We start from the raw sequence: 113,203 nt of genomic DNA, 5'->3' as shown, positions 1-113,203 counted from the left end.
TCGACGTCGATCCGCTCAAGGAGCAGATGCCGCTGTGGTACATCCCGTCGCGGCAGGTATTCCGGGCGGATGCGGCCACTGCGCTGGCCCAGATCAATGCCGGTGTCGCCGATGTGGCGCTCGATGCGGATCTGGTGGCGGCGCGGCGCGAGCGGATCACGGCACTGCATCGCCAGCGCGACGAAATGCTGAGGGCGCGCGAGGTGGCGGGGGAAACCATCACCCCAGCCTATCTTGCCGCCTGCGTGCGTGACTTCATCGACGACGACACCATCGTCTGCAACGAAGGCATCTCCAATTACGACGTCATCATCGATCACCTCGGCATGCGCCGCCCCGGCAGCATGATCGCCAGCGGCGGCGGCTCGCTGGGCTGGAACGGCGGCGCGGCCATCGGCGTGAAGCTGGCCCACCCGGACAAGACGGTGGTCGCGATGTGTGGTGATGGCAGCTACATGTTCACCGTCCCGTCCAGCGTGCACTGGATGGCACGCCGCTATGCCACGCCCTTTGTCCAGATCGTGTTCAACAACGGCGGCTGGAAGTCCCCCAAGTTATCGACCCTGGCGGTGCATCCGGACGGCTATGCCAGCCGTTCGTCCGACCTGGGCGTGAGTTTCGACCCGCCGGCCGATTACGCCGGTATCGCCGCCGCGGCCGGCGGCGCCCTGGCGCTCAGGGTGTCGCGCCCCGAGGAGTTGCGGGACGCCCTGGCCCAGGCCTTCGCCGCCGTCCGTGGCGGCCGCTCCGCCGTGCTGGATGTTCAGCTCGACCCCCTGTAGTCCCCGTCGGGTGCAGGCGCCCGACCCAACAAATCAGACAGGAGACATCAAGATGCATACGCTCATGGATCAGGCAGTCTGGCAGGACAAGCTCATGTGCGACGGATGGCGCACGAGCGACGCCCGGGCGGCGGTTACCGACAAGGCCACCGGCGAGCAGATCGGCAGCATCGGTGTGGCCGATGCGCAGTCGGTGGTGCGCGCCGCGGCCCTTGCGCGCGCCGCCCAGCCGGCGTGGCACGCCATGCCGTACGAGGATAGGGCGGCGATCTTCCGCAAGGCGGCGCGGTTGGTCGAAGAGCACTGGGAGGAACTGGCCACCTGGATCGTGCGCGAAAGCGGGGCCATCCGTCCCAAGGCCGATGTCGAACTCAAGGCGGCGGTCGGCATCCTGTACGAGGCGGCCGGCATGCTCACCGAGCCGCAGGGGCTGCTGCTGCCGAGCAATCCGGGGCGCATGAGCTTCGCGCGGCGCCTGCCTCATGGCGTGGTGGGCGTGATCGCCCCCTTCAATTTCCCCCTCATCCTGGCGATACGCGCGGTGGCGCCGGCGCTGGCCACCAGCAACGCGGTGCTGCTCAAGCCGGACCTCCGCACCGCGGTGTCGGGCGGCGTGCTGATCGCCCGCATCTTCGAGGAGGCGGGCTTGCCGGCAGGCGTGTTGCACATGCTGCCGGGCGGTGCGGATGCGGGCGGTGCGCTATGCACCGATCCGAACATCGCCATGGTGGCCTTCACCGGGTCCACCGGCGTCGGCCGCACGGTCGGCGAGTTGTGCGGGCGCCACCTCAAGAAGGTTTCGCTCGAACTCGGCGGCAAGAATTCGCTGATCGTGCTCGACGACGCGGACCTCGATCTGGCCGCCGGCTGCGCGGCGTTCGGCGCCTGGCTGCACCAGGGCCAGATCTGCATGGCCACCGGCCGCATCCTGGCGCACGAGTCGATCGCCGAACAGCTGATTGCGAAGCTGGCCGAAAAGGCCGACCACCTGCCGGTCGGCGACCCCGCCAGCGGCCGCGTGGCGCTCGGGCCGATCATCAGCGATGGGCAGTTGCGCCAGATCGATGCCGTCGTGAAGGACAGCGTGGCCGCGGGCGCCAGGCTGTGTGCCGGCGGCACCTACGACCAGCTGTTCTACCGGCCGACGGTGCTGGCCGGGGTGAAGCCGGGCATGCGTGCGTTCGAGGAGGAGATCTTCGGGCCGGTGGCCTGCGTCACCACCTTCCGCGACGAGGATGAAGCCGTGGCACTGGCCAACGCCACCGAATACGGCCTCTCGGCGGCGGTGATCTCGCGTTCGACCGGGAGGGCGCTGGCGCTGGGCAATCGCCTCAATACCGGCCTGCTCCACATCAACGATCAGACCGTGGCGGACGAGCCCCATGTCCCATTCGGCGGCCGGGCTGCCTCGGGCAACGGCGGCCGCGTGGGCGGGCCGGCCAATTGGGAAGAGTTCACCCAGTGGCAGTGGGTCACCGTCAAGGATACGCCGCCGGCCTATCCATTCTGATTCCGCATCGGCCGCCCGCGCCCGCCCGACGGCAGGCCGCGGGCCGTACAGGAACACCGGCCCCGATCGAGCGTGGCCGGCATAACGCGAGGAGACAAAAATGAACTTCAAACGCAATGCAGTCGTGCTGGCCACGCTCTGGGGCAGCCTGGCAGGTGCCGCAGTCGCTGCAGACGAAGTGGTGCTGAAGGTGCACCACTTCCTGCCGCCCAGCGCCACGGCGCACAAGAACTTCATCGAGCCGTGGTGCGCGAAGATCGCGGCCGAGTCGGCCGGCCGGCTCAAATGCCAGATCTATCCGGCGATGTCGCTGGGCGGAACGCCGCCTCAGCTGTTCGACCAGGCCAAGGACGGCATCGCCGACATCGTGTGGACGGTGCCCGGCTACCAGGGTGGCCGTTTCCCGGTGACCGAACTGTTCGAGCTGCCGTTCATCACCCGCAGCGCCGAGCGCAGCAGCCCGGTGGTCTGGAACATCCTCACCAAGTACGCGGGGGACGAATACAAACCGGTGAAGCCGCTCATCTTCCACGTCCATGACGGCGCGCAATTGCACACCACCAGCAAGCCGATCAAGGTACTCGCGGATTTTCAGGGGATGAAGCTGCGCGCGCCGACCCGCCAGTCGACCCGGCTGCTGAAGGAACTGGGCGCCACGCCGATCGGCATGCCGGCGCCGCAGGTGACCGAGGCCCTGTCCAAGGGCGTGGTCGACGGCGCCATGCTGCCGTGGGAGGTGGTGCCGCCGCTGAAGGTGCATGAGGTGGTCAAGTTCCATACCGAAACCGACGAGTCGATGCCGATGCTGTCGAACACCGTCTTCGTGTTCGCGATGAACCCGGCCCGGTATGACAAATTGCCGCCGGAGCTGAAGAAGGTGATCGATGCAAACAGCGGTGTCGAGGCCTCCGCATGGGTCGGCAAGGTGTTCGACGAAGCACGGGTGGTCGGCAGGAAGCTGGCGCAGGAGCGCGGCAATGCGATGTACGTGGTGCCGCCGGCCGAGCGGACGGGCTGGCTGGTGGCCGGCGAGCGGGTCGCCGCGCAATGGGTGGAGGAAACTGCGGCCAAGGGCTTGCCGGCGAAGGACATCCTTGCCGAGGCCAAGGCCGCGATCAACGCCCGTCAGGCTCACTGAGCGGTCCGGCGCACCGCCGGCCGCGGGCAGCCCACGGTTCCGGTGTGCGCCGGATGTCCTTGCGGAACGCTGTTGGAGAAGACATGAAGAATCACGACACTGCAGCGGCGGACGGGGCGCCGCGCGTCCTCATGCTTGGTGCGGGGGCAATGGGGTCCCTGTTCGGCGGGCTGCTGGCCGAGGTCGGCGTGCCGGTCACGCTGGTGGACATCAACGCGCTGCACCTCGACGCCATTCGCCGGGATGGCCTGCGACTGGTGACCGATGGCGGCGAGCGGCGCGTGCGGCTCAATGCTTGCCGCCCGGATGAGGTGCAGGAGACGCCCGACCTGATCGTGGTGTTCACCAAGGCCATGCACACCGATGCCGCGCTGGGCGGCATACGGCGCTGGATCGGACCGGAAACGCGCATCCTCAGCCTGCAGAACGGCCTGGGCAACGGCGAGCGGATCTGCGCGCATGCGGCGGCAGATCGTGTGGCGATCGGGATGACCACCTGCCCGGCCGACCTGTGCGGCCCCGGCCATGTCGAATCGCACGGCCAGGGAAAGATCCGCTTCACCCGCCTGGACGGCGGTCAGGACGACGCCCTCGAGCGCCTTGCAGCCCTGTTGCGTCGCGCGGGCCTCGACTGCGCGATCGATCCGATGGTAAACACCGCGATCTGGGAAAAGGTCGCCTTCAACGCGGCCTTGAACAGCATCTGCGCGGTCACCGCCTGCGCGGTCGATGCCATCGGCCGCACGCCGGCGGCGCAAGCCCTGGCCCTGGACATCGTGGATGAAGTCCTCGCGGTGGCGCGTGCCGAGGGGCTCGCGGTCGATGCAGACAGGGTCCGTGCAAGCGTGCTGCATGCCGTCGGCCATCATGTCGGCCACAAGCCGTCGATGTTGCAGGACGTGCTCGCCGGGCGACCGACCGAGATCGAGGCTATCAACGGGGCGGTCGTCGCCCGCGCCGAGTTGCGCGGCATCCCTACGCCGGCTACCCGCGCCCTGCTGGCCCTGGTCAGGCTCATGGAGGCCGGTCGAAATACGCCGTTGGCCTGACCGGCCGGAGATTCCGAATTTTGTTGAATGAAGGATGAATGGATATCGATGATCTGCGTCGGCAGGCGCGGCGCTTCCTGCCCCGATTCGTATTCGATTTTCTGGAGGGCGGGGCAGGGGATGAAACCTGTCTGCAGGAGAACCTCGCCGCCCTGCGCAACATCAGCTTGTGGCCGAGAGTGCTGCGCGACACCTCCGGGATCGATACCTCGATCGAAGTATTCGGTGAGCGCTGGCGCTTGCCGTTTGCCGTCGCGCCGACCGGGTTCAACGGACTGTTCCGGCCCGACGGCGACATCCTGATCGCGCGGGCAGCCGCGCGCGCGGGCGTTCCCTTCAGCCTGTCCACCGCATCCAACGCGCGCCTCGAGGAGGTGGCAAGGCAGGCGGACGGACTCCGCTGGCTGCAGCTGTACGTCATGAGCGACCGTTCGATCGCGGAGCAGATCATGCGGCGGGCCTGGACAGCCGGCTATCGGGTGTTGGTGCTTACGGTGGATGTGGCTGTAAACGGGTATCGGAAACGCGATATCCGGAATGGTTTTCGCCTGCCGTTCCGGCCGGGACTGATGACCGCCCTCGATCTCGCCCGTCATCCGCGCTGGATGCTGCAGTTTGCCGGGCGGCCGTTCCCGAATTTCGCCAACCTCAGCGAACACCCCGATACGGCAGTTTCGGCCCAGGTGCAGGCCGCACTGCTCAATCGCACCATGGACAGGACGCTGGCGTGGGACAGCCTGAGCTGGGTGCGGGCCCACTGGAAGGGGCAGGTCGTAGTCAAGGGCGTGCTGCACCCGGACGATGCCGCGCGTGCGGTTGCCGAAGGCGCGGACGGCATCGTGGTGTCCAACCACGGTGGCCGCCAGCTGCAGTCGGCCCCCGCCGCCATCGAGGCCTTGCCGCAGGTGGTCGAGCGGGTCGATGGCGCGGTTCCCATCTTCGTGGATGGCGGTTTCCGTTCCGGCGAGGACGTGGCGAAGGCGCTCGACAGGGGGGCGAAGGCGGTGTTCCTCGGTCGTCCCATCCTCTACGGTCTGGCCGCCGCCGGCGAGGCCGGCGTGGACCGTGTCTTCGACTGGCTGCGGGATGACCTTGAGCGGACCATGATACTGATGGGGCGACGGAGCATCGACGAGCTGGCCGCCGGGGGGCGATCGTGACGCGCGTTGCTGGGCGTCTCTGCACCTGAGCCCCGCTTGGCCGTTGGCCGGGACGGGGCTGGATTCGAACCGGTCAGCCGCCACGGCGATGGATGCTCCATGAATAGGGAAAACCCGGGATTTCAGAACTACGATGGAATGAAATGATTGCGAAGAAAACGCGTTTGCGGGCAAGGTGACGCGTAAGGCTCTCACTTGATCGGCATGCTCCGGTCTTGGGCGAGCGGCTCCTGTCATCGTGCGGGAGCACAGTGCGCATAGCGTGCGTGGCCAACTTCTACGGTGGATGGTGGATTGATGCTGCTGCGTAGCTTCCTGATCCGTCTGGTCTGGCTGTGCCTGCTGCCGCTGCTGATGCTGGCTGTCTATATGGCGGTCGAGACGATCAAGGCGGAGCGGCAGGAGCGCGACACCGAGGCGCTCAACCTGGCCCGCAACCTGGCCACCGCCATAGACCAGAACCTGCGCGCACGCATCGGTGCCCTGAATATCCTGGCGGTATCGCCGCTGATCGACGACCCCGCGCGCTGGCCGGAGCTCTATCAGGAAGCCAAGGGCTTTCTCCAGAGTTTCGGCAGCCATGTGATCCTTGCCGATGCCCAGATGCAGATGCGCTTCAACACGCGCGAGCCTTACGGCACGGCGCTGCCCCGGTTGCCGCGCCCCAGCGGGCAGGCGGCGGTGCCGACCGCCTTCGCCACCGGCGAGCCGGCGGTCGGCGACATGTTCGTCGGGCCGGTCAGCAAAGGGGAACTGGTCGCGATCGCGGTACCCAGCCTGCGCGAAGGCCGTCAGCCGCTGGTGGTGCTGACCGTGGTGGAGGCCAGCCAGTACCGGAAGCGGCTCGAGCAGGTGGCGCTGCCGGCCGGCTGGGCGGTTTCGCTGATCGACGGCAAGGGCGATGCGATTGCCCGCCGCGCGCCCGACCCGGACGAGGCGCCGGCCGGCGACGATGCCGAGCGCTTCGTGGTCAAGTCGGAACTGTCGCCGTGGTCGGTCGTGCTCGAGATTCCCGGCGAGGTCTATCGCGCGCCGCTGGTTTCGGCGGGCGTGGGCCTGGCCATCGGCGTGCTGGTGGCGACGCTGACGGGTGCTGTCGGCGGCTTGTTCGCCAGCCGCCGGCTGGGCGCGGCGGTTGCGGCGCTGGCCGACAGCGGCGCGGACGGGCGCGCGCCGGCGGGCATCACGGAGATCGCCGCGGTGCGCCGCATGCTCGATCGTTCGGCCGAGCGGCGGAAGGAGGCCGAGACCGCCAGGCTGGCGAGCGAACGGCGGTTTCGCGCCACCTTCGAGCAGGCTGCCGTGGGCATTGCGCTGGTGGGGCCGGACGGGCGCTGGCTGAAGGTGAATCCGAAGCTGTGCGAGATCGTCGGTTACGGCCACGACGAATTGCTCACCAAGTCCTTCCAGGACATCACCCACCCCGACGATCTGGCATCCGACCTGGCCCAGGCGCGGCAGGTGCTCGACGGCGGTGCCGAAAGCTATTCGATGGAGAAGCGCTATCGGCGCAAGGACGGCAGCAGCGTATGGGTGAACCTGACCGTCGCCCTGGTACGGGACGAGGAAGGCGAACCGGATTACTTCATCTCGGTGGTCGAGGACATCCAGCGCCGCAAGGAGGCCGAGGCGGCGCTCAAGGAACGCGAGGCGGCGCTGAAGGAAGCCCAGCGCCTGGCTGCACTGGGCAGCTGGTCGTGGAATCGCGACACCGGTGAGCAGGTCTGGTCGGCGGAGCTGTACCGGATCTACGGGCGCGATCCGGCGCTGCCGCCCGTTCCCCAGTCCGAAGCGCACGGCTATTTCTCGCCGGAGGGGTGGGCGCAGATCACCGCCGAGGCCGACGCGGCCCTGGCAACCGGTCTGCCCTTCGAATGCGACGCCGAGATCCGCCGCGCCGACGGCGGCCTGCGCTGGGTCACGATACGCGGCGAAGCGTCGCGTGCGGCCGACGGCCGGGTGACCGGGCTGCACGGTACCGTCCAGGACATCACCGAGCGCAAGCAGGCGGCCGAAGCGCTGCGCGAACTCAATGCCAGCCTGGAGCTGCGGGTCGAGCAGCGCACCGCCGCACTGACCGCCGCCAACCAGGAACTCGATACCTTCGCCTACGCCGTGTCGCACGACCTGCGCGCGCCCTTGCGCGCGATGAACGGGTTCTCGCAGGCTCTGGTCGAGGATTACGGTGACTGCCTCGATGGCGAGGCCCGGCGCTATCTCGACCAGATCTGCATCGCCAGCCGCAAGATGGCGGACCTGATCGACGGCGTACTCGCCCTGTCGCGCAGCGCCCGTGGCGAACTCCGGCATGACACCATCGATGTGTCCGGCATGGCTGCCGGCATACTCGCCGAGCTGGCACGCGTCGAACCGGAGCGCACGGTCGCGACCGAGATCGAGCCCGGACTCACGCTGTGGGGCGACCCCCGCATGCTCGACGCTGCCTTGCGCAACCTGCTCGGCAATGCCTGGAAATACACCGCGCGGACGGCGGCACCGCTGATCCGCGTCCATGCCGGCGAACTCGACGGGCGGCCGGCCGTGTGCGTGAGCGACAACGGCGCCGGCTTCGACATGGCCTACGCCGACCGCCTGTTCCAGCCCTTCCGCCGGCTGCACCGGCAGGACGAATTCCCCGGCATCGGCATCGGGCTGGCGACCGTGCAGCGCATCGTCAGGCGCCACGGCGGTGAGATACGCGCCACTGCGGCGCCGGGCCAGGGCGCCACCTTCTGCTTCACCTTCGCCGAGCAGGATGCGGCCGCATGAGCGCGGACGCAGCACGCACGAGCCTCATCTGCCCGGCCGCTGCTGGCGGCCGGGGCATGTTTACGGTCGCGTTGGCCGCGGCCGGCTACTGCCGTGAAACGCTTGCGGTCTTGCAGTTGACTGCCGTGCCCCGGGGCGGCGATGGAGGATCAAGATGACTAGAAAAGCCATCCTGCTGGTGGAGGACAACCAGCAGGACGAATTCCTGATCCTGCGGGCCTTGCGCAAGATCAACCTGGTCAATGAGGTCGACGTGGTCAGGGACGGCCAGCAGGCGGTGGATTACCTGCTCGGCGAGGGCGAATTTGCCGACCGCGCCGGTGAGTCCCTGCCGACCGTGGTGCTGCTCGACATCGGCCTGCCCCGCCTGTCCGGCCTGGAGGTGCTGGCCCGCCTGCGTGCCACTCCGCGCACCGCGCTGCTGCCGGTGGTGATCCTGACCTCGTCCGACGAGGACAGGGACCGCCTCAGGAGCTACGAGAACGGCGCCAACAGCTTCGTGCGCAAGCCGCTCGATTTCGGCGAGTTCGTCGAGACGGTGGCGAGGCTGGGCGTCTACTGGCTCGCCACCAACGACGCGCCGCAGCGCTAGCTGGCGAGCGGGGCGACATCCGGCTGGGTCAGCATCGCCCCCAGCCGCTGCATCGCCCGCTCGATCCCGTCCGACCAAGGATGGCCGAAGTTGAGGCGAATGCAGTTGCGGTACTCGCGCTTGGCCGAGAAGATCGGCCCAGGCGCCAGGCTGATGCCTTCGTCCAGCGCGCGCCGGTGCAGCGCCAGGGCGTCGCAGCCCGGCGGCAGTTCCACCCAGGCGAAGTAGCCGCCGCGCGGCCGGGAGAGGCGGGTGCCGGCCGGGAAGTGGCGTTCTATCGCGGCGGCCATCGCAACTTCCTGCAGTTCGAGCGCGCGCCGCAGGCGCCGCAGGTGTGGGTCGAAAGCGCCTTCGCGCAGGAAATCCGCCAGCGCGATCTGCACCGGGATGGTGGTGGCCAGGCTGGCGGACAGTTTCAGCCGCTGGACTTTCTGCGCATAGCGGCCGGCGGCGACCCAGCCGACACGGTAGCCGGGCGCCAGGCTCTTGGAAAAGCTCGACACGTGCAGCACCAGCCCGGTGCTGTCGAGCGCCTTGGTGGGCAGCGGGGCGTGACGGTCGAAATGGAGCTCGGCGTAGGTGTCGTCCTCGATCAGCGGGACGTCGTGGCGGCGCAGCAGCTCGAGCAGCGCGCGGCGGTTGTCGTCCGGCACCAGCGCGCCCATCGGATGCTGGAAGTTCAGCATCAGCAGGCAGGCCTTCACCGGATGGTGGCGCAGCGCGTCGGCGAGCGCGGCCAAGCTGACGCCGTCGCGCGGGTGGGTCGGGATCTCGATCACCCGGAGGCCGCGCCGTTCGATCATCTGCAGGCCGGCGTGGAAGGTGGGCGATTCCACCGCGACCAGGTCGCCCGGCCGGGTGGTGGCTTCCAGGCAGAGGTTGAGCGCTTCCATCGCACCGGATGTGACGACGATCTCGCCCGGCGGCAGGGCGACGCCGTTGGCGAGGTAGCGCAGCGCGATCTGGCGGCGCAGTTCGTCGTTGCCCGGCGGCAGGTCGGTGACGGTGGCGCGCGGGTCCATGTGGCGCGCAGCGGCGGCGAGGCAGCGGCCGAGTTTCTCCAGCGGATAAAGGTACGGGCTGGCGAAGCTGGAACCGAGCGGCACCACCGCCGGATCCTTCACCGCTTCCAGGATCTCGAAGATGAAGTCGCTCACTTCGAGCTCGGTCGAGGCGCCGACCGGCCGCGTCATCTCCGGCTCGGCGAGCGATCCGAGCTGGCGCGGGCGCACATAGTAGCCGGACTGCGGCCGCGCTTCGATCAGCCCGCGGCTTTCCAGCAGGTAGTAGGCCTTGAGTACGGTGGCCGGGCTGAGGCGCTGCGATTCGCAGGCCTTGCGCACCGAGGGCAGGCGTTCGCCGGCGCGCAGCACGCCGTCGCGGATGCGTTGTTCGATGTCGAGGACGAGGCGGTCGTAGAGATGCATGGGCGGGCGGGGCGTAGCGGACGGAGTTCGTGCTGCCGTCTTTTAGCGCGAATTCGCCCGCCCGTGTGGACGGCGAGGGCTATCGGCGCCGGGGCGCCGGCCGGTTTCAGCTCAAGCCGTACATGTTCGCCAATACGTGCGAATGCATGCCGCCGTCGCAGGCGATGTTGCTGCCGCGTATCCAGGCGCTGCCGTCCGAGCACAGGAAAGCCACCAGCGGGGCGATGTCGGCGGGGCGGCCGGGGCGGTCCATCACCCGCATGTCTTCCTCGGCGCGCGCGCCTAGTGTTTCGAGGAAGTCGCCGAGGATGGGCGTATCCACCGGGCCGGGGCTGACGCAGTTCATGCGGATGCCGCGCTCGCGCCAGGTCCAGCGGTTCTGCAGGGTCCAGGCGATCAGCACTTCCTTGGAGAAGAAGTAGCTGCGGGCGTCGTCCACGCCGTGGGCGTCGCACAGCGCGGCGACGCCGCCGAAGTCGCGCAGCGCGATCATGGCCTTGATCGCCGGCACTGCGTCGGCCCAGCCCAGGCCGGCGAGCGAGGCGAGGTTGACGATGCTGGCGCCGTCGGCCAGACGCGGGATCAGCGCCTCGGTGAAGGCGCGCAGGCCGAGGAAGTTCACCGTCAGCACCGGCACCCGGCCGCGGGTCGGCGGCAGGCCGGCAATGTTGCACAGCGCATCGATGCCGTCGCCGCATTCGGCCGCAGCCGCTGCAATCGAGGCCGGGTCGCCGAGGTCGGCGCGGATGTAGCGGTCGACGTGTGCGGCGTCCGGCGCGTTGCGGTCAACGCCGATGACGCGGGCGCCGAGTTCCCACAGCACCCTGGCGGTCTCGGCGCCGATGCCGGAGGCCGCGCCGGTGACGACGATGGTCTTGCCGTTGAGGTCGTTCATGTTCGTGTTCCTTGCAAGGGGCGGAGTCAGATCGGGTAGTGCTGGGGTTCGGTCTGCAGCGTGATCCAGCGCAGCTCGGTGAATTCCGCTACCGCGGCCTTGCCGCCGAAGCGGCCGTAGCCGCTGGCCTTGACGCCGCCGAAGGGCATCTGGGCTTCGTCGTGCACCGTGGGACCGTTGATGTGGCAGATGCCGGATTCGATCTGACGTGCCACAGCCAGCGCGCGGTTCACATCGCGCCCGAACACCGCGGCCGACAGGCCGTACTCGGTGTCGTTGGCGAGCGAGACGGCCTCTTCCACGCCGCTGCAGCGGATGATCGCCGCCACCGGGCCGAAGGATTCCTCGCTGTAGAGCCGCATCGCCGGGGTGACGTGGTCGACCACCGTGGCCTGCATGATGGTGCCTTCGGCGCTGCCGCCGACCGCCACCGTGGCGCCCTTGCCGGCGGCGTCCGATACCAGCGCTTGCACGCGGTCCACCGCCTCCTGGCCGATCATCGAACCGAGCACGCAGCCGGGCGTGCCGGGCAGGCCGGCCTTGAGCGTGGCGGCCTTGGCGGCCAGCCGGGCGACGAAGTCGTCGGCGATCTTGCGGTCCACGATGATGCGCTCGGTCGACATGCAGATCTGGCCCTGATTCATGAAGGCGCCGAAGGCCGCAGCCTTGACCGCCTCATCCAGGTCGGCGTCGTCCAGCACCACCAGCGGCGCCTTGCCGCCGAGTTCGAGCAGGCAGGGTTTGAGCTTGCGCGCGCATTCCTCGGCGATCAGGCGGCCGACGCGGGTGGAGCCGGTGAAGTTCACCCGGCGCACTGCCGGGAAGCCGATCAGCGCATTGACCACCGCGCCGGCATCGGCGGGAGCGTTGAGTACCACCGAGATCGCACCTGCCGGCAGGCCAGCTTCGACCAGCACCTCGCCGATCAGGCGGTGGGTCTTGGGGCAGAGTTCCGAGCCCTTCAGCACCACGGTGTTGCCGCAGGCGAGCGGCATGGCGATGGCGCGCACGCCGAGGATGACGGGCGCGTTCCACGGGGCGATGCCGAGCACCACGCCAGCCGGCTGGCGCACGCCCATGGCGAAGGAGCCGGGCTTGTCGGAGGGGATGACTTCGCCGGCGATCTGCGTCGTCATCGCCCCGGCCTCGCGCAGCATGTTGGCGCCGAGATGGCAGTTGAAACCGGCCCAGACGTCGGAGGCGCCGGTCTCGGCGCGCATCGCGGCGATGAAGTCGGGCGTGCGCGCTTCCAGGATGTCGGCCGCCTTGGTGAGCACCGCGCGGCGCGCACCCGGGCTCATCGCCGACCACACAGGGAAGGCGGCGGCGGCCGCGGCGGCCGCCGCGAGCGCGTCATCCACACTCGCCGCCGCCGAACGGGTGGCGACCTCGCCGGTGATCGGGTTGAGCCGGTCGAAGCTGGCGTTGCCGCTGGCGGGCACATCCTTGTTGTCGATCAGCAAAGGGGTGGTGAACATGTTTTCTCTCCTTTTGTCGTCATGCATGCGTGGCCACGCCCAGGTAGGCGCGACGCACGTTGTCGTCGTTCCGCAGTTCGGCGGCCGTGCCCTGGCCGACGATGCGACCGTTTTCCAGCAGGTAGCCGCGGTCGGCCATCTCCAGGCTGCGGCGGGCGTTCTGCTCCACCAGCAGGATGCCGACGCCGCTCGCCCGCACCTTTTCCAGTGCGGCGAAAAGCTCGCCGCAGACCAGCGGCGACAGGCCGAGCGAAGGTTCGTCCAGCATCAGGACGTCGGGCGCCGACATCAAGGCGCGGCCGATGGCGACCATCTGCTGCTCGCCGCCGCTCATGGTCCGCACCGCCTGGTCGCGGCGCTCGGCGAGCTTGGGGAAGAGCGCCAGCACCTCGGCCAGCCGGATGGATTCGCCGGCGCGGGCGCGTTGCGCATAGGCGCCCAAGGCGAGGTTTTCGGCCACCGTCAACTCGCCGAACACGCCGCGGCCTTCCGGCACCAGCGCCAGGCCGGTTTCCACCACCCGGTGCGGCGGCTGGCCGTGCAGCGGTCTGCCGTCGAGCGCGATGTCCGCGCCCGCGGCCGGGCGCTGCAGGCCCGCCACCGTCTTCAGCAGGGTGCTCTTGCCAGCGCCGTTGGCACCGAGGATGACCACGATTTCGCCCTTGGCGATGGCCAGCGACACCTGGGCGAGCGCTTGGTGGCGGCCGTAGAACACCGACAGGTCACGGATCTCAAGCATGCTCGTCTCCCAGGTAGGCGCGGATCACGTCCGGGTTGGCCAACACCTCGGCCGGCGTGCCCTCGGCGAGCTTGCTGCCGGCGCTCATCACCACGCAGCGGTTGCACAGCGAGCGGATCGCATCCATCACGTGCTCCACCATCAGCACCGTGCGGCCTTCGGCCTGCAGCGAGCGGATCAGCTCGATGCCGGTCTGCAACTCGGTGGGGTTGAGGCCGGCCAGCCATTCGTCGAGCAGCAGAACCTTGGGATCGGCGGCGAGGGCGCGGGCGAGCTCGATGCGCTTCTGGTCGATGTAGGTCATCTCCGCCGGATGCAGCTGTTCGCGCCCGCCCAGGCCCACGCGTTCCAGCAGTGCGCGGGCGACCGTTGCGGCGGCGTCCGGCGCGAGGCGGTCGGGGCCGAACACCGCGCCCACCATCACGTTCTCGAGCGCGGACAGCGAGGGCAGCACCCGTACCAGCTGGAAGCTGCGGGCCACGCCGGCACGGGCGATGCGGTGCGGCGCCAGGCCGGAGATGCGGCGGCCTTCCAGCGCGACGCTGCCCTGCGTCGGCCGCAGCGCGCCGGAGACGAGGTTCATCAGCGTGGTCTTGCCGGAGCCGTTGGGGCCGAGCAGGCCGACCACCTCGCCGGCGTGCACGTCGAAGGAGATCTGGTTCACCGCGACCAGGCCGCCGAAGACCTTGGTGAGGCCGGCGATGCTGAGTAGCAGGTGGCCGTTCATTGCACCACCTCCCTGGTCGCGACCGCGGCGGTCTTGACCGTCGCCGCCTGGCCCTTGCCGCGCAACTGCGCGATCCGTCCGGCCACGCCTTGCGGCAGGAAGTAGACGATGAGCAGGAAGGCGACGCCGAGCAGCAGGTGCGTATGGTTGGGGAAGCGGCCGGAGATCAGCTCGTAGAGCAGGGTGAAGGGCAGCACGCCGACCAGCGGCCCCCATAGCGTGCGCGAACCGCCGAGCAGCGCCATGATGACCACCTGGAAGGAGATCATCGAGTTGAAGGCGATCGAGGGCTCGATGTAGGTCCAGCGCGGTGCGAGCACCGCGCCGACCACCGCGATGAAGGCGCCGCTGATGCAGAACAGCAGCACCTTGACGCGCGCGGTGTCGATGCCGGCATGCGCCGCCACGGTTTCGTCGTCGCCGATCACGCGCAGCGCCAGCCCCAGTCGCGAGCGCTTGATCGCCCAGCCGACGATGAACACCAGCCCGCACAGCGCCAGCAACTGCCAGTAGATCTGCGCCGAACCGATGTACACGAAGACGTACTGGCCGACCGAGCCGCCGACGTTGGTCTGGTACCAGGTCACCAGCTGGCGGATGAGTTCCGCAAGGCCGAAGGTGAAGATGACGAAATGCACGCCCGACAGCCGCAGCGTGGCTACCCCCGCGAGGAAAGCGAGCAGCGCGCCGGCCACGGCCGCGACCGCCAGCACCACCGGCCAGGGCGCGGTTTCGCCGAGGTTCACCACTACGTAGGCGCCGGTGCCGAAAAAGGCGGCGGTGGCCAGTGACACATAGCTGGTGGGGCCGGAGAACAGTGCCCACGCGGTGGCCATGGCCACGTAGCCGGCCAGCGAGATGCCCAGCGTCAGCCAGAAGCCTTCGTCGGCCAGCGGCAGGCAGGCCAGCAGCGCCAGCGCCGCAGCCGAGATGGCGAAGATGAGGCGTTCGCGCTTGTTCATGCCGCACGCCTCCCCATGATGCCCTGCGGGCGGAACAGCAGGACGAGCACGAAGAGGCCGTAGGTTGCCGCCAGCGTCAGGCCGGGGTCGACCAGGGTCGCGACCGCGGTTTCGGCCAGTGCCAGCAGCATCGCCGCGATGACCGCGCCGCGCGGATCGCCGACGCCGCCCATGATGACGATGATCAGCGCCTTCATCGTGAACACCACGCCCATCGAGGCGTTGAAGGTCAGGAACATCGATAGCAGCGCGCCACCGCAGGCGGTGAGCGCGCCGCCGATGGCGAAGGCCAGTGCCGACGTGCGGGCGACGTCGATCGCCACCAGCCCGGCGGCCACCGGATCGACCGCCACTGCGCGCACCGCGGTGCCGGTGCGGGTACGGTTGAGGCCGAGGTAGAGCGCCAGCGCCACCACTGCTGCCACGGCGAAGGCAACGATGCGGTTGAGCGCGAAGGGCTGACCGAATATCTCGACCGGCTCGGAGAAGTATGAGTACGAGTAGTAGTTACCGCCGAACATCGCCAGCATCAGGCCCTGGAATATGAAGAGCAGGCCGAAGGTGGCGAGGATGCTGTCGACCTCCAGCATGCCGCGGTTCTTCGCGCGGCGGACCAGCGGTGTCAGCAGGTAGCGGTAGACCAGCCAGTTGAAGGCGAAGGCGGCCGGGGTGACGACGAGGAGGCCGGGCAGCGGTCCGACCTGCGCCTGGGTCTGCAGCCAGAAGGCGGCGAAGGCGGCGCCGACCAGGGTTTCGCCCAGCGACAGGTTCATGATGCGGGCGACGCCGTACTGCAGGGTGAGACCCATCGCCATCAAGGCGTAGGCACCCCCCAGCAGCAGGCTGGTGAAGAGGATGAGGAATAGCATTGCGGTCCCTTGGCGCCACCGGTAGCGGGCGGCGCCGTGCGAGTTCAGGGTGGTTGGCGAGCGGGGCGGAGTCCGGCTGCGCTCAGCGGGCGATCACTTCCAGGCCTGCTTGGCGACGGGATCGACCGCGCCGGTCTTGTCGTGCGGTGCAACGCCGCGGAACACGCCGTTCTGCCACTGTCCCACCGCCCACGGCTGCTGGCGCACGTTGTCCTTGAACTGGAAGGGGCCGAGCACCGTGTCGAAGCTGCCCGTCTGAAGTTCCTTCACCACCGCCTTGCGGTCGAGCGAACCGACGCGCTCGATGGCCTGGGTCAGCATTTCCAGGCTGGCGTAGGTCACCGAGCTGGCCCAGCCGTCCGGTTCCTTGCCGTTCAAGGCCTTGTGCGCCTCGATGTAGGCCTGCATCCGCGGCGTGGAAGGATCCCAGCCGCCGGTGCCCATCACGCCTTCGACGGTGGCGGAGCCGAAGCGGTCGCGATAGTCGGGGAAGGGCGTGCCGACGCCGGTATGGAAGACCTTGGGATTGAAGCCGGCGATGCGCGCCTGCTCGGTCAGCCCGAAGGTGTCGGGCGGGTAGCTGAAGGCCAGGAAGACGTCCGGGTTGAGTGCCTTGACCTCGTTGATGACGGGCGAGAGATCCTGGGTGCCGAGCGGATAGGACTTGTCGTAGACCACCTTGAAACCGGCGTCCTTCAAGGCCTTGCGGGTGCCGTTGGCCATGTCCAGGCCGAAACCGTCGGCGACGAAGGACACCGCCACGACGTTGCCGACCTTGCCTTCGCCCTGCATCTTCTTGAGCATGACCACGAGGTCCTTGCCCATGCCGCTGCCGCCACCGAGCAGCCAGAAGCTGTTGGGCCAGCGCTTGCCGAGTTCGGGGCCGCGGTCAGTCACCGAATTCACCGCCAGCTGCGGGTAACCGTACTTGGCGAACACCGGCGCGGCGGCAAGGTTGGCGGCGGTGGCGTAGGGCGCGATGATGAAGTCGGCCTTGTCCTGGGTGGCGAGGCGTTCGATCGCCTTCACCGTGTCTTCGTTGTTGGTGCGGTCGTCGTACTCGATGAGTTCGACCGGCACTCGCTTGCCGACGGACTTCAGCATGATGCCGCCGGCCTTGTTGGTCTGATCCACCCACAGGCGGATATTGGGCCATTGCGTCATCGCGGCGCCACCCGCGAGCGGGCCGGTCTTGGGTGCGACGGCACCTATCCTGATGCTCTTGATTTCTTCGGCGTGGGCGTTGCCTTGCCAGGCGAGCGGCAGCAGGGTCGCGGATGCGATCGCCACCGCTTTCAGGAAGCGGGTGTGCATGTCTATCTCCTCCGTTATTGGTATGCCCGGTCTGTGCCGGGGGTGGTACGACGGCAGCCGGATTCGATCGGCATGCCCTGTCCACTGCCATCACTGTAGGTGGCGGGGTCAGGTGGCTCAATGTCGATTCTTGGGTATTACTGATACGAAACTGGAAAATTGCTGGATTGGTGTCTGGCCGCGTTAGATGCGGATTTCTCCTGCAGAATCAATTGAAAGACGGCACTTCCCGGCGAAGGAAAGCGCTTTCCCCGCGACAGCAGCCGGGTTAATCGATACAGAAATCTGGTGTATAGATGTCGCTTTCTGGAAGAGAGGCAGGCCGGTCGAGCGTGCCCGGGAGGCGACATCGATGCCGCAGGTCCAGCAGTCAGCGCATGCGGAGCCGTTCTTGCCGGCGGGCTATCGCGCCGGCGTGGATGCGCATGTGCGCATTCAGCGCGTCGAGGCCGGCCTGCAGCGGCGGCGCTATCCCCTGCTTGCCGATACGCGCGAGTCCGAGCGGGTAGCGATCCTGCTGGCCGGCGGCGAGGCCGAGATCGGTGGCGAGGACGAGCCTATCGCCTTGTCGGGGCCGGCGCTGGCCTGGCTGCCGGTGCGCGAGCACCATTTCCTGCGGCTGGAGGCCGGGGCAGGCGGCTGGATGCTGGGCCTGTCGGAGGCGATCTCGCGCGATGCGGTGGGGCAGGGCGCCGAATCCATCCACCTGCGCTACCTGCTCGACCGCGTCACCGCCATCGGCGACATCGACAAGCCGGTTGCGATCGGCGAGGTGCAGCACGCCTTCAGCGCGATCGCGCGCGAACTGCAGCGCGACGAGCGCGGATCCTGGCAGTTCCTCACTGCGCACGTGGCACTGATCCTGGTGCACCTGCTGCGCCTGTCGGGGCTGGAGGATGTCGCCCAACGCGGTCACAGCGTGCAGGCGACGCTGCTGCTGCGCTTCCGTCATCTGGTGGAGCAGCATTTCCGCGAGCATTGGCGGGTGGCGGATTACGCGAAGGCGATGGGGGTGTCGCACGATCGTCTGCACGACATGTGCGTGCGCACGCTCAGGCGCACGCCGCTGGATCTGGTGCACGATCGTCTCACTCATGAGGCGGGGTTGCGGTTGGTGCGTTCGGGCCTGAGCATCGAACAGGTGGCGGCGGATCTCGGCTTTCGCAGCACCACGCACTTCAGCCGCTTCTTCCGGCTGCGGACGGGGCAGAGCCCGGCGCGCTATCGCAGTGCCGCGCTGGCGACACCGGCGGCGTTGCGCGCCACGGCGAGCCGAAGCTACGCCGACTGGCCCTGAGACGGTCGGCGTGGCGGCGCCCGGGTGGCGTCCGCGGGTGATGTCGGTCCCGGAGTGCTGCTGTCGTCTTCCTCAGCGCCGAAGTACGCGGGAAACTCGTGCGCATAGCAGGGCGGCGACGCGTAACCGGCAGAACCGCCGGCACGCGCGCAGCAGCGGTCGGCGGGGTCGGTCCCGGCGGCGGGTTTGTCGTCAGCGGTGCTCATCGCCTGACCATGGTGTCGTGCAAGGGACAGAAGTTGCGTTGCGTCATCCCAGCATAGGCAGCACGCCCGGTCGCGTCAAAACGCGGGAAAGCCGCCGGCCGGGCCCAGAGGGCAATGCCTGCGGGTATTCAGGGCTGGTTCAATTCGCGATGGAGACGTTCGATCCGGTTGAGCTCCCGTTCGCGGGTACGTTCGTAGTCGCTGCGCCTGTCGTCGCGTTGGCGTCGGTCGTCCCCCTGCTGCTGCCTGTTGTCGCGCTGACGCTCGACCTCGTGCTCGCGCTGGCGCTGGAAATTGCGCTCCTGCTCGCGTTGGCGCTGGACATCGCGTTCGCGCTGTTCGCGTGCGGCGCGCTCGATGCGCTGGCGGTCCATCTCGCGGGCGCCGATGTTGTCACGCTCGCGTTCGCGCTCCCAATTGCGTCGGCGATCGTCGTCCCGATGGCGGTCGCGGTCGTGATCCCTGTCGTGGTCCCGGTCCCAGCGCTGTTGAGGCGGCCGGTAGTAACGGGTGCCCGGCGGCGCCCAGCGACCCGGCACCCAGTCGTGACGGTGGCCGGTCCAGTTCCAGTAGCCGTCGATCCAGATGTAGTTCACCGCCGGCGGGTAGCCGCGGTACTCGACGCGCGGCGGCGGGGTGACGATGACCGTTTCCTCGCCGTAGTAGTAGCCGTCGTCCACCGGGGCGACGACGCAGCCACTCACCGACAGCGCAACGAGCAGGGCAAGGCCCCAACTGCCCGGTTTGTCGATCCACTGTGTGTTCATGGTCTGCCTCGTGAGTGATGCTGCGAAAGTCGTAGCCGGGTAGTGCCTGCGGCGGTCCGGTGAGGATGACGTTAGGGCATGCATCAGGTGTCGGATGTTACGCAAGGTAAACACTTGTAAAGGCGGATTTCCCGCGGCATCGCGTCGATTCCGCGGCGGCGGGCGGGGGCCGTTGCCGCCCGCATGGAAGGTCGATGCCGCGGACACGCACGCTGCCATGCAGCATTCCCGCCGGGAATGGCGGGCTGTCGGTTATATTGCCCTTCGAACCAGAGACTTGCACGCGCTGCCATGTATCTTCCCGCCCATTTCGAAGAATGCCGCCCCGAGGCATTGCACGCCCTGATGCGTGCCCATCCGCTCGCCACGGTGGTGACGATGTCATCTTCCGGGCTCGTCGCCAATCATCTTCCCTTGCATCTGGGCATCGGGGACGACGGCGGTGTGGTGCTGCAGGGGCATGTCGCCCGCGCCAACCCGGTGTGGAAAGACCTTGTCGCTGATACTGAGACACTCGCGGTGTTTCGCGGTGCCGACAGTTACATCACCCCGGACTGGTATCCGGCCAAGCGCGAGCACGGCAAGGTGGTTCCGACCTGGAACTACGCGGCGGTGCATGCCTACGGCCAGCTTCGCATCGTCGACGACCCGGTCCGTGTGCGCGAGATCGTGACACGGCTGACTGCTGTCCACGAGGCGCCGCGCGCCCGGCCGTGGCGCCTGGACGACGCGCCGGCCGACTACCTCGAGGGGATGATGCGGGCGATCGTGGGCATCGAACTGGTCGTCACCCGTCTGACCGGCAAGTGGAAGGTGAGCCAGAATCAGCCGGCGGCCAACCGCGAAGGGGTGATCGCCGGCCTGGAAGAGGATGGCAGCGAGCGCGCCCGGACGATGGCGACGATGGTCGACGCAGGCTCATCCGGCCGTGGCTGAGCAGTGCAGTCCGCTCAGGCACTCAGGGCTTCGCGCACCCAGGCGTTGGCCTGCTTGGCGTCGAAGCCGGTGCCGAACTTCGCCTTCAGCGCCGCCATGACCGCACCCATGGATTTGGGGCTGCGGTCGGCGAGGCCGGCGACGGTCTCGGCGATGAAGGCCTTCACCTCGGCTTCACCGGCCATCGGCGGCAGGTATCCGGTGAGGATGGCGGACTCTTCGGCCAGCGCCGCGCGGCGGGCGTCGTCCTTGATGACGGACAGTGCTTCCTGGTTGTTCTTCAGGAACTTGCGGATGGTCTGCTGCACTTCGTCGTCGGTGCTTTCGCGGTTGCCGGCGTTCTTGCCGACCATCTCGGCTTCGGCGATCAGGGTGGAGAGCAACGTGCTGCGGACGCCTGCGCCGGACTTGCGGGCAAGCAGGGAATCCTTTTTCAGTTGGGCCAGGAGGCTCATGGAAAACTCCGTCAGGGATGGGGCGTGGCCGGCCTGCACATGCGCCGGCGTGTGGTTCGCAGCCCGATAGTATCGGCGAAATCCCTGCCCCGGCGCACCTGCTGCCGGTGTGCCCTACCACGCGATGGGTGCGCGGTCGCGGAAGAAGCCGCCGCTGGGGCCGTCCTCGGGCAGGGTGGCAAGCCACACCACGGTGTCGACGCCCTCCTCGGCCGAGCGGGGGGCATTGCGGCCGCCGAGGTCGGTACGGCACCAGCCGGGGCAGGCCGCATTGACCTTTATATGACTGCCGTCGAGTTCTGCGGCAAGGATGCGGGTGAGCGCGTTCAGGGCTGTCTTGGAAATGCGGTAAGCCGGCGAACCGGCGGCCATGGTTTCGAGCTGACCCATCTCCGAGGAGAGGTTGACCACCCGGCCGGCGGTGCTCGCCCGCATCAGCGGGACCAGCGCCTGGGTGACGCGCAGAACGCCGAACAGGTTGGTGTTCAGCGTGCGTTGCAGGATCCCCAGCGGCAGATCGAGCAGGCGGCACTGGAAGCGTTCGATCGAGACGCCGGCATTGTTGATCAGCACGTCCACCCGTCCGAAGCGGCGTGCCAGCCAGTCGTGCAGGGCTTCGACCGAGGAATCGTCGGTGACGTCGAGCTGGCGGCACGCGATGTCGCGGCCGGCCTGCCGGAGTTCGTCGCGCAGCGGCTCCAGCGTGGCCGGATCGCGGGCGCAGGCGACTACCAGATGGTTCTTCATGTCTGCGAGCCGTTTCGCCGCCGCCCGTCCCAGTCCGCGGTTGGCGCCAGTGACGACGACGATGGTCGGGCTGATCATGTTCGCACCTTTGAGTGCAGGCCACTGCTACCGATCCAGTATAGGCCGGCATCGGGCCTGCAACCGGACCGCCAGGGGGCTGGCGCTGCTGCCGGCAGGCGCGCGCCGGCAGCACTTCGACCCATGGCGTCCGCGCCGAAGCTTCAGAGGATGACCGTGATTTCCTCGCGGCGTACCAGTTCGAGTTCGAACTGCACGGCTTCCAGGCCGAGAGCGTCCTTGGCGCTGAGAATGCCCACCGGACGGTTGTCGTCGACGACGGGGATGTGGTGATAGCCCCCTTCGTACATGAGGTGCAAGGCGTGGCCGAAGGGGCTGTCCGGCGAGACGGTTTGCGGTTCGGCGGTCATGATTTCCTTCACTGTCACGGCCTCCGGATCCCGCGCGGCTGCGACCACCCCGAAGACGATGTCGCGCTCGGTGCAGATACCGGCGAAGGTCTTGGTGCGGGTGTGGGCTACGAGCACGGCGCTGGTATGGTGGCTCTTCATGAGTTCGGCGACACGGCGCACCTTGGTGTCGGCGGGGACGGTGACGCAGTCCTGATTGCGGATGACCTCTCTGACTTGGCGATTGGGCATGGTGGAACTCCTCCTGGGGGGCGGAACAGCGGATGACCGGACATGGCCCGGTCGGCCCCGGCAATGGACGGGGGGCGCCTCGGCAGCGCAGACGGCAGGCTTGGTGTAAACCGACGGTGTATCGAGTGGCCGCTGACGATCAGCGGGAGGGCGTCAGGCGTTAGCGGACAGCGGACGTGCTGCCGGCGTGCGGGCGATACGATCCCCCGGCCGGGGAAAGACGCACTCCGCCTTGGCCGTGCCAGCGCACTGAACGGGCTGTCACCCGCTTGTCAGCTCAGCGCGGAATGATGGGCGTTACCGCTGGGGCGTGCTTCTTCGCCTGTTTGGCGGCCTTCTTTTCCTTGGGGCTCAGAAGCGGCTGTTTCTTCGCTTCCTTGTTGCTTTGCCTGGTCTTGCTCATGATCCTGCTCCTGGCGAGCACTGGCGGATACCGGTGCAAATCCAGTATAGGCCGATGAATCCTGATAAACGGGGCAGGGGAAAATATAGATCGCCAGGGTGTGCCGGGTCAGGCCGGCTTGCTGCGGCGCCGCTCGTACCAGGTCATCGCCGGATGTGCCGAGATGCCGTGCAGGAGAATGGAGGCAGCGACCGTGATCAGCGTAAGCGTGACCAACTGTTGCGCCAGCGCGCCCGACACCCCGTGATGAAGGGCGTACATCAGGTAGAAGACCGAGCCGACGCCGCGAATGCCGAACCAGCCGATCATTGCCTTCTGATGAGGATGGACCGGATTGCCGGCCAGGCCCGCCGCCACCGCCACCGGGCGCAACAGCAGCAACAGCACCGGGACGAACCACCACAGGCCCGCCAACCCCGTCGCGTAGGGGAGCATCGCACCGATGATCAGGACGATTGCGAGTTCGGCGAGCTTTTCCAGTTGCTCGCTGAACTCCAGTACCGCGTGGGTCATCGTGGCGCTTGCATGGTGCGAGTGCGTGGCTCGCTCGGCAGAGGCGTGGTCGGGGGCATGGGCGAGAGGCGGGGCGAGGTCCAGTGATACCGATCCGGCGAGCGGTTGTTCCTCCACCCGGCGCAAGGCGAGCCCGGCAGCGAAAACGGCCAGGAAGCCGGACGCCATCAGCAGCTGGGCCGTGCCGTAGGCGCTGGCAATGAGGCCGAGCGAGAGGAATTCGTTGAGCCCGACGGCGGTATGGTGGCGCGTACGCAGGCGGACGATCAGCTTTCCGATCAGCGCCCCCAGCGCCGTACCGATTGCGATCCCGCCGGCGGGCGCCCACAGCAGATCGGCCACCGACCAGCGCCAGCCGCCACCCAGTTCGTGCAGCCCGATCAGGCCCATGCCCAGCAGCACGAAGGGGAAGGCGGAGCCATCGTTCAGCCCGCCTTCCGCGGCGAGGCTGAAGCGGACCCGATCGGGCCGGCTACCGTGACCCGACTGGAGGCTGGATGCCAGCACCGGATCAGTCGGGGCGAGGATGCCGCCAAGCAGCACCGCGGCGCCCGCGGACAAGCCCAGGCCCCACACCCCGATCGCAGCGATCAGCGCCACGGTCAGGGCCATGGTCGGAAAGGCGAGGCGCAAGGGAAGCGCCCAGCTGCGGTCGCGGAGCGGAACGCCCAGTTTCAGGCCGGTGGCGAAGAGGGAGATCAGCAGCGCGACCTCGGTAATGGCTTCCAGCGTGCCTGCGTGGCGCATCGGATCGGGCGCGATCACGGCGATGCCGCCGGGGCCGAGCGCATAGCCGAGGGCGAGATAGATCATGGCGCTGCTCAGCGGCAGGCGTGCGAGCAGTGTACTCACCAGGACCATCGTGATGAGCAGGACGCCGACGAACAAGGACCAGTGAGCGAGGAGCATCGGGACGACCGCGGTGTCGCGCGCGTGTCTCGTGCCGAGTGTCGCGCAAGCGGTGTCCTCATAGTGCCTCAAAGGGCCTGCCGCCGTGCGGCCGCCGGCGCGGCTTTCCCCTGGAAGGAAAAACGGGCGCAGCCTTGTGAGCTGCGCCCGTCTTGCGCTTCCGGGATGGGGAAGCGATTACTCGAAGGTCGGATCGAACGGCAGGCCGACGTAGTTCTCGGCAATGGTGGTCTTGCCGGCGGTCGAGCTCATCAGGTAGTCGAGCTCGGCGAGCTGGATCTTGTGCTCGATCGGGTCTTCGTTGAATTTGTGCATGATCGAGGTGAACCACCACGAGAAGCGCACGGCAGCCCAGACGCGGCGCAGCGCGGTTTCGGAGTAGCGGTCGAGCAGGTCGGTACGGCCTTCCTTGTAGTAGGCGATCAGTGCGGTCGACAGGTAGTACATGTCGGAGGCGGCGAGGTTGAGGCCCTTGGCGCCGGTGGGCGGCACGATGTGGGCGGCGTCGCCGACCAGGAACAGGTTGCCGAAGCGCATCGGTTCGGTGACGAAGCTGCGCAGCGGCGCGATGCTCTTCTCGATCGACGGGCCGGTGACCATCTTCTCGGCGATGTGCTCGGGCAGGCGGCGGCGGATTTCGTCCCAGAAGCGCTCGTCCGACCAGTCCTCGACCTTCTCGTCGAGGCCGACCTGGATGTAGTACCGGCTGCGGGTGTGCGAACGCATCGAGCACAGTGCGAAGCCGCGCTTGCTGTTGGCGTAGATCAGCTCTTCATGCACCGGCGGGGTTTCCGACAGCAGGCCCAGCCAGCCGAACGGGTAGATGCGCTCGAATTCCTTCAGCTTGTCGCGCGGCACCGAGGCGCGCGAGGCGCCGTGGTAACCGTCGCAGCCGGCGATGTAGTCGCAGTCGATGATGGTCTGCTTACCGTCCTTGTGGAATTCCAGCTTGGGCTTTCCGTCCATGTAGCCGACCGGATGCACGTCGCGTGCCTCGAAGACCACGGTGATGTTCTCGTCCTTGAGCACCGCGTCGTAAAGATCCTTGGTGAGTTCGGTCTGGCCGTACACCATCACCTGCTTGCCGCCGGTCAGCGCGGCCATGTTGATGCGTTCCTCGCGGCCGTCGAAGGTCAGCACGATGCCGTCGTGCAGCAGGCCTTCCTTGTCCATGCGCGCGCCGACGCCGGCCTTGCGCATCAGGTCGGCCATGCCCTGTTCGAGGATGCCGGCGCGGATGCGGGCTTCGACGTAGTCGCGGGTCTGGCGTTCGAGGATGATGCTCTTGATACCGGCCTGGCTGAGCAGGCGGGCCAGGCACAGGCCCGAGGGGCCGCCGCCGATGATGCCGACTTGAGTTTGCATGTCTCTCTCCATTTGGGCTGAACGCGTCGCGCAATCGGGTGCGCGGACAGCTGAACTATAGGAGTCGGGACCACGCGCCGCTTGAACTCAGTCGGGTCAATACTTGTACTTTTCGAAAATTTCGATAGGCTCCGACGACATAGCGGAAATGCGGACCCGAGGCGCGATGGAAGAGAGAATCATCCCGACATACAAGCTGTTCGGCGAGCAGCAACTGTGGCCGACGCCGGAGCCCATCCACTACGAGACGATCGCCGACCGCAGCGCCCTGTACGATTGGGAAATCACCCCGCACAGCCACGACAACCTGCTGCAGATCCTCTTCCTGCAGGAGGGCAGCGCCGGCATGACGCTGGAGACGCAGGCGGCGCCGCTGGCCACCCCCTGCGTGGTGATGATGCCGCCACGCCAGGCCCACGGCTTCCGCTTCTCGTCGGATGTGCTTGGACACATCGTCACCATTCCGCATTTCCTGCTGGGCGAACTGCTGGCGCTCTCGCCCGAACTCAAGGGCCAGCTCGACACCGCGCTCTACATCCCGCTGGCGGGTGACGACGAGGGCCTGGCGCTGATGCGCATGTGCTTCGGTCAGATCGGCCGCGAATACGCCGGCGGCGAAGCAGGGCGGCTGTCGGTGCTGATGGCCACGCTCGGACTGGTGGTGGTGTGGCTGGCGCGGGCGGCCGGTGCGTCGACCGGGCGTGCCAGCCAGGACCGCTTCCGCCAGCGTATCGAACGCTTCATGGACCTGATCGAGCGCCATTTCCGCGAATGGCAGCCGTTGGGCTTCTACGCCAGCCGGCTGGGCGTGTCGACCACCCAGCTCAACAACAGCTGCCGGCGTGAGACCGGGGTCAGCGCGCAGCAATTGCTGCACGACCGCCTGCTGCTGGAAGCGCGCCGGCTGCTGGCTTACTCCGACCTCGACGTCACCGCCATCAGCTATTCGCTCGGCTTCCGCGATCCGGCTTACTTCTCGCGTTTCTTCACCCGCCGCCAGGGCATGTCGCCGTCGGCCTTCCGCGCGGCCAACCTGCGGCGCGCCTGAGCGGCGGGCGCGAGGGAACGCTTGCCGCAGCCTTGTGGCCCAAGTCTTGTTGGCGGGGCAAGCGTCGCCTGATGCCGCGCTGTCGGCGGAAGGGTTCGATGCGCCCCCGGGCGTCCAGCGATGGAGGCAGAACGATGATTGGCAGGTTTGTCGGGCAGACCGGGATGCCAGGGCTGGGCTGCGGACCGAGGCGGGTTCGCGAGGTGCTCGTGCCGGCGAGGGGCTGTCCGTCCGTTGCCGGTGCGGATGACGCGCCGGACAGCGGACGGAAACCGGTGTGATGCACGGCGCGGCCCACCGACCCGAAGATGGCGCGGAGACCCGGCTGCTGGCGTTGATCGATGCGCTGGTCGCCGAACTGCATGCCGGCGGCCCGGCCGAAGCCGGTGTGCCGGCGGGCCTCGACAGCGCACTCGAACGCGATCTCGGCCTCGACAGCCTGGCCCGCGTCGAACTGCTGGCGCGCATCGAGCAGGCGTTCGATGTCCGCCTGCCGGAAGATGTGCTGGCCAAAGCGGAGACGCCCCGCGCCTTGCTGCAGGCGCTTGAGGTTGCGGGGCCGCCGACGCTGCCGGAGAGCGCCATGCAGGCGCGCGACGCGGCGCCCGTGCGCATGTCGGGCACGCCCGATCGCGCTGCCAATCTGGTCGAGGCGCTGAACTGGCATGTGGCGCACCATCCCGAGCGCTGCCACGTCAGCTTCTACCGGCAGTCGGATGCGCTCGACAACCTGAGCTACGGCGACCTCGCCGGTGCGGCCACCCGTGTGGCGGGCGGGCTGCGGACCCTGGGGGTGCAGGCCGGGCAGTGCGTGGCGCTGATGCTGCCCTCGGGGCTGGACTTCTTCCGCTGCTTCTTCGGCATCCTGTATGCCGGCGCGGTGCCGGTGCCGCTCTATCCGCCGGCACGCGCCACCCAGGTCGAGGAACACCTGCGCCGCCAGGCAGGCATCCTGCGCAACTGCGAGGCGCCGGTACTGATCGCCTTCGACACCGTCCGGCCGCTGGCGCGGATGCTGACGGGCCTGGCTCCCGCCCTGCGCCATCTCACCACCGCCGCGGCGCTGGCGGAAGGGCCGGTGGCGGCCCTCCGGCCGTTGCAGTCCGGCGACACTGCGCTGGTGCAATACACCTCGGGTTCCACCGGCGATCCGAAGGGGGTGGTGCTCAGCCATGCCAACCTGCTCGCCAACATCCGGGCGTGGGGCGGCGTGATCGCGCTGGATTCCACCGACGTGGCGGTGAGCTGGCTGCCGCTGTATCACGACATGGGCTTGATCGGTGCCTGGCTGGGCAGCCTGTATTACGGTTGTCCGCTGATCCTGATGTCGCCGCTCGACTTCCTCGGCCGGCCCGAACGGTGGCTGTGGGCCATCCACCGCCACCGCGGAACGGTCACCGCAGCGCCCAATTTCGCCTTCGAGCTCTGCCTGCGCCGTCTCGCCGACCAGGACCTCGATGGCCTCGATCTTTCCAGCTGGCGCATGGCGGCAAACGGCGCGGAGCCGGTGAGCCCGGACACCATGACACGCTTCGCCGCGGCCTTCGCCCGCTACGGCCTGCGTGCAGAGATCCTGACGCCGATGTACGGCCTGGCGGAATGCGCGGTCGGGCTGGCGGTGTCGCCGCCGGGCCGCAGCCTGCGCATCGATCGGGTGGATCGTGCAGCGTTCGAGGCCGACGGCCACGCACGGCCGGCGGCGGCGGAGGAAGCGCACGCGCTGCGCTTCGTCAGCTGCGGACCGCCCCTGCCGGGGCACAGGGTACGCATCGTCGGACCGACGGGCGCGGATCTGCCCGAAAGGCGGGTGGGGCGTCTCGCTTTCCGCGGTCCGTCGGCCTGCGCGGGTTACCACCGCAATCCGGAAGCCAGTCGCAGCCTGGTCGACGGCGACTGGCTGGACAGCGGCGACTACGCCTATGTCGCCGACGGCGAGCTCTACGTCACCGGCCGCGCCAAGGATCTGATCATCCGCGGCGGGCGCAACCTCTATCCGTACGAACTCGAACAGGCCGTGGGCGAACTCGCAGGCATACGCAAGGGCTGCGTCGCCGCCTTCGGCGTTGCCGACCCGCACAGCGGCACCGAGAAGCTGGTGGTGGTGGCGGAGACGCGGACGCGCGATCCGGCGGCGCGCAGGGCGCTGGTGCAGGCCATCGTCGCGCTCGGCGCGGACTTGCTGGAACAACCGCCGGACGAGGTGGTGCTGGCCCCGCCGCACGCGGTGCTGAAGACGTCGAGCGGCAAGATCCGCCGCGCCGCCGTGCGCGCATGCTACCTCGACGGCAGCCTGGGCGCCGCCACGCGCGCGCCCTGGCTACAGGTACTGCGGCTCGGCCTGGCGAGCATCGCCGGGCAGGGGCGTACGGCGCTGGCGCGCCTGCCGGCCTGGGCCTACGGCGCGTGGGCGTGGGGCTGGTTCGGCTTTCTCGCGGGCCTGGCAGTGCCGGCGGTGGCGCTGCTGCCGCGGCTGCAGGCGCGCTGGGCGGTGTCGCGCCGGCTTGCGCGCGTGCTGGCCCGCCTGAGCGGTTGCCGGCTCGACGTCGCCGGGCTGCACAACCTGCCTGCCGGCCCCTGCGTGTTCGTCGCCAACCACGCGAGCTACATCGACGGCATCGCGGTGGCGGCGGCGCTGCCGGTGCCGGTCGGCTTCGTCGCCAAGGCCGAACTCAGGCAGAACCGCAGCCTCTCGCTGTTCTTCAACCGCCTCGGGGCGCATTTCGTCGATCGCCTCGATGCGCGCCGCAGCGTCGCCGAGGCGCGCTCCCTTGCCGCGATCGCCGCGCGCTGGCCGCCGCTGCTGTTCTTTGCCGAGGGCACCTTCAGCGGCGAACCCGGCCTCCGACCCTTCCATCTCGGTGCCTTCCAGGTCGCCGCCGCGGCCCGCCTGCCGGTCGTGCCGCTTGCCCTTGCCGGTACGCGCGAGGTGCTGCGCGACGGCTCCTGGCTGCCCCGGCGCGGACGGATCGCCATCACCGTCTGCCCGCCGCTGCTGCCGGAAGGCGACGGCTGGCACGGCGTGCTCGCGCTGCGCGACCGTGCGCGCACGGCCATCCTCGAATACTGTGGGGAAAGGCCGGCCCGCGCCTGAATTCGCCCGTGCCCGGACGTGGGCGCGGTTCAGCCCAGCGCGGCGGAGCCGCCGCCTTGCAGCGCCTGCTTCTTCAGCCGGTAATTGAGCTGCGGTCGCGTCATGCCGAGCATGCGGGCCGCTGCCGACAGGTTGCCGCCGGCGCGCTGTACCGCGCGCTGCAGGATGTCCTGCTCCAGCGCTTCGAGCGAAACGCCGGCGTCGAGTACCGCGCCCGGCAGGTCGAGGCCGCCTCTGGGCTGCTCGCCAAGCTTGCCGCTCTTGTCTATGCAGGCGTGGGCGGTGGCGGGCGGTACCGCGCCGAGGAAGAGGTGTTCCACCTCCACCCAGCCGTTCTGCGGCGCCAGGATCACACCGCGCTCGATGACGTTTTCCAGCTCGCGCACATTGCCCGGCCAGCGGTGGTTCTTTAGCGCCAGCATCGCCTTGTCGGTGATGCCGGCGACGCGCTTGGCGTGCAGCGAGCAGAAGCGCGCGGTCATCGCCTCGACCAGCGGCGGGATGTCGGAGGCACGCTCGCGCAGCGGCGGTATCGTCACCGGATAGACGTTGAGCCGGTAGTAGAGGTCGCGGCGGAAGCGGCCTGCGGCCACCGCGTCCTGCAGGTCCACATTGGTGGCGGCGACCAGGCGCACGTTGATCTTGCGGGTGCGCTCGTCGCCGAGCCGTTCGATCTCGCCTTCCTGCAGCACTCGCAGCAGCTTGGCCTGGGCGGACAGCGGCAGTTCGCCGACCTCGTCGAGGAAGAGCGTGCCGCCGTCGGCGCGCTCGAACTTGCCGGCGCGCGAGGCATGGGCGCCGGTGAAGGCGCCGCGCTCGACGCCGAAGAGTTCGGATTCGATCAGCTCGTCGGGCAGCGCAGCGCAGTTCACCGCGACGAAGGGCGCTTCCTTGCGCGGGCTCAGCTCGTGCAGCGCGCGCGCGAAGCGTTCCTTGCCGACGCCGGTTTCGCCGAGCAGCAGCACGGTGACATTGGTCGATGCCGCCTTGGTGACCAGTTCGTAGGCGTTGCGGAAACCGGTGGACGCACCGATCAGGTTGGGGATGCGGCGCGGGCAGGCGATGCTCTGGCGCATCGCCTCCACTTCTTCGCGCAGTTCCAGCAGGCGGCCGACGATGGAGTCGGCCTCGAAGTAGGGGGTCAGCTCATGGGCGTCCGGCCATTCTTCGGCCGGCTTGCCGACGATGCGGCAGTGGTCGGTGCCCATCGCCGCGCACTCGACCTCGCGGAACAGGATGAAGCGGCCCATGAAGGCCGAGGTATAACCGGAGGCGTAGCCGATCATCATCCAGCACACCGGGTGATCCATCTCGCCGTACTGCTGGACATGGACTTCAGCTTCCCACGACTGGCGCCAGATGAACTCGCCGTAGAACTTGCCGGCTTCGCCGTCGATGTCCAGCCGTACCGGCTCCACCTCCACACAGCCTTCCAGCATGTGCAATTGCGGGCCCACGACGAAGGCGTCGACCAGGTTGCCGGCGCCGCGGATCTTGCGCGCGAGTTCGGCATCGCGCAGACCGGAGGCGAAGCCCATGCGGGTGAGGATGCGGCGCGCCTGCTCGGCGCCGACCGAATCGATCAGCTCCTTGCGCAGCTCGGAAAGCGCCGCGGTGTGCAGCAGCACCATGCGGTGCTCGCCCAGCCAGATCAGGCCGTCCTTGTCGGAGAAACGGAGCAGCTGCCGCAGGTCGGCATTCTCCGGGTAACGGATTTCCTTCACATCTCCTCCTCGTGCCGACCGGCCGCTTGCTGGCGGGTCGGGTCTGCCTCTGCGGGCGGGACGCGGCGGCGGGCTGCATCGGCCCTTCCGTCCGGTTTGGTCAGTCGTAACGATAACCCAGCTTGCACCAAAGTAATGCGCCGTCGACGGCAGTTTCGCCAGTCGAAAGGTCCGGGTGAGATTTTGACACATGGTAACAATCTCGAGATTATAGATACACGTGGCACGGATCTTGGTTAAGCACCGTGTTCCGGCGGAAAAGGCGACCGGATGATCACCACGACACGCTCACCACAACACGCCGGCACGTATCGGCGGGAGGAGACAAGGAAGATGGACAAGCGCTATTCCGTCCTGATCCAGGACAGCGGCGAGACCTTCGCTTGCGACGGCAGCAAGAACCTGTTGCGGGCGATGGAAGTGCTCGGCCGCCGCGGCATTCCGGTCGGTTGCCGTGGCGGCGGCTGCGGCGTGTGCAAGGTTCGCGTGACCGCTGGCGGCTTCCAGACCCAGAAGATGAGCCGCAGTTGCGTCAGCGAGGAAGAAGAGAAAGCCGGTGTGGTGCTCGCCTGCAAGCTGTTTCCGACCAGCGACCTGGCGCTGGAGGTGGTTGGGAAAATGAGCAAGACGGTGTGCGCGCCAAGGCGCTGAACTCGGTCGCGCCGAGCGTCTGAGTCGTTTCGTATCCGCAAGGCCGACGGCCGCCATCCGCAAGGAGGCGGCCGTCGGCTTTTTTTCGCTCGATGCGCGCAAGTCGTTGTTGCAACGCGGAAATCAGACTTGATCATTTGATCACTCGCGTTGTGGATTTGATCAATTGATCAAGCGATAAACGCTGATTATTTAATGAATGAATATCGAGAAAATTGAAAATAGCAGTGTTATCAGCAGATTGCGGAGGCTGGCACACGACTTGACTCTGTGAGACGCAAAGCCGCCGCAACTGGACCAAATCCGCAGGAGCCCGCAGATGCCTACCAACCAGCCCGCTATCGACGTCAGCCGCAAGTTCGTGCGCCTCATCGAACGCCGTGCGGACGGTTTCGTCGAGTTCGAGTTCGCCATCGGCGAGCCCGAGCTGTGTGCCGAGATGCTGCTGCCGGCACCGGCTTACGAGGCCTTCTGCCGCAACAACGCGGTGATCGAGCTTGCGGCACGCGAACCCTTGGCCGACGGCGACGACGAGACCGCCGCCTGGAACTGGAACCTGCATCAGGCGACGCACCAGCGTTTCCGCTGACGGGCAACTGCAACACCACACGATCACAAGGCCACGTTAAGGGCCATCACGAGGAGGAGACCCACATGCACATCGACCTGCGCACCGTGAGCATCAAGCCACTGCGCCAGACCTTCGACCATGTCGCCCGTCGCATCGGTGGCGACAAGCCGGCTTCGCGCTACCAGGAAGGTACTTTCGACCTGCAGGCCACCGCCAACTTCCACTACCGGCCGACCTGGGATCCGCAGCATGAGATCTTCGACGCCAGCCGTAGCGCCATCCGCATGGCCGACTGGTACACCTTCAAGGATCCGCGCCAGTTCTACTACGGCGCCTACACCCTGGCCCGCGCCAAGCAGCAGGACACCGCCGAGGCCAACTTCGACTTCGTCGAAAGCCGCGGCCTGGCCGCTGACCTGCCGGTCGAGCTGCGCGACACCGTGCTCAAGCTGCTGGTGCCGCTGCGCCACGTGGCCTGGGGCGCCAACATGAACAACGCCGCGATCTGCGCCTACGGTTACGGCACCGCCTTCACCCAGCCCTGCATCTATCAATCGATGGATCAGCTCGGCATCGCCCAGTACCTCACCCGCGTCGGCCTGCTGCTGGGCGATGTCGAGGTGCTCGACGACGCCAAGGCGGCGTGGATGAGCGACGACGCCTGGCAGGGCCTGCGCCGCTACGTCGAGGACAGCTTCGTGGTGAAGGATCCGTTCGAACTCTACGTGGCGCAGAACGTCGCCCTCGACGGCCTGCTGTATCCGCTGGTGTTCGAAGCCATCGTCGATGACGTGCTCGCGGCCAAGGGCGGCACCGCGGTGGCGATGCTCACCCAGTTCATGACCGACTGGTACGGCGAAACGAAGAAGTGGGTGGACGCCACGGTGAAGACCGCCGCCGCCGAATCCGCCGACAACAAGGCCCAGCTGGAAAAGTGGATCGTCCATTGGCGCGACCGTGCTGCCGCCGCGCTGCTGCCGGTGGCCCGCCTCGCGCTCGCCGAGGGCGCCGACGCGGTGCTCGAAGATGTCGTCCAGCAGTTCAACACCCGCCTGGCCAAGGCCGGCGTCACCGTCTGAGGCCGTTCATGTCCACCGTATTCATCGCGCTGCAAACCAACGAGGACACCCGCCCGATCATCGAGGCGATCACCGCCGATAACCCGCACGCCCGCATCAATGAGGCGCCGGCGATGGTGAAGATCGACGCCGAGGGCAAGCTCACCGTGCGCCGTTCGAGTATCGAGGAGCGCATCGGCCGCGACTTCGACCTGCAGGAACTGCACATCAACCTGATCTCGCTCTCCGGAAACATCGACGAGACCGACGACGAACTGACGCTGAGCTGGAACGCCTGAGCGCGGCGCACGAGAAAGGAGACACCACATGGACATGCAAGTCGCCAAGAAGAAGCTGGGCCTCAAGGAGAAGTACCAGGTCATGACCCGCGGCCTGGACTGGGAGCCGTCCTACCAGAAGAAGGAGGACATCTACCCCTACGCCAGCTACGAAGGCATCAAGATCCACGACTGGGACAAGTGGGAAGACCCCTTCCGCCTGACCATGGACGCCTACTGGAAGTACCAGGCGGAGAAGGAACGCAAGCTCTACGCGATCATCGACGCCTACGCCCAGAACAACGGCCACCTCAGCGTCACCGACGCGCGCTACATCAACACGGTGAAGCTCTTCCTCACCGGCGTCAGCCCGCTGGAATACATGGCTCACCGCGGCTTCGCCCACGCCGGCCGCGCCTTCCCCGGCGCCGGCCCGCGGGTGGCCTGCCTGATGCAGTCGCTGGACGAGATCCGCCACGCCCAGACCCAGATCCACGCGCTCTCCAACTACAACAAGCACTACAACGGCCTGCACGACTTCCGTCACATGCACGACCGGGTGTGGTACCTCAGCGTGCCGAAGAGCTTCTTCGACGACGCGGTGACCGCCGGCCCCTTCGAGTTCCTGGTGTCGATCGGCTTCTCGTTCGAGTACGTGCTGACCAACCTGCTGTTCGTGCCCTTCGTCTCCGGCGCCGCCTACAACGGCGACATGGGCACGATGACCTTCGGCTTCTCCGCGCAGTCGGACGAGGCGCGCCACATGACGCTGGGCCTGGAGGTGATCAAGTTCATCCTCGAACAGGATCCGGACAACCTGCCCATCGTGCAGCGCTGGATCGACAAATGGACCTGGCGCGGCTACCGCGTGCTGACGCTGGTGGCGATGATGATGGACTACATGCTGCCCAAGCGGACGATGAGCTGGAAGGAAGCCTGGGAGGTGTATTTCGAGGAGAACGGCGGCGCGCTGTTCAAGGACCTTGCCCGCTACGGCATCAAGATGCCCAAGTGCGCCGAGACCATCGCACTGGAGAAGGACCACCTCTCGCACCAGGCTTGGGCCACCTTCTACAACTACGGCGCCGCCGCCGCCTTCCACACCTGGGTGCCGGAAAAGGAAGAGATGGACTGGCTGTCGGCCAAGTACCCGGAGAGCTTCGACAAGTACTACCGGCCGCGCCTGGAGTACTGGCGCGAGCAGGCCGCCAAGGGCAACCGCTTCTACAACAAGACGCTGCCCATGCTGTGCCAGACCTGCCAGATCCCGATGCTGTTCACCGAGCCCGGCGACCCCACCAAGATCTGCTACCGCGAGGTGGACTACAAGGGCTCGAAGTACCACTTCTGCTCCGACCACTGCAAGGAGATCTTCGAGCACGAGCCGGAGAAGTACGTGCAGTCCTGGCTCCCGGTACACCAGATCTACCAGGGCAACTGCTTCCCCGAGGGCACCGACCCGACCGTCGAAGGCTTCGACCCGCTGGCCGCGGTGCTGCAGTACTACCACCTGGAGTTCGGCCGCGACAACCTCGACTTCGAGGGTTCGGAGGACCAGAAGAACTTCGATGCGTGGCGGGGGCAGGCGACGAAGAACGTTTGAGGCGGGCGGGGTGGGGTGGCCTTGTTCCGCCCCCCTTTGAAGGGGAGGGGGTAAAACGCCGCCCGCTGCCCGCATCACTGAATTGTTGAACACCCAAATAACGAGGAGACCCGACATGGCCATCGCTGCCATCGGCAAATACGAATTCGCGCCCGCCGACGCGCTCGACAAGTTCCACGGCGCCCAACTGCTCTACATCGGCTGGGAAGACCACCTGCTGTTCTGCGCCCCCTTCGCCTTTCCCTTCCCGCCGACCATGCCCTTCCGCGCCATCGTCGAGCAGGTGCTGCCGGGGTCGTTCGGCTACCACCCGGACTTCGCCCGCATCGACTGGGCCAAGGCGGAGTGGTTCAAGTCCGGCAAGCCCTGGCAGCCGGATTTCGACAAGTCGCTCGCGGACAACGGGCTGAAGCACAAGGACGTGATCCGGTTCCGCACCCCGGGGCTGACGGGGATCGCAGGCTCCTGCAGCTGAGCCCTGCCTGCCGGCGCGCATTGCGCGCCGGCGCCGTCCAACAGAGATACGGACACGCATCATGAGCTACGAACTGACCATAGAACCCCTCGGCCAGACCATAGAAGTCGAGGAAGACCAGACCATCCTCGACGCCGCGCTGCGCGCCGGCATCTGGCTGCCGCACGCCTGCTGCCATGGCCTGTGCGCCACCTGCAAGATCCAGGTCGTCGACGGCGAGGTGGAGCACGGCGAGGCCTCCAGCTTTGCGCTGATGGATTTCGAGCGCGACGAGGGCAAGGCGCTCGCCTGCTGCGCCCGGCTGCAGAGCGACGTCGTCATCGAGGCCGAGATCGAGGAGGAGCCCGACGCCGAGAGCATCCCGGTGCGCGACTTCCACGGCACCGTCAGCCGCATCGACAGCCTCACGCCGACGATCAAGGGCGTGTTCGTCACGCTCGACGAGCCCATCCACTTCCAGGCCGGCCAGTACATCAACTTCGACATCAGGGGCGGCGAATGCAGCCGTGCCTTCTCGCTGGCCAATCCGCCGGCGACCGGGCGCGAGGTGGAGCTCAACATCCGCATCGTGCCGGGCGGGCAGGGCACCACCTGGGTGCACCAGGAACTGAAGGCCGGCGACCGGGTGAAGCTGTCCGGCCCCTACGGGCGATTCTTCGTACGCAAGTCGGCGCCGGAAGGGCTGATTTTCATGGCCGGCGGTTCCGGGCTGTCGAGCCCGCGCTCGATGATCCTCGATCTGCTGGAGGCCGGTGACACCCGGCCGATCACGCTGGTCTACGGCCAGCGCACGCGTGCCGAGCTGTACTACCACGACGACTTCCTCGCGCTCGCCGAGCGCCATGCCAACTTCAGCTATGTGCCGGCGCTGTCGGACGAGGGGCCGGAATCGGGCTGGAGTGGGCACCGCGGTTTCGTCCATGAGGCAGCAAAAGCGCACTTCGACGGCGATTTCCGTGGCCACAAAGCCTATCTGTGCGGGCCGCCGCCGATGATCGACGCCTGCATCACCACGCTGATGCAGGGCCGGCTGTTCGAGAACGACATCTACACCGAGAAGTTCTTCTCCGCAGCCGACGTGCAGCAGGTACGCAGCCCCTTGTTCAAGCGAATTTGAGATCCATCAAGAAATATCGAGATTATATTGATTTATCGGTTTATAAACGTATCATCCAACTAGTTGCTCGTTTCGCCTTTCCATAGCGGCCGCTTCGCGCCGCACAAAAGACCACTGGAGGAGACCATCATGGCAATGACCGACGTACTGCGCCCCGGCCACATCTCGCTGCGCGTGCTCAACCTCGAAGAAGGTGTCAATCACTACAAGAACGTGCTCGGCCTGATCGAGACCGGCCGCGACAGCCAGGGCCGCGTCTATTTCAAGACCTGGGACGAACGTGACCACAACAGCCTGGTGATCCGCGAGGCGGATGAGGCCGGTATCGACTTCTTCGGCTTCAAGGTGGCAAGCAAGGCTTCGCTGGAAAAACTCGACGGCCGCCTGAAGGAGTACGGCCTCACCACCGAGCGCATCCCGGCCGGTGAAATGCTGGAAACCGGCGAGCGGGTGCGCTTCCTGATCCCGTCCGGCCACTACATCGAGCTCTACGCGGAGAAGACCGACGTCGGCAACGGCATGTCGTATGTGAACCCGGACCCCTGGACCAAGGACGCGGAGCGCGGCATCGCCCCGATCCGCATGGACCACTGCCTGCTCTACGGGCCGGACATCGAGAAGGTGCAGGACATCTTCGTCAACGTGCTCGGCTTCTACCTGGTGGAGCACGTGGTGATGGAAGACGGCAAGACCGACCTCGCGATCTGGCTGTCGTGCTCGATCAAGGCCCACGACATCGCTTTCGTGCGCCACCCGGAGCCGGGCAAGCTGCACCACATCTCCTTCCTGCTCGACAGCTGGGAGAAGGTGCTGCGCGCGGCCGACATCATGTCGATGAACAAGGTGTCGATCGACATCGGCCCCACCCGCCACGGCATCACCCGCGGTACCACCATCTATGCCTTCGATCCCTCGGGCAACCGCTTCGAGACCTTCTGCGGCGGCTACCAGAGCTATCCGGACTGGAAGCCCATCAAGTGGACCTGGGAAGAGGTGGGCACCGGCATCTTCTATCACGACCGCGCGCTCAACGAGCGCTTCCTGACAGTCGTGTCCTGATGCCTTGCCCGCGGTCGTCATATGGGCGGCCGCGGGCAGGGAGGGGAATCAGCGTGGCTGTGCCGGGCGGGTGAAGAAATCGGCCGGCATGCGCTTCACCGCGTCGAGGGTACGCAGGATGTGCTCGGTGAGGATGGAGGTGGCGCGGGTCGCATCGCGTGCCAGGGTGGCGTCGAAGATGGCCTGGTGCTCGGCGTGGATGTCGCGCGCGATCGGCTGGCGGAACAGGCTGATGCGGCGGTAGCGCTCCGACTGCTGGTAGAGGATGTGCTGAAAATGACGGATCCAGCGCGACGGGCAGGCGGCGATCAGGGCTTCGTGAAAGGCCCGGTTGCGCAGCTCCCATTCCTCGGTGGTGCCGGTGTCGTGGTCGGCGAGCTTTTGCTCCGCGCGCGACAGGCGATGGAAGGCGGCTACCAGATCCGCCTCCCAGGCATCGCTGCCGAGCGCGATCGACTGGCGCAGCGCCTCGGTTTCGAGCAGTACGCGGGTGCGGGTGATGTCTTCGAAGTCGGCAACCGAGATCGGCGCCACGCGAAAGCCACGCTGGCCCTGGGCCACCACCAGCGCGTCGGTGACCAGCAGCAGCAGGGCTTCGCGCAGGGTGCCGGCACCGACCTCGTACTGGTCCTTCAGATGCTCGACGCGCAGCTTTTCGCCCGGCGGATGCACGCCTTCGATGATGTCGCGGCGCAAGCGGTTGTAGGCGGCTTCGACCAGGGTCTTGGGTTCCTGGGTGTCGGGCGCTTCGGCGACGGCGGTGTTGATCATGGTGGTTCGCACTGCGAATACGGGATGGCGGGATTCTAACGGACAGCAAATTTTTTCTGTTAGCTAAAAATCTCGAGATTTAATATTGACGTCGAGAATATGATGTTTTACCTTGACGTCCATCGCGGACCGCAGGCGTCCGCGCTCTGGAGAGGCCCAATGAAAGTCGTCGTGAATCAGCCCTGCATCGCCTGGGAAGCCGCCCACCGTGCCGCCGAGGCGGCGGTGCGGCATGCGGAATCGCTCGGCGTGCGGATCAACGTCGGCGTCACCGACGCGACGGGCAATCTGATGGCCTTCCTGCGCATGCCGGGTGCCTTTCCGCAGTCCATCCAGATCGCCATCGACAAGGCCTACACCGCCGGCGGCTTCGGCTTTCCGACGGCGCAGTGGATGTCGGTGTTCGGCGAGGACGAGGGCATGAAGCTGGGCTTTTCGGCGCAGCCGCGCCTCATCGTGTTCGGCGGCGGTCTGCCGCTGCGGGTGGAGGGGCAACTGGTTGGCGGCATCGGGGTGTCGGGCGCTTCGGCCGCACAGGATGCCGAATGCGCGCGCGCCGGGCTGCGCGCCATCGGTGCCGACGAAATCGAAGATTGAGCAATGAATAACGGGTGGCGCGCACGCGCTGGCCGGCCACGGAGAGCATCCATGAAACAGATCCACAACTTCATCAACGGCGAATTCGTCGCCACCGCGAAGACTTTCGACAAGTACTCGCCGCTAGATAACCAGCGCATCGCGCTGGTGCACGAGGCGGGCAAGATCGAGGTCGATGCCGCGGTCGCTGCCGCCCAGGCCGCGCTCAAAGGGCCGTGGGGCAAGATGACGGTGGCCGAGCGGGTCGATCTGCTCAATGCGGTGGCCGACGGCATCAACCGCCGCTTCGACGACTTCCTCGCCGCCGAATGCGCCGATACCGGCAAGCCGAAGAGCCTCGCCAGCCATATCGACATCCCGCGCGGCGCGGCCAACTTCAAGATCTTCGCCGACGTCATCAAGAGCGTGCCCACCGAGTTCTTCGAGATGGCCACGCCGGATGGCCGCGGTGCGCTCAACTACGCGCTGCGCCGCCCGGTCGGCGTGGTCGGCGTGATCTGCCCGTGGAATTTGCCGCTGCTGCTGATGACCTGGAAGGTGGGCCCGGCGCTGGCCTGCGGCAACACCGTGGTGGTCAAGCCCTCGGAAGAAACCCCGCAGACCGCGACCCTGCTCGGCGAGGTGATGAACGAGGTCGGCATGCCCAAGGGTGTGTACAACGTGGTGCACGGCTTCGGGCCGGGTTCGGCGGGCGAGTTCGTCACCACCCACCCCAAGGTCAACGCGATCACCTTCACCGGCGAAACCCGCACCGGCGCCGCGATCATGAAGGCCGCCGCCGACGGCGCCCGTCCGGTGTCGCTGGAGATGGGCGGCAAGAACCCGGCCATCGTGTTCGCCGACTGCGATTTCGACGCCGCCATCGAAGGCACCATGCGTTCGGTGTTCGCCAACTGCGGCCAGGTCTGCCTCGGCACCGAGCGGGTGTACGTCGAGCGGCCGATCTTCGACCGCTTCGTCGCGGCGCTGAAGCAGGGCGCCGAAGGCCTGAAACTCGGCCGCCCGGAAGACGCCAGCACCGGCATGGGCCCGCTGATCTCGCAGGAGCACAAGAACAAGGTGCTCTCCTACTACAACAAGGCCAAAGAACTCGGCGCCACCGTGGTTACCGGCGGCGGCGTGCCGCAGATGCCGGGCGAACTCGCCAACGGCGCCTGGGTGCAACCGACGATCTGGACCGGTCTCGACGACAACTCGCCGATCGCGCGCGAAGAAATCTTCGGCCCCTGCACGCTGATCCAGCCCTTCGATGCTGAGGACGAGGTGATCCGCCGCGCCAACGACACCGACTACGGCCTGGCCTGCTCGGTGTGGACCAAGGACCTGGCCCGCGCCCACCGCGTCGCCGGCCAGATCGAAGCCGGCTTGGTGTGGGTGAATTCCTGGTTCCTGCGCGACCTGCGCACCCCCTTCGGCGGCGCCAAGCAGTCCGGCATCGGCCGCGAGGGCGGGGTGCATTCGCTCGAGTTCTATACCGAGCAGAAGAACATCTGCATCAAGCTCTGAGGGCGAGACAGGGGTTTCGCGGCGCACGCGCCGCGCCTGTCGAGCGGGCCGGCTGTGCAAAGCCGGCGCTCCACGGGTTACCCCTCTTCGCGCAGCGACAAATTGGAGGTAGCAAATGGACAAGACCTTGATCGAACGGCTCGGCGACGAGCTTTACCAGGCGCTGGTCAAGCGCGAAGTGCTGGCGCCGCTGACCGAACGCCATCCGGACATCACCATCGCCGACGCCTACCGCATCCAGCAGCGCATGAACGCGCGCCGGCTGGAAGCGGGCGAGCGGGTGGTGGGCAAGAAGATCGGCGTCACCTCCAAGGCGGTGATGAACATGCTGGGCGTCTATCAGCCCGACTTCGGCATCCTCACCGACGGCATGCTCTACAACGAGGGCGAGGCCATCGCCGCCGACACCCTGATCCAGCCCAAGGCCGAAGGCGAGATCGCCTTCGTGCTGAAGAAGGATCTGAAGGGCCCCGGCGTGACCGCTGCCGACGTGCTGGCCGCCACCGAAGGCGTGATGACCTGCTTCGAGATCGTCGATTCGCGCATCCGCGACTGGAAGATCAAGATCCAGGACACCGTCGCCGACAACGCCTCCTGCGGCGTCTTCGTGCTCGGCGACAGCCTGGTCGATCCGCGCAAGGTCGATCTCAACACCTGCGGCATGATCCTCGAGAAGAACGGCGAAATCGTCGCCACCGGTGCCGGCGCCGCGGCGCTGGGCGCGCCGGCCAACGCGGTCGCCTGGCTGGCCAACACGCTGGGCAGCCTCGACATTCCGCTGAAGGCGGGCGAAGTCATCCTGTCCGGTTCGCTTGCGATCATGGTGCCGGTGAAGGCCGGCGACAACCTGCGCGTCACCATCGGCGGCATCGGCGGCTGTTCGGTGCGCTTCGTCTGATTTTCCGGTTGCAGGCGCGCGGCGGGGCGAGCTCTCTCTCCCTCTCTCCTGCCCCGTCGCGTGGCCTGTTCCTCTCCCCACAGGAGACAACACATGGACTTTGAGCTTTCCGGCAAGCGCGCCCTGGTGACCGGCTCGACCGCCGGCATCGGCTACGCGATCGCCCGCCGGCTGGCGGCCGAAGGCGCCGAGGTGGTGGTCAACGGCCGCGATGCCGGCCGGGTGGAAGCCGCCTGCGCGCGCCTGCGCGCCGAGCTGCCGGCGGCGAAGCTGCGCGGCATCGCCGCCGATGTGGCCACCGCCGACGGTGTGGCAGCGCTGCTCGCAGCCTGCGACGACGTCGATATCGTAGTGAACAACCTCGGCATCTACGCTCCCTGCGCCTTCGAAGACATCGGCGACGCCGAATGGCAGCACTTCTTCGAGGCCAACGTGATGAGCGGCGTGCGCCTCGCCCGTCATTACCTGCCGCGCATGAAGGCACGCAACTGGGGCCGGGTGGTGTTCATCTCCAGCGAATCCGGCCTCAATCCGCCGGGCGACATGGTCCATTACGGCATGACCAAATCCGCCCAGCTGTCGATCTCGCGCGGGCTGGCCGAGACTTGCGCCGGCACCGGCGTCACGGTGAACGCGGTGCTGCCCGGTCCGACCCGCACCGAAGGCGTCGCCGACTTCTTCGCCAAGCTCGCCGCCGAGCAAGGCGTCGCGGTGGAGACGGTGGAGCGCGAGTTCTTCAACCGCGACCGTCCGAGTTCGCTGCTGCGCCGCTTCATCGAACCGGCCGAGGTCGCCAACCTCGTCGCCTACGTCTGCAGCCCGCTGTCTTCCGCCACCAACGGTGCCGCGCTGCGCGTCGATGGCGGCGTGGTGCGCAGCATCGGCTGAGCGAACCCCATACCCCTGCAAGGAAGAGACCCATGAACAAGATCAAATGCGCGCTGATCGGCCCGGGCAACATCGGCACCGATCTGCTCTACAAACTGAAGCGCAGCCCGGTGCTGGAGCCGGTGTGGATGGTCGGCATCGACGCCGCCTCCGAAGGCCTGGCGCGCGCCCGCGAGCTCGGGCTCAAGACCACCGCCGACGGCGTCGACGGCCTCTTGCCCCATGTGAAGGCCGACGGCGTGCAGATCGCCTTCGACGCGACTTCCGCCTACGTCCATGCCGAGAACAGCCGCAAGCTCAATGAACTGGGCGTGCTGATGATCGACTTGACGCCCGCGGCCATCGGCCCCTTCTGCGTGCCGTCGGTCAATCTGGTCGAGCATGTGGGCAAGGGTGAGATGAACGTGAACATGGTCACCTGCGGCGGCCAGGCCACCATCCCGATGGTCGCGGCGGTGAGCCGCGTGCAGCCGGTGAAATACGGCGAGATCGTCGCCACCGTGTCCTCGAAATCCGCCGGCCCCGGCACCCGCAAGAACATCGACGAATTCACCCGCACCACCGCCGGCGCGGTCGAGAAGGTGGGCGGCGCCAAGGTCGGCAAGGCCATCATCATCCTCAACCCGGCCGAGCCGCCGCTGATCATGCGCGACACGGTGCATTGCCTCACCGAAACCGAACCGGACCAGCAGAAGATCACCGAGTCCATCCACGCGATGATCCGCGAGGTCCAGAAGTACGTGCCGGGCTACAAGCTCGTCAATGGCCCGGTCTTCGACGGCAACCGGGTGTCGATCTATCTGGAGGTCGAAGGCCTGGGCGACTACCTGCCGAAGTACGCCGGCAACCTCGACATCATGACCGCAGCCGGTGCCCGCACCGCCGAGATGTTCGCCGAGGAAATCCTCGCCGGCCGTCTCACCCTCGAATCCAACCGCGCCGTGCTGGCTTGAATCAGGAGAAAACCATGGACCTTCGCGGCAAACGCATCACCGTTCACGACATGACGCTCAGGGACGGCATGCATCCCAAGCGCCACCTGATGACGCTGGAGCAGATGAAGACCATCGCCCAAGGGCTCGATCAAGCGGGCATCCCGCTGATCGAAGTCACCCACGGCGACGGCCTGGGCGGCAGCTCGGTGAACTACGGCTTTCCGGCGCACACCGACGAGGAATACCTCGGCGCGGTGATCCCGCTGATGAAGCAGGCCAAGGTCTCGGCGCTGCTGCTGCCGGGCATCGGCACCGTCGATCACCTGAAGATGGCGCATGAACTCGGGGTGAACACCATCCGCGTCGCCACCCACTGCACCGAAGCCGATGTCTCCGAGCAGCACATCAGCTATGCGAGAAAGCTCGGCATGGACACCGTGGGCTTTCTGATGATGGCGCACATGAACACGCCGGAAGGGCTGGTGCAGCAGGCGAAGCTGATGGAGAGCTATGGCGCCAACTGCATCTACGTCACCGACTCGGCCGGTCACCTGCTGCCCGACACGGTGAAGGCGCGCATCGGCGCGGTCCGTGCTGCCTTGAAACCCGAAACCGAACTCGGCTTCCACGGCCACCACAACCTCGCGATGGGCGTCGCCAACAGCATCGCCGCGATCGAAGCCGGGGCGACCCGCATCGACGCCGCCGCCGCCGGGCTGGGCGCGGGCGCGGGCAACACCCCGATGGAGGTGCTGATCGCGGTGTGCGACCTGATGGGGATCGAGACCGGCGTCGATGTGTTCAAGATCCAGGACGTGGCCGAGGATCTGGTCGTGCCGATCATGGACTTCCCGATCCGCATCGACCGCGATGCGCTCACGCTGGGCTACGCGGGCGTGTACGGCTCCTTCCTGCTCTTTGCCAAGCGCGCCGAGAAGAAGTACGGCGTGCCGGCGCGCGAGATCCTGGTCGAGATGGGCCGGCGCGGCATGGTCGGCGGCCAGGAGGACATGATCGAGGACACCGCCATCACCCTGGCGAAGGCGAAACAGGCACAAGGAGTCGCAGCATGAAGCTGTCGCGCGAAATCATCGAGCAACTCGCCATCCGGCTGGAAACCTGCGAGCTGGAGGCGAAGGACACGCCCAAGATCACGGACGATCATCCGGACATGGACTGGGACGACGCCTACGCCATCCAGGATGAGATCAAGCGCCGCAAGATCGCCCGCGGCGCGCGGATCGTCGGCCTCAAGGCCGGGCTGACCTCGCACGCTAAGATGAAGCAGATGGGCGTGGAAACGCCGGTGTTCGGCTTCCTCGCCGACTACTTCAGCGTGCCCGAGGGTGGCGAGATCGACACGGGCAAGCTGATCCACCCCAAGGTGGAGCCGGAAATCGCCTTCGTCACCAAGGCGCCCCTGAAGGGGCCGGGCTGCCACATCGGCGCGGTGCTCGCCGCCACCGACTTCGTGATCCCGGCCATCGAGATCATCGACAGCCGCTACCGCGACTTCAAGTTCGACCTCAAGAGCGTGGTCGCCGACAACTGCTCGTCGAGCCGCTTCGTGGTCGGCGGGCGGATGGGCAATGTCGCCGAACTCGACCTGCGCACCACCGGCATCGTGCTGGAGAAGAACGGCGAACCGGTGGCCTTCGGCGCCGGTGCCGCGGTGCTCGGCCACCCGGCCGCAGCGATCGCGATGCTGGCCAACATGCTGGGCGAGAAGGGCGAGGAAATCCCCGCCGGCACGCTGATCCTGTCCGGCGGCATCACCGAAGCCGTGGCGGTGCAGCCGGGCGACGCGGTGACGCTGCGGGTGCAGGATCTCGGCTCGGTGTCCTGCCGGTTCAGGTAGACGATAGCGAGACTGGACGCTAAGTGTCGTCCGCGCTTGTTCTCGAAACGGTTTTGTCCCTCCCCCTTCAAGGGGGAGGTTAGGAGGGGGATGGGGTTGAGCTCGGCGCTGTAATACCCCATCCCCACCCCAACCCTCCCCTTGAAGGGGAGGGCGCACGACCCCTCAATCCTCCGCTCCCGCCCGCGCCCATTCAAGGAGAACCCTCATGCCATTCGCCCAGATCTACATGATCGAAGGCCGCACCGAAGAACAGAAGCGTGCGGTCATCGAGAAAGTCACCGCCGCCCTGGTCGAGGCGGTCGGCGCGCCCAAGGAAACCGTGCGCGTCTGGATCCAGGACGTGCCCAATACCAACTGGGGCATCGCCGGCGTCACCGCCAAAGACCTCGGCCGCTGATCCTGCGGCGGACGGAGAGCGCGGCTTGGTCCGGGGCGGCCGTTCTCCTCGCTCCGTCCCGCCGCCGACCCACCTCGAACCCATCCGCCCGTAACCGGTACGCTGCCTGAACCGGTAGCGAAGAGAGGGAGGTAGTTGCCATGGAAGAGCGCACAGTCATGCCGTCGGCGGCCGTGCCGGCCCCGGTGACCCGCATCGCCCGCCGTCGGGCAAAGCCCGGCCTGGAGGCGGAGTACGAAGCCCGCGTCCGCCGGATGTTCGGCGCGATGCGCGAGCAGCCGGGTTTCCTCGGTGCCGACCTGTTGCCGCCGGAGCAGCCTGGCGGCGATTACCAGATCGTGGTGCGCTTCGCGTCGGAGGCCGACCTGCAGGCTTGGGACGCGTCTCCGGCGCGGGCGCAAAGTCATGGTCGCCTGCGCGAGGTGGCGGAGGGCGAACCCGAGTTCCGCCGCCTGTCCGGGCTGGAGGCCTGGTTCGCGCCGGCGGTGGTGCCGGCGACGATGCATCCGCCGCGCGCCCGCATGGCCGTCGTGACCTGGCTGGGCATCTTTCCGACGGTGTCGCTGGTGCTGTGGCTGGTGGCCCCGCTGCTTGCCGCCTGGCCCTTCCTGCTGCGCACCGCGGTGCTGACCGCGCTGATCGTGGCGACCATGACCTGGGTGGTGATGCCGCGCCTGACGCGCTGGCTGCGCGGCTGGATCAATCCTTCCGCAGCGCGCTGAGTCCGGTCCGCCCGCAAATAAGGGCGGCTCCCGCAGGAGCCGCCCCGTTGGCTGCCGCGTGTGGCCGGCGTCAGCTGAAGATGCGCAGTGCGACCAGCGAGATGCTGGGGAAGAGCACGAGCAGGAAGATGCGCAGGATGTCGGAGGCGAGGAAGGGGAGGACGCCGCGGAAGATGGTGGCCATCGGGATATCCTTGGCCATCGAGCTGATGATGTAGACGTTCATCCCGACCGGCGGGGTGATCAGGCCAACCTCCATGACCACCAGCGCGATCATGCCGAACCAGATCGCCTTCTCCTCGATACCGAGGCCGAAGTAGTCCATGCCCAGGATGATGGGCAGGAAGATGGGCACGGTGAGCAGGATCATCGACAGGCTGTCCATCACGCAGCCGAGCAGCAGGTAGATGACGATGATGGCGAACAGCACGGTGAAGGGGCCGAAGCCCATGCTCTCGACCCACGCCGCCGCCTCGGCCGGCATCTGGCTGACCGCCATGAAGGAGTTGAGCATGTCGGCGCCGAGCAGGATCAGGAACATCATGCCGGTGCCGGTGGCGGTGCCGTAGATGCACTGCATCAGGCCCTCGCCCTTGAGGCCGCCCGACTTCCAGGCGGCGATGCCGGTGGCGATCACGCCCACCGCGGCCGCTTCGGTCGGGGTGAAGAGCCCGCTGTAGATGCCGCCGATCACCACCAGGAAGATCAGCAGCACCGGCCAGGTGTCGATCACCGTGGAGACGCGCTCGGCCCAGCTGTGCCTGGGGCTGCCGGGGCCGCCCGCCTGCGGATCGATACGGGTGACGATGGCGATCACCACCATGTAGCCGATCGCCGCCAGGATGCCCGGCACGAAGGCGGCCAGGAAGAGCTTGGCGATGTTCTGCTCGGCCAGGATCGCGTAGATCACCAGCGGCACCGAGGGCGGAATCAGGATGCCCAGCGTGCCGCCGGCGGCCAGCGAGCCGGTGGCAAGGCTGGGCTTGTACTGGTGACGCTTCAGTTCGGGCAGCACCACGTGCGACATGGTCGCTGCGGTGGCGAGCGAGGAGCCGCAGATCGCACCGAAGCCGGCGCACGAGGCCACGCCCGCCATCGCCATGCCGCCTTTCCAGTGGCCGATGAAGGCATTGCCCGCCTTGAACAGCGCGCGCGACAGCCCGCCATGGGTGGCGAACTGGCCCATCAGCAGGAAGAGCGGTACGACCGACAGGTCGTAGAGCGAGAAGCGGCCATAGGGCGCGTTCTTGAGGTAGGCGAGCAGCGGGTCCCAGCCCGACACCCATACGTAGCCGATGGCGCCGGTGAGGAACATGGCGATGCCGATCTGCACCCGCAGCGCCAGCATGCCCATCATCACCACGCCCATGGTCAGGCCTATCGTGGTCCCGGTCATGATTTGGACTCTCCACTGATCTCAAGCATGAAGGTCTGCAGCGCGGCGATGCCCAGCAGCGCGAAGGACGGCGCCACCGGGATGTAGCCCCACCACACCGGCAGCGCGATCACCATCGACGTTTCGCCGTATTCGCGCATCTCGAGCATGCCGTCCCACACCCGCCAGGCGAGGAAGAAGGACGAGGCCGACAGCAGCAGCGCAGCGATCGCATCGAGCCCGCGCTTGAGCGCGGCCGGCGCCCACAGGGTGAAGAAATCGACGAACACGTGGCCCTTGCGCAGCTGGCAGTAGGGCAGGCACATCGCGATGCCCATCGCGGACATCATCTGCACCAGTTCGTAGTCGCCCGGTACGGGCAGGTTGAAGAGCGCACGGCCGATCACGCTCACCACCGACATGATCGACTCGATGATGAAGATCGCGCCGCCGAGCACCGCGAGCGTGGCGCAGGCCGCCTCGACGGACCGCCCCAACATGCCGGCAGCCGGCACGCAGGGGCGGTCCTCTATCATTTCCGCCATTGGAATTCTCTCTGTTGAACCATGAAGCACAACGCGCCGCCCGGGGGAGGGCGGCGCGCTGTCGGGGTGGATTGCGTTCAGTGCGCGGTGGAGTACTTCTTCACCAGGGCGACTGCATCGTCGTAGAGCTTCTTGCCGTCCACGCCCTTGGCCGAGGTCTCCTTGATCCACTCGTCGGTCACCGGCTTGGCGGCCGCTTCCCAGCGCGCCATTTCCTCTTGGGGAATGGCGTAGATGGTGTTGCCGTTCTTGGCAGTGACGTCGCGCCCGACCGCGTCCGCCGCGACGTGCTGGGCGGCGACCCAGGCCGAGAATTCACGGCCGCTGTTGTTGTCGATGACCTTCTTCAGTTCGGGCGGCAGGCTGTCGTACTTCTTCTGGTTCATCACGTAGATCATGGTCGCCGTCGTCATGGCGCGGGCGCTACCGGATTCGGCGTGGTACTTGGTCAGCTCCTGCGTCTTGGTCGCGGGAACCACTTCCCAGGGCACCAGCGCGCCGTCGATCACGCCCTTGGACAGGCTTTCGGCCATCTGCGGCACCGGCATGCCGACTGCGGTTGCACCGAGCGAGGTGAGCAGCTTGTTGCCCAGGCGCGAAGGCGCACGCACCTTCAGGCCCTTGATGTCTTCCAGCGTCTTGACCTGCTTGTCGCGGAAGTGCAGCACGTTGGGACCGTTCACCCAGGTGGCGAGCGGTTTGATGCCGGGGAATTCGCCCATGGCGTTGGCCTGCACGTAATCCCACATGGCGCGGGCCGAGGCCTCATGCGTGGTAGTGATGAAGGGCAGTTCGAACACTTCCGAGACCGGGAAGCGGCCCGGCGTGTAGCCCGGCAGGGTCCACACCACGTCGGCGACGCCGTCGCGCACCTGGTTGAGCAGTTGCGGCGGCGTGCCGCCCAGCTGCATGGCCGGATAGATCTGGCACTTGAGCTTGCCCTGCGATTCGGCGGCGAGCTTGTCGCACCAGGGCACGATGACCTTGGCGTGCATCGGGGCGACCGGCGGCAGGAAGTGCGCGACCTTGATCACGACTTCCTGGGCGAAGGCGGCGGTGGGAAGCAGCAGGGCGGCCAGCAGGCCGAGTGCGGTCTTGCGTGTTTGCATCGGATGTCTCCTCTTGTGGGCGAATATGGTTTCTTGTGGTGTTCAGCGGGCGATGCCCGGCGCGTCCGGCTGCACGGCCGGCGCCGCGCGGCGGAAGGCGTCGAGTTCGGCGCAGGCAGCGTCTACCGCGACGATGTTCGGATAGGGCGTCAGGTCTACATTGAAGCGGCGGGCGCTTTCGACCTGCGGGATCAGGTACACCTCGGTCAGGCCGGGCGCTTCGCCGAAGCAGAAGGCGCCGCGCCGGCTGTCGGCGGCGAGGATGACTTCCAGCGCCTCGAAGCCGGCGGTGATCCAGTTGGCGCACCAGGCCAGCACCGCCGCCTCGTCGCAGCCCAGGGTCTTGCGCAGGTATTCGAGGATGCGGCGGTTGTTGATCGGGTGGATGTCGCAGCCGACGATCGCCGCCATCGCCCGTACCCGGGCGCGGTCGTCCGGGTCGGACGGCAGCAGCGGCGGCTTGGGATGGCGTTCGTCCAGCCACTCGATGATGGCCGGCGACTGGATCAGCGTCAGGTCGCCATCGACCAGCGCCGGCACCAGCTGCTGCGGGTTGATCGCCTTGAAGGCGGCACCGAGGTGTTCCTCGGTGCGCAGATCCACCGGCACGTACTCGTAGGCGATGCCCTTGAGGTTGAGCGCGATGCGCAGGCGGTGCGAGGTGCCGCTGCGGAAGAAGTTGTAGAGCTTCATGCGCGTCTTCAATCCTTGGCCAGGCAGTTGTCGACGTTCCAGCCGTACAGCCACTCCATCGCATCGTAGAAACGCTCGGCGCTGCGGCCCTTCCACAGCTCGTTGCGCACCAGGCGCTCGACGCCTTTGGCGTGGTAGATACGGCCCATCTCGCGCGAGGACAGCACGATGCGCGCGGTGCGGGCGACGCGCGAGCGCTGGTAGAGATCGAAGGCCTTGACGAAGTCGTTGCCGCAGACGCGCAGCGCCTCGCCCAGGGTCACCGCGTCTTCCAGCGCCATGCAGGCGCCCTGCGCCATGTACTGGGTGGTCGGGTGGGCGGCGTCGCCGAGCAGGGTGGCGCGGCCGTAGGTCCATTGGCCGATCGGCTCGCGGTCGGCGGTCGCCCAGCGCTTCCAGCTCTTGGGCAGGTCGATCAGCTGGCGGGCCTTGGGGCAGATGCCCTGGAAGTAGCTCTGCACCTCTTCCGGACTGCCTTCGGTGACGCCCCATTCTTCCTGCTTGCGGCTGTGGAAGGTGACGACGACGTTGTACTGCTCGCCGCCGCGCAGCGGGTAGTGCACCAGGTGGCAGTTGGGGCCGACCCAGATGCTGGCGGCGTTCCACTGCAGGTTCTCGGGGAAGTCCTTCTTGTCGATCACCGCACGGTAGACCACATGGCCGGTGACGCGCGGCGGATCGTTCACATACTGCTTGCGCACCACCGACTTGACGCCGTCGGCACCGATCACCGCGATGCCGCGGTAGGCATTGCCGGCCTGATCGTAGACGGTGACGCTGTTCTCGTCCTGTTCGATGCGTTCGACATGGGTGGAGGTGATGAACTCGACCTTGCCGGTTTCCTGCGCACCTTCGAGCAGCGACAGGTGGACATCGACGCGGTGGATGACCGCGTAGGGGTTGCCGAAACGCTTGCGGAAGGCTTCGCCGGTGGGGATCTTGCCGACCTGGTATTCGTCGATGGCATCGTGCATCACCATGTAGTCGGTGTAGACCGCGCGGCCGCGCGCCTTTTCGCCGACGCCGAGCGCGTCGAAGGCGTGGAAGGCGTTGGGGCCGAGCTGGATGCCGGCGCCGATTTCGCCGATCTCCGCAGCCTGTTCCAGCACCTTGACCGAGAAGCCCTGGCGCACCAGGGCCAGCGCGGCGGCCAGGCCGCCGATGCCACCGCCGACGACGATGACGGGAAGTTGTTCGTTCATGCTTGTCTCCTCCTTCCGAGGGATGTCTGATATTTCGGGCAAGGCTCCGCCTGCGCACCCGCCGGAACGGGTGCGTTGCAGGAAGGGAGGGGGATTGCCCGCGCGGGGGCGGTGGCTTACTCGGGCTGGCCGATGGTCAGCGCGATGTCGCCGACCCGGTCGATGTGGCCGGTGATCCGGTCGCCGGCCTTGACCGCGCCGACGCCTTCCGGCGTGCCGGTGTAGATCAGGTCGCCCGGCTCGAGGTGATAGAACTTGGACAGGTCGGCGATGATCTCGCGGATGTTCCAGATCAGCAGCGACAGGTCGGCGGTCTGCTTGGTCTCGCCATTGACCTGCAGGTTGATCGCGCCCTGGTCGAGCACGCCCAGGCCGGCGGCCGGGATGATCTCGGTGCACACCGCGGACTTTTCGAAGTTCTTGCCCAGATCCCACGGCCGGCCCTGCTCGCGGGCGACCAGCTGCAGGTCGCGACGGGTCATGTCGAGGCCGGCGGCGTAGCCGTAGATCATCGCGTCGGCATCGGCTTCGGCCACGCGGAAGCCCGCCTTGCCGATCGCCACCACCAGTTCCATCTCGTAATGGTAGTTGGCGGTGCCGGCGGGATAGGGCACGGTGGCGCCGGATTCGACCAGGGTGGAGGCGTCCTTCAGGAAGTAGAAGGGGCTCATCGTGGACTTGTCGACCGGGCGGCCCATCTCGACCGCGTGGGCGTGGTAGTTGCGGCCGACGCAGAAAATGCGCTTGACCGGGAAGCGCGCCTCGTTGCCGCGCACCGGCAGCGAATGGACCGGCGCGGGGTTCCACAGGTAGTTGGCTTGGGACATCGATATTCTCTCCGTAGTGTGCTTTATCAGGCCCGGGCCGCGCTCAGGCGCGAACCTCGTAGACGCCGAGTTTCTTGTGCAGCGGGCTTTCGTCGGCGATAAAGGCGAAGGCGGGCTTGTCGGTCGAGCGGTTCTTCAGCGTCACCGGCGTATAGCCGGGGATGCAGCAGGTGTCGGCCTCGGCCAGCGCAAAGCTGTGGCCCTCGATCGCCACCTCGGCGCCACCTTCGATCTGGTGGAACACCATCGCCGGGGAGCGTGCGGGCAACTGCAGGGTTTCGCCCGGGCGCAGCATCAGCGCCGAGAAGCCGAGGATATTCTGGCAGTCCGCGCCGGTTTCGGGGTTCACATAGGCGACCTGCACCGCCTCGATCTGCGGCTGGCTGGCAGCCAGCGCTTCGAGCGCGGCGCGCACGTCGGCCCAGGGGTAGCGCAGCATCGGGTAGCGCTGGCCGGCACGGGTGAACACGGGCGAGGGCACCACGCCGCCGCGCTGGTAGGCGCGCTCCGCGGCTTCGCCGGTGACCGTCTGCAGCGTGCCCTCGGTGACGTAGGACGCTTCCATGTAATAGACCAGCGGCAGGTCGAGCACGTCCAGCCACACCACCGGGGCATCGCCGTCGTGGCCGTGTTCGTGCCACAGGCCGGTGGGGGTGAGGATGAGGTCGCCGCGGACCATCGGGCACTTTTCGCCATCGACCGTGGTATAGGCACCTTCGCCCTCGACGATCATGCGCACCGCGTTGGGGGTGTGGCGGTGGGCCGGGGCGATTTCACCCGGCAGCAGCAGCTGCATACCGAGGTAGATGGACGAGCTGGCCTGCATCTTTTCCAGGCCGTGGCCGGGGTTGGCGAGCACCAGCACGCGACGCTCGGCCTTTTCGATCGGGGTGAGTTCGCCAGCCTGCATCAGCAGCGGGCGCAGCGCTTCGTAGCTCCAGCGTGTGGGCCGGGTGCGCGGGCCGGGCTTGCCCGGCGGCAGCACCGCGCGCAGGCTGGGCCACAGCGGCACCAGGTTCTGCGCGGTCAGGGCCTCGCGGTAGTCGATGGGCAGGTCTTCGAGGCGACCGAGTTCCAGCATGTCGAAAGCTCCTCCTGGTATCGCCGCTCCTCGGGATCGGACTGCTTTGATCCAGATCAGTGTGAGTCGGCGTTCGTTATGGTGAGCGGACTCTAAAGCGCTATCGACATTTGATCCATGCAATGCTATCAATGCCTCGAATTCGAAAATCGAATAGTCTGATGGGGGCGATATGCAATCGCTGGAAATCCGCTTGCTCAGCGTCTTCGACGAGATCTACAAGACGCGCAGCGTGACGCGCGCGGCGGACAACCTCGGGTTGGGACAGCCCGCGGTGAGCATCGCGCTGGGCAAGCTGCGCGAGCATTTCAACGATCCGCTCTTCGTCCGCACCTCGACCGGCATGGAGCCGACGCCACTGGGCGAAGAGCTGGTGCAGCCCATCCGCGGCGCCATCGACGCGCTGGCCAATGCGCTGCGCTACCGCACTGCCTTCGACCCGGCCACCGCGCAGCGCAGCTTCCGTATCTGCATGACCGACATCAGCCAGCTGGTGCTGCTGCCGCGCCTGTGGGCTGAACTGCGGGCGACCGCGCCCGGCGTGCGTATCGAAATCGCCCACCTGACGGCGGAGACGGCCAAGATGCTCGAGGCGGGCGAGGCGGACCTGGCGCTGGGCTTCATGCCGCAGCTCGAGGCCGGCTTCTACCAGCAGTCGCTGTTTCGCCAGCACTACGTCTGCATGGTGAGCGCGGACCACCCGCGCATTCGCGACAGCCTCAGCCTGGCGCAATTCGAGGCGGAGGAGCATGCGGTGGTGAGCAGTTCCGGCACCGGCCACCTGATCGTCGACCGCGAGATCGCCCGCCAGAACATCGCCCGCCGCGTCGCGCTGCGGGTGCCCAACTTCCTCGGCGTGGCCTTCGTGGTGGAGCACACCGACCTGTTGGTGACCATCCCGACGCGGCTGGGCGAGGTGCTGGCCGGGCGCGGCCACTTCCGCACCTTCCCGGTGCCCTTCGAACTCCCGGACTACGCGGTGAAGCAGCACTGGCACCAGCGCTATCACCACGACCCGGGCAACCGTTGGCTGCGCCGGCTGATCTCAGGCCTGCTGTCGACCGCGCCGGCCGAAGATGTCGCGGTGACGCCGGATCAGCTGCGCAGCCAGTGACGGGCGACGTCGAGCATGCGGTTGGCGAAGCCCCATTCGTTGTCGAACCACACCATCAGATTCACCAGCCGGCTGCCGTTCACATGGGTCTGGCCGCCGTCGACGATGGCCGAGTGCGGGTCGTGGTTGAAGTCGATCGAGGCGTGCGGTTCGTCGCTGTAGGCGACGAGGCCGGCGTAGGGGCCGGCGGCGGCTTCCTGCAGCAGCTGGTTGATGCGTGCGGCGGTGACGTCACGGCCCACGGTAAGCACCAGGTCGATGGCCGACACGTTGTGCGTCGGCACCCGGATCGCCTTGGCCTGCACCCGGCCGGCCAGCGCCGGCAGCAGACGCTCCACGCCGCGCGCCAGCCCGGTCGACACCGGGATGATGGACTGCATCGCCGAACGGGTGCGGCGCAGGTCGGTGTGGTGATAGCCGTCGATCAGCGGCTGGTCGTTCATCACCGAATGCAGGGTGGTGAGCAGCACCTGCTCAAGGCCGAGCTCGCGATGCAGCAGCGCCAGCACCGGTACCACCGCGTTGGTGGTGCAGGAGGCGTTGGAAACGAGGCGCTCGCGACCGGTGAGGATCTGCTGGTTGATGCCGTAGACCACGGTGGCGTCGACGTCGGCGGCGCTGTTGCCCGGATGGGACAGCAGCAGGCGCGGACAGCCGGCGTCGAGAAAGCGGGTCAGCGCCGCGCGGTCGCTGTACTGGCCCGAGCATTCGACCACCAGGTCGATCTCCATGCCTGTCCAGTCCACCGCCTCGGGCGTGGTCGCGTGGGTGACGGCGACCATCTCGCCGCCGATCAGAAGGTGATCCTCGCCGGCGGCGACGCTGTCGGGAAAGCGGCCGTGGGTAGAGTCGAAGCGGGTGAGGTAGGCGATGCTGGCGAGATCTGCGGGCTCGTTGATCGCGACCAGGCGGAAGTCGTTGCGGGCGGTCGATTCGTGCAGCGCGCGCAGGAAGCAGCGGCCGATGCGGCCGTAGCCATTGATGGCGAGGCGAACGGGCCCAGAGACGGGGGACGGCGGTGTGGCAGGCGGCACGGACGGCGGGCCGGTCTGGCCGGCTGGGTTGATCGAACAAGCAGCGGATTCTAACGCCTGCGGGGCATCGCTGCGTCCAGAGCGCGCGGCGCGACTTATCCTGGGTCAAGGATGCCGCATTCGCCGCGCCGGATACTTCGGCGCAACGGGGAGGAACACGCCCCGATGCACGCTCGCGCACTGCCGGCCGTGCGACAACCCCTGACGAGGACACCTGCGATGGCCCTGATTCCACTCGAAGAACCGACCACCCGGCGCGTGCCGCCCGACAGGCTGGCCCTGTTCGCACTCGGTTTCCGCCCCTTCTATCTGCTCGCGGCCGGTTTCGCCGTGCTGGCGGTGCCGGCCTGGGTGCTGGTGCTCGCGGGCTGGCTGACGCCACCGATAGCGGGCCTCTGGTGGCATGCGCACGAGATGCTGTTCGGCTTCGCGGTGGCGGTGATCGTCGGTTTTCTGCTCACCGCCGGACGCAACTGGACCGGCCTGCCGACACCTAGCGGGCGGCCGCTGGCGGCGCTGGCGGCACTGTGGCTGGCGGGCCGGCTGGCGATGATCGCGGGCGATGGCGTCGTCGTCGCGGCGGTGGATCTCGCCTTCCTGCCGGTGGCGGCGATCGCGCTCGGCCGCGTGCTGGTGAAGGCCCGCAGCAAGCGCAACTACTTCCTGCTGGTGATGCTGGCGGCGCTGACGCTGGCCAATCTCGTCTTCCATCTGGCGCGCTTCGGTTTCGCCGGGGGCGACCCGCTGCTGCCGCTGCATTTCGCGCTCGGGCTGGTGGTGGTGATCGAGACTACGATTGCGGGCCGGGTGGTGCCGATGTTCACCTCGAACGCGTTGCGCGGCATCCGCCAGTGGCAGCATCCGCGCCTCAATATCGCCGCCATCGTGGGCACGGCACTGGCGCTCGGCCTGTGGGCCGCCGGTGTCGAAGGCGCCTGGGTGGGCGGGGTCGCGCTGCTCGCGGCGCTGCTGCAGGCAGTGCGCTGCGCCGGCTGGAATCCGCGCGCTGCGCTGGCCAAACCGCTGCTGTGGATCCTGCACCTGTCGCACCTGTGGATACCGGTGGGGCTTGCGCTGCTCGCGGCCGCGCAGTGGGGATGGGTGCCGCGCTCGGCCGGCATCCACGCGCTCGGGATCGGGGCGACGGCGGGCCTGATCATGGGCATGATCACCCGTACCGCACTCGGCCACACCGGCCGCATGCTGGAAAGCGGTCCGGTGGAGGCGGCTGCCTACGTGCTGGTGCAGGTGGCGGCGGTGGCACGGGTGCTGACGCTGGCGGTCATCCCGGCTGCGGCGCTGGCCGGCATCCATCTGGCGGCGACGGCGTGGGTGCTGGCCTTTGTGCTCTACCTGTGGCGCTACCTGCCCATGCTCGTCAGGGCAAGGGTGGATGGGCGCGAGGGTTGAGGCGCGCTGCAGGTGCCCGGCCGATACTTGACTCGGCTCTGGGGTTTAAGCAGGCTTCGTCCATTTCAATCCGTCAGCGGTTTTCAGAACATGGCAGGCGCGCACTTCGTGGGGCATGAGGAGCCGGCCTCCGGCGAGTATCACGGCGACATCTACGCGCTTGAGCACGACGCGGACGAGCTGCAGAAACTGGGGGTCGAGATCGGCCCCTTCCGCGCGCCGCTGGGCTGCTTCGAGAACTGCCGGCTTTCCGCGCCGGCCTTGCACCGCCTGCAGGTGCTGGGTGGAAAATACCTTTGGGATCTGCGGCCGGTACGTGTATCGGGTAGTGCATGGGAGTCATCCGCTTGCGCCGGTTTGCCGCGTTACCACTGAGCCGCCCTGCGGGCCGGGCATAGCCCCGGCGGCGGGCGCACCACCCCTATAAAGAAAAAGCCCGACCGGTTTCCCGGTCGGGCTCCTCGTCGCCGCGATTACGCGCGGACCCTTATCAGGCGGCGGCGACCGGAATCTTGCCGATCTTGATCTGCCATTCCTTCGGGCCGGTGTCATGCACGCTGGTGCCGGACGAATCGACCGCCACGGTGACCGGCATGTCCTGCACGTCGAACTCGTAGATCGCTTCCATGCCGAGATCCTCGAAGCCGACCACCTTGGCCGACTTGATCGCCTTGGCGACGAGATAGGCCGCACCGCCGACCGCCATCAGGTAGGCGGACTTGTTGTCCTTGATCGCGTCGATCGCGACCGGGCCGCGCTCGGACTTGCCGATCATCGAGATCAGGCCGGTCTTCTCGAGCATCATGCGGGTGAACTTGTCCATGCGGGTCGCGGTGGTGGGGCCGGCCGGGCCGACGACTTCGTCGCGCACCGGATCGACCGGGCCGACGTAGTAGATCACGCGGTTGGTGAAATCCACCGGCAGCTTCTCGCCCTTGGCCAGCATGTCCTGGATGCGCTTGTGGGCGGCATCGCGGCCGGTGAGCATCTTGCCGTTGAGCAGCAGCTTCTGGCCCGGTTTCCAGGACGCGACTTCTTCCTTCGTGAGAGTGTCGAGATTGACGCGGATGGCCGACTTGAGGTCGGGTGTCCAGGTCACCGCGGGCCAGTCTTCCAGGCGCGGCGGCTCGATCTTGGCCGGGCCGGAGCCGTCGAGGTGGAAGTGGCAGTGGCGGGTGGCGGCACAGTTGGGCACCAGCGCCACCGGCAGGTTGGCGGCATGACAGGGGTAATCCAGCACCTTGACGTCGAGCACGGTGGTGAGGCCGCCCAGGCCCTGGGCGCCGACGCCGAGCGCATTGACCTTCTCGTACAGCTCGAGGCGCAGTTCCTCGGCGCGCGTCAGCCTGGCGCCCGTTTTTGCGTACTCTGCGGCCTTGGCCTTGAGTTCGTGGATGTCGACCGGCGCCATGATGGATTCCTTGGCGAGCAGCATTGCCTTCTCCGGCGTGCCGCCGATGCCGATGCCGATGATGCCCGGCGGACACCAGCCGGCGCCCATTTCGGGGATCTTCTTCAGCACCCAGTCGACCAGGTCGTCGGACGGGTTGAGCATGGCGAACTTGGACTTGGCTTCCGAGCCGCCGCCCTTGGCCGCACAGATGACTTCGACGTGGTCGCCCGGCACGATCTCGAAATGGACCACCGCCGGGGTGTTGTCCTTGGTGTTCTTGCGGGCGCCGGCCGGGTCGGCCAGCACCGAGGCGCGCAGCGGGTTGTCCGGGTTGGCGTAGGCGCGGCGCACGCCTTCGTTCACCATCTCCTGCAGGCTCATGGTGGCGTCGTCCCAGCGCACGTTCATGCCGACCTTGAGGAAGACCATGCCGATGCCGGTATCCTGACAGATCGGGCGGTGGCCTTCGGCGGCCATGCGCGAGTTGGTCAGGATCTGGGCGATGGCGTCCTTGGCAGCGGGAGATTCTTCGCGTTCATAGGCTTCGCCCAGCGCCTTGATGTAGTCCAGCGGGTGGTAGTAACTGATGTACTGGAAGGCATCCGCGATGGACTGGATGAGATCTTCCTGGCGAATTGCGGTCATGACGCGAAGTCTCCGAGACGAGAGGGGTGAAGGGCGCAGGAGACAGTGCGTCCGGCGCTCGGCGGGCGCGCTGCCATGCTGCAGTGAACCATCGAATTCTAGCACCGCGGCCGCATCGGCGTGGTTCGCGGCGTGTAAGTCCTGTGTAAGATAGGTGTTCTTAAATGCCGTGCATTCCGCGGTATGGCACGCGGGCAGATCAAGGCTGGAACCCACCAGCCGACCCACCCGGGTCAGCTTCAACCATTTGACCAGTTGAGGAGAGGTGAGCATGTCCAACGAACAACAAGTCCGCATTTACAACCCCTCGGAAGAAGCGGTGAAAAATGCAGCCGTCTCCGGCATGGATGCCTACTGGGCGCTGTGCAAGGAAGCGGAACAAGACTACGAAGGCTACTGGGCGCGCAACGCCCGCGAGCTGGTCGACTGGAAGAAGCCCTTCACGCAGGTGCTGGACGAAAGCAACGCGCCGTTCTTCAAGTGGTTCGCCGACGGCCAGCTCAACGTCTCCTACAACTGCCTCGACCGCAACGTCGAGAAGGGCCTGGGCGACAAGGTGGCGATCATCTTCGAAGCCGACAACGGCGAAGTCACCCGCGTCACCTACAAGGATCTGCTCGGCCGCGTCTGCAAGTTCGCCAACGCGCTGCGCGCCTCCGGCGTCAGGAAGGGTGACCGCGTCGTCATCTACCTGCCGATGTCGATCGAAGGCGTGGTCGCGATGCAGGCCTGCGCCCGTATCGGCGCCACCCACTCCATCGTTTTCGGCGGCTTCTCCGCCCAGGCGCTGCGCGACCGCATCAACGATGCCGGCGCCGTCGCCCTCATCACCTCCGACGGCCAGTTCCGCGGCGGCAAGGCCCTGCCGCTCAAGCCGATCGCCGACGAAGCGCTGTCGCTGGGCGGCTGCGAATCGATCAAGAATGTGTTCGTGGTCAAGCGCACCGGCGCCGAATGCGCCATGGTCGCCGGCCGCGACGTCTGGTACCACGACGTGGTCGCGGGCCAGGCCGATACCTGCGAACCGGAATGGGTGGATGCCGAGCATCCGCTGTTCCTGCTCTACACCTCGGGCTCCACCGGCAAGCCGAAGGGCGTCCAGCACTCCACCGGCGGCTACCTGCTGCACGCCATCCTGACGATGAAGTACACGTTCGACATCAAGCCGAGCGACGTCTTCTGGTGCACTGCCGACATCGGCTGGGTGACGGGCCACACCTACATCACCTACGGTCCGCTCGCCTGCGGCACCACCGAAATCGTCTTCGAAGGCGTGCCGACCTACCCGGACGCCGGACGCTTCTGGAAGATGATCCAGGACCACAAGGTCAGCGTGTTCTACACCGCGCCGACCGCGATCCGTTCGCTGATCAAGGCCGCAGACAACAACCCGGCGGTGCACCCGACCAAGTACAACCTCTCCAGCCTGCGCATCCTGGGTTCGGTGGGCGAGCCGATCAACCCGGCCGCGTGGGAGTGGTACTACGAGAACGTCGGCGGCAGCCGCTGCCCCATCGTCGATACCTTCTGGCAGACCGAGACCGGTGGCCACATGATCACCCCGCTGCCGGGCGCCACGCCGCTGGTGCCGGGTTCGTGCACGCTGCCCTTCCCGGGCATCCAGGCCGCAGTGGTCGACGAGACCGGCACCGAAGTGCCCAACGGCCAAGGCGGCATCCTGGTGGTCAAGCGTCCGTGGCCGTCGATGATCCGCACCATCTGGGGCGATCCGGAGCGCTTCAAGAAGTCCTACTACCCGGACGACTTCAAGGGCAAGCTTTACCTCGCCGGCGACGGCGCGATCCGCGACAAGGACACCGGCTACTTCACCATCACCGGCCGTATCGACGACGTGCTGAACGTCTCCGGTCACCGCATGGGCACGATGGAAATCGAGTCCGCGCTGGTCGCGCACGAGAAGGTTGCCGAAGCCGCGGTCGTCGGTCGTCCTGACGACCTCACCGGTGAAGCCATCGTCGCCTTCGTGGTGCTCAAGGGCGCCCGTCCGACCGGCGAAGCCGCCGCGGCCGTGGTCAAGGAACTGCAGAACTGGGTCGGTCACGAGATCGGCCCCATCGCCAAGCCCAAGGACATCCGTTTCGGCGAGAACCTGCCCAAGACCCGTTCCGGCAAGATCATGCGTCGCCTGCTGCGCCAGCTGGCCAAGGGTGAAGAGATCACCCAGGACACCTCGACGCTGGAAAACCCGGCGATCCTGGAGCAATTGAAGGGCTAAGGCGCTTCACCGGGTTTCGCCGTAAGGCAAAACCCGGCGATCCTGGAGCAGCTCGAGGGCTGATGCCCGACGGCCGGATGCGGTGGGGGCCGCGCCGGCCGTGCAGTTCAGCAGGAGGAGTCCGGTTTGAATACCGGAGAGGGGAGAAGGAAGGCGCGCGCAGACGCGCCTCTTTTTTCATGCGTTCCGCAAACCCGTCGCCAAGAGCGGGATGGGCGCATCGCTATAATCCGACCACCATCGTCATCATGGGAGACGCATGATGCGTAAGGGGCTCGCCGGGCAAAGACTGGTCGCCGTGTTCCTGATCGGTCTGCTGCTCTTCAATTTTCCGCTGCTTTCGCTGTTCGACCGGGCCGAGCCGCTGTTCGGCCTGCCGATGCTGCTCGTCTATCTGTTCGTCGTATGGGGCGGGCTGATCGCGGTGGTGGCCTGGATCGCCGAGCGAGGGGCGCGCTGATGCTGCCGGCCAGCCTGATCGTCGGCATCTCGTTTTCCTATCTGCTCATCCTTTTTGCGGTGGCCTACTTCGGCGACAGACGCGCCGACCAAGGGCGTTCCGTCATTGCCAATCCGTGGATCTACGGCCTGTCGCTCGGGGTGTATTGCACCGCGTGGACCTATTTCGGCAGTGTCGGACGTGCGGCCTCGGGCGGCATCTGGTTCCTGCCCATCTACCTCGGCCCGACGTTGGGCCTGATGCTGTCGTGGCTGGTGGTGCTGAAGATGATCCGCATCTCGCGCACCTACCGCATTACGTCCATCGCCGATTTCATCGCTTCACGCTATGGCAAGAGCCACCTGCTCGGCGGGCTGGTAACGGTGATCGCCGTGGTCGGCACCGTGCCCTACATTGCGCTGCAGCTGAAGGCGATTTCCAGCGGTTTCGACCTGCTCACCGGCACCACCACCGGTGCGCTCGGGGTGCAGCGGCCGCCATCCGGCTGGTTCGACGACAGCACGCTGTACCTGGCGTTGACGCTGGCGGCCTTCACCATCCTGTTCGGCACGCGCCATCTCGACACCACCGAGCGCCACGAGGGCATGGTCGCGGCCATTGCGTTCGAGTCGGTGGTGAAGCTGTTCGCCTTCCTCGCGGTCGGGCTCTACGTCACCTACGTGCTGTACGACGGCTTCGGCGATCTCTACGCGCGTGCGGTTGCAGACGGAGGTCTGGCCTCGCTGCTGCGCTTCGACGACCTCAACCGCGGCGGCTACGGCGCCTGGTTCACCCTGGTGGTGCTGGCCATGCTGTCGGTGATCTTCCTGCCGCGCCAGTTCCAGATCGCGGTGGTCGAGAACGTGAACGAGCAGCACCTGCGCCGCGCCAGCTGGCTGCTGCCGGCCTACCTGCTGGCGATCAACATCTTCGTCCTGCCGATCGCGCTCGGCGGGCTGATGCACTTCGGCCGCGGCGTGCTCGATCCGGATACCTTCGTGCTCACCCTGCCGCTGGCGCATGGCCAGCGTGCGCTGGCGCTGCTGGTCTTCGTCGGTGGCCTGTCGGCGGCCACGGGCATGGTGATCGTCGAGACCATCGCGCTGTCGACCATGGTCTGCAACGATCTGGTGATGCCGTTGCTGCTGCGCACGCGCCGTCTCGCCGGCGGTGCCGGCCGCGACCTCACCGGCCTGCTGCTCGGCATCCGCCGCAGTGCCATCGTCGGCATCCTGATCCTCGGCTACGCCTATTTCCGCCTCGCCGGCGAAGCCTACGCGCTGGTCAGCATCGGCCTCATCAGCTTCGCGGCGGTGGCGCAGTTCGCGCCGGCCATGCTGGGCGGCATGTACTGGCGGGGCGGCACGCGCGAGGGCGCGCTCGCCGGCCTGCTGGCGGGTTTCTTGGTGTGGACCTACACCTTGCTGCTGCCGTCCTTCGTGAAGTCCGGCTGGGTCGATATGGCTTTCCTGGAGCAGGGCCTGTTCGGCCTGTCTTGGCTCAAACCGGAGCAGCTCTTCGGCATGAAGGGCCTGGATAACCTCAGCCACGCGATGTTCTGGAGCATGCTGGCCAACATCGGCTGCTATCTCGGTGTGTCGCTGCTGCGCGGGCCGAGTGCGGTCGAGACCAGCCAGGCGACGCTCTTCGTCGACGTGTTCCGGCGCGCCAATGCGCCGCCGGCGAGTTTCTGGCGTGGTAGCGCCGAGGTGCACGACCTGGTGCCGCTGGTGGCCCGCTTCCTCGGCCAGCGCCGCACGCACGAGGTCTTCAGCGCCTATGCGCGCAGCCGCGGCCTGGCCGGCATCGATCAGCTGCGGGCCGATCCGGATCTGGTGCATTTCGCCGAAACCCAGCTGGCGGGCGCGATCGGCAGCGCTTCGGCGCGCGTCATGGTCTCCACCGTGGTACAGGAGGAGCCGCTCGGGCTCGACGAGGTGATGGGTATCCTCGACGAAGCGTCGCAGGTCCGGGCCTACTCGCACGAGCTGGAAGACAAGTCGCGCGCGCTGGAAGCCGCCACCGCCGAGCTGCGTGCGGCCAACGAACAGCTGAAGGAGTTCGACCGGCTCAAGGACGACTTCATGTCCTCGGTGACCCACGAACTGCGCACGCCCTTGACCTCGATCCGCGCATTGTCGGAAATGCTGTACGACGATCCGCGCATCGACCTCGCAGACCGGAAACGTTTTCTCGGCATCATCGTGTCGGAAACGGAGCGGCTGACGCGGCTGGTGAACCAGGTGCTGGACCTCGCCAAGATCGAGTCCGGCCATGCCGAATGGCACAATTCGGATGTCGACATGCGTGCGCTCGTGACCCACGCCGCCGAAACCACCGCGCGGCTTTTCAGCGAACGTGGCGCGCGGGTCGAACTCGACCTGCCACCGGAGGTGCCGCTGCTGCGGGCCGACCACGACCGCCTGTTGCAGGTCATCCTCAACCTGCTGTCGAACGCCGCGAAATTCGTGCCGCAGGGCGAGGGCGTCGTGAAAGTGAGGCTGGCCTGCGACGGGCACGAGATCCGGGTCGACGTTGGCGACAACGGTCCGGGTATTTCCCCCGAGCAGGAAGCGGTGATCTTCCAGAAGTTCCGCCAGGGGGGAGACGAGCGCTCACGGCCGCAGGGTACCGGTCTGGGCCTGCCCATCAGCCGGCAGATCGTCGAGCATTTCGGTGGCCGGTTGTGGGTGGAGTCGCGGCCGGGCGAGGGGGCGACCTTCTCCTTCGTGCTGCCGCGATCGTCGGAGCGAGCCGGGAACTGACCACGAGCCGGACGTCGGGCGTCGAGGGGGCCCGACACGGCGGCGGGGAAACTCCGGCCCTCATGCCGGAGTGACTCACTTAGAATAGCGGGCGAGGGGAGAGGAAAGCATGGCCAAGAAGATCCTGATCGCGGATGACGAGCAGAATATCGTCATTTCGCTCGAATTCCTGATGAAACGCGAAGGTTTCGACGTCGTCGTCGCCAACGATGGCGAGGAGGCGGTGCGCCGCATCCGTGCCGAGTTGCCCGACCTGGTGCTGCTCGACGTGATGATGCCCAAGAAGAGCGGCTTCGAGGTCTGCCAGGAGATCAAGGCAGACCCGGCGCTGCAGGCGGTGCGTATCCTCATGCTCACCGCCAAGGGCCGCGATACCGAGGTTGCCAAGGGCCTGGCGCTCGGTGCCGACGCCTACATGACCAAACCCTTTTCCACCCGCGATCTCGTCGCCCGCGTGCGAAGCATGCTGGGCATGGATGCATGAGCGCCGGTGCCCGTCTGGGTGTCGCTGCGACCGCGGCGGCGCTCTTCATCCTGGCCGCGTTCGGACTCGCCGGCGCTGCGGTGTGGTCCGATCTCGGCGTAGCCGAGCGCGAGGCGCTCGGCAGCCTGCTGGCGCCGCGCGCTGGTCTGCTCATCATCACCGTGGCGATGGCGGCGATGGCTGCCGCGGCTGTCGTCAAGACCCTGCACCAGACCTACGTCGCGGCACCGGCCCGGTTGGTCGAGGCGGCGCAGGTCCTGCTCAACAGCGACGCCGGCCGCAGCCTGGACGCGGTCGGCAGTCCGGAGGTGAAGGCGCTGGCTGGCGTGTTCAATGCGATGGCCGAGCAGCGCAGCGCCCTGCGGCACGACGTCGAACAGCGCATCCGCGAGGCCAAGAACACGGTAGAGGAAGAGAAGAACCGCCTCGCGGCGCTCATGTCCGAACTCACCCAGAGCGTGCTGGTGTGCAATCTGGATGGCCGCATCCTGCTCTACAACAGCCGCGCACGCATGCAGTTCCGCGCGATGTCGGAGGCACCGGCAGCGGCCGGCGGCGGCGAGCTGATCGGGTTGGGGCGCTCCATCTACACCGTGTTCGAGCGCAACCTGATCGCCCATGCGCTGGAAACCATACAGCACAGGCTGCGCCGCAGCGCCGCGCAACCGGTGGCCAATTTCGTCACCACCACCCGTGCCGGTCAACTGCTGCGGGTGCAGATGGCGCCGGTGCTGGCCGGTGCCGAAACCGCGGCGGAGGCGGAGGGCTCCGAGCGCGTGATCACCGGCTTCATCCTGATGCTGGACAACATCACCCGCAATTTCGAGACCGAGTCGCGCCGCGACCAGATGCTGCACACGCTGACCGAGGGCAACCGCTCGGCGCTGGCCAATGTGCGTGCCGCGGCCGAAATGCTCGATTACCCCGACCTGCAGGACGAACTGCGCGAGCGCTTCCGCAAGGTGATCCGCGACGAGGTACAGGCGATGAGTACGCGCCTCGACCAGACCGCCAACGAATTTGCCGATTCGCTCAAGGCGCGCTGGCCGCTCGAGGAAATGCTGGGCGCCGACCTCATCGCCGCCGCCCAGCGCCGCATCGAGAACCGCATCAAGCTGCCGACCAAGCTGGAGGAGGTCGACGAATCGCTGTGGGTCAAGGTCGACAGTTTCTCGCTGATCCAGGCGCTGACCTACCTCGCCAGCCGCTTGTCGGACGAATTCGAGGTGCGCGAGGTGCGCTTCCGCCTGTCCGGCGCCGGCCGCCTGGTCCATCTGGACCTGATCTGGTCCGGCCAGGCGATGAGCACCGAGACGGTGATGAGCTGGGAACTGGAGCCGATGAACTTCGCCGGCGAAAATAGCCCGCTCGCCGTGCGTGACGTGATCGAACGCCACGACGGCGAAATGTGGCTGGAGCGCGAGAAAGTGCGCCACCGCGCCTTCTTCCGCATCCTGCTGCCGGCAGCGCTGCCGCAGGAGCAGCTCGACGAATCTGCCTTCCTCAAGGGCGACAGCCGGCCGGAGTATTACGACTTCGACCTGTTCAAATGGTCGGAGAAGTCGCGTGCGCTCGAAGACCGCCTGCTCACCGAGCTGACCTACACGGTGTTCGATACCGAAACCACCGGTCTCAACCCCTCGCAGGGTGACGAGATCATCCAGATCGGCGCGGTGCGGGTACTCAACGGCAAGCCCCTGCGCAACGAGTCCTTCGAGCAGCTGGTCGATCCGCGGCGTTCGCTGCCGCCGGAGTCGGCGCAGATCCACGGCATCACCGCCGAGATGCTGGCCGGCAAACCGACCATAGAGTCGGTGCTGCCGTCCTTCCACGCCTTTGCGGCGGACACCGTGCTGGTGGCCCACAACGCGGCCTTCGACATGCGCTTCCTGCAGCTGAAGGAGGAGGTGACCGGCCTGCGTTTCGATCAGCCGGTGCTCGACACCCTGCTGCTGTCGGCGGTGATACAGCCCAACCAGGAATCGCACCGGCTGGAGGCGATCGCCGAGCGTCTCGGCATCACCATCATCGGCCGGCATACCGCGATGGGCGATGCCATCGTCACCGCGGAGGTCTTCCTCAAGCTCGTTCCGCTGCTGGCGGAGAAGGGCATCCGCACCCTGCGCGAGGCACGCGAGGCGGCGGAAAAGTCCTACTACGCGCGGATCAAGTACTGATGCGCCAGCGTCTCGACGGGTCCGGCGAAGGCACTTGCGCACCATGAAGGGGACGGCTGCCTTCTCGCGCAGGCTGCGCCGCTACTACTGGTGGTACACCTGCTCGTTCGCGCTCTTCGTCGGGCTCCTGGCGGTGGGCGAGCAGCTCGGCCTGTCGCAGCGGGCCATCGGCCACATCTTCCTGTTCGTCACCATTGCCATCTATGCCGGCATCGGCGTGATGAGCCGTACTTCCGACGTGTCGGAGTACTACGTGGCCGGGCGGCGGGTGCCGGCGGTGTTCAACGGCATGGCGACCGCCGCCGACTGGATGAGCGCCGCTTCCTTCATCGGCCTGGCCGGCACGCTGTATTTTTCGGGTTTCGAGGGCCTGGCCTTTGTCACCGGCTGGACCGGAGGCTTCGTGCTGGTGGCGCTGCTGCTCGCGCCTTACCTGCGCAAGTTCGGCCAATACACCATTCCCGACTTTCTCGGTGCGCGCTACCAGGGCGATTTCGCCCGCCTGGTCGGCATCGGCGCCACGGTGCTGGCGAGCTTCGTCTACCTGGTGGCGCAGATCTACGGCGTCGGCCTGGTGACCAGCCGCTTCGTCAGCGTCGAGTTCGAGATCGGTCTGTTCGTCGGTCTGGCCGGGATCCTGGTGTGCTCCTTCCTCGGCGGCATGCGTGCGGTTACCTGGACGCAGGTTGCGCAGTACCTCATCCTCATCATCGCCTACCTGGTGCCGGTGGTGATCCTGTCCTACAAGGTCACCGGCGTGCCGGTCCCGCAGGTGATGTACGGCAGCGTGCTCGGCAAGCTGTCCGAGCGCGAGGAGGAGCTGAGCACCGACCGCGGCGAGCTGGCGGTGCGCGCGATGTACCGCAATCGTGCCAAGGACTACGCCAGCAAGATCGCCGACCTGCCGGATTCGCTCGAGGCGGAGCGGCGCGCGCTGATCGAGCGGTTGAACGAGCTGAGGCTGGACAATGCGCCGGCGCGCGACATCGCGCTCACCGAGCGGGCGCTGCGCGACCTGCCGCGTTCGCCCGCCGAGGCGGCGGTGCGCTGGGACAAGGCGCGTACCGAGGCGCTGGAGAAGGCGCAACCGCCGCCGCGCCATGCCGAAGCCCATCCGGGCAAGACGCCGGAGGAGTCGGCGATCGCCCGCAACAATTTCCTCGCCCTGGTGTTCGTGCTGATGGTGGGCACTGCGGCCTTGCCGCACATCCTGGCGCGCTACTACACCACGCCCGGCGTCGTCGAGGCGCGCCGCTCGGTGTTCTGGTCGCTGCTCTTCATCTTCCTGCTCTACGTCACCGCGCCGGCCTACGCGGTGTTCGCCAAATGGGAGATCTACAACAGCGTGATCGGCTCCAGCCTGTCCATCCTGCCGGGTTGGGTGGCGTCGTGGGGCAAGGTCGGGCTGGTGCGGCTGGAGGACATCAACGGCGACGGCATCCTGCAGCTGGCCGAGCTCAGCATCAACACCGACGTCATCATGCTGGCGACGCCGGAAATCGCCGGGCTGCCCTACGTGGTGTCCGGCCTGGTGGCGGCGGGCGGGCTGGCCGCGGCGCTGTCCACCGCCGACGGCTTGCTGCTGACGATCTCCAATGCGCTGTCGCATGACCTTTACTACAAGGTCATCAATCCGCGCGCCTCCACCCATCGCCGGCTGGTGATCTCCAAGTCGCAGCTGCTGGTGGTGGCGGTGGTGGCGGCCTGGGTGGCGTCGATGCGCCCGGACAACATCCTGTTCATGGTCGGGCTGGCGTTTTCGATCGGCGCGGCGGCCTTCTTCCCGGCGCTGGTGCTCGGCATCTTCTGGAAGCGGGCGAACCGCCCCGGCGCGGTGTGCGGCATGCTGGCCGGGCTGGGCGTCACGCTGTTCTACGCGGCCCGCACCCATCCCTTCTTCGGCGGATCGATGGTCAACGCCTGGTTCGACATCAATCCGATCTCGGCCGGCGTGTTCGGCGTGCCGCTGGGTTTCATCGTGATCATCGTGGTGAGCCTGCTGACGCCGCCGCCGCCGCCGGAGATCCAGGCCCTGGTGGATTACGTGCGCTATCCGCAGCTGCCGCCCGGCGACGAACCACGCGGCTGAGCGTTGGAGAGGCGTGCTCAGGCAGCCGGCGTGGCGGCGATGACGATGCGGTTGCGGCCCTCGGCCTTGGCCCGGTACAGCGCAAGGTCGGCGGCGTGCAGCAGCTGCACGCTGTCGCTGCCGTGGGTCGGGGTTTCGGCGACGCCGGCCGACAAGGTCACCGCTGGCAGGCGGCGCTCGCGGAAGATGAGGTCGAGACGGCCGATCAGCGAGCACACCTCCTGCAGCCGCTCGCTGGCGTTGTGGGCATTGGAGCCCGGCATGACGATGGCCAGCTCTTCGCCGCCGAACCGGCAGGGTACGTCGCTGCGGCGCAGCTCCTCGCGCAGGATGCGGCCGATCTCCGACAGCACCAGATCGCCTGCCTCGTGGCCGTATTCGTCGTTGAAGCGCTTGAAGTGGTCGATGTCCAGCATCGCCACCGCCATCTGCGCGCCGTCGCGCTGAGCGCGCACGAGCTCGTGGGTGAGGATGTCGTTGAGGTAGCGGCGGTTGAACAGGCCGGTGAGCGGGTCGTGGATCGCCTGCTGGCGCAGCGCTTCGCGCAGACGCAGGTTGGACAGCGACAGCTTTACCGCATCGGCGGTGCTGCGCATCAGGAAGTGGATGTTCTCGCGTACCTGCTCGTCGGCCTTGCGCGGGTAGCGTACCGACAGCAGGCCGACGACATCGGCATCGACCATCATCGGCTGGCAGCAGTAGCCGGCGTCCGGCGGAACGCTGAAGTGGGCGCACACGGGGGCGCCGCCGGCGAGGATTTCGTGAACCTCGCCGCGCCTGAGCGCCCAGCAGCTGTCGAGCGGAAAGCCGTCGGGAATGCCGGCCTCGCCGGCCTGCGCGGTCAGGCGCAGGGTGTTGTCCTCGTTGTCTACCAGCAGCAGCGCGGCGTCGAAGCCGCGGAACAGGTCGGCGAACAAGGGCGCGATCACCTCGTGCGCCTCGTTCTCGCTGCGACAGCTCTGCAGCAGGTCGTGCAGGCGGTTGAGCAGGCCGTTGTGGCGGTCGCGCTCGGCCAGGCGTTCGACCATGCTGCGCATGCGTTCGAGTGATTCCTGGCGTTCGAGCTCGGCACGCTTGCGCTCGGTGAGGTCGATGCCGTAGATGATGGCCATGCCGTCCTGGCCGCCGGGGGCGACGCGCATGTCCAGCCAGCGCCGGTCGGAGGCCACCTGGTCCAGATCGACCGACACGCTGTGGCCGCCCTGGGCCTGGGCGTAGAGTTCGGACCAGCGCTCGCGCTCGGTGGCGGCCAGCGGCAGGCAGATGTCGCCCGGCTGGATGCGCTTGCCGAAGCGCAGTGCGAAGAAGCGCTGCGCGGCCTGGTTGGCGATGATCAGCCGGTTCTCCTTGTCCACTGACCAGACGATGCGGTCGGCCGACTCGAACAGCGCCGACAGGTTGGTGGTGCTGATGCGTAGCAGGTCGAGCTCGGAGTGCGAGGTGATGTCCTGCAGCGTGCCGATCGCGCGCAGGGGCTTGCCGTCGGGCGAGCGCAGCACCGTGCCGCGCAGGCGCAGATGCAGCGCGTTGCGGCCGGTCGGCCGGTAACGCAGTTCGAGGTGTATGGTGTTGTCCTTTTCGGCCTGGGCGCGGACGCGCCGGCTTTCCTCGCTCCACTCGTCCGCGCTGCGCATGGCCTGGAGCTGGCCCAGCGTAAGGGTGGCGTGGGGGGCGTCTTCCGGTGCGTCTATGCCCAGCAGCCGGGCCGCGATGTCGCTCAGCGTGATGCGGTCGGCGCGCAGGTCCATCTCCCAGCCGCCGAGGTGGGCGATCTCCTGGGCGTCGCGCAGCAGGCGTTCGCTGGTGCGCAGCCGGGTATCGGCACGCACGCGGGTGACGATGCCCCACAGTCCGTCGGCGAGCGCCTGCAACACCTCGATGTCGCTGTCGTTGTAGGCGTCCTCCTTGTTGCCCACGCCGATGATCATGCGCACTTCGCTGCCGTCGACCACCGGCACCGCGAGATGGCGGCGCAGTTCGATGTGGCCGCTCGGTATTCCATGCCGGCCTGCAACCGCGGCGTAGTCGTTGTGCAGCACCGCGTGCCTGAGCCGTACGCAGTCGGCCCAGATGCCGGCCTGGTCGAGCGGATAGTGCTGGTCGTAATCGGCCTCGCAGTGGGCGAGGGTGTCCTTGCTCCAGGCGCAGAGTTCGATGGTGCGCTGGTCGGCATTGATGAAATGCAGGTAGCCGACCGCGCTCGCGGTGATGTGCTGCGCCGCCTCCAGCCCCGCTTCGATGCAGGCGCGTTCGCCGTTGCCGGCGATGCGGGCGTTGATGTCGAGCAGCTCCGCGGCGCACAGTTCCTTCTGGCGGCGGGTGTGTTCGGTCGCCTCGTCGATCGCGCGTTGCTCGAGGGCGCGGCGACGGACGAAGCCGAGCAGGCCGAGGCCGAGCAGCCAGACTACGCCGTGGCCGGTGATCGAAACCTGGCGGCCGAGGGCGTTCTGCGTCTCGAACGGCCCCAGCGGCATCGACACGCTGAAGCCGCCGCGCACACCGCCGATCGGGATACCGAGATCGCCGTGGCAGCTCATACAGCCCGACTCCATATACACCGGCAGCATGTAGCGCAGCACCCGGCCGCCCCGGACCGTGTCCAGCCTCGAATACTTGCGGTCGCCGCGCTCCAGTTGTTCGAGCGCGACCTGCTCCCAGGGCTCGGGTGCGTTGCCCGGATTCTTCAGCCGCAGCGAGGTGAGCTTGCCGCGGATGCCGTCGCTTTCGGCAAAGGTTTCGAGCAGCTGACGGGTGGCATACGCTGGATTGACCAGGGTGAGCGCCTTGCCGTCGGTAGTGACGACGTCGCGGTCGGGCAGGTGAAGATAGGGATTCGGCGGCGTCTTTGCGCTCGGCGGCACATAGACCCCGCCATGCTGCGTCACCCAGCGGCGGAACGCGAGATCCTTGCGCACGTAGGCATCGGCGACGAGCTCGGCCTGCCGGCGCGCGTCGTCCCGATGCATGAACTGGCTCACCGTGAAGAAGCCGCCTATCAGTGCGGTCCACAGCACGATGGCCAGCCAGAAATGGCGTTGGAACAGATAGATCGTCGTCACTCCCGAATCCGCAAGCCTGCGAAACCCCTGCAAGGCTGCGGCCCCGCTTTCTATTACCTTTAGCTAATGTTAGTCCCTAACGGAAGGAGTAAGGGATTCATCCCGTCGCCATGTGCGAAATTCGATGCCCGCTTTGGGCAGGAGCGCATCGTCGGCGTCCGTCCGGCCTCATGTGCCGCCGCGCTGCAGGTGGCCCAGCGGCAGCCGGGTGGTGCGCTTGATCTCGTTGAGTACGATGCTGGACTTCACGCTGCGCACCCCGCTCACCCGCATCAGCCGGTGCAGCATGAATTCCGACAGGGCGGCGAGATCGGGCGCGACGATGCGCAGCATGTAGTCGGCCTCGCCGGTGATGGCGAAGCATTCCAGTACCTCGTCCATCTCGCTCACCGCCTGGTTGAAGGCGTCGGTATGCACCTCGCCGTGGCGTTCCAGCGACACGCTGGTGAAGGCGGTCACGCCCAGGCCAACGGCCGCGGGGCGCAGCAGGGCACTATAGCGTTCGATGTAGCCGGACTGTTCCAGGCGCTGGATGCGGCGGCTGACCTGCGAGGGCGAAAGGTGGATGAGGTCGGCCAGCGTGGTGTTGGAGGCGTGGCCGTCGATCTGCAGCTCGGCGAGCAGCTGCAGATCGAACTTGTCGAGATCGATTGTCATTTACGTGCATAGTGTTGTTAATTGGTGCATGAGTATTGCGCAAATTTGGCGATTTCGTGCATTGAATGCACGCCTATTGCGCGGGATGCTCATTAATATCTTTCTCATCGAGATCACCCGCCGGGAGCCAAACGGGGCGCACCGGATCAAAGGGCCAAACACACCCGGCCAGGCAGCGGTGGCTGTGCCGGCGACAAGAACGAAATGATGAGGAGACCGCCGATGAAAGCCGAGAACGTCGCCCTGGCCGCAAACCAGCTGCGCACCGACTACCGCCTGGTCGACAGCCTGGAAGCGATGTCCGGGCAGATCTTCCTGACCGGCACCCAGGCGCTGGTTCGCCTGCCGCTGATGCAGGCGGCGCTGGACGCTGCCGCCGGGCTCAACACCGGCGGCTTCATCAGCGGCTACCGCGGCTCGCCGCTGGGCGCCTACGACCAGCAACTGTGGAAGGCCAAGGCGCTGCTCGACGCCAACCGCATCCGCTTCCTGCCGGCGGTCAATGAAGAACTCGGCGCCACCGCGGTGCTCGGCAGCCAGCAGGTGGAAGGCGACGCCGAACGCACCGTCGATGGCGTGTTCGCGATCTGGTACGGCAAGGGCCCGGGCGTGGATAGAGCCGGCGACGCGCTGCGCCACGGCAACGCCTACGGCGCCTCGCCCCACGGCGGCGTGCTGGCGGTGATCGGCGACGACCACGGCTGCGTATCCTCGTCGATGCCGCACCAGAGCGACTTCACCCTGCAGGCCTGGGGGCTGCCGGTGGTCAATCCTGCCAGCGTCGCCGAGATGCTGGAGTTCGGCCTCTACGGCTGGGCGCTGTCGCGCTACTCCGGCTGCTGGGTGGGGTTGAAGGCGATTTCCGAGACGGTGGAAAGCGCTTCCACGGTGGATCTGGATGCCATCCGCACCCGCTTCGATAGCGTGCCCGACTTCACGCCACCGGCCACCGGGCTGCACTACCGCTGGCCGGATCTGCCCAGCCTCGTCATCGAGCAGCGCCTGCACGCCAAGCTCGACGCCGCGCGCGCCTTCGCCCGCGCCAACTCCATCGACAAGACCATCTGCGCCGCACCGCAGGCCGACATCGGCATCGTCTCCTGCGGCAAGGCCCACCTCGACCTGCTCGAAGCCTTCCGCCGGTTGGGCGTCAGCCTCGCCGACCTGGAGGCCGCCGGCATCCGCTTCTACAAGGTGGGGCAGAGCTTTCCGCTGGAAACCGGCCGCATGCGCGCCTTCGCTGCCGGGCTGAAGGAAATCCTCGTCGTCGAGGAAAAGGGCCCGGTGATCGAGCGCCAGATCAAGGAGCTGTTCTACAACGCCGACCCGGCCGAGCGCCCTGTCGTGATCGGCAAGAGCGGCCGCGACGGTGCGCCGTTGCTGTCCGCGCTCGGCGAGCTGCGGCCGTCGCGGGTGATCCCGGTGATCGCCGGCTGGCTGGCCGGACACCGGCCGGAGATCGAGCAGCGTGCCCACGTGGTCGAGCACGTCACCGACTTCACGCCGCCGCCGCTGCTCTCCAACGAGGCGGACGGCGTGCGCCGCGTGCCGTATTTCTGTTCCGGCTGTCCGCACAATACTTCCACCAAGGTGCCGGAAGGCTCGCACGCCCAGGCCGGCATCGGTTGCCACTTCATGGCCTCGTGGATGCCGGACCGCGAAACCACCGGGCTGATCCAGATGGGCGGCGAGGGCGTGGACTGGGTGGCGCACTCCGCCTTCACCCGCAGCCCGCACGTGTTCCAGAACCTCGGCGACGGCACCTATTTCCACTCTGGCTTCCTCGCCATCCGCCAGGCGATCGCCGCCGGCACCAACGTTACCTACAAGATCCTCTACAACGACGCGGTGGCGATGACCGGCGGCCAGCCGGTGGACGGCACCGTCACCGTCGATGGCATCGCCCGTCAGGTCGAAGCCGAGGGCGCGCGCCGGGTGGTGGTGGTCAGCGACGAGCCGGAAAAGTACGACGGCCACGAGGGCCTGTTCCCGCGCGGCACGACCTTCCACCATCGCGCCGAGCTCGATGCGGTGCAGCGCGAGCTGCGCGAGGTCAAGGGCGTGACCGTGCTGATCTACGACCAGACCTGCGCCGCCGAGAAGCGCCGCCGCCGCAAGAAGCAGGCTTACCCCGATCCGGCGCGGCGCATCTTCATCAACGACGCGGTGTGCGAAGGCTGCGGCGACTGCGGCAAGCAGTCCAACTGCCTGTCCATCGTGCCGGTCGACACCCCCTTCGGCCGCAAGCGCGCCATCGACCAGTCGAGCTGCAACAAGGACTATTCCTGTGTGAACGGCTTCTGCCCGAGCTTCGTCTCGGTGCTTGGCGGCAGCCTGAAGAAGCCCACCGGCCCGGCCTTCGACGCCGCCCGCCTGGACACGCTGGTCGGCACGCTGCCGTTGCCCAAGGCCTGGTGCTGGGATGCGCCCTACGATCTGCTGGTGACCGGGGTCGGTGGCACCGGCGTGGTCACCGTGGGCGCGCTCATCACCATGGCCGCCCACCTCGAAGGCAAGAGCGCCTCGGTGCTGGACTTCATGGGCTTTGCGCAGAAGGGCGGCCAGGTGCTGTCCTTCGTGCGCCTCGGTGCCGACACCAGCGTGCTCAACCAGGTGCGCATCGACGCCCAGCAGGCCGACGCCATCCTCGCCTGCGACCTCGTGGTCGGTGCCAGCAACGACGCGCTGCTCACCGCCCGCCACGGTCGCACCCGCATCGTCGCCAATGTGCACGAGATCCAGACCGCGCGCTTCGTGCAGGACCCGGACGCCGACCTGCATGTCGACGCGCTGCTCGCCAAGATGCGCTACGCCGCCGGCGACGACCGCCTGGACACCTGCGACGCCCAGGCGCTGTGCGCGCGCTTCCTCGGCGACACCATGGGCGCCAACATCCTGCTGATGGGCTACGCCTGGCAGCACGGGCTGATCCCGGTGTCGCTCGCCGCGCTCGACCGTGCCATAGAACTCAACGGCGTGGCGGTGGCAATGAACCGCAGCGCCTTCCGCATCGGCCGTCTGGCTGCGGCGGACCCGGCTGCGCTGGCAGCGCTCACGGCAGCACCGGCCCAGACCGGGATGATCGAGGGCGAGGGGCTGGACGTCATCGTCGCACGCCATGTCGCCCACCTCACCGGCTACCAGAATGATGCCTACGCCGCGCGCTACAGCGCCTTCATCGACAAGGTGGCCGCGGCCGAACGGCAGGCCTTCGGCGCGGAAGCGCCGCTGCGCCTCGCGCCGGTGGTGGCGAAGACTTACGGCAAGCTGCTGGCTTACAAGGACGAGTACGAAGTCGCCCGGCTCTACACCGACGGCCGCTTCCGCCGGGCGCTGGAGGCGCAGTTCGAGGGCGACTACCGCCTGCAGTTCCACATGGCGCCGCCGCTGCTCGCCAAGCCCGGCCCCAACGGCCGGCCGCAGAAGATCAGCTTCGGTCCGCGCCTGATGCCGCTGCTGCGCCTGCTGGCGCGCGCAAAGGGCCTGCGCGGCACCGCCTTCGACGTTTTCGGCCGCAGCGAGGAACGCCGCATGGAACGCGAACTCGCCGCCGACTACGCCCGCAGCATCGAAGCGCTGCTGCCTCGGCTGGCCGCCGACACGGCAGATGCCATCGTCGAATTCGCCGGACTGGCGGATGGCGTGCGCGGCTTCGGCCCGGTCAAGCTCGCCAACCTGCACACCGTGAAGCAGCGCGAGCGGGTGCTGCTGCACAAGCTCGGCGCGGACGTGGTGCATGGACCGACGATTGCCCATCTGCTGGAGAGGGCGCCACGCGGTGGCGAGGCGCTGCGGGGCATACCGGTGGTGGCGAAGTAAGGCCACGAGCCGCCGCCGTGACGGCGGCCCCCGGCATGCGCCGCGCGGCTGGTGCATGCCCCAAGCGCACCCGCCGCATGGCGCCCGGATCAGGACGATGACGAGCGGCGGCGTCGGGCTGCTAGACTGCGGCGCATGCCCCTTACGTCATGGAGCCCGCGATGAACATCGACCTCGCCGCTTTCCGCCTCAATGCCCTCTCCACGCTGACGACCGGAGGCACGACGACTGGGCAGGGCGGCGCTGGCAATACCGACTTCCTCAATGCGCTGATGAATGCACAAGGAGCGCTGTCGGCGAGCCTGACCGGAGGTAGTGGAGCAGCCACCGGCTTGCTGGGCAGCGACTCGTCGCGCATGGCGTCCGTCCTGTCCCAGCTCGAGGCGAGCAACACCGCCTTTCTCAAGCGCTATAACGCCCGCGTGGAGGAAATCGGCGACGAAGCGACGGTATTGAACCAGCTGCGTACCCGGGTGGGCGAGCTGGGCAACGCGAGCGAAGGGCTTGCACAGCTGACCGCCACCGCGGGCGACGAGGAAATCAAGGCCACGCTGAAGGATTTCATCACCCGCTACAACGCCTGGGACAGCGAGTTCGATCCTTACTTCGAGCAGGGCGCGCTGCTGGACGACAACCAGGCGGGCGAAGTGGCCCGCTTCTCGCTGCGCAGGGAGGTCGGTTCGATCTTCCACGGCGCCGGCAATGGCGGCATTGCGCTGGGATTGACCGACATGGGCGTGAGCTTTACCCCGGACGGCCAGATGGTGCTGGATGAAGCCGCTTTCGATGCCGCGCTGGCTTCCAGTCGGGACGCGGCAGTGCGTACCCTGAACAACGCGGCAAATGCCTTCGGCGAGGCGGCCGAAATGCTCGTCTCCGATGGGCATCTGCTGGACAGGCGCATCGACAATGCCGAGCGCGCCGTGTCCTGGGCGGCCGACAAGCAGGACGAAGTGCAAGCGGAGTTCGGGCCCGGCGCGATCACGGCGCGGCTGCGCGGCTCGCTCTATTGAGTAGCGCCTGGCCCCTGGTCAGGCGTTCCGGATGCTTTCCTGCCTGCGCCGCAGGTGCATCCGGAATGCCTGCTGGTGTCACTTCAGATCGAAGCGATCCAGTTCCATCACCTTGTGCCACGCGCCGACGAAATCGCGCACGAACTTCTCCTTCGCATCGTCCTGCGCATAGACCTCGGCCAGCGCGCGCAATTGCGAGTTGGAGCCGAAGATCAGATCGACGCGGGAACCGGTCCACTTCAGCTCACCGGACTTGCGGTCACGGCCCTCGTAGCTGTCGGCGGCATCCGTGGCCGGCTTCCATACCGTGCCCATGTCGAGCAGATTGACGAAGAAGTCGTTGCTCAGCGTCTGCGGCCGCTGGGTGAACACGCCGTGCTGCGAGCCGCCGACATTGGCGCCGAGCACACGCAGGCCGCCGACGAGCACCGTCATCTCCGGGGCGGAGAGGGTCAGGAGCTGGGCCTTGTCGATCAGCAATTCCTCGGCAGCGACGGTGTAGGCCTTCTTCTGGTAGTTGCGGAAGCCATCGGCCACCGGTTCCAGCACGGCGAAGGATTCGACGTCGGTCTGCGCCTGCGAGGCATCGCTGCGGCCCGGGGTGAAGGGCACCTGGATGTCGTGGCCGGCCGCCTTGGCCGCCGCTTCGACCGCGGCGCAGCCGCCGAGCACGATGAGGTCGGCGAGCGATACCTTCTTGCCGCCGGTCCGGGCCGCGTTGAAGGCCTGCTGGATGCCCTCCAGGACGCCCAGCACCTTGGCCAGTTGCGCCGGCTGGTTGGCTTCCCAGTCCCTCTGCGGCGCGAGCCGGATGCGTGCGCCGTTGGCGCCGCCGCGCATGTCGGAGCCGCGGAAGGTCGAGGCCGAGGCCCAGGCGGTGGCGACCAGCTCGGCGATCGACAGGCCCGAGGCCAGCACCTTGGCCTTGAGCGCGGCGATGTCGGCGGCGTCGATCAGCGGATGATCGACCGCGGGCACCGGGTCCTGCCAGATCAGGTCTTCGGCCGGCACTTCCGGGCCGAGATAGCGCGCCTTGGGGCCCATGTCGCGGTGGGTGAGCTTGAACCAGGCGCGGGCGAAGGCGTCGGCGAAGGCGGCCGGATCCTGGTGGAAGCGGCGCGCGATCGGCTTGTAGATCGGATCGAAGCGCAGGCTGAGGTCGGCCGTGGTCATCATCGGCGGATGCTTCTTTGACGGGTCGTGGGCGTCCGGGATCATGTGCTCGGGCTTGACGTCCTTGGCGCGCCACTGGTGGGCGCCGGCCGGGCTCTTCACCAGTTCCCACTCGTAGCCGAAGAGCATGTCGAAGTAGCCGTTGTCCCACTGGGTGGGGTTGGGCTTCCAGGCGCCTTCGATGCCGCTGGTGGTGGTGTCGCCGCCCTTGCCGCTGCCGAACTTGTTGATCCAGCCCAGGCCCTGTTCCTCGATGGGTGCGGCTTCCGGCTCGGGGCCGACCAGCTTCGGGTCGCCGGCACCGTGGGCCTTGCCGAAGGTGTGGCCGCCGGCCACCAGGGCCACGGTTTCCTCGTCGTTCATCGCCATGCGGGCGAAGGTTTCGCGCACGTCGCGGCCCGAGGCCACCGGGTCGGGATTGCCGTCCGGGCCTTCCGGGTTCACATAGATCAGGCCCATCTGCACCGCGGCGAGCGGGTTCTCCAGCTCGCGCTCGCCGGAGTAGCGGCTGTTGGGCTTGTCGCTGGTGGCGAGCCATTCCTTCTCGGCGCCCCAGTAGATGTCCTCTTCCGGCTGCCAGATGTCGGCGCGGCCGCCGCCGAAGCCGAAGGTCTTGAAGCCCATGGATTCGAGCGCCGCGTTGCCGGCGAGGATCATCAGGTCGGCCCAGGACAGCTTGTTGCCGTACTTCTGCTTGATCGGCCACAGCAGGCGGCGGGCCTTGTCGAGGTTGCCGTTGTCTGGCCAGCTGTTGATCGGGGCGAAGCGCTGGTTGCCGGTGCCGCCGCCGCCGCGGCCGTCGGCGGTGCGGTAGGTGCCGGCGCTGTGCCAGGCCATGCGGATGAAGAGACCGCCGTAGTGGCCCCAGTCGGCCGGCCACCAGTCCTGCGACAGGGTCATCAGCGCGTAAAGATCCTTCTTGAGCGCGGCGTAGTCGAGCTTGCCGAATTCTTCGGCGTAGTCGAAGTCCGCGCCCAGCGGGTTGGACGCCGGGGCGTGCTGGTGAAGGATGTTGAGGTTCAACACCTTCGGCCACCAGTCGCGGTTGGACTGGGTTCCCAGGGTGCTGCGGGCACCGTGCATCCAGCTAAACGGACACTTGTTTTCGCTGCTCATGGCTGACTCCTCCTACGGGGCGTGAATCGTGTGTTCTGGCCCTTCAAGTTAGCCGTAAGGCATGTCGGTTTCTAACGAATTTAAGTCATGGTGTCGATAGTGAAAGATGATGGAGATGACGAATTCTCTTCGTGGCGGTCCTATCGCCCGGCAACCGGCACCTCGCCGTCCGCTAGTACACCCAGTTCGTATCCCCACCACACTAGGTCGCAGTGCTCCTGTTCGGGCTGGTTGGTGTTGATGTCGATCAGGTGATAGTCGGCGAAGCCGTCGCGGTCGGGGGTGTCCGGGCCGCTGCTGCGCATCACCTGGCCGCGCCGGGCGAGCTTCTGGTTGATGCGAACCAGCAGTTCATGTTCCGTGACCTGGCCTTGAGGCGTATTCATCTGGCGCTCCTGAGCATGGCTGTACGGTTTCAGCATAGCCCGGTGGCGTGCCCCGGCAAGCGTGCGACGGCAGCCGGCCGCTCCGATCGCCCGCGCCGCGGGGTTCAGTGCGGTCCGGCAGCGTGGGGCGGCGTTTGCGCAGGGCGGTGGTCCTTGTAGTAGCTCAGGACTTCGTCGCGGACCTCGCCCATGCGCAGGGGGGCGGTCGTGCAATCCTGGCCTGAGGGACGTGTCGGGTCGGCGCACGCGTGGCTGGGCGCCAGCCACACTTCCGGCCAGCCGTCGCCGTCGATGTCGGTGACGGCGGCGAGCCCGCCGTCGTCCTGCGGGTAGCTGAAGCGGGCGGGCACGCTGACCGTCCTCAGGCTGTCGGCGTCGAGCAGGACGAGCACGCGTGACGATTGCAGACCGACACCGTCGACGGCAAGCCCGGCGAAATGCGGCGACAACTGCAGCTCGATCACGCTCTGGATACCGCTGGGGGATAGCCAGGCCGCAGCGTCGTGTATCAGGCTGCCACGCAGTTCGAGGGCCGCCGCGAGTCGAGCCGCGCGCGTCGCCGCTTCCGGGCCGTGAGTCAGTGCCAGTTGTTGCAGCCAAGCTGTCTGTTCTGCGAATGCGGCGGCGCTGGCCTCGCCGTGGCGCGGTGGCGGCGACAGGGAGAGCGCCGGCCAATCGCGGGCGACTGCGGTGTGCAGCAGGTCGTGCCGGCGGTCCGCCGACACCGTCATCGGCTGCGATACGTTGGCGGCGCACGCCGGGTCTGCCCATACCGTGCCGCGATCGGGCATGCAGCCAGCCAGGAGACCGTCGACGATGCCTTCGAAGGCGAATCCGGCGCGCAAGTCGCCGAGATTCTCCAGAAACTGTCCGCGCAAAGTGGCGGCGGCCGGCGTCTCGCCCTTTGCGAGCCAGGCCCAGTCCGGGCCGCCGCAGACGAGGGTAGCGTTGCGACGAAGCTGGCGGAGAACGTGGCCGGCCTTGACCGCGGGGCCACCGTGGCGGAACCAGACCTCGCGGGTGGCACAATCGGTGTCGGCGGGCAGGGCGTCGAGTTCGTCCAGCAGTACCGGCACGTCTATCGTCCCTTGGCCCAGCGCCTTCCAGGGGTTGAGCGCGTCGTGCTGGTGTTCGATCGCATAGAGCGGGTGCCAGCGCTGGTCGACGTTGGCGTCGAACCAGGCCTGCAGCTGCGCCAGCTGCAGGAAGGACTCCGTGCGCGCATCGGCCGGCCAGTTTGCCGGGCCGAGGAGCACCGCGTCGAGCTTGGCGCGCAGGAAGGCGGCCTTGCGTATCGCTTCGTCGAAACGCGGCTCGTTGTTTTCCTGGGGGGCGGGGCCGTATTCCTCGGCCGGTTTGCTCAGCGGCGGCGGTTCGCCGGTGGGCCGTACCGCGGGTTCGAGCCAGCGCAGGGTTTCTGCCAGCCGGGCGTCGTCCGGCGCAAGGCCGGCCCACATCCACATCAGCAGCACGCAGTCGTCCGGCCCCTTGCCGCTGCAGCCCGAGGCGTGCAGGTAGGCGTCGAACTTCTGTGCCAGCACCGGCGCGGCGCGGGCGCCGATCGCCGCGGCGCGAGCGTTGGCAGCCTGGCGCGATTGCCGGATGTCGAGGTGGTCCGGTTCGCCGGACAGCTCGAAGACACAGTTGCGGATCTCGCGCTGGCTGGCGTTGGTGGCGGCCAGCGGCGCGAAGCTGTTGTCGTTCCGGCGCTGCAGGAAGGGATTGGCCTCGGGCTCTTCCCAGGCGATCTGCGGCATGCATTCCCACAGCATCATGAAGGCGGTGGCCTCCGCGTTCCAGTCGGGATAGGGGCCGTACAGGCGATTGGCGGCGCTGCCCAGCCGTCCCTTGCGCGCCTGTGGCGTGCCGAAACGTTCCGGAAACCAGCCCGCCAGCTTGCCCAGCACTTCGGAGGGGCGGTCGAAGCCGAGCGTGCTGCCGCGGCCGGCAAGGGCGAGCGCCTGGCGGCGGACCTCGAAGCGCTGTGCCGTCAGCTCCGGCATGCGGAAGAGCTTGTCGATGCGTTCCGGGGTGGCGTTGCGGGCGACGAGACGATCGGCCGCGCGGTCGGGGTGCCTTGCCATGCTGTCGAGCTCGGCGATCACCGCGCGCAGTTCGGCCTTGTCCAGCGTGGTTTCATGGTCGGCGGCGGGGCTGCAGGCGACCACGGCTAGTGCCAGCACGGTGGCGATCCTGCTGCGCCATGCCCCGGTTTGGCCGGTCGCGGTGGCGCGTACGCGGGTGTCGGTGCAGACCGCGCCCGACGCCTGCCCGCCGGCGGGCGCGGCAGCGGCTGGGTGCGCATGAGCGGACGGCAGTGGGCGCTTGATCACGGCTCGGGTCCAGACCTTGTCGTTGCGTCCAGCATACCCGAAGCCGGCTGTCCGCCGCCAAGTGGAAAACCGCGCCTGCGGCCGGCGAGCGGTGTCGGCCGGGCGGCGCGGCGTTAGGCCAGCCAGACGACGCGGTTGCGGCCTTCCGCCTTGGCGCGGTAGAGCATGCTGTCGGCGGCTTCGACCAGGGCAAGCGCCGGCGCCTGGAAGTCCTCGCTGGTGGCGCCACCGATGGACACCGTGAGGTGGGGCGCAATCGCCGAATATTCATGGGGAATGCAAAGGGTTTCGACCGCACGGCGTACGGTTTCGGCCAGCTCGCGCGCTCCGGCGGCCCCGGTGCCGGGGAACAGCATCACGAACTCCTCGCCGCCGTAGCGCGCGACGAAGTCGGTGGATCGGTGCGGACCGCCCGACAGCGCCTTGGCGACGGCCTTCAGCGCCTGGTCGCCGCGGGCGTGGCCGTAATGGTCGTTGTACTGCTTGAAGTAGTCGACGTCGAGGATGGCCAGCGACATCGGGCCGGTGCCGCGCCCCGCGCGTCGCCATTCGCGTTCCAGCACTTCCTCGAAGCGCCGCCGGTTGTCGATCTCGGTCAGGCAGTCGCGGCCGGCCAGGGTTTCGAGCATCTTGCGCTGGCGGACGAAGCGCAGGTGGTTTTCGACCCGCAGGCGGACGATGCCGGGGTGGAAGGGCTTGATGATGTAGTCGGCCGCACCGAGGTCCAGGCCGATCTCCTCGTCGTCGACCGAGTTCAGCGAGGTGATGAAGATCACCGGAACGTCCTTGGTGGCGTCGTTGCCCTTGAGACGGCGCAGGACGTCGTGGCCGCTCATGCCCGGCATCATGACGTCGAGCAGGATCAGGTCGATGCCGGTGTCGGCCTGCATGCGTTCGAGCGCCTGCTCGCCGCTCTTGGCGACGACCACGTCGTGATGCACCTCGAGCAGCTCGGAGAGCAGCTTGCGATTGATGCGCTCGTCGTCGACGACCAGGATTCTCTGTCGTTCCAGCATCATGGCTTCCTTTCGAATCGTGCCAGCAGGTCGTGCACCCGCGCATGGGCGGTTTCGAATTCGACATCTTCGATCGCGGCCAGGATGGCCTCGATTTCGGCGCCGTGGCCCTGCAGCCTGGCCACCGGCGCGATGGCTTCGATCGCTCGCTCGGCGCGCGAACTGCCGCTGCTGAGGAGTTCGGCCGCGTGTTCCAGCGCGGCGATGAGCGTCTCGCCGTCGTCTTGCGTAGCTTCCGGCGTCGGCAGCCTGTCCGGCATTTCGGTCGCGCGGGCGAAGTGTGCGGCCAGCGCCGCGCACAGGTCGTCGAGCGCACGGGCGAAGGGTGGCAAGGCTTCGGTAGCGGCAAGGTGCTTGTTCTGGCGCAGCGCGTCTTCAAGGCGGGCGGCGACGGGCTGCAGTTCCACGGCGCCGAGGGCCGCGGCTACGCCCTTCACGGTATGGGCCACGCGCGCGGCGGACTGCCACTGGCCGCCCTCCACCTGCGCTTCGATCTGCTCGGCGTCGCCTGCATGCCCCTTGAGAAACGCCCGCAGCAGGTCCAGGTAGAGGCGGGTCGATCCGCCCACGCGCTTGAGCCCCTCCGATACATCCAGCGCCTCAATGGCCGGTAGTTCGTGGGCGGCAGTGGTGTCGGCCACCGCAACATCGGCCACCGCATCGAGTGGGCGCTCGGCGGGCTGGATCCAGCGCATCAGGGTGGCTTCGAGTTCGGCAGGATCGATCGGTTTGGTCAGGTGATCGTCCATGCCGGCTGCCAGGCTGCGCTGCCGGTCGGCGTCCAGCGCGTGGGCCGTCATCGCGACGATGGGCGTGTGCAGGCCCTGCGCGCGGATGAGGCGGGTAGCCTCCAGCCCGTCCATGCCCGGCATCTGCACGTCCATCAGGATCAGATCGTAGTCGCCGCGACAGGCCTGCTCCATGCCGTCGCGGCCGTTGATGGCGATGTCGACATGCAGCCCGGCCTGCTGCAGGAACTCGGCCGCCACCTGCTGGTTGATCGGGTTGTCTTCCACCAGCAGCACGCGTGCGCCGCGGATGCCCGCCATGCCCGGCGGCGGCAGTTCGGCGAACAGCAGTTCGTCCGGGTCGGCGTGGTGCGCGTGGCCGAGCACCTTGAGCAGGGAGTTGAACAGCAACGATGGTCCGACCGGTTTGGTGAGGATGCCGTCCAGCCCGGCGCCGTGCTCGGCGTCCTGCAGGGCATGGTCCTTGTCGTAGGCCGCCATCAGCAGGATGCGCGGCGGTGTGCGCAGGCTGCAATCCTGCTTGATCCGGCGCGCGGCTTCGATGCCGTCCAGGCCAGGCATGTGGCGGTCCATCAGCACCACCGCATAGCCGGGCTCGCCGGCGGCTTCGCGTTCCCTGATCCTGGCGATGGCTTCATCTCCACTGGCGGCGGTCTCTGCGACAAAGTGAAAGCGTTCGATCGTCGCGCGCAGCATCGTGCGCGCGGTGGCGTTGTCGTCGACCACCAGCACCGCCTTGTGATGGAGTTCGGCAGGCGCCAGGTAATGGCGCTCCCGTGCCCCGGCGACGGTGCCGAAGGTGATGACGAACGAGAATGTACTGCCTTGCCCCGGTCTGCTGTCGACTTCCAGCGATCCCGACATCATTTCGATGAGCTGTTTCGAGATCGCCAGGCCGAGGCCGGTACCGCCGAAGCGCCGCGTGATCGAGCCGTCGGCCTGGTGAAAGGACTGGAACAGGCGACTGCGCTGGGCCTCGTCGATGCCGATGCCGGTGTCGGTGATGGCGAAACGGATGCGCAGCGCGTCCTCCGTCCTGTCGATCAGCCGGCAGGCCACCACGACCTCGCCACGTTCGGTGAATTTGACAGCGTTGTTGCCGAGGTTGATCAGGATCTGGCTCAGCCGCAGCGGATCGCCGCACATGCGGTCGGGGATGTCCGGATCGAGCGACAACAGGACGTCCAGACCCTTTTCGGCCGCCTTGACGGTGATGATGTTGGCGAGGTTGTCGAGCACGTCGTGCAGCGTGAACGGGATGTGCTCGAGGTGCAGCTTGCCGGCCTCGATCTTCGAGAAGTCGAGAATGTCGTTGATGATGCCGAGCAGTGCCTGCGACGAGCCGCGGATCTTGCGCAGGTAATCGCGCTGCTGCGGCGACAGCTCGGTGCGCAGGGCGAGGTGCACAAGACCGATCACGGCGTTCATCGGCGTGCGGATCTCATGGCTCATCCGCGCGAGGAAATCGGACTTGGCGCGGCTGGCCTGCTGGGCCTCGGCGGTGGCGATGGACAGTTCGCGCGTGCGCTGGGCGACGAGCTCTTCCAGGTGCAGGCGATACTGGTTCAGCTCGCGATCGCGCGCCTGCAGCGTGTCCATCATGCTGTTGAGGCCGTGCGCGAGGCGGGCGATCTCGTCGTTGCCGCGTACGTCGAGACGCTCGTCGAGCGCCGCGTTCGAGGACATGCGCGACAGGAGGGCACTGATGCGCTCGATCGGCGCCGACAGGCGGTGCGCCATCCGCGCCGCGAGCCACAAGGACAGGATCAGCGCCAGCAGCAGGGAGGTGGCGGTCTCGAGCGCGAGGCTGCGTTCGGTCTGGCGCATGGCGTCGAGCGAGGCGACCAGCTCCACCCAGGCCTGGCCGTTGTCGCCGCTGCGCACCGGCGCATGCACCATCAGCCAGCCTTCGGCGAAGTGCGCGTCGCCGCTGCCGTCGCGCACCGCGGGCGAGGGCGGCATCGGCGGCGCGTCGTCACGGGTGTATTCGGCGAACACCCTGCGCTCCGGGCCGGCCAGCAGGCGGGCCCGCAGGATGAAAGGGTTGACCTGCACCACGGCCAGCAGGCGGCCGGCTTCGGCATGGTCCTGGAAGGCGAGTGCGGCCTCGCTGTTGGTGGCGATGAGACGGGCCTGGGCGCTCAGCGAGTCGGCCCACTCGTTGCGGATCAGGCGCTGCTGCTGATGGATGATGAGCGCGAAGACCAGCACCACGCCGAACAGCAGGCCGGCCACCGAGAGCACCATGAGCTTGCCGCGGATGGTTTCCGGGTGTAGCAGGTCGGTGAAGGAGCGGGGCATGCTCATGGCGTCACCACCCGGGCGAGGCGCAGCAGCTGGGCGTTGAACTCGATACCGAGCTTCTGGCCCGCGGCGCGGTTGATCAGGATGGCGATCGCGCCCTCGGTGCCGACCGCGAATTCGACCATGCCGCCGGCGCGGGCAAAGCCTTCGATGTCCGAAACGGTGACCACCGGATAGCCGCTCAGGCGCCGCAGCACGGTGTCCAGATCGTCGGCCTCGCTGCGGCTGATGAACACGAACTCGCAGCTGGCGGCCTCCTTGCCGGCATCGATGAACCTGAGCCTGACCGGGCGGCCGTCGATGGGGGACGCCGCCAGCTTCTGCAACGCGTTGCCGAACGGATTGCTGCCCAACAGGCACATGCCGAGCGGCGTGCCGCGGTCGGTATCCGGCCGGTACACGAAGGGCGGCAGCTTGAAGAACAGGGCCGCCTTCAGCGCGTATTCCGGCACCGGCGTGCCTTGTGCGAAACCGGGCGGCGCAAGCAGGGCCGCCAGGCAGGCAAGCGTGCCCAGGGTGTGACGGAGTGTCCGCTTCATGGCTGCAGCGCCGACCGCTCAGAACCGGTATTCAAGCGAAACCATCCAGCTGCGGGCCTGTTGCGGCATGCTCCAGAAGGTACGGCTGCCCGAGCCGTGCGCGGCGTAGTAGCGCTCGTCGAAAAGGTTGTAGACGTCCATCCACAGCGTGGCCTTGCCGTCGAACAGCTTGTGCCAGCCGACATGCAGGTTCACCACCGTGTAGCCGTCCGTCCGGCAGCGTTCGGGCGCACCGTCGGCGCTGCACGACTGCGGCAGCTGCAGTGCGGGCGAGGGCGCCTGCTTGCGGCCGTTGGTGGTGTCGCCGATCACCAGCAGCTGGGGCGTGATGCTGAGGATGTCGTGGTAGCGGAAGGTTGTGCCGAGCTTGAATTTGCGCTCTGCCACATGGGAAATCTCCCATTCCACGCCATCGCCTTCGTCGATGCGTCCATGGATCCAGCTCGCGCTGCCCCACAGGTCGCCGGACCACGCCCCGTCGAGCTTGAAGCGCCATTGCGCCATCAGGTCGAGGCCGTACTGGCGCTGCACGCCGGCGTTGCCCTTGGTTTCCGGATTGACCAGCACCGCACCGGGAATCGCATGGGTGTCGGCGGAGGGCTGGGTGACGATCAGACGCTCGACGCGGCTATGGTAAAGGTTGGCCACGAAGTTGAAGTTGGTCCGTGGCCGCCAGTCCCAGGTCAGGCTGGTGGTCCGCGCCTCTTCCGGATCGAGGTTGAAGTTGGGGATGCGGAAGCCGGTGCCGCGGTAAAGGCCGTTCTCGGTGGAGCCGTCGAAGATCCCGAAGGAACTCAGCGATTCTTCCGGCGAGGGTGCGCGGAAGGCTTCGCCGTAGAGCACCTTGAGCACGTGCTGCGGATTGACCCGCCACACGGCACCCAGCCGCGGATTGGCCGTCTGGCCGTAGTCGGAATGCCTGTCCAGGCGCACGCCGACCATGGTGGAGAAGGCCTGGCTCCACTCGGACTGGAGCTGGGCATACATCGACAGGTTTTCGAAGGAGGCGTCGTAGATTCGCAGCGGCAGCGTGGTGTTGGGATAGTAATAGCCCTGGCTGCCGGCGCCGCGGTCGGTGTCGTAGGGCGCGGGCAGCGACGCCGTTTCGATCGCGTAGTGCTTCTGGTAGCCCAGCCCGGCCTGTACGCGATGGGTGTCGTCGACGCGCCAGTTGAGGTTGTTCTCGATGCCGATGCGCTCGCCGAGCACGTAGGAATAGCCGGGGGTGAAGTTGTTGTAGCTGTTGTTGTAGCGGGAGTCCGGATCCACTTCCATGCGCGAATAGTCCACCACCAGCTCGCCGGAAAGATCCGGATCGAGCATGTAGCGGTACTTGCCATAGGTGGTCTCGCTGGTCGTCGTCCAGTGCGCATCGGTGAGATAGAGCGCGGTGGCCGGGGGGTCGCCGGTGCTGGTCAGGCTGCGGAACACGTTGCGGTAGTAGCCGAAGCTCAACTGCTCGCCGACGTCGAGCCGTGCGAACAGGCTGCTGCTGGCGATGTCGCCGACGTAGTCCTCGCGCGCGGCGGCCGGCACCACCGTGGTGTTGCCGGCCCTGGCGTCCACCTTGCGGAATTCGTCGGGGTAGTAGTTGTCCAGCGGCGCGCGGTCGGAGCGCTGGCGGTGGCCGCCGACGGTGAAGGCGAGTCCCTGGCCGTTGTAGCCGGCCATGAACGAGGCCTCCTGGGTGTCGAAGTCGCCGGCACCGGCCTGGACCCACGATCCCGGCAGATTGCCGGCGCGGTCGGTGATGATGTTGATCACGCCCGCCACCGCGTCCGCGCCATACAGCGCCGCCGCCGGACCGTAGAGGAATTCCACCTGCTTGGCGTGATAGAGCGCCAGGTTCTCGGCGATCGGCATGTTGCCGCCCGAGGGATGGCCTATCCGCACACCGTCGAGCATGATCACCAGCCGGCTGGGGCCGAGATAGCCCTGCACCGCGAACTGGTTGTACTGGGAGGATTTGGTGCCGCGCTGGAAGTCTACGCCCGGCATGTCCTCGAGCAGGTCGGCGAGGTTCTTGTAGCGCCGCTCGCGGATCTGCTCGCGGGTGACGACGATGATGTGCGAGGGCGTCTGGTCGCGCGTCTCGGACTGGCGCGATGCGGTGATGATGGGCGTCTCGATGAGCTGGGTCAGCGACAGCGACATCAGCTTGTCGAGATCGGCATCGGACGGACCGGCCGCGCGTGACGACGGCGCATGCGAAAGACAGGCGAGCGTGAGGCAGCCGGCCAACAGATGCACCTTCGGCATGGTCCCTGAACCTGGAGTCTTCATTCGCGCGTTATCGCCCGATGCGGCACCCCGCAGGGTGTCCGTGGATGGATTGTTCTTGTTCGATGTTGCGATGATGAATCCCTCACCGCGCGTTCGACCGGATACGACAGCTGTATTTCAGGTGCCGGGCGTCGAGATACATCAAAAATGCTACAAAAGCAATCCAGCGGGCATGCGACCGCGCCGCTACGCGCCGCGCATGCCGCGTGGCCGGGGCGTTCCGGGCCGCAAAAGAAAAGCGCCGTGCCTGCCACGCGGGGTGGCCGGGCACGGCGCCAGGGGCGCTCAGGCAGTCGGTGCGATCAGCTCGTCGGCAAGCCTGCCGCGTCGAACACGCCTTCGAACAGGATGGAGCTGAGGTAGCGTTCGCCCGAATCCGGCAGCACCACCACGATGGTCTTGCCGGCGTGCTGCGGATCGCGCGCCAGGCGGACCGCGGCCGCTACTGCGGCACCGCTGGAGATGCCGGACAGGATGCCTTCCTCGCGGGCGAGGCGGCGGGCGTAGTCGACCGCATCCTCGTTGCTCACCGTCTCGACCTGGTCGACCAGCGTGAGGTCCAGCACTTCCGGCACGAAGCCGGCGCCGATGCCCTGGATCTTGTGCGGCGCGGGCTTGAGTTCCTGGCCGGCGAGCTTCTGGCTGAGGATGGGGCTGGCGGTCGGCTCCACCGCCACCGACAGCACATTCTTGCCGCGCGTCTTCTTCAGGTAGCGGCTGACGCCGGTGATGGTGCCGCCGGTGCCGACGCCGGAGACGAAGATGTCGACCGTGCCTTCGGTGTCGTTCCAGATTTCCGGGCCGGTGGTTTCTTCATGGATGGCCGGGTTGGCCGGGTTCTTGAACTGCTGCAGCAGTACGTAGCGCGAAGGATCGGAAGCGGCGATCTCTTCCGCCTTGGCGACCGCACCGCTCATGCCCTTCGGGCCTTCGGTCAGCACCAGCTTGGCGCCGTAGGCGAGCAGCAACTTGCGGCGCTCGATGCTCATGGTTTCCGGCATGGTCAGCGTCAGCGGAATGCCGCGTGCCGCGCAGACGAAGGCCAGCGCGATGCCGGTGTTGCCCGAGGTGGGTTCGACGATTTCCTTGCCGGGGCCGAGCAGGCCGCGCTTTTCCGCGTCCCAGATCAGCGCCGCGCCGAGGCGGCACTTGACCGAGTAGCCCGGATTGCGGCCTTCGATCTTGGCGAGGATGGTGGCCGGCGCGCCGTCGGTCACGCGATTGAGGCGGACGAGCGGGGTGTGGCCGATGGAGCGGGCATTGTCTGCATACCAGGTGGTCATGGCGGGTCCTTGTGGGTGTGGTTATTGGAACGGAGCCGGGGGCAGTGCGGTGTCGCCGCCAAGGTGGGCGTCTGGCCTGCATCCGGGTGACGGGAGAATATCAAACGCGCCTGCCTTGCGGGTCAGCCGCGACGCGGGCCGGCCTGCGATAGGACGGGGCGGCGCTGCGCCGGGTGGCGGTTGGACATGCGTGCTGCCGACGGCGACGCCGCCCAGCAGGGATTCGTACAGGGCATAACCCTCGGGCCAGGGCCCGAAGCCGGAATCGACGTTGATGTGGCCCTTGGCGCCGACGTCGACGAAGCGGCTGCCCCAGCGGGCGGCCCAGGTCTGCGCAGTATTCAGGCTGACCCAGGGATCGTTGGTGCTGCCGACCACGATGCTGTCGAAGCCGAGTGCCGCGACCGGCAGAAGTGCTTCGACGCCGAACTTGGCCGGATCGGCCGGCGCCACCAGCAGCGTGGCGGCGATGCGGTCGCGCCTGTGCACCGAGGCCGCCACCGAGGCGAGGCAGCCGAAGCTGTGGGCGACCAGCACGACGTCGCCGGCTGCGGCGTCGATGGCATCGATTACCTCTTCTGCCCAGATATCGAGCGCTGGCCGCGACCAGTCGGCCTGGTGGACGCGACGCGCTTGCGGCGTGATCGCTTCGAACCAGCTTTGCCAGTGGGTCGGACCGCTGCCGTGCAGTCCGGGAACGACGAGTGTGGTGGTCATGGCGAGCTACCTGGACACGATGTTGCACTGCAGTTTGCGCGCGCGCAGCACGGCGGCGAACGAAGATTTTCCGCATTGCATATTCGCCGAACGGCAAAACAAGGCTCCCGGCAAGTGCTGGAAAACATTGCAGATATTGTTGGTTTGGCGCGGATGGCCCGATCCTTAGACTGGCCTCCCCTGCATCCACACCGGGAGACTGGCCATGAACCGTGGCGACAAGGAGCGAGCCGACAGCGACGACTTCGAATGGCTGCCGCTCGACTGGCGGCCGGGTTTCAGCCTGCGGCGCGCCCCGGACGGTGGCGTGCTCGGCCGCTTCTACGGCGCCGAGCTGTCCAGCATCTACCAGCCGGTGGTGGATGCCGCCGATGCGCGCCGGGTCGGGCGCGAGGCCTTCGTGCGCAGTCACGCCAACGGCGACCTCAGCCTGTCGCCCTGGAGCCTGTTCTCCATGGTGGCCGACGACGCGGTGCTGGTCGGTCTCGACCGCCTGTGCCGCACCCTGCATGTGCTCAACGATCCGCTGGCCGGCGTCGCCGAGGCGGCCGACGAGCTGCTCTTCCTCAACGTCCACGGCCGCTTGCTGGCAGCCGTGAGCGAGGACCACGGCCACGCCTTCCGTCGCATCCTCGACCTGGTGGACCGCCGGCTGGCGGCGCGGGTGGTGATCGAAACGCCGGAAGCGGCCTGCGCCGATCCGCGCCTGCTCGGCTTCGTGCTGGCCAACTATCGGCTCAACGGCTTCAAGGTTGCTGCCAACGTGCGCTCGCTGGCGGAACTGACCCGCCTGCTCGCGGAAGTGCGGCCCAACTTCGTCAAGGTCGATGCGCGCCATCTGCGGCTGGCGGACTATGCCGCCTTCGCCGAACTGGCGCTGTCGCATTCCGCGCGGCCGGTGTTCATCCGGGTCGAGCGGTCCGAGCAGCGTGCCGTGCTGGCGACGGTAGCGGGCGCCTGGGCGCAGGGCTTCGCCTACGGCGAGGTCGACTTGCCCCGGTCGGTGCAACTGCCGCGCCGCAGCGTGCTGGCCGCCTAGAAGCTCACTCGCAGGCCGACGCGCAGGGTGCGCGGTTCGAGCGGATGCACCAGGCGGCCGTCGATCGCCGAGCCGCTGCCGCAACCGTCCAGGCCCGCCATGGCCTCGCCACGGGTGCAGGCGCCGCCCCAGTACTCGATGTCGTTGGCGCGTTTGTCGAACAGGTTGAGCACGTCCAGCGTCGCCTCGATCTGCTTGCTCACCCGGTAGCCGAGCTTGAGGTTGGCCATCCAGAACGCGGTGGATTTCTCCGCGCCGGTCTCCTCCAGGTCGTAGGCGCCGAGGTAGCGCAGGCGCAGGCCGCCAAACCACTTGCCGCCGTCATCCACGCTGAGGCCGAGCGAGGCGGTGAGCGGAATCGCGTTGGGCACGCGGCGGCCGCCGTTATCCGGGTTGGCGTCCTGGAAGCGGGCGCGCGACCAGGCGACGTCGGCATCGACGATCAGCCATGGCGTGGGGGCGAAGTAGTTGGACCACTCCACGCCGTGGCGGCGCGAGGCGCCCTTGGGTTCGGTGATGCCCTCGTCGCCGACGAACACCAGCTCGGAATCCAGCGTCATGCGCCACACCGACAGGCTGGTGTTCCAGCCCGGCAGCGGCGCCGCGCGCACCCCAAGTTCGCTGCCGCGCGCCTTGACGATCAGCGGCACGCGTTCGGCCGCGCTGCCGTCCTGCGGATTCGTCCGCGCCGTGGCGCCGCGCACGTCGTTGCTGTGGAAGCCGTGGCCCCAGTTGGCGTAGAACTCGGTCTGGCCGAGCAGTTCGAAGGGGCCGAGCACCACGCCGAGCTTGGGGCTGGTCTGGCGCGCTTCGGTATGGCCGCCGTTGTCCATGTTGAAGGTGCCGGCGAGCGCGCTGGCGCGGGCGTGGATCTCGTCGTAGCGCACGCCCAGCCCGGTGCGCAGCCACGGCGTCCATTGCGTCCGGGTATCGACGAAGACGCCGACCGCGGTCTCGGTGATGCGGTCCTCGCGGACCACCTCGGTGCGCTGGCGATTGACCGTGTTGTAGAGGCCGACCTTGTCGATGCGGTCCTGGCGCAGCTGCGCGCCGACGGCGAGTTCGGTGTCCTTCCACTGCGGGCCGAGGAACCAGCTGCGGCGCAGTTCGCCGCCCCACTGCACGCGGTCGTCGGCCTGTTCGTGCTGGTCGCCCTGCAGGCCGCTGATGTAGCCCGACGGCGCCGAATACAGGTTGAGGCCGTAATCGACCACATAGGCGCTGGCGCGGGTGGTGCCGGTGGAATCGCTGCGCGCCCATTCGCCGGCCAGGCTGTAGCGGTGCGTCTTGCCGCCGTCCTTCTGGCTGAGGGTGTCGTAGCGGTCGATCTCGCCGCTGTCGATTGCGCGCTCCGGCACATGCTCGGAGGCGGTCCAGTCGGCGCGGTAGAACATGCCGGTGATGGCGAAACCGTTGGCCGCGGTGCCGGAGGACAGCCGCAGCAGCGCGTTCTTCTTCACCAGGTTTTCCGGCTGATCCCAGGGGCCATCGTTGCCGGTGAATTCCACCGCGGCGAGCAGGCGCAGGTCGTCGTTGAGCGCGGTGCTGCCGGCGGCGAGCAGACGGCGGTAGTTGTTCTGGCCGAAGCCGAACTCGACGAAGGGCGCATCGAGCTCGCGGACGTAGTCGATGCGGGCGCTGCCGCTGGTGGCGAAGTCGCCGTCCTCGGCGCCATACACGCCTTTGCGGTACTTCACGCTGGAAATCAGCTCCGGGATCAGGAAGTTGAGGTCCATGTAACCCTGGCCGTGGGCGTGCGAGGCCATGTTGATCGGCATGCCGAGCACATGGGTGGAGAAGTCGCTGCCGTGGTCGAGGTTGAAGCCGCGCAGGAAGTACTGGTTGGCCTTGCCGTCGCCGGAATGCTGGGTCACCACCATGCCGGGTACCGCCTCCATGACCTCGGCCGGGCGCAGCAGCGGGCGGGTGGCGAGCTGCCCGGCGGTCACCGTGCCTTCGCTGGCCGAATCCGCGACGCCTATCAGGTCCTTGCCGTCGGTGGCGACGGTTACTTCCTGCAGGGTCGGGATGCCGGCGCCGAAGGCGGGCAGGGCGCATCCCGACAGCAGTGCGAAACTGAGCGATCGCAGCGTGGCGGGCAGCAGCGCACCGGTACGCAGGAGGGCGTTGAGCGCGGTTTCGTTATGGGCGCAGGCGCCGGGCGCCAGGGGGTAGCAATGCACGACTCGTCTCCGTTGTGGGGGGCGGAGCATCGTCGGCGGCGGTCCGGGGCGCGAAACGCGCGCGGCAACGGCCTGGCCGGTGGCCGGGCGAACACTGCCGCTACGAACGTATCGCAGGAAAAACACGCGCAACCTCTGCCAGGGACACCCCGCCCCGTCTGTTTCAAGGATGGACGTTGCGGCAGGTCTCCTGGCTCTCGGGTCGTCGCGCTTCGCCCGCCTTCCCGGAACGCATCCAGTGGCATGGGGTGGCGAAGCGCTCGCCGATTACAGTTGCGGGGGCAGCGCCGGAATTCGAGCAGGGCTCGGCACCGGCTTCCCATTTAATCCCCGGGCGGGGAACCTTCAACGGCGGCGAGTGTAGGTGGCGCGGCCGCGGACGGTCAAACCTTTTTCGTCGCCGCGGGCAAGCGGCGACGGATCAAGGACGCAGGCGTTTGGCCGGCTCGTCGCTCAGGCAGTCCACACCTGGCCGCGGCGGTCTTCCACCCGCTTCGCCTTGTGGGTGGCGCGCGGCAGGGTGTCGGGGTCGAGCACCGCGATGTGGGCGCCGACGCCGGTGATCGCCTTGACGCGGTGGGCGAGGCGGTCGGCAAGCGCGTCGGCTGTGCCGGGGAAGGCGGCGGCGCGCTCGACCTCGATGGTGAGGCGGTCGAGGTGGTCGATGCGCTCGATCACCAGCCGGTATTCGCCGCTGAAGTCGTGGTCCTTGCGCACGATGGCCTCGACGTCGCTCGGGAAGATGTTCACCCCGCGCACGATCAGCATGTCGTCGCGGCGCCCATGCACGCCGAGCAGGCGCTGGCTGGTGCGACCGCAGGCGCAGGGCTCATCGGTGAAGCTGACGATGTCGCCGGTGCGGAAGCGGATCAGCGGGCGGGCGCGCTTCTTCAGCGTGGTCAGCACCATTTCGCCGCGTTCGCCGGGGGCGACCGGCTCGCCGGTCTCGGGATCGAGCACTTCGACCAGGATGTGGTCTTCCGCCCAGTGCAGGCCGTCCTTCTCCTCGCACATGCCGGCGCAGGAGCCGAAGATGTCCGACAGGCCGTAGTAGTCGTACACCTCGGCGCCCCACAGCGCCTCGATGCGGGCGCGGGTCTCGGGAATGGAGCCGCCGGGCTCGCCGGCGACGAAGATGCGCTTCACCGCCAGATCCTTCTTCGGGTCGATGCCTTCCTTTTGCGCGGTCTCGCCCAGGTACCAGGCGTAGGACGGCGTGGTCCAGATCGCGGTGGCCTGGAACTGGCGCAGGATGGCGAGCAGGCGCTCCGACGGCACCGTGCCGGCGTGGATGCTGAGCGCGCCGAGCTTCTGCGCGCCGAGCACGCAGGGGCCGCCGATGAAGAGCGAAAAGTTGAGCGAGTGCGCGTAGCGGTCTTCCGGACGCAGGCCGGAAGACCAGAACTGGCGCGCCTCGTAGGCTATCCAGTCGTCGAAATCCTGCTGGGTGAAGGGCGACACCGTGGGCACGCCGGTGGAGCCGGACGAGGCCGACACATACACCACCTCGCGTTCCGGCACCGCGGCGAGGTCGCCGAGCAGCGGCTTCGCTTCCTGGCGTTCGCGCAGGATCTTCTTGTCGATGGTCGGGAAGCGCTGCAGGTCGGCGAGTGTCTTCAGGTCTTCCGGCTTCACGCCGGCGGCGTCGAAGCTGCTGCGGTAGTAAGGCGAGTTGTCGTAGGCGTGCTTCAGATGCGTCTTCAGCAGGCCGAGCTTGAGCGCGTTCCAGTCGGCGCGGCTCTGGGTTTCGAGTTGCGGGTCCCAGTACTTGCGGTCGTTCGCGTGCGTCATCGGTATTCCTGTGTGCGGTGGTTCAACTGCCCTTGCGCGCGGCGGGCTTCCAGGCGGAGAAAGGGGCTTCCTCGTAGCCGGCTTCGCGCACGTAGCGGCCGAGGCGCAGCCAGTCCGCCAGCGCCAGCGTGTTGCCGACCTGGCGCGCCACCGGGATGCCGTCGAGGTCGTAGAACACCACCGTCGGCAGCGCATACACCCGCTGCGCGTGGGCGAATTCCGCCTGGTTGGTGGGCTTGCCGTCGAAGTCGCGCAGCGCGGTGGGTTCGTCCGCCATCACGCTGGCGACAACGAAGTCGCGCTGGTAGTCGCGGCGCAGGCCGGCGTCCTTGAAGCTGGTGGCGCGCAGGCGGGCGCAGTCGCTGCAGCCGTTCATCTCGTAAAGCACCGCCACGCCGTGCTTGCCATCCTTGCGGGCCTGGGCGAGCGCCCTGGCGAGATCGGCGGTGGGCGGGAAGAACCCGTCGTCGTGCTTGGCCGCGGTGGTGGCCGGTGCGGCGCTGGCTGCGCCGACGCTGCCATCGGCGAAGAGCGCGGCGAGCAGCAGCAGGATGCCGATCAGGCCTATCCACAGGCTGCGCTCGAGCAGGCCTTCGCGCTCGGCGGTGAAGTCCGCGGGCGGCAGCGGTTCGCCCGGGATGGCATCGGGAAGCGGGTTGGGCAGCTCGGGCACCGTCGCGTCGGCAAAGGGGCTGCGATGTGGGCGATGGGGCTTGGACATGGCGGTCTCCCTGGCGATCAGCGCAGCCAGAACAAGGCGCGATGGCGCAGGGCGTCGAGCAGGCTCATCACCGCCCAGGTCACCGCGCCGGTGTAGAGGATGCCGGCGACCATGCGCGGGTAGTCGGCGAAGTCGGCGTAGTACTGCACGAAGCGGCCCAGCCCGGCGTTGGCGCCGAAGAGTTCGGCCACCGTCAGCAGGATGAAGGAGAAGCCCAGGCCCACCGCCATGCCGGAGAAGACGTGCGGCAGCGCGGCCGGGAAGATCACCTTGCGCAGGGTTTCCAGCCGGCCGAAGCCGAGCACGCGGGCGTTGTCGCGGTGGCGGCCTTCCACCGCCAGCGCACCGGCGGCGGCGTTCTGGAAGATCGGCCAGAAGGCGCCGACGAAGACTACGAAGGTGGCCGACAGGTGGAAGGTTGGCAGCACCGCGATCGCGTAGGGGATATAAACCGTCGGCGGCACCGGCGCGGCGACCTTGGCGAACGGGAAGAAGGCCCGCGCCAGCCGCGGCGTGGTACCGGCAGCCAGCCCGAGCGCGACGCCCAGCACCAGCGCGGCACCGAAACCCGGGATGAGGATGAGGAGGGACGACACGGTGCCGCGGCCGAGTTCCGGCAGCGAATCCCACAGTGCCTGCAGCACGGTGATCGGCGGCGGCAGCAACGGGTTGCCGCTGCCGGCGAGCGCGCTGCCGATCGCCTGCCAGATGGCGACGAGCACGGCGGCGAAGGCCCACGGTTCCCAGGCGAAGGGGAGGCGGAAGCGGGGCGCTGCGGGCTCGGCGGCCGGGGTGGTGGGGTGGTCAAGCGCGGTTTGTTGGGCGCTCATGGGGTGCTCCAGAAATTCAGTGGGCGTGCCGTGTGTCTCCCTCCCCTTGAAGGGGGAGGAACAGAACCCACGGCGCGCGTTGTGTTGGTGCTCAAATACCGCGACGCTCAGTACCTGACCGCTCAAACCACCTCCAACCCCGCCAGCGTGTCCGCATCCAGCGCCTCCGCGATCCGCTCGCGCAGTTCATGGAACGCTGTCTCGCCGAACAGCGCCGCGCGTTTGCGCGGCCGCGCGAACGGCACCACGTGCTCGGCGATGATCCGCCCCGGCGAGGCGCCCATCACCACCACGCGGTCGGCCAGCAGCAGGGCTTCGTCGACGTCGTGGGTGACGAACACCACGGTGCGGCGCGGGCGGCCGCGTTGCCAGACCTCGATCAGCAGGTCCTGCAGCCTGGCGCGGTTGATCGGGTCGAGCGCGCCGAAGGGTTCGTCCATCAGCAGGAAGGGCGATTCCAGCGCCAGCGCGCGGGCAATCGCGGCGCGCTGCTGCATGCCGCCGGACAGCTCGAACGGATGGCGCGGGGCGGCGTCGCCGAGGCCGACGCGCTCCAGGTGTTCCCAGGCGCGCTGGCGGCGCTCGGCGCGGCCGAGGCCGGGGTGAGACTTGGCCACGGCTTCGGCGACGTTGTCCGCTACCGTCATCCACGGAAACAGCGCGTAGTGCTGGAACACCACCGCGCGGTCCGGGCCGGGGCCGGCCACCGGCTTGCCGGCGGCGGCAACGCGGCCGCGGTTGGGCTTCTCCAGCCCCGCGATCAGCCGCAGCAGGGTGGATTTGCCGGAGCCGCTGGGGCCGAGCAGGGCGACGAACTCGCCCTCGGCCACGTTCAGCTCGATGCCGCGCAGGATCTCGCGCTCGCCGTAGGCGAAGGCCAGGCCTTCGACGCGCAGGCTGTTGCCGGTTGTCATCACACTCTCCCTGCGGACGGCCGTGCAGCGACGATCACAGCACGTTCCTTTCCTGTTCCGCCTTCAGCTTCTGCTTCCAGAACGGGTCGTTCGGCTGTTCCTTGGCGAGGCCCTGCAGCGCACGGTGGTAGGGATCGAGCGCGAACGCCGGCTGCAGCGGGCGGCTACCCTCGATGAATTCGGAGGACACCATGGTCGTCCAGAACTTCTGCGTGCCCTTCACGTTGGGGTCGGTGCCCTGTTCCAGGTGCGGCGAGTAGTAGCCCTGCTCGAGGATGTCGCGGTCGAGCTTCACGTACTTCTGAATGGAATCGATGGTTTCCTTGCGGTTCTGCGCGGCGAACTTCTCGGCCTTCAGGATGGCGCGCAGGAAGCGATCCCAGGTGTCGCCTTCCTTCAGCCGCTCGGACTTCACCACCAGGCGGCAGCACGGATGGCCGGGTTGCAGCTCGCCGGTGCGGATCACCACTTTCAGGCCCTGGCGTTCGGCGCGGATGTCGTGCGGGCCCCAGGTGACGCCGGCATCGACCTGGCCGGACTTCACCGCCTCCAGCACCGCCGGCGGGCTCTTCAGTTCGAAGATCTCGACGTCCTTCTTCCAGTCGATCTTCTGGTCCTTGAGCGCCGCGCGCAGCACCGCGTCGCCGGTGGCGAGGCGGATGGTGGCGATCTTCTTGCCCTTGAGGTCTGCGACGTTGCGGATCTTGTCGGCGTTTTCCGGCTTCACGATGATCGCCGCGTCTTCGCCCATGATGCCGCCGATGATCTTGAGATCGGCGCCGCGCGAGTAATGCACCAGCGGCGCGGTGGTGCCGAAGGCGCCGATGTCCAGCTTGTTGGCGACCACCGCGTTGAGGCCGTCGGCGGAATTGACGAATTCCACCAGTTCGACGTCCAGCCCTTCCTGCTTGAAGAAGCCCTGTTCCTTGGCGACGAAGAACTTGGCATGGCCGGTGACCGGCAGGTAGCCGACCTTGATCGATTCGGCAATCGCGGCGCCGGAGGCGAACGCAAAGGCAAGCGCGGCGAGGCCGGCGCGGACGAGCGGTTTGGTACGCATGAAAACTCCCTGGTTCGGATCGGATTCGATGTCCGCCGTATTGGCGGCGGCATCACTGGCGAAAAAGCTTAGTTTCCGGGCCGTCGCCCACGAACCAATAAAAAGGGAATTCCATATCGGTATTCCGCATATCGAATTCTTTTGTCTGGCGGCATGCCGGAATCTTGCTCGAATGCACAGCGATTGGCGGAATTTCCAATGTCGCGGAATAAGCAACGCAATAAATAGTATTGGCTCCGGATAAATCCCCTGCTGCAAATTGGCTGCCAGAGCGATGGCTGTGCTGCCCGATGGCGGGTGCGCAGGCCGCAGAGACAACGGGAGGCAAGGATGAAAGCAAGCGCAACGCGGGCCCTGGTGGTGGGTGCGGACCGGGTCGACGCGATCCGGGCGGAACTCGAGCAATCGGCCCATCTTGGCGTGACCCGCACCGAGCACTGGTCCGGCCGCCAGGTGGGCGACAACCGCCGGGCGATCCCGAGCGACACCCGTTTCGTGGTGGTGCTGTGCGACCGCATCAACCACGACCTCCTCTACAGCGTACGCCGCCAGGCCGAGAGCCGCGGCGTGCCGGTGGTGTATTGCCGTCATTCGCTGGTGGACATGCGCGACAAACTCGCGCGTTTCGTGGTGCCGGCCGAATCGGACTGCATCGCGGTCGATTGTCCGGTACGTAAGGAAAAGGCTGCCGGCAGCCGCCGGAAGGCACGGCATTGAGTACTTCATTTCCCGCTCGCGAGGAGCGGGTCTAATTGATTCAGATATCGATATTATTTTTTTGGAAATAGCGTCATGTCCATTCATTCGATCAACGTCCGCAATCAATTCCGCGGCAAGGTGAAGGAAATCATCAACGGCCCGGTGGTCTCGGAAATCGACGTGGAGACGCCCCACGGCATCGTCACTTCCGTCATTACGACGCGCTCGGTGCAGGAGCTGCAACTGAAAGTCGGCAGCGAGGTGATTGCGCTGGTGAAGTCGACCGAAGTGTCGATCGCCAAGGTCTGAGCGCATTCAAGGGAGAGAAAACAACATGAGCCATGCAAACAATCGCCGCCGCTTCATCCGCTTTGCCGCCGCGGCTGCCGGCCTCGCCGTGCTGTCCGCCGGCCCGGCCCATGCGCAGCAGAAGGAAATCCGCATCGGCTGGCAGAAGGGTTCCACGCTGTCCATCGTTAAGGCGCGCGGCAACCTCGACGCCCGTCTCAAGGCCGAAGGCGTGAAGGTGACGTGGACCGAATTCCCCGCCGGGCCGCAGATGCTGGAAGGGCTCAACGTCGGCAGCATCGACATCGGCGTGGTCGGCGAGACGCCGCCGGTGTTCGCCCAGGCCGCGGGTGCGGATCTGGTCTATGTCGGCAACGAGCCGCCTGCGCCGCGCGCCGAGAAGATCCTGGTGCCCAAGGATTCGCCGATCAAGTCGCTGGCCGAACTCAAGGGCAGGAAGGTGGTGCTCAACAAGGGCTCCAACGTGCATTACCTGCTGGTGAAGGCGCTGGAATCCGCCAAGCTCAAGTACAGCGACATCGAGGTGGTGTTCCTGCCGCCGGCCGATGCGCGCGCCGCCTTCGAGAAGGGCGCGGTCGATGCCTGGGCGATCTGGGACCCGTTCGGCGCCGCCGCCGAAGCGCAGATCGGCGCCCGCATCGTTGCCGACGGCAGCGGCATCGTGAACAACTACAACTTCTACATCGCCGCGCGCAGCTTCGTGCACAAGCATCCGGAAGTGCTGGCCTCGGCGCTGGTCGCGATCAACGAAACCGGCACCTGGGTGGGCGCCAACCAGCAGGACGCCGCCGCCATCGTCGCGCCGCAGATCGGCCTGCCGGTGGAGGTCGCCGCGGTGTCGGTGTCGCGCTACGGCTACGGCGTGAAGCCGCTCACCAACGACGTGGTGAAGCACCAGCAGCAGATGGCCGACGCGCTGTTCGAACTGAAGCTCATCCCCAAGAAGCTGGACGTTGCCGGTGCCGTGTGGCGCCCGGCGCCCTGATTTCGCGCACGACGAATACCTGCGGAGCACACCCATGAGTCAGGACAACAAGCTCAACATCTTCTGGTTTCTGCCCACCCACGGCGATGGCCGCTACCTCGGCACCGCGCATCAGGCGCGCGCGGTGGATCACAACTACCTCAAGCAGATCGCCCAGGCGGCCGACAGCCTCGGCTATGGCGGCGTGCTGATACCCACCGGGCGCTCGTGCGAGGATTCCTGGATCGTCGCCTCCAGCCTGGTGCCGGTAACCCGCCATCTCAAGTTCCTGGTCGCGCTGCGCCCGGCGACGATTTCGCCGACGGTGGCGGCGCGTCAGGCGGCGACGCTGGACCGTCTGTCCGAAGGCCGGCTGCTGGTGAATGTAGTGGCGGGCGGCGACGCCTCCGACCTCGAAGCCGACGGCATCTTCCTCGACCATGACGAACGCTACGCGCACGCCGACGAATTCCTCGACGTGTGGAAGCGCCTGCTGTCCGGCGAGACGGTCGATTACGACGGCAAGCACATCAAGGTAAAGGGCGCGCGCCAACTCTTCCCGCCGCTGCAGCAGCCGCATCCGCCGCTGTTCTTCGGCGGCTCGTCGGACCGCGCCCACGACACCGCGGCCAGGCACGTCGAGCTCTACCTGTCGTGGGGCGAGGCGCCGGAAGAGGTGGCGAAGAAGTTCGCCGACGTGAGGAAACGCGCCGAGAAGGAGGGCCGCCAGGTGCGCTTCGGCGTGCGCCTGCATGTGATCCCGCGCGAAACCGAGGCGGCGGCGTGGCAGGCCGCGGACGAGCTGATCCGCTACCTCGACGACGACACCATCGCCAAGGCGCAGGCCTCGCTCGGCCGCATGGATTCCGAAGGCCAGCGCCGCATGCGCGAACTGCACGGCGGCGACCGCAGCAAGCTGGAGATCGCCCCCAACCTGTGGGCCGGCGTAGGACTGGTGCGCGGCGGCGCCGGCACCGCGCTGGTGGGCGACGGCAAGATCATCGCCGAGCGCATCAAGGAATACGCCGCGATCGGCGCCGACACCTTCGTGCTGTCGGGCTATCCGCACCTGGAAGAAGCGTACCGCTTCGCCGAACTGGTGTTCCCGCATCTGAACGTGGCGAACCCGCGCTTCGACACCGACGTGGCGGCGGGGCTGACCAACGCCACCGCCGGGAATCTGCGCAAGGCGCCGACGCTGGTAAGCCCGTTCGGGGAGATGGTGGCGAACGATCTTTATCCGAAGGCGTCGGCGAGTTGAGCCTAACCCCGACAGGATCGAACATGAGCATGCACAAGCCTAATCCCTTCTCCCCCACCCGCCGCCGCAGCCTCATCACCCTCGGCGGTCTCGCCTCCGCCGCGCTGCTGCCGTCCTTCGCCCGTGCGGCCTGGGACGGCAAGGCGGTGCGCATCGGCTACCAGAAGTCCTCCACCCTCACCGTGCTGGCCAAGGCGCGTGGGGCGCTCGACAAGCGTCTCGCGCCGCTGGGCCTCAAGACCGAGTGGTTCGAATTCACCAGCGGTTTGCCGCTGCTGGAAGCGCTCAATGTCGGCAGCATCGACTTCAGCGCCGATGTGGCCGACACCGTGCCGGTGTTCGCGCAGGCCGCCGGCGCGCGCCTGACCTATGTCGCACAGGAGGCGCCGTCGCCCACCGCGCAGGCCATTGTCGTGCCGGAAGTCTCGCCCATACGGTCGCTGGCCGACCTCAAGGGCAAGAAGATCGGCGTCGCCAAGGCCTCGGGCGCGCACTACCTGCTGATCGCCGCGCTTGCCAAGGGCGGGCTGTCGCCGCGCGACGTCGAAGTGGCCTACCTCACCCCGGCCGATGGCCGCGCCGCCTTCGAGAAGGGTGCGATCGATGCTTGGGCGATCTGGGATCCCTTCCTCGCCGGCGTGCAGCGCCAGTCCAAGGTACGGCGGCTCACCGGTGAGCCGGCGGTGGCGGAGTACAAGCGCTACTACCTCGCCGCCGACAGTTTCGCCGAGGCCCGGCCCGACGTGCTGGCGCTGATCTTCGACGAACTGAAGCAGACCGGACGCTGGGTCAAGGCCAACCCGAAGGAAGCGGCGGCGCAGCTCGCGCCGGTGTGGGGGCTGGACGCCGACACGGTGGAACTCGCCAACGGCCGCCGCAGCTACGACGTGCGCGCGGTGGCGGCGGACCAGCTCGGCGAGCAGCAGCGCATCGCGGACGCCTTCTTCGACGAGAAGCTGCTGCCGAAGAAGGTGGTGGCGACCGAGGTACGACTATGGAAACCGGCTTGATCCGGCGGGCGCCTCCGGCAGCAGGAGAACATCATGAGTAACGCGACCACCGGCTGGCGCAGCCGGCCCGCTCTTGCCGCCGCGCTGCCCTGGCTGGTGCCGGTGGCCATCGTCGTGCTGTGGCAGCTCGCCGCGCAGACCGGCTGGCTGTCCACCCGCATCCTGCCGGCGCCGCTGGCGGTGCTGCAGGCGGGTTACGCGCTCGCCGCCAGCGGCGAACTCTTCACCCACCTCGGTGCCAGCTTCGCCCGCGCCGCCACCGGTTTTGCCATCGGCGGCGGTATCGGTTTCTTCTTCGGGCTGATCAACGGCGGCTACCGGCTGGCGGAAAAGCTCTTCGATACCACGCTGCAGATGGTGCGCAACGTGCCGCACCTGGCGCTGATCCCGCTGGTCATCCTGTGGTTCGGTATCGGCGAGGAGGGCAAGCTCTTCCTGGTCGCGCTCGGGGTGTTCTTCCCGATCTACCTCAACACCTTCCACGGCATCCGCTCGGTGGATGCCGCGCTGGTGGAGATGGGGCGCTCCTACGGCCTGTCCGGCTGGGCGCTGTTCCGCCAGGTGATCCTGCCGGGCGCGCTGCCCAACATCCTGGTCGGCGTGCGCTATGCGCTCGGCTTCATGTGGCTGACGCTGATCGTCGCCGAGACCATCTCCGCGACCTCCGGCATCGGCTACATGGCGATGAATGCGCGCGAATTCCTGCAGACCGACGTGGTGGTGCTGGCGATCCTGCTGTACGCGGTGCTCGGCAAGCTGGCCGACGTGGTGGCGCGCGGGCTGGAGCGGGTGTGGCTGCGCTGGAACACCGCCTACCAGCCGGTTTGAGATTCGGGATGACAGCGATGAGTGCAATCGACAGCAAGGAATTCGCCCATGTGGCGGAGCAGGGGCAGCGCGGCGCGCAGGGCGTGGCGCTGCGGGTGGAGCAGGTGGAGCGCCGCTTCGGCGAACGCACCGTGCTGCACAAGCTGGATCTCGACATCCGGCCGGGCGAGTTCGTCGCTATCGTCGGCAAGAGCGGCTGCGGCAAGAGCACGCTGCTGCGCCTGCTCGCCGGGCTGGACAAGGCCGATGGCGGCCGCCTCGCGGTGAATGGCCGTGAGCTCGACGGTCTGGACGACGACACCCGCATCATGTTCCAGGATGCCCGGCTGCTGCCGTGGAGGAAGGTGATCGACAATGTCGCCCTCGGCCTGCCCGGCAAGCGTTGGGTGGTGAACGAGCTGGCGCGCCAGGCGCTGGCCCAGGTCGGCCTGGTGGACCGCGCCGAGGAGTGGCCGGCGCGGCTCTCCGGCGGCCAGCGCCAGCGGGTGGCGCTGGCGCGCGCGCTGGTGCACCGGCCGCGCCTGCTGCTCCTCGACGAACCGCTGGGCGCGCTCGACGCGCTCACCCGCATCGAGATGCACCGCCTGATCGAGCAGCTGTGGCGCGAGCACGGATTCACCGCGGTGCTGGTGACCCACGACGTGAGCGAGGCGGTGGCGCTGGCCGACCGCATCGTCATCATCGAGGACGGCCGTATCGCGCTCGACCAGCAGGTCGAGCTGCCGCGCCCGCGTGCCCGCGGCGATGCCGCCTTTGCCGCGCTGGAGGGCAGGGTGCTGGACCGGCTGCTCACCGTGCAGGCGCTCAATGCGCGCAACCAGGTGCGCGGCAAGGTCATCGCGATTCGCGCCGACGCGGTGCTGGCCGAGGTCGAGATCGAGGTGCTCGACCGCCGTGGCGTGCGCGACACCATCGTATCGACGTTGACGGTACGCAATCTGCGCGAGCATCCGCTGGAGGTCGGTGCCGAGGTGGTGGCGGTGTTCAAATCCAACGAGGTGGCGCTGGCCCGCCCGGTCGGCGACGACGAACCGCTGGCGAGCTATCTCGACGTGCTGCTGCCGTGCTGATGCGGGTGGCCTGTGCGGGTGCCTGCCGGGGGCCTTTGTCGCCGGCTGCGCCAGCGAGGCGGTAGCGAATCGCTGGTGCCGAGGCTGCGGGCCTGGGCGAGGTGGAGCATTATTCCGTGCCGGGGGTACACCGTGAAGGGTTTGTCGATTCCGGGTTTGCCCGTTCGACGTAGGGATGAGACGGGGCGCTCCGCTATCCCGTCCCCGGCAATCCAGACCCCAGCAAGGAGAGCACATCATGAACACCGGTACCGTCCGTTTCCATCGTGTCCTGCGCGCCCCGGCCGAGCGCATCTACCGCGCCTTTCTCGATCCGGATGGCCTCGCAAAGTGGCTGCCGCCTTACGGTTTCACCGCGCATGTGGAGCAACTCGATGCCCGTGTCGGCGGTAGTTTCCGCATGTCCTTCACCAACTTCACCACCGGACACAGCCACAGCTTCGGCGGCGAATACCTCGCGCTCGAACCCGGTTCGCTGATCCGTTACACCGACCGTTTCGACGACCCCAACCTGCCCGGCGTCATGCAGACCACGGTGACGTTGAAGCCGGTGTCCTGCGGCACCGAGCTGGGCATCGTGCAGGAGGGTATTCCGGCAGTGATTCCGGTCGAAATGTGCACGTTGGGCTGGCAGGAATCGCTGGCGCAACTTGCCCTGCTGGTCGAGCCGGAAATCCGGGAGTGAACAGACCTCGAAGGGCAAGCGCAAGGATTCCACCGTGAATGCGGAGGAATCCGGCCAGTTCGTGTGGAACATGGCGACCTATGACCTGGACGAGGCGGTGAACATCAGTTCGGAAGAGTTGCCGCCCGAGGTGGACGAGTTCGCCGTCGCGGGGCTGACCAAGGCGGCCGCCACCCGCATCCGCCCGCCGCGGGTGGCGGAATCGCCGGTCCAGTTCGAATGCGAATACATGACCACGCTGCGCCTGCCGGGCAACGGCGCCATGGGTGCGGTGGACGTGGTGTTCGGCAAGGTGATCGCGGTGCACATCGCCGACTGGGCGCTGACCCCGGAAGGCCGCATCGACATCCTCAAGGTCCGTCCGCCGGCGCGGCTGGGTTACCACGACTGCACCTCGATCGAGCACATGTTCACCATGGCGACGGCGATGAAGACCGGCGCCGGCTCCGCCGGGCTGGAAGGATCGCCCGAGAAGGCGATGGCGGCGCTCGGGACGGGCTGAGGGGGCCGGCACCGGCGTCGGTCCGCTCGCGGCAAGGCGGATTGAGCGCCGTCAAACCGGCTGTCGGCGAGCGGTGGGATGATGATTTCCATCTCACTGCGGAGAGCGGCCGATGGGCATACACGAGCGCGCCACACTGCCCGCGGCGGTGTCTGGCGCAGGCAGCAGGCGGCGAGGCCGGACGCGATGCGCCGCCACAGTCTGTTGACGAGCTGCCTTGCCAGCGTGCTGGCTGGTTGCGTCGGCAACGTCCAGCTGCCGCCCGCGACCGTGGCGGCGGGCAGTCCGGGCGTGGGACGCGTCTTCGGCAGCATCGGTGTGTCGAGCGATGCGCCCACCGTCGATTTCAGCAGCATCCAGTTTCGTCCGGCATCGGCCGATAGAACCCGCCGACAGGGGGAGTTCCTGTTCTATTCGCCGGTGGGCGTGATGGGTGCGGTGCTGTCGCTCGTGTACCGTACCCCGGTGGATTTTCGCGATGCGACGGCGCACGGCACGGTCTTCGTCGCCACCCTGCCGGCGGGCGATTACGAGCTGGTCAGCATCATGGTCGGGAACGCGCCCATGGGCGGTTGGGCCGCGCACTTCTACGAGGCGGATGCCGGTGCGGTGCCGTTCCGTGTGGAGGCTGGCGGGCTCGCCTACCTGGGCCGCTTCGTCAGCCATCTGCGGATGGGACGGGATGCGCACAGGGTGCCGGAAGTGCAGGGCGCCTTTTTCACCGTGTCGAACCGGCTCGCCGACGATCTCGCCGTGGTGAAGGCGCGTGGCGAAGCGCAGGCCGGCGACAGCGTCGTCGATTTCGCGCCCCGCATGATGCAAGCCGACAATGCGGCACTGCGGCCGGCGGCGCCATGAAGGGCCGGATTGCCGTGGCGTGCGCGCTGGCGGCTGCTTGCACCTCGACCCACGATCTCGGCAGCGGTCCGAGCGCGATGGGCGGCGGGGTGTTCCACGAGGTGCTGCGGCCGGGTCTGCATTACATCGTGATCAAGTCCAACGTTGCTCCCTGGACCAACCAGGACGCGGTCGCGGGCCAGTGGCGCGAGGTGGCGGCGCGCGTCTGCCAGACCGCCTATCGAGAGCGGCGGGTCGAGGCGCTGGTGGTGGAGGAGTTGCGGCCGATGAATGTCTTCTTCATCCGCTTGCCCTACCTGGTGAGTGTCCACAAGGGCTACGCGCTGTGCGACGGCGCCGGCCTTTCGGACGAGGAGGTCGACGCGCTGATCGATGCGCCGCGCTGAGACCTCAGATCGGCTCGATATGCGTCTTGAGGCGCGTGCGGGTCTGCTGCTCGACCATGCGTTCGACGGCGTCCGCCAGCGCATGGGCGCGGGTGACGCTCCAGTCGCCCGGCACGCGGATGTCCACTTCGGCAAAGCGCTGGGCGCCGGCAACGCGGGTCGTGAGATTGGCGTGGCGGCAGCCCTCGGCGGCGAAGGACTGCAGCACCGTCTCGATGGCGGCGATCTCCTCCTCGCTCTGGGCGCCGTCCATCAGGCCGTCCACCGAGCGATGCATCAGCTGCCAGCCTTCGCGCAGGATGTTGAGCGCCACCGCGGCGGCGATCACCGGGTCGAGCCAGGTCAGGCCGGTGAAGCCGGCGATCGCGACGCCGATGACGACCCCGGCGGTGGTCCATACGTCGGTCATCAGATGGCGGGCATCGGCCTCCAGCGCGACCGAGCGGTTCGCCTTTCCAACCTGGAACAGCACGCGCGCCACCAGGAAGTTGATCAGGCTGGCGCCGACCGACAGCGCGGTGCCGATGCCGAGTTCGCCGAGGGGCTGCGGATTGAGCAGGCGTTCGCCGGCGGTGTACAGGATGGCGACGGAGGCCAGGAAGATCAGCCCGCCTTCGAAGGCTGCGGAAAAATACTCGGCCTTGCCGTGGCCGTAGGGGTGGCGCGAATCCGCCGGTTCCTGTGCGTAGGACACCATCACCAGCGCAAAGCCGGCTCCGGCGAGGTTGACCAGCGATTCCAGCGCGTCGGAAAGGTAACCGACCGAGCCGGTGAGCCACCAGGCGGCGGTCTTCATGCCTATGGTGCTGACGGCCGCGGCCAGCGAGAGCAGCAGGGCCTGCTGCGGAGTAAGGGTGCGCATCGGATCGTTATGTTGGGTGTGCAGGCGGCGGGGACGGTGGCGAATGACGCGTCGGCCCGCGGGTCAGGACCGGATTTTCCACTCTGGCGGCATTCCCGTAAATCTCGGCTTGCGGCAGCCGGCGGCGATCTGCGGTGGCATGGTCAGTGGCGCGCGCGTCCGCCCGGCATGTCGAAGACTGCCGCGATGCCGGTGACGCCGCACGGTCCCCGTCCGGGAGTGGCACCCGGCGCTACAGGTGCCGCCAGAACTCCGGCGCCTGCTGCCAGCGATCTTCCAGGCCGTCGACATAAGTGATCGGGACTGTCGCGAGCTGCTCGTCCGAGACATCGTCCAGGCAACCGAGATTGACACCGTACATCTTGCCGATAGGCGTGTCGTTGCCCACGCCGAAAGCGCGCACGCCGCAATGGCGGCAGAAGAAGTGTTCGTTCTTCATCGAGTTGAAGACGTAACGGGTGAGTTCCGACTTGCCGGACAGCAGGCGGAAGCCGTCCGCCCTGGCGACCGCGGCCCAGAAACGGGTGCGGCGGCAGATGGAACAGTTGCAGCGGAAGGTCGGCTGGGTCAGGTCGAGGTCGGCTTCGAAACGGACAGCGCCGCAGTGGCAGCTGCCGCGATAGGTTTGCAGCATGGAGAACTCCTTAGCCGCCCCGGCGGGCGTAGCTGACGGTGAGTATTTCCCATTGATGCCCGTCGGGCACGTTCCAGTAGATCTGGCGGCCACCGTAGTCGGTGTTGATCCGCCAGTCGGTGGGGCCGCGTACGGCGCTGCGATAGTCGATGCCGGCGGCCTGGATCCTGCCGAGAATGCGGTCGAAGTCGTCCTCGTCCACGCGGAAGCAGAAGTGTTCCACCGGGAAGGAGTCTTCGGTTTCGACGAAGTCGAGAGTCAGGCCGTCATTCACATATACGGCGTAAAAGGGGCCGGCCCGGGCGGGCCCGCAGGGCACGTCCAGCAGTTCGGCCAGGCGTCTGGCCGAAGCGTCCCGGGTGTGCGAGGGCACGATGACGTGGTCGAGCTGTATGGTCATGGCACGTCCTCCGGCGGGCTGGTACGAAGCGCTTGCGTGAGACTACAGACAGCATAGTGGACGGCGACGGCCTGCGCTGCCGTCACCGCCGGCGTGAAGGGCCTCAGTTGCCTGACGTCTGCGGCTCGGGGACGGCAGAAGGAGCGGCCGCGCCCACTGCCAGGACCGATGCAAGGGCGGGCCTGTCCGCGCGCATCGGCGCAATCGTGTAGCGACCGCGGCCGTCTTTCTTTGCCGCGTACATGGCCTCGTCCGCCGCCAGCAACAGGCGGTCGGCGTCGTCCTCGCCCTCGCTGAATGCGATGCCGATCGATACGCCCAGCATGCGCAGGCTGCCCTTGAGTAGCAGCGGCGGTGAAAGGGTGTCGATGCACCGGCGCGCGAGCTCGGCCACGCCGTCGAGTTCGCCGTCGGCTAGGTCGGTGACCAGCAAGACGAATTCGTCGCCGCCAACGCGGGCCAGGGTATCGCTCTGGCGCAGCACGCCCGTCAGTCGCTGTGACACTTCCTGCAAAGCCAGGTCGCCCGCCTCGTGCCCGAGTTCGTCGTTGATCGGCTTGAAACCGTCCAGATCGAGGTAGAGGACGGCAATGCGGGTGCCCTTGCGCCGCGCCCGCGCCAGGCCCTGCTGCATGCGGTCGGCGAGCAGCACGCGGTTGGGCAGGCCGGTGAGTTCGTCGTGGTGGGCCATCCGCTGCAGCTCGGCCTGGCTGCGGCTCAGCTTGGACAACAGCTGGTTGAAGGCGCGGGTGAGGTGGCCGACCTCGTCGTCGCGCACCACCGGCAGCGGTGCCAGCGGAATCTCGCCGTGGGTCATGCGGTCGGCGAGATGGGCGGCGCGGTGCAGCGGACCCAGCATCCGGCGGATGATGAAGCCGGCCACCAGCAGCACGATGAGCATCGCGGTGAAGCTGTGGCGGATCACGACCTGTTGCGCACGCCGCACCGGGGCGAAGGCCTCGGCCGTCGGTAACCGCGCCACGACGAACCAGCCGGTGGTGGGCACGCTGGCGATGGCCGACACTTCCTCGACGCCCTGCGCGTTGGTGGTGATGCCGCTGCCGCGGAAGCCTTTCATGGCGCGGTCGTGCAGGGGGTTAACGCCGCCCGGCGGGGTCGGCTTCATGATCATGTCGGGCCGGCCGGCTGCGACGAATAGCTGGTCCGCGGGGGACACCAGCAGGAAGCCCCCGGTCTCGCCGATGCGGCCGGCGGAAATGCGATCGAGGAAATCCGGTGCCGACAGTTCGGTGAGACCGATCAGCACGGCACGCACGCGCCCATCGCGGCCGCTGAGCGGCGCACCGATCGGCAGGAGCGGCTGTTTGGTGAAGATGCCGAATTGAGGCCGGCCGATTCCGCCTTGGCCGCCAACGGCGCGGATGAAGTCCGGGTTGTCGGCGATGGAGGCACCCAGGCGTCCCGGGAAAGGGGGGTATTCCGCGAGTACCCGGCCGGCGGAGTCGGCAACGATGATGCCGAGCGAGAACACCGGGTTCAGCTGATAGCGCTCCGCCAGCCAGGACTGCAGCGCCTCCGGCTGGTCGAGCAGTCTTTGGGGCAGGGTGGCGGACAGGCGGTTGAGCAGCCGCAGCCTGTCCTGCAACTTGAAATCGATATCCTGGGCGACGGCTTCGGCGAAGGCGAGTTGCTGGGCCGACACCAGTTGGGTGAGATCCTCGCGGAGGAACTTGGCCTGAAAATAGAACCGAGCGCTTCCGCCCAGGACGACCAGCAGCAAACCGAAACAGATCAGGCGGGTAAGCAGGCTGTGGGAAATGCGCTTCAGCATCATGGGGCAGGATCTTAGTCGATCCGCCCGGTTTTCCGGCCGCCCGAAACGGTGCCGGGTGTGAAATCCGGCGCTGCAGCTCCGCGAAATATGGTGTCGGAGCCGTTTAGCGGCTGCGGCAGGGCTTCCCCTCGTACTCATGGCGGTGCTGCACGTAGGCGCGGCCGTTCCAGCGTAGCACCGGGAAGCAGAAGCCCGGACCACCGATCTGGATGTCCGGCCAGCCGCCAGCGCCTTTGGCGTCGAGGAACTGCAGGATGCCGGTACCGTTGCTGACGAGCTTCCAGCGACCGTCCGCCTGCTTGCTGACAAGACTGTAGCCGTAGCCGGTGTGGCCGTAGCAGAAGCTGCCGCCTTCGGCGATCACCGCCTCGGGGAGACCGTCGCCGTTGGCGTCGCGCACGTCTTCGATGACGCCGGCG

At 67.5% G+C, this 113,203-nt stretch carries 101 protein-coding genes and 1 riboswitch (2 of these 102 only partly in view); of the genes, 52 read left to right on the top strand and 49 right to left on the bottom strand.

Annotated elements, in window-relative coordinates; translation table 11 throughout:
• The 7 genes from CJ010_RS15475 to CJ010_RS15445 form a co-directional block, all read left to right on the top strand.
• Positions 1-782, top strand: the 3' end of a protein-coding gene (locus CJ010_RS15475) for a thiamine pyrophosphate-requiring protein (RefSeq protein ID WP_141018869.1). The gene continues 925 nt to the left of window position 1, outside the view; only the last 782 of its 1,707 coding nucleotides appear in the window; the start codon falls outside the window, past its left edge; its stop codon occupies positions 780-782.
• A gap of 52 nt (positions 783-834) precedes the next feature.
• Positions 835-2,292 carry a benzaldehyde dehydrogenase gene (locus CJ010_RS15470; RefSeq protein ID WP_141018868.1) on the top strand — a complete coding sequence of 486 codons (1,458 nt, stop codon included), beginning with the start codon at positions 835-837 and terminating at the stop codon, positions 2,290-2,292.
• A 100-nt stretch (positions 2,293-2,392) separates the two neighbouring features.
• Positions 2,393-3,430 carry a TRAP transporter substrate-binding protein gene (locus CJ010_RS15465; protein WP_141018867.1) on the top strand — a complete coding sequence of 346 codons (1,038 nt, stop codon included), beginning with the start codon at positions 2,393-2,395 and terminating at the stop codon, positions 3,428-3,430.
• An 83-nt stretch (positions 3,431-3,513) separates the two neighbouring features.
• Positions 3,514-4,479 (top strand): ketopantoate reductase family protein, encoded by a 966-nt coding sequence (locus CJ010_RS15460; RefSeq protein WP_141018866.1) that lies wholly within the window; start codon positions 3,514-3,516, stop codon positions 4,477-4,479.
• Positions 4,480-4,517: 38 nt separating this feature from the next.
• Positions 4,518-5,639 carry an alpha-hydroxy acid oxidase gene (locus CJ010_RS15455; protein WP_141018865.1) on the top strand — a complete coding sequence of 374 codons (1,122 nt, stop codon included), beginning with the start codon at positions 4,518-4,520 and terminating at the stop codon, positions 5,637-5,639.
• Between the two features lie 297 nt (positions 5,640-5,936).
• Positions 5,937-8,408 (top strand): PAS domain S-box protein, encoded by a 2,472-nt coding sequence (locus tag CJ010_RS25300; protein ID WP_141018864.1) that lies wholly within the window; start codon positions 5,937-5,939, stop codon positions 8,406-8,408.
• 154 nt (positions 8,409-8,562) lie between these two features.
• Positions 8,563-9,000, top strand: a complete 438-nt coding sequence (locus CJ010_RS15445; protein WP_141018863.1) for a response regulator — start codon at positions 8,563-8,565, stop codon at positions 8,998-9,000.
• Here the strand turns inward: CJ010_RS15445 and CJ010_RS15440 are convergent.
• The 8 genes from CJ010_RS15440 to CJ010_RS15405 form a co-directional block, all read right to left on the bottom strand.
• Entirely contained in the window at positions 8,997-10,427 is a 1,431-nt protein-coding gene (locus tag CJ010_RS15440; RefSeq protein ID WP_141018862.1) for a PLP-dependent aminotransferase family protein, read from the bottom strand. The two genes, CJ010_RS15445 and CJ010_RS15440, sit on opposite strands and share 4 nt — an antisense overlap.
• A 106-nt stretch (positions 10,428-10,533) precedes the next feature.
• Complete coding sequence (locus CJ010_RS15435; protein ID WP_141018861.1) at positions 10,534-11,322, bottom strand: coniferyl-alcohol dehydrogenase; 789 nt, start codon at positions 11,320-11,322, stop codon at positions 10,534-10,536.
• 26 nt (positions 11,323-11,348) lie between these two features.
• Entirely contained in the window at positions 11,349-12,800 is a 1,452-nt protein-coding gene (locus CJ010_RS15430; RefSeq protein WP_141018860.1) for an aldehyde dehydrogenase, read from the bottom strand.
• Positions 12,801-12,819: 19 nt separating this feature from the next.
• On the bottom strand, positions 12,820-13,539 hold the full coding sequence (locus CJ010_RS15425) for an ABC transporter ATP-binding protein (RefSeq protein WP_141018859.1): 720 nt from the start codon (positions 13,537-13,539) through the stop codon (positions 12,820-12,822).
• The gene (locus tag CJ010_RS15420) at positions 13,532-14,266 is read right to left on the bottom strand and encodes an ABC transporter ATP-binding protein (protein WP_141018858.1); all 735 of its coding nucleotides are present in this window, start codon (positions 14,264-14,266) and stop codon (positions 13,532-13,534) included. Before CJ010_RS15420 ends, CJ010_RS15425 begins: the two co-directional genes overlap by 8 nt.
• Positions 14,263-15,228, bottom strand: a complete 966-nt coding sequence (locus tag CJ010_RS15415) for a branched-chain amino acid ABC transporter permease (RefSeq protein WP_141018857.1) — start codon at positions 15,226-15,228, stop codon at positions 14,263-14,265. Before CJ010_RS15415 ends, CJ010_RS15420 begins: the two co-directional genes overlap by 4 nt.
• Positions 15,225-16,097, bottom strand: coding sequence for a branched-chain amino acid ABC transporter permease (locus CJ010_RS15410; protein ID WP_141018856.1), 873 nt, complete (start codon positions 16,095-16,097; stop codon positions 15,225-15,227). The genes CJ010_RS15415 and CJ010_RS15410 overlap by 4 nt, the downstream gene beginning before the upstream one ends.
• A 93-nt stretch (positions 16,098-16,190) precedes the next feature.
• On the bottom strand, positions 16,191-17,411 hold the full coding sequence (locus tag CJ010_RS15405) for an amino acid ABC transporter substrate-binding protein (RefSeq protein ID WP_141018855.1): 1,221 nt from the start codon (positions 17,409-17,411) through the stop codon (positions 16,191-16,193).
• A 352-nt stretch (positions 17,412-17,763) separates the two neighbouring features.
• On the opposite strand from CJ010_RS15405, the gene CJ010_RS15400 reads away from it, so the two are divergent.
• Positions 17,764-18,708, top strand: a complete 945-nt coding sequence (locus CJ010_RS15400) for an AraC family transcriptional regulator (protein ID WP_168224970.1) — start codon at positions 17,764-17,766, stop codon at positions 18,706-18,708.
• Between the two features lie 334 nt (positions 18,709-19,042).
• Here the strand turns inward: CJ010_RS15400 and CJ010_RS15395 are convergent, their stop codons facing one another.
• On the bottom strand, positions 19,043-19,681 hold the full coding sequence (locus CJ010_RS15395; RefSeq protein WP_168224969.1) for a YXWGXW repeat-containing protein: 639 nt from the start codon (positions 19,679-19,681) through the stop codon (positions 19,043-19,045).
• Between the two features lie 291 nt (positions 19,682-19,972).
• On the opposite strand from CJ010_RS15395, the gene CJ010_RS15390 reads away from it, so the two are divergent.
• A complete protein-coding gene (locus tag CJ010_RS15390) occupies positions 19,973-20,617 on the top strand; it encodes an FMN-binding negative transcriptional regulator (protein WP_141018852.1) in 645 nt (214 codons plus the stop codon).
• Positions 20,618-20,631: 14 nt separating this feature from the next.
• Here CJ010_RS15390 and CJ010_RS15385 read toward each other — a convergent pair whose 3' ends face one another.
• From CJ010_RS15385 to pobA, 6 genes are all read right to left on the bottom strand, one after another.
• Positions 20,632-21,072 (bottom strand): GatB/YqeY domain-containing protein, encoded by a 441-nt coding sequence (locus tag CJ010_RS15385; protein ID WP_141018851.1) that lies wholly within the window; start codon positions 21,070-21,072, stop codon positions 20,632-20,634.
• Between the two features lie 114 nt (positions 21,073-21,186).
• Positions 21,187-21,897 (bottom strand): SDR family oxidoreductase, encoded by a 711-nt coding sequence (locus CJ010_RS15380; protein ID WP_141018850.1) that lies wholly within the window; start codon positions 21,895-21,897, stop codon positions 21,187-21,189.
• Positions 21,898-22,040: 143 nt separating this feature from the next.
• The gene (locus CJ010_RS15375) at positions 22,041-22,478 is read right to left on the bottom strand and encodes a cyclic nucleotide-binding/CBS domain-containing protein (protein WP_141018849.1); all 438 of its coding nucleotides are present in this window, start codon (positions 22,476-22,478) and stop codon (positions 22,041-22,043) included.
• 277 nt (positions 22,479-22,755) lie between these two features.
• Positions 22,756-22,881 carry a hypothetical protein gene (locus CJ010_RS25575; RefSeq protein WP_256378927.1) on the bottom strand — a complete coding sequence of 42 codons (126 nt, stop codon included), beginning with the start codon at positions 22,879-22,881 and terminating at the stop codon, positions 22,756-22,758.
• A gap of 108 nt (positions 22,882-22,989) precedes the next feature.
• Entirely contained in the window at positions 22,990-24,303 is a 1,314-nt protein-coding gene (locus CJ010_RS15370) for a sodium:proton antiporter (protein WP_141018848.1), read from the bottom strand.
• A 177-nt stretch (positions 24,304-24,480) separates the two neighbouring features.
• Entirely contained in the window at positions 24,481-25,668 is a 1,188-nt protein-coding gene (gene pobA / locus CJ010_RS15365; protein ID WP_141018847.1) for a 4-hydroxybenzoate 3-monooxygenase, read from the bottom strand.
• A 166-nt stretch (positions 25,669-25,834) separates the two neighbouring features.
• Between pobA and CJ010_RS15360 the strand changes: the two genes are divergently transcribed.
• Together CJ010_RS15360 and CJ010_RS15355 are read left to right on the top strand one after the other, a co-directional pair.
• Positions 25,835-26,716, top strand: coding sequence for a helix-turn-helix domain-containing protein (locus tag CJ010_RS15360; protein WP_141018846.1), 882 nt, complete (start codon positions 25,835-25,837; stop codon positions 26,714-26,716).
• A gap of 280 nt (positions 26,717-26,996) precedes the next feature.
• Entirely contained in the window at positions 26,997-29,807 is a 2,811-nt protein-coding gene (locus CJ010_RS15355; protein ID WP_141018845.1) for an AMP-binding protein, read from the top strand.
• 29 nt (positions 29,808-29,836) lie between these two features.
• Here CJ010_RS15355 and CJ010_RS15350 read toward each other — a convergent pair whose 3' ends face one another.
• A complete protein-coding gene (locus CJ010_RS15350; RefSeq protein ID WP_141018844.1) occupies positions 29,837-31,531 on the bottom strand; it encodes a sigma-54-dependent Fis family transcriptional regulator in 1,695 nt (564 codons plus the stop codon).
• A 333-nt stretch (positions 31,532-31,864) separates the two neighbouring features.
• On the opposite strand from CJ010_RS15350, the gene CJ010_RS15345 reads away from it, so the two are divergent.
• The 8 genes from CJ010_RS15345 (at position 31,865) to CJ010_RS15310 (ending at position 38,343) form a co-directional block, all read left to right on the top strand.
• Complete coding sequence (locus CJ010_RS15345; protein ID WP_141018843.1) at positions 31,865-32,182, top strand: 2Fe-2S iron-sulfur cluster binding domain-containing protein; 318 nt, start codon at positions 31,865-31,867, stop codon at positions 32,180-32,182.
• Positions 32,183-32,501: 319 nt separating this feature from the next.
• Positions 32,502-32,771, top strand: a complete 270-nt coding sequence (locus CJ010_RS15340; protein ID WP_141018842.1) for a phenol hydroxylase subunit — start codon at positions 32,502-32,504, stop codon at positions 32,769-32,771.
• A 65-nt stretch (positions 32,772-32,836) separates the two neighbouring features.
• Positions 32,837-33,832: an aromatic/alkene monooxygenase hydroxylase subunit beta gene (locus tag CJ010_RS15335; RefSeq protein WP_141018841.1), complete on the top strand. Its 996-nt coding sequence runs from the start codon at positions 32,837-32,839 to the stop codon at positions 33,830-33,832.
• 8 nt (positions 33,833-33,840) lie between these two features.
• Positions 33,841-34,110: an MmoB/DmpM family protein gene (locus CJ010_RS15330; protein ID WP_141018840.1), complete on the top strand. Its 270-nt coding sequence runs from the start codon at positions 33,841-33,843 to the stop codon at positions 34,108-34,110.
• A gap of 28 nt (positions 34,111-34,138) precedes the next feature.
• Complete coding sequence (locus CJ010_RS15325; protein ID WP_141018839.1) at positions 34,139-35,692, top strand: aromatic/alkene/methane monooxygenase hydroxylase/oxygenase subunit alpha; 1,554 nt, start codon at positions 34,139-34,141, stop codon at positions 35,690-35,692.
• Between the two features lie 115 nt (positions 35,693-35,807).
• Positions 35,808-36,167, top strand: coding sequence for a phenol hydroxylase subunit P4 (locus CJ010_RS15320; RefSeq protein WP_141018838.1), 360 nt, complete (start codon positions 35,808-35,810; stop codon positions 36,165-36,167).
• Positions 36,168-36,228: 61 nt separating this feature from the next.
• Complete coding sequence (locus CJ010_RS15315) at positions 36,229-37,284, top strand: NADH:ubiquinone reductase (Na(+)-transporting) subunit F (protein ID WP_141018837.1); 1,056 nt, start codon at positions 36,229-36,231, stop codon at positions 37,282-37,284.
• A gap of 129 nt (positions 37,285-37,413) precedes the next feature.
• Positions 37,414-38,343 (top strand): catechol 2,3-dioxygenase, encoded by a 930-nt coding sequence (locus tag CJ010_RS15310; RefSeq protein WP_141018836.1) that lies wholly within the window; start codon positions 37,414-37,416, stop codon positions 38,341-38,343.
• A 48-nt stretch (positions 38,344-38,391) separates the two neighbouring features.
• Here the strand turns inward: CJ010_RS15310 and CJ010_RS15305 are convergent, their stop codons facing one another.
• On the bottom strand, positions 38,392-39,114 hold the full coding sequence (locus CJ010_RS15305; protein WP_141018835.1) for an FCD domain-containing protein: 723 nt from the start codon (positions 39,112-39,114) through the stop codon (positions 38,392-38,394).
• A gap of 159 nt (positions 39,115-39,273) precedes the next feature.
• On the opposite strand from CJ010_RS15305, the gene CJ010_RS15300 reads away from it, so the two are divergent.
• The 9 genes from CJ010_RS15300 to CJ010_RS15260 all read left to right on the top strand — a co-directional run bounded on the left by CJ010_RS15300 (position 39,274) and on the right by CJ010_RS15260 (position 46,918).
• Positions 39,274-39,711, top strand: coding sequence for a heme-binding protein (locus CJ010_RS15300; RefSeq protein ID WP_141018834.1), 438 nt, complete (start codon positions 39,274-39,276; stop codon positions 39,709-39,711).
• A 51-nt stretch (positions 39,712-39,762) separates the two neighbouring features.
• Positions 39,763-41,217 carry a 2-hydroxymuconic semialdehyde dehydrogenase gene (locus CJ010_RS15295; protein ID WP_141018833.1) on the top strand — a complete coding sequence of 485 codons (1,455 nt, stop codon included), beginning with the start codon at positions 39,763-39,765 and terminating at the stop codon, positions 41,215-41,217.
• A gap of 115 nt (positions 41,218-41,332) precedes the next feature.
• Positions 41,333-42,115: a 2-oxopent-4-enoate hydratase gene (dmpE, locus tag CJ010_RS15290; RefSeq protein WP_141018832.1), complete on the top strand. Its 783-nt coding sequence runs from the start codon at positions 41,333-41,335 to the stop codon at positions 42,113-42,115.
• Positions 42,116-42,208: 93 nt separating this feature from the next.
• Positions 42,209-43,003, top strand: a complete 795-nt coding sequence (locus CJ010_RS15285; protein WP_141018831.1) for an SDR family NAD(P)-dependent oxidoreductase — start codon at positions 42,209-42,211, stop codon at positions 43,001-43,003.
• Positions 43,004-43,035: 32 nt separating this feature from the next.
• A complete protein-coding gene (locus CJ010_RS15280; RefSeq protein WP_141018830.1) occupies positions 43,036-43,956 on the top strand; it encodes an acetaldehyde dehydrogenase (acetylating) in 921 nt (306 codons plus the stop codon).
• A 14-nt stretch (positions 43,957-43,970) separates the two neighbouring features.
• Positions 43,971-45,011: a 4-hydroxy-2-oxovalerate aldolase gene (gene dmpG / locus CJ010_RS15275; RefSeq protein WP_141018829.1), complete on the top strand. Its 1,041-nt coding sequence runs from the start codon at positions 43,971-43,973 to the stop codon at positions 45,009-45,011.
• On the top strand, positions 45,008-45,796 hold the full coding sequence (dmpH, locus tag CJ010_RS15270) for a 2-oxo-3-hexenedioate decarboxylase (protein WP_141018828.1): 789 nt from the start codon (positions 45,008-45,010) through the stop codon (positions 45,794-45,796). Before dmpG ends, dmpH begins: the two co-directional genes overlap by 4 nt.
• A gap of 208 nt (positions 45,797-46,004) precedes the next feature.
• Complete coding sequence (locus CJ010_RS15265) at positions 46,005-46,196, top strand: 2-hydroxymuconate tautomerase (protein WP_011766160.1); 192 nt, start codon at positions 46,005-46,007, stop codon at positions 46,194-46,196.
• Between the two features lie 140 nt (positions 46,197-46,336).
• Complete coding sequence (locus tag CJ010_RS15260; protein WP_240794377.1) at positions 46,337-46,918, top strand: antibiotic biosynthesis monooxygenase; 582 nt, start codon at positions 46,337-46,339, stop codon at positions 46,916-46,918.
• 70 nt (positions 46,919-46,988) lie between these two features.
• Here the strand turns inward: CJ010_RS15260 and CJ010_RS15255 are convergent, their stop codons facing one another.
• The 7 genes from CJ010_RS15255 to CJ010_RS15225 all read right to left on the bottom strand — a co-directional run bounded on the left by CJ010_RS15255 (position 46,989) and on the right by CJ010_RS15225 (position 53,750).
• Positions 46,989-48,314, bottom strand: coding sequence for a TRAP transporter large permease (locus tag CJ010_RS15255; protein WP_141018827.1), 1,326 nt, complete (start codon positions 48,312-48,314; stop codon positions 46,989-46,991).
• Positions 48,311-48,838 carry a TRAP transporter small permease gene (locus CJ010_RS15250; RefSeq protein WP_141018826.1) on the bottom strand — a complete coding sequence of 176 codons (528 nt, stop codon included), beginning with the start codon at positions 48,836-48,838 and terminating at the stop codon, positions 48,311-48,313. The genes CJ010_RS15255 and CJ010_RS15250 overlap by 4 nt, the downstream gene beginning before the upstream one ends.
• Positions 48,839-48,915: 77 nt before the next feature.
• Entirely contained in the window at positions 48,916-49,947 is a 1,032-nt protein-coding gene (locus CJ010_RS15245; protein WP_141018825.1) for a TRAP transporter substrate-binding protein, read from the bottom strand.
• A 42-nt stretch (positions 49,948-49,989) separates the two neighbouring features.
• Entirely contained in the window at positions 49,990-50,640 is a 651-nt protein-coding gene (gene maiA / locus CJ010_RS15240; RefSeq protein ID WP_141018824.1) for a maleylacetoacetate isomerase, read from the bottom strand.
• Positions 50,641-50,648: 8 nt separating this feature from the next.
• Positions 50,649-51,842 (bottom strand): 3-hydroxybenzoate 6-monooxygenase, encoded by a 1,194-nt coding sequence (locus CJ010_RS15235; protein WP_141018823.1) that lies wholly within the window; start codon positions 51,840-51,842, stop codon positions 50,649-50,651.
• A 116-nt stretch (positions 51,843-51,958) separates the two neighbouring features.
• A complete protein-coding gene (locus CJ010_RS15230; RefSeq protein WP_141018822.1) occupies positions 51,959-52,669 on the bottom strand; it encodes a fumarylacetoacetate hydrolase family protein in 711 nt (236 codons plus the stop codon).
• Between the two features lie 43 nt (positions 52,670-52,712).
• Positions 52,713-53,750, bottom strand: a complete 1,038-nt coding sequence (locus tag CJ010_RS15225; protein WP_141018821.1) for a cupin domain-containing protein — start codon at positions 53,748-53,750, stop codon at positions 52,713-52,715.
• Between the two features lie 172 nt (positions 53,751-53,922).
• Between CJ010_RS15225 and CJ010_RS15220 the strand changes: the two genes are divergently transcribed.
• Positions 53,923-54,864 carry a LysR family transcriptional regulator gene (locus tag CJ010_RS15220; protein ID WP_141018820.1) on the top strand — a complete coding sequence of 314 codons (942 nt, stop codon included), beginning with the start codon at positions 53,923-53,925 and terminating at the stop codon, positions 54,862-54,864.
• Here CJ010_RS15220 and CJ010_RS15215 read toward each other — a convergent pair.
• Positions 54,846-55,898: a type I glyceraldehyde-3-phosphate dehydrogenase gene (locus CJ010_RS15215; protein WP_205754794.1), complete on the bottom strand. Its 1,053-nt coding sequence runs from the start codon at positions 55,896-55,898 to the stop codon at positions 54,846-54,848. The genes CJ010_RS15220 and CJ010_RS15215 overlap by 19 nt on opposite strands.
• 219 nt (positions 55,899-56,117) lie before the next feature.
• Here CJ010_RS15215 and CJ010_RS15210 point away from each other — a divergent pair, with 219 nt between their 5' ends.
• Positions 56,118-57,308 carry an NnrS family protein gene (locus tag CJ010_RS15210; protein ID WP_141018819.1) on the top strand — a complete coding sequence of 397 codons (1,191 nt, stop codon included), beginning with the start codon at positions 56,118-56,120 and terminating at the stop codon, positions 57,306-57,308.
• Between the two features lie 90 nt (positions 57,309-57,398).
• Positions 57,399-57,683, top strand: a complete 285-nt coding sequence (locus tag CJ010_RS15205) for a hypothetical protein (protein WP_141018818.1) — start codon at positions 57,399-57,401, stop codon at positions 57,681-57,683.
• Positions 57,684-57,798: 115 nt separating this feature from the next.
• Here the strand turns inward: CJ010_RS15205 and CJ010_RS15200 are convergent, their stop codons facing one another.
• Positions 57,799-59,346: a fumarate hydratase gene (locus CJ010_RS15200; protein ID WP_141018817.1), complete on the bottom strand. Its 1,548-nt coding sequence runs from the start codon at positions 59,344-59,346 to the stop codon at positions 57,799-57,801.
• A 271-nt stretch (positions 59,347-59,617) separates the two neighbouring features.
• Between CJ010_RS15200 and acs the strand changes: the two genes are divergently transcribed.
• The 6 genes from acs to CJ010_RS15170 all read left to right on the top strand — a co-directional run bounded on the left by acs (position 59,618) and on the right by CJ010_RS15170 (position 69,536).
• Positions 59,618-61,582, top strand: coding sequence for an acetate--CoA ligase (gene acs, locus CJ010_RS15195; protein WP_141018816.1), 1,965 nt, complete (start codon positions 59,618-59,620; stop codon positions 61,580-61,582).
• Positions 61,583-61,844: 262 nt separating this feature from the next.
• A complete protein-coding gene (locus CJ010_RS15190) occupies positions 61,845-62,042 on the top strand; it encodes a hypothetical protein (RefSeq protein ID WP_205754991.1) in 198 nt (65 codons plus the stop codon).
• Entirely contained in the window at positions 62,042-64,786 is a 2,745-nt protein-coding gene (locus CJ010_RS15185; protein ID WP_141018814.1) for a sensor histidine kinase, read from the top strand. The genes CJ010_RS15190 and CJ010_RS15185 overlap by 1 nt, the downstream gene beginning before the upstream one ends.
• A 109-nt stretch (positions 64,787-64,895) precedes the next feature.
• Complete coding sequence (locus CJ010_RS15180) at positions 64,896-65,270, top strand: response regulator transcription factor (RefSeq protein WP_141018813.1); 375 nt, start codon at positions 64,896-64,898, stop codon at positions 65,268-65,270.
• On the top strand, positions 65,267-67,447 hold the full coding sequence (locus CJ010_RS15175; protein WP_141018812.1) for an exonuclease domain-containing protein: 2,181 nt from the start codon (positions 65,267-65,269) through the stop codon (positions 67,445-67,447). The genes CJ010_RS15180 and CJ010_RS15175 overlap by 4 nt, the downstream gene beginning before the upstream one ends.
• Before the next feature lie 43 nt (positions 67,448-67,490).
• Positions 67,491-69,536 carry a sodium:solute symporter family protein gene (locus CJ010_RS15170; RefSeq protein WP_141020725.1) on the top strand — a complete coding sequence of 682 codons (2,046 nt, stop codon included), beginning with the start codon at positions 67,491-67,493 and terminating at the stop codon, positions 69,534-69,536.
• A gap of 17 nt (positions 69,537-69,553) precedes the next feature.
• Here the strand turns inward: CJ010_RS15170 and CJ010_RS15165 are convergent, their stop codons facing one another.
• Together CJ010_RS15165 and CJ010_RS15160 are read right to left on the bottom strand one after the other, a co-directional pair.
• Positions 69,554-72,595 carry a diguanylate cyclase gene (locus CJ010_RS15165; protein ID WP_141018811.1) on the bottom strand — a complete coding sequence of 1,014 codons (3,042 nt, stop codon included), beginning with the start codon at positions 72,593-72,595 and terminating at the stop codon, positions 69,554-69,556.
• Positions 72,596-72,763: 168 nt separating this feature from the next.
• Entirely contained in the window at positions 72,764-73,252 is a 489-nt protein-coding gene (locus CJ010_RS15160) for an Lrp/AsnC family transcriptional regulator (RefSeq protein ID WP_141018810.1), read from the bottom strand.
• 222 nt (positions 73,253-73,474) lie between these two features.
• On the opposite strand from CJ010_RS15160, the gene CJ010_RS15155 reads away from it, so the two are divergent.
• Both CJ010_RS15155 and fliD read left to right on the top strand, forming a co-directional pair.
• The gene (locus CJ010_RS15155; RefSeq protein WP_141018809.1) at positions 73,475-77,071 is read left to right on the top strand and encodes an indolepyruvate ferredoxin oxidoreductase family protein; all 3,597 of its coding nucleotides are present in this window, start codon (positions 73,475-73,477) and stop codon (positions 77,069-77,071) included.
• A gap of 161 nt (positions 77,072-77,232) precedes the next feature.
• The gene (gene fliD, locus CJ010_RS15150; RefSeq protein WP_141018808.1) at positions 77,233-78,084 is read left to right on the top strand and encodes a flagellar filament capping protein FliD; all 852 of its coding nucleotides are present in this window, start codon (positions 77,233-77,235) and stop codon (positions 78,082-78,084) included.
• A gap of 78 nt (positions 78,085-78,162) precedes the next feature.
• Here fliD and katG read toward each other — a convergent pair whose 3' ends face one another.
• The 9 genes from katG to CJ010_RS15105 all read right to left on the bottom strand — a co-directional run bounded on the left by katG (position 78,163) and on the right by CJ010_RS15105 (position 91,983).
• Complete coding sequence (katG, locus tag CJ010_RS15145; protein WP_141018807.1) at positions 78,163-80,373, bottom strand: catalase/peroxidase HPI; 2,211 nt, start codon at positions 80,371-80,373, stop codon at positions 78,163-78,165.
• 140 nt (positions 80,374-80,513) lie between these two features.
• Entirely contained in the window at positions 80,514-80,759 is a 246-nt protein-coding gene (locus tag CJ010_RS15140; protein ID WP_141018806.1) for a hypothetical protein, read from the bottom strand.
• Positions 80,760-80,863: 104 nt separating this feature from the next.
• On the bottom strand, positions 80,864-83,092 hold the full coding sequence (locus CJ010_RS15135) for a hypothetical protein (RefSeq protein WP_141018805.1): 2,229 nt from the start codon (positions 83,090-83,092) through the stop codon (positions 80,864-80,866).
• A gap of 113 nt (positions 83,093-83,205) precedes the next feature.
• Entirely contained in the window at positions 83,206-84,111 is a 906-nt protein-coding gene (locus CJ010_RS15130; RefSeq protein ID WP_141018804.1) for a diguanylate cyclase, read from the bottom strand.
• A complete protein-coding gene (locus CJ010_RS15125) occupies positions 84,108-87,164 on the bottom strand; it encodes a response regulator (protein WP_141018803.1) in 3,057 nt (1,018 codons plus the stop codon). Before CJ010_RS15125 ends, CJ010_RS15130 begins: the two co-directional genes overlap by 4 nt.
• Positions 87,161-87,700 (bottom strand): YfiR family protein, encoded by a 540-nt coding sequence (locus CJ010_RS15120; RefSeq protein ID WP_141018802.1) that lies wholly within the window; start codon positions 87,698-87,700, stop codon positions 87,161-87,163. Before CJ010_RS15120 ends, CJ010_RS15125 begins: the two co-directional genes overlap by 4 nt.
• 18 nt (positions 87,701-87,718) lie before the next feature.
• Complete coding sequence (locus CJ010_RS15115; protein WP_240794376.1) at positions 87,719-89,959, bottom strand: TonB-dependent siderophore receptor; 2,241 nt, start codon at positions 89,957-89,959, stop codon at positions 87,719-87,721.
• 326 nt (positions 89,960-90,285) lie between these two features.
• Positions 90,286-91,266, bottom strand: a complete 981-nt coding sequence (cysK, locus tag CJ010_RS15110) for a cysteine synthase A (RefSeq protein ID WP_141018801.1) — start codon at positions 91,264-91,266, stop codon at positions 90,286-90,288.
• 21 nt (positions 91,267-91,287) lie between these two features.
• A complete protein-coding gene (locus tag CJ010_RS15105) occupies positions 91,288-91,983 on the bottom strand; it encodes an alpha/beta hydrolase (protein ID WP_141018800.1) in 696 nt (231 codons plus the stop codon).
• Here CJ010_RS15105 and CJ010_RS25175 point away from each other — a divergent pair.
• Positions 91,982-92,152, top strand: a complete 171-nt coding sequence (locus tag CJ010_RS25175; protein WP_168224968.1) for a hypothetical protein — start codon at positions 91,982-91,984, stop codon at positions 92,150-92,152. The genes CJ010_RS15105 and CJ010_RS25175 overlap by 2 nt on opposite strands.
• A 36-nt stretch (positions 92,153-92,188) precedes the next feature.
• On the top strand, positions 92,189-93,022 hold the full coding sequence (locus CJ010_RS15100; protein WP_141018799.1) for an EAL domain-containing protein: 834 nt from the start codon (positions 92,189-92,191) through the stop codon (positions 93,020-93,022).
• Here CJ010_RS15100 and CJ010_RS15095 read toward each other — a convergent pair.
• From CJ010_RS15095 to CJ010_RS15065, 7 genes are all read right to left on the bottom strand, one after another.
• Positions 93,019-95,205, bottom strand: a complete 2,187-nt coding sequence (locus tag CJ010_RS15095) for a TonB-dependent receptor (RefSeq protein ID WP_141018798.1) — start codon at positions 95,203-95,205, stop codon at positions 93,019-93,021. The genes CJ010_RS15100 and CJ010_RS15095 overlap by 4 nt on opposite strands.
• 162 nt (positions 95,206-95,367) lie before the next feature.
• Positions 95,368-95,567, bottom strand: a riboswitch (cobalamin riboswitch).
• A gap of 91 nt (positions 95,568-95,658) precedes the next feature.
• A complete protein-coding gene (locus tag CJ010_RS15090) occupies positions 95,659-96,996 on the bottom strand; it encodes a phenylacetate--CoA ligase family protein (RefSeq protein ID WP_141018797.1) in 1,338 nt (445 codons plus the stop codon).
• A 22-nt stretch (positions 96,997-97,018) separates the two neighbouring features.
• The gene (locus CJ010_RS15085) at positions 97,019-97,717 is read right to left on the bottom strand and encodes a thioredoxin fold domain-containing protein (RefSeq protein ID WP_141018796.1); all 699 of its coding nucleotides are present in this window, start codon (positions 97,715-97,717) and stop codon (positions 97,019-97,021) included.
• Between the two features lie 17 nt (positions 97,718-97,734).
• Positions 97,735-98,547, bottom strand: coding sequence for an ABC transporter permease (locus CJ010_RS15080; protein WP_141018795.1), 813 nt, complete (start codon positions 98,545-98,547; stop codon positions 97,735-97,737).
• 122 nt (positions 98,548-98,669) lie between these two features.
• Positions 98,670-99,461 carry an ABC transporter ATP-binding protein gene (locus CJ010_RS15075; protein ID WP_141018794.1) on the bottom strand — a complete coding sequence of 264 codons (792 nt, stop codon included), beginning with the start codon at positions 99,459-99,461 and terminating at the stop codon, positions 98,670-98,672.
• 34 nt (positions 99,462-99,495) lie between these two features.
• Complete coding sequence (locus CJ010_RS15070) at positions 99,496-100,521, bottom strand: ABC transporter substrate-binding protein (protein ID WP_141018793.1); 1,026 nt, start codon at positions 100,519-100,521, stop codon at positions 99,496-99,498.
• Positions 100,522-100,573: 52 nt separating this feature from the next.
• A complete protein-coding gene (locus CJ010_RS15065; protein WP_141018792.1) occupies positions 100,574-100,861 on the bottom strand; it encodes a hypothetical protein in 288 nt (95 codons plus the stop codon).
• Here CJ010_RS15065 and CJ010_RS15060 point away from each other — a divergent pair.
• From CJ010_RS15060 to CJ010_RS15010, 11 genes are all read left to right on the top strand, one after another.
• Positions 100,852-101,238: a DUF2325 domain-containing protein gene (locus CJ010_RS15060; protein ID WP_141018791.1), complete on the top strand. Its 387-nt coding sequence runs from the start codon at positions 100,852-100,854 to the stop codon at positions 101,236-101,238. The genes CJ010_RS15065 and CJ010_RS15060 overlap by 10 nt on opposite strands.
• A gap of 75 nt (positions 101,239-101,313) precedes the next feature.
• On the top strand, positions 101,314-101,529 hold the full coding sequence (locus CJ010_RS15055) for a molybdopterin-binding protein (RefSeq protein WP_141018790.1): 216 nt from the start codon (positions 101,314-101,316) through the stop codon (positions 101,527-101,529).
• A gap of 25 nt (positions 101,530-101,554) precedes the next feature.
• Positions 101,555-102,514, top strand: a complete 960-nt coding sequence (locus tag CJ010_RS15050; RefSeq protein WP_141018789.1) for a sulfonate ABC transporter substrate-binding protein — start codon at positions 101,555-101,557, stop codon at positions 102,512-102,514.
• A 34-nt stretch (positions 102,515-102,548) separates the two neighbouring features.
• Positions 102,549-103,754 carry an FMNH2-dependent alkanesulfonate monooxygenase gene (gene ssuD / locus CJ010_RS15045; RefSeq protein WP_141018788.1) on the top strand — a complete coding sequence of 402 codons (1,206 nt, stop codon included), beginning with the start codon at positions 102,549-102,551 and terminating at the stop codon, positions 103,752-103,754.
• Positions 103,755-103,777: 23 nt separating this feature from the next.
• Positions 103,778-104,764 carry an aliphatic sulfonate ABC transporter substrate-binding protein gene (locus CJ010_RS15040; RefSeq protein WP_141018787.1) on the top strand — a complete coding sequence of 329 codons (987 nt, stop codon included), beginning with the start codon at positions 103,778-103,780 and terminating at the stop codon, positions 104,762-104,764.
• A gap of 33 nt (positions 104,765-104,797) precedes the next feature.
• Complete coding sequence (gene ssuC, locus CJ010_RS15035; protein WP_141018786.1) at positions 104,798-105,592, top strand: aliphatic sulfonate ABC transporter permease SsuC; 795 nt, start codon at positions 104,798-104,800, stop codon at positions 105,590-105,592.
• Positions 105,593-105,609: 17 nt separating this feature from the next.
• Entirely contained in the window at positions 105,610-106,662 is a 1,053-nt protein-coding gene (locus tag CJ010_RS15030; protein ID WP_141018785.1) for an ATP-binding cassette domain-containing protein, read from the top strand.
• A 238-nt stretch (positions 106,663-106,900) separates the two neighbouring features.
• Positions 106,901-107,347: an SRPBCC family protein gene (locus CJ010_RS15025; protein ID WP_141018784.1), complete on the top strand. Its 447-nt coding sequence runs from the start codon at positions 106,901-106,903 to the stop codon at positions 107,345-107,347.
• Between the two features lie 34 nt (positions 107,348-107,381).
• Positions 107,382-107,849, top strand: coding sequence for a flavin reductase family protein (locus CJ010_RS15020; protein WP_168224967.1), 468 nt, complete (start codon positions 107,382-107,384; stop codon positions 107,847-107,849).
• A 186-nt stretch (positions 107,850-108,035) separates the two neighbouring features.
• Positions 108,036-108,707: a hypothetical protein gene (locus tag CJ010_RS15015; RefSeq protein WP_141018782.1), complete on the top strand. Its 672-nt coding sequence runs from the start codon at positions 108,036-108,038 to the stop codon at positions 108,705-108,707.
• Positions 108,704-109,093: a hypothetical protein gene (locus tag CJ010_RS15010; protein WP_141018781.1), complete on the top strand. Its 390-nt coding sequence runs from the start codon at positions 108,704-108,706 to the stop codon at positions 109,091-109,093. The genes CJ010_RS15015 and CJ010_RS15010 overlap by 4 nt, the downstream gene beginning before the upstream one ends.
• 4 nt (positions 109,094-109,097) lie before the next feature.
• Here CJ010_RS15010 and CJ010_RS15005 read toward each other — a convergent pair whose 3' ends face one another.
• The 5 genes from CJ010_RS15005 to CJ010_RS14985 form a co-directional block, all read right to left on the bottom strand.
• Complete coding sequence (locus CJ010_RS15005) at positions 109,098-109,955, bottom strand: cation diffusion facilitator family transporter (protein ID WP_141018780.1); 858 nt, start codon at positions 109,953-109,955, stop codon at positions 109,098-109,100.
• Between the two features lie 232 nt (positions 109,956-110,187).
• Positions 110,188-110,589 (bottom strand): GFA family protein, encoded by a 402-nt coding sequence (locus CJ010_RS15000; RefSeq protein WP_141018779.1) that lies wholly within the window; start codon positions 110,587-110,589, stop codon positions 110,188-110,190.
• Positions 110,590-110,599: 10 nt separating this feature from the next.
• Positions 110,600-110,989, bottom strand: coding sequence for a VOC family protein (locus CJ010_RS14995; RefSeq protein ID WP_141018778.1), 390 nt, complete (start codon positions 110,987-110,989; stop codon positions 110,600-110,602).
• Positions 110,990-111,092: 103 nt separating this feature from the next.
• Positions 111,093-112,784, bottom strand: a complete 1,692-nt coding sequence (locus CJ010_RS14990; RefSeq protein WP_141018777.1) for a GGDEF domain-containing protein — start codon at positions 112,782-112,784, stop codon at positions 111,093-111,095.
• Positions 112,785-112,887: 103 nt separating this feature from the next.
• On the bottom strand, positions 112,888-113,203 hold the 3' portion of the coding sequence (locus CJ010_RS14985; RefSeq protein ID WP_141018776.1) for a hypothetical protein. It continues 173 nt past the right edge of the window; the window shows 316 of its 489 coding nt (coding positions 174-489); the start codon falls outside the window, past its right edge; its stop codon occupies positions 112,888-112,890.

It is taken from the genome of Azoarcus sp. DD4 (assembly GCF_006496635.1).
In the GTDB taxonomy this organism is placed as follows: domain Bacteria; phylum Pseudomonadota; class Gammaproteobacteria; order Burkholderiales; family Rhodocyclaceae; genus Azoarcus.
Note: the sequence above shows the minus strand (reverse complement) of the source record. Positions and strands in the feature narration are given on the sequence as shown.

Excerpts from the sequence above, each read along its gene's own strand:
- CJ010_RS15470 (WP_141018868.1), top strand. The coding sequence starts at position 835 with ATGCATACGCTCATGGATCAGGCAGTCTGGCAGGACAAGCTCATGTGC.
- CJ010_RS15465 (WP_141018867.1), top strand. The coding sequence starts at position 2,393 with ATGAACTTCAAACGCAATGCAGTCGTGCTGGCCACGCTCTGGGGCAGC.
- CJ010_RS15460 (WP_141018866.1), top strand. The coding sequence starts at position 3,514 with ATGAAGAATCACGACACTGCAGCGGCGGACGGGGCGCCGCGCGTCCTC.
- CJ010_RS15455 (WP_141018865.1), top strand. The coding sequence starts at position 4,518 with ATGGATATCGATGATCTGCGTCGGCAGGCGCGGCGCTTCCTGCCCCGA.
- CJ010_RS25300 (WP_141018864.1), top strand. The coding sequence starts at position 5,937 with ATGCTGCTGCGTAGCTTCCTGATCCGTCTGGTCTGGCTGTGCCTGCTG.
- CJ010_RS15445 (WP_141018863.1), top strand. The coding sequence starts at position 8,563 with ATGACTAGAAAAGCCATCCTGCTGGTGGAGGACAACCAGCAGGACGAA.
- CJ010_RS15440 (WP_141018862.1), bottom strand. The coding sequence starts at position 10,427 with ATGCATCTCTACGACCGCCTCGTCCTCGACATCGAACAACGCATCCGC.
- CJ010_RS15435 (WP_141018861.1), bottom strand. The coding sequence starts at position 11,322 with ATGAACGACCTCAACGGCAAGACCATCGTCGTCACCGGCGCGGCCTCC.
- CJ010_RS15430 (WP_141018860.1), bottom strand. The coding sequence starts at position 12,800 with ATGTTCACCACCCCTTTGCTGATCGACAACAAGGATGTGCCCGCCAGC.
- CJ010_RS15425 (WP_141018859.1), bottom strand. The coding sequence starts at position 13,539 with ATGCTTGAGATCCGTGACCTGTCGGTGTTCTACGGCCGCCACCAAGCG.
- CJ010_RS15420 (WP_141018858.1), bottom strand. The coding sequence starts at position 14,266 with ATGAACGGCCACCTGCTACTCAGCATCGCCGGCCTCACCAAGGTCTTC.
- CJ010_RS15415 (WP_141018857.1), bottom strand. The coding sequence starts at position 15,228 with ATGAACAAGCGCGAACGCCTCATCTTCGCCATCTCGGCTGCGGCGCTG.
- CJ010_RS15410 (WP_141018856.1), bottom strand. The coding sequence starts at position 16,097 with ATGCTATTCCTCATCCTCTTCACCAGCCTGCTGCTGGGGGGTGCCTAC.
- CJ010_RS15405 (WP_141018855.1), bottom strand. The coding sequence starts at position 17,411 with ATGCACACCCGCTTCCTGAAAGCGGTGGCGATCGCATCCGCGACCCTG.
- CJ010_RS15400 (WP_168224970.1), top strand. The coding sequence starts at position 17,764 with ATGCCGCAGGTCCAGCAGTCAGCGCATGCGGAGCCGTTCTTGCCGGCG.
- CJ010_RS15395 (WP_168224969.1), bottom strand. The coding sequence starts at position 19,681 with ATGAACACACAGTGGATCGACAAACCGGGCAGTTGGGGCCTTGCCCTG.
- CJ010_RS15390 (WP_141018852.1), top strand. The coding sequence starts at position 19,973 with ATGTATCTTCCCGCCCATTTCGAAGAATGCCGCCCCGAGGCATTGCAC.
- CJ010_RS15385 (WP_141018851.1), bottom strand. The coding sequence starts at position 21,072 with ATGAGCCTCCTGGCCCAACTGAAAAAGGATTCCCTGCTTGCCCGCAAG.
- CJ010_RS15380 (WP_141018850.1), bottom strand. The coding sequence starts at position 21,897 with ATGATCAGCCCGACCATCGTCGTCGTCACTGGCGCCAACCGCGGACTG.
- CJ010_RS15375 (WP_141018849.1), bottom strand. The coding sequence starts at position 22,478 with ATGCCCAATCGCCAAGTCAGAGAGGTCATCCGCAATCAGGACTGCGTC.
- CJ010_RS25575 (WP_256378927.1), bottom strand. The coding sequence starts at position 22,881 with ATGAGCAAGACCAGGCAAAGCAACAAGGAAGCGAAGAAACAGCCGCTT.
- CJ010_RS15370 (WP_141018848.1), bottom strand. The coding sequence starts at position 24,303 with ATGCTCCTCGCTCACTGGTCCTTGTTCGTCGGCGTCCTGCTCATCACG.
- pobA (WP_141018847.1), bottom strand. The coding sequence starts at position 25,668 with ATGCAAACTCAAGTCGGCATCATCGGCGGCGGCCCCTCGGGCCTGTGC.
- CJ010_RS15360 (WP_141018846.1), top strand. The coding sequence starts at position 25,835 with ATGGAAGAGAGAATCATCCCGACATACAAGCTGTTCGGCGAGCAGCAA.
- CJ010_RS15355 (WP_141018845.1), top strand. The coding sequence starts at position 26,997 with ATGCACGGCGCGGCCCACCGACCCGAAGATGGCGCGGAGACCCGGCTG.
- CJ010_RS15345 (WP_141018843.1), top strand. The coding sequence starts at position 31,865 with ATGGACAAGCGCTATTCCGTCCTGATCCAGGACAGCGGCGAGACCTTC.
- CJ010_RS15340 (WP_141018842.1), top strand. The coding sequence starts at position 32,502 with ATGCCTACCAACCAGCCCGCTATCGACGTCAGCCGCAAGTTCGTGCGC.
- CJ010_RS15335 (WP_141018841.1), top strand. The coding sequence starts at position 32,837 with ATGCACATCGACCTGCGCACCGTGAGCATCAAGCCACTGCGCCAGACC.
- CJ010_RS15330 (WP_141018840.1), top strand. The coding sequence starts at position 33,841 with ATGTCCACCGTATTCATCGCGCTGCAAACCAACGAGGACACCCGCCCG.
- CJ010_RS15325 (WP_141018839.1), top strand. The coding sequence starts at position 34,139 with ATGGACATGCAAGTCGCCAAGAAGAAGCTGGGCCTCAAGGAGAAGTAC.
- CJ010_RS15320 (WP_141018838.1), top strand. The coding sequence starts at position 35,808 with ATGGCCATCGCTGCCATCGGCAAATACGAATTCGCGCCCGCCGACGCG.
- CJ010_RS15315 (WP_141018837.1), top strand. The coding sequence starts at position 36,229 with ATGAGCTACGAACTGACCATAGAACCCCTCGGCCAGACCATAGAAGTC.
- CJ010_RS15310 (WP_141018836.1), top strand. The coding sequence starts at position 37,414 with ATGGCAATGACCGACGTACTGCGCCCCGGCCACATCTCGCTGCGCGTG.
- CJ010_RS15305 (WP_141018835.1), bottom strand. The coding sequence starts at position 39,114 with ATGATCAACACCGCCGTCGCCGAAGCGCCCGACACCCAGGAACCCAAG.
- CJ010_RS15300 (WP_141018834.1), top strand. The coding sequence starts at position 39,274 with ATGAAAGTCGTCGTGAATCAGCCCTGCATCGCCTGGGAAGCCGCCCAC.
- CJ010_RS15295 (WP_141018833.1), top strand. The coding sequence starts at position 39,763 with ATGAAACAGATCCACAACTTCATCAACGGCGAATTCGTCGCCACCGCG.
- dmpE (WP_141018832.1), top strand. The coding sequence starts at position 41,333 with ATGGACAAGACCTTGATCGAACGGCTCGGCGACGAGCTTTACCAGGCG.
- CJ010_RS15285 (WP_141018831.1), top strand. The coding sequence starts at position 42,209 with ATGGACTTTGAGCTTTCCGGCAAGCGCGCCCTGGTGACCGGCTCGACC.
- CJ010_RS15280 (WP_141018830.1), top strand. The coding sequence starts at position 43,036 with ATGAACAAGATCAAATGCGCGCTGATCGGCCCGGGCAACATCGGCACC.
- dmpG (WP_141018829.1), top strand. The coding sequence starts at position 43,971 with ATGGACCTTCGCGGCAAACGCATCACCGTTCACGACATGACGCTCAGG.
- dmpH (WP_141018828.1), top strand. The coding sequence starts at position 45,008 with ATGAAGCTGTCGCGCGAAATCATCGAGCAACTCGCCATCCGGCTGGAA.
- CJ010_RS15265 (WP_011766160.1), top strand. The coding sequence starts at position 46,005 with ATGCCATTCGCCCAGATCTACATGATCGAAGGCCGCACCGAAGAACAG.
- CJ010_RS15260 (WP_240794377.1), top strand. The coding sequence starts at position 46,337 with ATGGAAGAGCGCACAGTCATGCCGTCGGCGGCCGTGCCGGCCCCGGTG.
- CJ010_RS15255 (WP_141018827.1), bottom strand. The coding sequence starts at position 48,314 with ATGACCGGGACCACGATAGGCCTGACCATGGGCGTGGTGATGATGGGC.
- CJ010_RS15250 (WP_141018826.1), bottom strand. The coding sequence starts at position 48,838 with ATGGCGGAAATGATAGAGGACCGCCCCTGCGTGCCGGCTGCCGGCATG.
- CJ010_RS15245 (WP_141018825.1), bottom strand. The coding sequence starts at position 49,947 with ATGCAAACACGCAAGACCGCACTCGGCCTGCTGGCCGCCCTGCTGCTT.
- maiA (WP_141018824.1), bottom strand. The coding sequence starts at position 50,640 with ATGAAGCTCTACAACTTCTTCCGCAGCGGCACCTCGCACCGCCTGCGC.
- CJ010_RS15235 (WP_141018823.1), bottom strand. The coding sequence starts at position 51,842 with ATGAACGAACAACTTCCCGTCATCGTCGTCGGCGGTGGCATCGGCGGC.
- CJ010_RS15230 (WP_141018822.1), bottom strand. The coding sequence starts at position 52,669 with ATGTCCCAAGCCAACTACCTGTGGAACCCCGCGCCGGTCCATTCGCTG.
- CJ010_RS15225 (WP_141018821.1), bottom strand. The coding sequence starts at position 53,750 with ATGCTGGAACTCGGTCGCCTCGAAGACCTGCCCATCGACTACCGCGAG.
- CJ010_RS15220 (WP_141018820.1), top strand. The coding sequence starts at position 53,923 with ATGCAATCGCTGGAAATCCGCTTGCTCAGCGTCTTCGACGAGATCTAC.
- CJ010_RS15210 (WP_141018819.1), top strand. The coding sequence starts at position 56,118 with ATGGCCCTGATTCCACTCGAAGAACCGACCACCCGGCGCGTGCCGCCC.
- CJ010_RS15205 (WP_141018818.1), top strand. The coding sequence starts at position 57,399 with ATGGCAGGCGCGCACTTCGTGGGGCATGAGGAGCCGGCCTCCGGCGAG.
- CJ010_RS15200 (WP_141018817.1), bottom strand. The coding sequence starts at position 59,346 with ATGACCGCAATTCGCCAGGAAGATCTCATCCAGTCCATCGCGGATGCC.
- acs (WP_141018816.1), top strand. The coding sequence starts at position 59,618 with ATGTCCAACGAACAACAAGTCCGCATTTACAACCCCTCGGAAGAAGCG.
- CJ010_RS15190 (WP_205754991.1), top strand. The coding sequence starts at position 61,845 with ATGCGTAAGGGGCTCGCCGGGCAAAGACTGGTCGCCGTGTTCCTGATC.
- CJ010_RS15185 (WP_141018814.1), top strand. The coding sequence starts at position 62,042 with ATGCTGCCGGCCAGCCTGATCGTCGGCATCTCGTTTTCCTATCTGCTC.
- CJ010_RS15180 (WP_141018813.1), top strand. The coding sequence starts at position 64,896 with ATGGCCAAGAAGATCCTGATCGCGGATGACGAGCAGAATATCGTCATT.
- CJ010_RS15175 (WP_141018812.1), top strand. The coding sequence starts at position 65,267 with ATGAGCGCCGGTGCCCGTCTGGGTGTCGCTGCGACCGCGGCGGCGCTC.
- CJ010_RS15170 (WP_141020725.1), top strand. The coding sequence starts at position 67,491 with ATGAAGGGGACGGCTGCCTTCTCGCGCAGGCTGCGCCGCTACTACTGG.
- CJ010_RS15160 (WP_141018810.1), bottom strand. The coding sequence starts at position 73,252 with ATGACAATCGATCTCGACAAGTTCGATCTGCAGCTGCTCGCCGAGCTG.
- CJ010_RS15155 (WP_141018809.1), top strand. The coding sequence starts at position 73,475 with ATGAAAGCCGAGAACGTCGCCCTGGCCGCAAACCAGCTGCGCACCGAC.
- fliD (WP_141018808.1), top strand. The coding sequence starts at position 77,233 with ATGAACATCGACCTCGCCGCTTTCCGCCTCAATGCCCTCTCCACGCTG.
- katG (WP_141018807.1), bottom strand. The coding sequence starts at position 80,373 with ATGAGCAGCGAAAACAAGTGTCCGTTTAGCTGGATGCACGGTGCCCGC.
- CJ010_RS15140 (WP_141018806.1), bottom strand. The coding sequence starts at position 80,759 with ATGAATACGCCTCAAGGCCAGGTCACGGAACATGAACTGCTGGTTCGC.
- CJ010_RS15130 (WP_141018804.1), bottom strand. The coding sequence starts at position 84,111 with ATGATGCTGGAACGACAGAGAATCCTGGTCGTCGACGACGAGCGCATC.
- CJ010_RS15125 (WP_141018803.1), bottom strand. The coding sequence starts at position 87,164 with ATGAGCATGCCCCGCTCCTTCACCGACCTGCTACACCCGGAAACCATC.
- CJ010_RS15120 (WP_141018802.1), bottom strand. The coding sequence starts at position 87,700 with ATGAAGCGGACACTCCGTCACACCCTGGGCACGCTTGCCTGCCTGGCG.
- CJ010_RS15115 (WP_240794376.1), bottom strand. The coding sequence starts at position 89,959 with ATGCCGAAGGTGCATCTGTTGGCCGGCTGCCTCACGCTCGCCTGTCTT.
- cysK (WP_141018801.1), bottom strand. The coding sequence starts at position 91,266 with ATGACCACCTGGTATGCAGACAATGCCCGCTCCATCGGCCACACCCCG.
- CJ010_RS25175 (WP_168224968.1), top strand. The coding sequence starts at position 91,982 with ATGGCGAGCTACCTGGACACGATGTTGCACTGCAGTTTGCGCGCGCGC.
- CJ010_RS15105 (WP_141018800.1), bottom strand. The coding sequence starts at position 91,983 with ATGACCACCACACTCGTCGTTCCCGGACTGCACGGCAGCGGTCCGACC.
- CJ010_RS15100 (WP_141018799.1), top strand. The coding sequence starts at position 92,189 with ATGAACCGTGGCGACAAGGAGCGAGCCGACAGCGACGACTTCGAATGG.
- CJ010_RS15090 (WP_141018797.1), bottom strand. The coding sequence starts at position 96,996 with ATGACGCACGCGAACGACCGCAAGTACTGGGACCCGCAACTCGAAACC.
- CJ010_RS15085 (WP_141018796.1), bottom strand. The coding sequence starts at position 97,717 with ATGTCCAAGCCCCATCGCCCACATCGCAGCCCCTTTGCCGACGCGACG.
- CJ010_RS15080 (WP_141018795.1), bottom strand. The coding sequence starts at position 98,547 with ATGAGCGCCCAACAAACCGCGCTTGACCACCCCACCACCCCGGCCGCC.
- CJ010_RS15075 (WP_141018794.1), bottom strand. The coding sequence starts at position 99,461 with ATGACAACCGGCAACAGCCTGCGCGTCGAAGGCCTGGCCTTCGCCTAC.
- CJ010_RS15070 (WP_141018793.1), bottom strand. The coding sequence starts at position 100,521 with ATGCGTACCAAACCGCTCGTCCGCGCCGGCCTCGCCGCGCTTGCCTTT.
- CJ010_RS15060 (WP_141018791.1), top strand. The coding sequence starts at position 100,852 with ATGAAAGCAAGCGCAACGCGGGCCCTGGTGGTGGGTGCGGACCGGGTC.
- CJ010_RS15055 (WP_141018790.1), top strand. The coding sequence starts at position 101,314 with ATGTCCATTCATTCGATCAACGTCCGCAATCAATTCCGCGGCAAGGTG.
- CJ010_RS15050 (WP_141018789.1), top strand. The coding sequence starts at position 101,555 with ATGAGCCATGCAAACAATCGCCGCCGCTTCATCCGCTTTGCCGCCGCG.
- ssuD (WP_141018788.1), top strand. The coding sequence starts at position 102,549 with ATGAGTCAGGACAACAAGCTCAACATCTTCTGGTTTCTGCCCACCCAC.
- CJ010_RS15040 (WP_141018787.1), top strand. The coding sequence starts at position 103,778 with ATGAGCATGCACAAGCCTAATCCCTTCTCCCCCACCCGCCGCCGCAGC.
- ssuC (WP_141018786.1), top strand. The coding sequence starts at position 104,798 with ATGAGTAACGCGACCACCGGCTGGCGCAGCCGGCCCGCTCTTGCCGCC.
- CJ010_RS15030 (WP_141018785.1), top strand. The coding sequence starts at position 105,610 with ATGAGTGCAATCGACAGCAAGGAATTCGCCCATGTGGCGGAGCAGGGG.
- CJ010_RS15025 (WP_141018784.1), top strand. The coding sequence starts at position 106,901 with ATGAACACCGGTACCGTCCGTTTCCATCGTGTCCTGCGCGCCCCGGCC.
- CJ010_RS15015 (WP_141018782.1), top strand. The coding sequence starts at position 108,036 with ATGCGCCGCCACAGTCTGTTGACGAGCTGCCTTGCCAGCGTGCTGGCT.
- CJ010_RS15010 (WP_141018781.1), top strand. The coding sequence starts at position 108,704 with ATGAAGGGCCGGATTGCCGTGGCGTGCGCGCTGGCGGCTGCTTGCACC.
- CJ010_RS15005 (WP_141018780.1), bottom strand. The coding sequence starts at position 109,955 with ATGCGCACCCTTACTCCGCAGCAGGCCCTGCTGCTCTCGCTGGCCGCG.
- CJ010_RS15000 (WP_141018779.1), bottom strand. The coding sequence starts at position 110,589 with ATGCTGCAAACCTATCGCGGCAGCTGCCACTGCGGCGCTGTCCGTTTC.
- CJ010_RS14995 (WP_141018778.1), bottom strand. The coding sequence starts at position 110,989 with ATGACCATACAGCTCGACCACGTCATCGTGCCCTCGCACACCCGGGAC.
- CJ010_RS14990 (WP_141018777.1), bottom strand. The coding sequence starts at position 112,784 with ATGATGCTGAAGCGCATTTCCCACAGCCTGCTTACCCGCCTGATCTGT.